Source organism: Streptomyces sp. NTD107, assembly GCF_059510435.1.
Map to the genome: position 1 here is coordinate 115344 of NZ_JCAJZV010000007.1, position 115343 is coordinate 230686.

The window sequence follows — 115343 nt, forward strand, 5'->3', positions numbered from 1 at the left end:
CCGATGCCCTCGCCCAGTCCGTGAACACCTACTTCGCCGACCTGGAGCGCCGGATCGGGGTGTGCGAGACCGTCACCATGGCCGGGAAGATGGGCGTCATGGGCGGCAACGACCAGCCGCTGCCCGCCAGCCCGTCCGCCACGCTGGGCGGTCTGGAGACGACCCCGCTGATGATGGCCAACGCGTACGCGACGTTCGCCAACCGTGGCACCTACTGCGAGCCGGTGGCCATCCTGGAGGTGACCGACAGCAACGGCAACGCGCTGGACGTCCCGGACGGCAACTGCACCCAGGTGATGTCGGAGCACACCGCCGACACGGTCAACATGATGCTGCGCGGCGTGGTCGAGGACGGCACCGGCCGCACCGCCGGCCTGACCGACCGGGAGAACGCCGGCAAGACCGGTACCTCGGACAACCGCAAGAACGTGTGGTTCGTCGGCTACACCCCGGAGATCGCCACGGCGGTACGGGTCGGCGGCGACGCGGAGCTGATCCCCATGGAGCGCATCACCATCGCCGGCACCTTCTGGGAGAAGGCGGGCGGCGGCAGCGTGGCCGGCCCGATCTGGCGGCAGGCGATGACCGGGGCGCTGGCGGACGTACCGGCCTCGCAGTTCAACGAGGTGGACGTGCCGCGCGCGCAGGACCAGCGGAACAACAACGACAACGATCGCGACAACGACCGCAACCGGGACCGCGACCGCGACCGGGACCGCGACCGGGACAACGGAAACAACGGTGGCGGCAACGGCAGCGGCAACGGGAACGGCAACGGCAACGGCGGGATCGACCTGGGCGACTGGGGCGACTTCGACTGGGGCGGCGGCTGGGGCCGCTGACCGCTGAGCGGGTCACGGCGAACGGCGGGGCGGTGGTCGACGTACGACCACCGCCCCGCCGCCGTCAGGTCAGCCCGCGGTCAGCGCCTGCTTCACCAGGGCGGCCACCCGGCCGCCCTCCGCCCGGCCTGCCACCTTCGGCGACACGATCTTCATCACGGCCCCCATCGCCCGCGGCCCCTCGGCGCCGCCCGCCTTCGCCTGCGCGACCGCGTCCGTCACGATCGCCGTCAGCTCCGCGTCGCTCAGCTGCTGCGGCAGATACTCCGCGAGCACCTCGCCCTCGGCCCGCTCCTTCGCCGCCGACTCGGCCCGGCCGCCCTTCTCGAACGCCTCGGCCGCCTCGCGCCGCTTCTTCGCCTCCCGCGTGATCACCTTCTGCACCTCGTCGTCGGACAGCTCACGGGCCGTCTTGCCCGCGACCTCCTCGGTGGTGATCGCGGCCAGCGTCATCCGCAGCGTGCCGGAGCGCAGCTCGTCGCGCGCCTTGATCGCCGTGGTCAGGTCGTCGTGGAGCCGGGACTTCAACGTGGTCATGCCGTTATTGTGTCAGGCGGTACGGAGCCCCACCCCGGGCTGCCTACGATGGGACGCATGCGCGCCCGCTACGCCGCCCCGCTCGGCATCGCCGCCCTGGGGGCCGCCACCCTCGCCTACGCCGCCGGCTACGAGGTGCGGTCCTTCCGACTGCGCCGGGTCACCGTGCCGGTCCTCCCGCCGGGCATGCGCCCGCTGCGGATCCTCCAGGTCTCCGACATCCACATGGTCGGCGGCCAGCGCAAGAAGCAGCGCTGGCTCCAGTCCCTGGCCGCTCTCCGCCCCGACCTGGTGATCAACACCGGCGACAACCTCTCCGACCCGGAGGGCGTCCCGGAGACCCTCGACGCGCTCGGCCCGCTCATGGAGTACCCGGGCGCGTACGTCTTCGGCTCCAACGACTACTACGCGCCCAAGCTGCGCAACCCGGGCCGCTACCTGGTGGAGCGGGTCCAGGGCCGGCACGGCCTCAACGGCAACGCGCCGGCCGTGGGCGTACCGCGCAACCCGTGGTGGGAGCTGCGCGACGCGTTCGACGAGGCGGGCTGGGTGAACCTCACCAACACCCGCGGCCGGGTCAAGACGGCGGGCGCCGAGATCGCGCTGACCGGCCTGGACGATCCGCACATCAAGCGGGACCGGTACGGCGAGGTGGCGGGCGGCCCGGAGCCCGGCGCCGACCTGTCGCTGGCGGTGGTGCACGCCCCGTACCTGCGGGTCCTGGACGCCTTCACCGCCGACCGCTACCCCCTCATCCTGGCCGGCCACACCCACGGCGGGCAGCTGTGCGTCCCCTTCTACGGGGCGCTGGTGACCAACTGCGACATCGACCCGGGCCGGGTGAAGGGGCTGTCCACCCACGAGTCGGCGGGCGAACGCTCCTACCTCCACGTCTCGGCGGGCTGCGGCACCAACCGCTACACCCCGGTCCGCTTCGCCTGCCCCCCGGAGGCCAGCCTCCTCACCCTGACCCCGCGCGACAGCTGAGCCCCCGCCGAAACCGGATTTCGCGTAAGCCCCCCGGCCGGGTAGAGTAAGCCTCGCTGCACCGGGGTGTGGCGCAGCTTGGCAGCGCGCTTCGTTCGGGACGAAGAGGCCGTGGGTTCAAATCCCGCCACCCCGACAGACCAGGGGCCCGATCCAGATCATGGATCGGGCCCCTGAGCTTTGCCCGGCCGTCGGCTGCCGGCCGCTGAGCCGGGCGACACCTCGGCCGCGTCCCTCCCGCCGGCGCTGTCCGAACTGGCCGGACCCGGCGAGCTTCCGGCCGGCTCCCCGGTGCTGTTCCTCGCCTGCGACGGGGGATGTCCTGGGCCGGACGGGTCGTGCCAGGCGTGATAATCGGCTCGTGTCATCGATCTTTGAGTTTGCGACCTGGGAACCGCTGCTGCGGCTCATGCGCGACAACAACGCGCAGCGCCTTGCCGCCCCCGGCGGTTGGGTGACCGGGTGGATCAGCCCGGCCGCGTGGAGCCTGCCGCTGCGGCGCCCCGCGCCCCGGCCGGGGCGGGCCGCCCAGGTCGAGGACGTCCAGGCCGAGTTCGACGCGGTGCAGCGGATGCGGGACGTCCTGAAGGAGTCCGGGGTCGACAGCGTCTCCTTCGTGGCGGAGATCTCCCCGGCCGGCCGGGCCACGCTCCGGCTGATCGACGGCCCGGACCCGGGCTCGCTGTTGCTGGTGGAGGGGGCGGTTCCCGCGCCCTGGCGCCGGCTTCCCGAACCGGCGGCGGCGGGGGCGCGGCCGGCCCCGTCCGCCGATGCGGTGGCACTGGAGCGGACGCTGCGCGAGCGGCTGCCCGACGCCATGGGCGCCACCGAGGCGGAGATCGCCGCCACCGAGGCCCGGCTGGGCGTCCCCCTGCCCGAAGAACTCAAGGCGCTCTACCGGGTGACCCGTTACGTGACAGGGGAACGCGTCTGCTCGGCGGTCGGCTGCGAACTCCTCCCGCTGGAGGAGCTGTACGTCGCCGACGCCGCGTCCCGGCCCTGCCCGTGGCGGTTCGGCGCGCTGGAGGCGGTCGACACCCCGCCCGGTGCCGCCGTACAGGGGCTGGCCGGCTCGCCCGGCTGGATCGTGTTCGGCGACAACGGCGGCGGCGACCGGCTCGCCGTCGATCTGACCCCGGGGCCGGGCGGGCACCTGGGGCAGATCATCATGATCGGCCACGAGGACAACGTCGGCGCCGAGTTGATCGCCGACTCCCTCACCGACCTGGTGCTGGACCGGCGCCGCGACGAGCAGCCGGCCGGCGCCGGCGCCGAGGACCGGCCGCCGCCGGTCGCCTGGGTCAACCACGCCTCGCTGCACAGCGTCGAGGCCGCCGCGCACCCCGGTCTTGAGGTGCTGAGCCTCGGCGTGTGGGAGGGCGAGCCGTTCAGCCTGGCGGCCGTTACGGGGCTGCCCCGGCTGCGTACCCTCAGCGCCTACCCCGGCACGCTCGCGGACCCGCTGGAGATCACCGGGCTGACCGGTCTTGAGTTCCTGGAACTCGCCCCGCCGGAATGGCGGTTGCTGCTGGACGCCGGAGCCGTCCCACCCACTCTGTCGGCCGCGGCCATCATCACCCACGGCGATCAGCACCCGCTGCCGGTGGTGGCCCTCGCCAACGAACTCCTCACCCTGTGGGAGCGCCCGCTGATCGGAGTGAGCCTCATCGAGGGCCATCTCGCCGCCACGCCCTGACCGTTCGGGTGAGTCCGCAGCGCGGCGCCGGACCGTGCGGCGGGGGAGGCGGTACGACGGTCGGGTTCCGTTGACCGCGCAGAGGAGACCACCGGTGCCCGTACCCACCACGATCGATCACGACGCCCACGCGTACAGCCTGCCGCTCGCCTACGGGCTGGCCCGGGCCGCCGAGTTGGCGTACAAGGACCAGCCCACCATCGGCGAACAGGCCCAGGGCTGGGGGTTCGACCGGCTGCGGCACCACGAGACCCGGTTCACGCCACCGTTCCCCCTCCAGGACACCCAGGCGTACACCATGGGCAGCGACAAGATGATCATCACGGCGTTCCGGGGTACGGAGCCGGCCCAGATCAAGGACTGGCTGACCGACGCCACCACCCCGCCGTGGCCGGGGCCCGGTGGCACCGGCTATGTGCACTACGGATTCGCGCAGGCGCTGGATTCCGTCTTTCCCGAGGTGCGGGACACTCTCGGGGAGTTCCGGGACAACGGGCAGACCGTGTGGTTCACCGGGCACAGCCTCGGCGGCGCGCTCGCCATGCTGGCGGGGGCCCGGCTGCGGCTGGAGGAACCGCGGCTGCTGGCCGACGGCGTCTACACGTACGGCCAGCCCCGTACCTGCGACCGGTTGCTGGCGGCGGCCTGCGATCAGGACTTCGGGCAGCGGATGTTCCGCTTCGTCAACAACAACGACGTGGTGCCGCAACTGCCGCCGGAGCCGGCGTACACGCACGCGGAGACCCTGCGGTACATCGACTCCGCCGGCCGGGTGCGGGAGAACATGTCGCTGCTCGGTGGACTCGGCGACCGGGCCAAGGGCCTGACGGCCGACGCGCTGGCCCCGGCGAGCGACGCCCTGCGGGACCACCCGGTGCGGCGCTACATCGAGGCGCTGGAGAAGAACCTCGACTGAAGGCCCGCCGGACCGGCCGGCTCAGCCGATCCGGGCCGGAGCACCCAGCGCCACCTGTCATCCAGGCCATCAGTGCCGCCAGCACCCCGGCCGCCGCGAGCGCCGTGCCGTAGGTTGTACGGTCACGTGGCAGATCACCACGATCACCAGCCCGGCGATGATCAGCAGGGCCGCCGGGTGCGCCACGCCGTAACGCCCGGGTTTCCCACCCGAAAGGGAACACCACCGATGGCGGCCGGTGCGCAGGGTCAGCCGCGGAATGGCCCGGGTCAACGACTGCTCGATCCGTACTTCTCGCGGCATGTCCACGGAAGTTCAGCCTGCGCACCCGGTCCCGGACCCGTCAGGGTGGGTGCGCGGACCGCTCGGGTGCCAGGTTGTTCAGGTCAGCCGTGAACGGTGCTTCACCGTCGCCTTCTGCGTCTTGCCGTGGGTTTTCGCCGCCACCGCGCGGGCCTGGTGTTCGGCCTCCCTGACCCGTTCCCGGGTGAGCGGATGCTTTCCGTGACCGAGTGCTTCCCGTTCGTGCTGCGCCCGGTGCTTCGACATGGCCACCGTCTCCTCGTTCGTGTCCCCTTTGTCCATCCTCTCTCCATCGGGCCCGGATAGCATCCCCGCATGGGAAACGGCCAGTGGTTCCCCGCCGAGTGGGCCGGGCGGGTACGGGAGTTCGTCCGTGGCGGGATCACGCCCGCCGTGCCCAGGCGGGCCGCCACCGTGCTGCTGACGCGCGAAGGGCCCGGCGGACCGCAGGTCTTCATGCTGCGCCGCCGGCAGTCGATGGGCTTCGCGGCCGGGGTGTACGCCTACCCCGGCGGCGGTGTCGATCCGCGCGACGGCGCCGCCGACGCGGTGGCCTGGGCCGGGCCAGGGCGCGAGGAGTGGGCCGCGCGGCTCGGGGTGGATCCGGACGGCGCGCAGGCCATCGTGTGCGCCGCCGTCCGTGAGACCTTCGAGGAGTCCGGCGTCCTGCTCGCCGGCCCCGACGGCGACCCCGGCACCGTGGTCAGCGACACCACAGGGCCCACCTGGGAGGCCGACCGCGCCGCCCTCGCCGCCCGCGAGCTGTCCCTCGCCGGCCTCCTCGCCCGCCACTCCCTCGCGCTGCGCAGCGACCTGCTGACCGCCCGCGCCCGCTGGATCACCCCCGAGTTCGAGCCGCGCCGCTACGACACCTGGTTCTTCAGCGCCGCGCTGCCGCCCGGCCAGCGCACCCGCAACGCCTCCACCGAGGCGGACCGCACCGTCTGGCTGACCCCCGCCGACGCCCTCGCCGGCTACGCGCGCGGCGAGCTGATCATGATGCCGCCGACCGTCGCCACCCTCCGGCAACTGGCCGACGGCGCCGCACCGCCGCCCGCCGTCGACCCCGTACTCGTACAGGTGCGGACCGAAGGCGAACATCTCGTCCTCAGCTGGCCGGGACACGACGAATTCGAGAAGCGGGTGGAGAGATGAGCGACGCGTCCGCGCTGCCCGGCGCGCCCCGGATCGGCTCACCGGCGGGACCGGCCACCGAGCGCGCCACCTGCGTGCTCGCGCCCAACCCCTCCGTGATGACGCTGGACGGCACCAACACCTGGATCCTCGCCGAACCCGGCTCCGACCAGGCCATCGTCCTCGATCCCGGCCCCGACGACGAGACCCATCTGCGCGCGGTCGCCGACGCCGTCGAGCAGGCCGGCCGCCGGGTCGCGTACACCCTGCTCAGCCACGGCCACCTGGACCACTGCGGCGGCGCCGCCCGGTTCGCCGAGCTGACCGGCGGCGCCCCGGTCCGCGCCCTCGACCCCCGGCTGCGGCTCGGCGACGAGGGGCTCACGGCCGGCGACGTCCTCACCGCAGGCGGCCTGGAACTGCGAGTGATCGGCACCCCAGGCCACACCGCCGACTCGCTGTCCTTCCTGCTGCCCGCCGACGACGCGCTGCTCACCGGCGACACCGTGCTCGGGCGCGGCACCACGATCATCGCCCACCCGGACGGCCGGCTCGGCGACTACCTCGACTCGCTGCGCGCGCTGCGCCGGCTCACCGAGGAGGAGGCGGTCCGTACGGTGCTGCCCGGCCACGGCCCGGTGCTGCGCGACGCGCGGGGCGTCATCGACTACTACCTGGTGCACCGCGCCAAGCGGCTCGCCGAGGTCGAGAGCGCCGTCGAGGACGGCTACCGCACCGCCCCCGAGATCGTGGCGCACGTCTACGCGGACGTGGACCGCGCGGTGTGGCCGGCCGCCGAACTGTCGGTCCTCGCCCAGCTCGACTATCTCCGCGAGCACGGACTCATTCCGGACTCGGAAGGCCAGGGCCTGTCTGATCGATAGCGCGTACGGTGCCGGCGATCCGGCCGCCTCCTCCCGGCGGCGGGCACCAAGAAGCACACCGGCCGCCCCGGGAGGGCGTGCCGATGTGCTTGTACGGCTTTCAGCGTGAGCGGCGGGCCAGCCGCTCGATGTCCAGCAGGATCACCGCACGGGCCTCAAGGCGCAGCCAGCCGCGGGCCGCGAAGTCGGCCAGCGCCTTGTTGACGGTCTCCCGGGAGGCGCCCACCAACTGGGCCAGCTCCTCCTGGGTGAGGTCGTGCACCACGTGGATGCCCTCGTCCGACTGCACGCCGAAGCGCCGCGACAGATCGAGCAGCGCCTTGGCGACCCGGCCGGGGACGTCCGAGAAGACGAGGTCGGACATGTTGTCGTTGGTACGGCGCAGCCGGCGGGCCACCGCGCGCAGCAGCGCCGCCGCGACCTCGGGCCGGACGTTCAGCCAGGGCTGGAGATCGCCGTGGCCCAGGCCCAGCAGCCGTACCTCGGTCAGCGCGGTGGCGGTGGCGGTGCGCGGGCCCGGGTCGAACAGGGACAGCTCGCCGATCAGCTCACCGGCGCCCAGCACGGCCAGCATGTTCTCCCGGCCGTCGGGCGAGGTGCGGTGCAGCTTGACCTTGCCCTCGGTGACGACATACAGGCGGTCGCCCGGGTCGCCCTCATGGAAGAGGGTCTCACCCCGGGCCAGGGTGATCTCGGTCATGGAGCCGCGCAGCTCAGCGGCCTGCTCGTCATCGAGCGCCGCGAAGAGCGGGGCGCGCCGCAGAACGTCGTCCACGAGTTCTCTCTCCTTGTCGGCCAGGCCGTGACGGGTCATGCACCCCTCATCATGCCGGACACCACAGCAGTGCTATCAGTCACAAGTTTGACTTACCGGGAAAGCCCGGACAGCGCCAGGGGCTGATTCGGGTGACGTATGAGGCGAGCGCCCCACGATTGTCGGCGCCGCCGTTTACGCTGGCCGGGTGGCCAACGGCCCTGTGAACGTACGGGGCTGGGCCACCCGGAGAGACCAGGAAGAGAGGCCGGGAGGGTGAACGCGACCGGGAATTCCGCTGATGGCGAACGCGGTGCGGCCGGGCCGGCGAAACCGGCACGAAAGCCCGCACGCGGTGGCCGGACGGGCGGCGGGGCGGCGGCCAAGCCGGAGAGCCGTACGGCGATGGTGCGCCGGGCTCGCAAGATCAACCGGGAGCTGGCCGAGGTCTACTACTACGCCCACCCCGAGCTGGACTTCGAGAACCCCTATCAGCTGCTGGTGGCCACGGTGCTGTCCGCACAGACCACCGACCTGCGGGTGAACCAGACCACCCCCCGGCTGTTCGCCGCCTACCCCACCCCGGCCGCGATGGCGGACGCCGATCCGGCCGCAGTGGAGGAGCTGATCCGCCCCACCGGCTTCTTCCGCAACAAGACCAAGTCGCTCATAGGGCTGTCGACGGCGCTCCGCGACCGCTTCGACGGCGAGGTGCCGGGCCGGCTGGAGGACCTGGTCTCGCTGCCCGGGGTCGGCCGCAAGACCGCCCATGTGGTGCTCGGCAATGCCTTCGGCCGGCCGGGGATAACGGTGGACACCCACTTCCAGCGGCTGGTGCGGCGCTGGAAGTGGACCGAGCAGACCGACCCCGACAAGATCGAGGCCGAGGTCGGGGCGATCTTCCCCAAGAAGGAGTGGACGATGCTCTCGCACCGCGTCATCTTCCACGGCCGCCGGATCTGCCACAGCCGCAAGCCGGCCTGCGGCGCTTGCCCCATCGCCCACCTGTGTCCCTCCTACGGGGAGGGCGAGACCGACCCCGAGAAGGCGAGGAAGCTGCTGAAGTACGAGATGGGCGGCTACCCCGGCCAGCGGCTCAACCCCCCGCCCGACTACCCGGGCAAACCCGCCCCGGCCACCGGCACCCCACCCGGCTGACGCCGGCCGGGCCGGGGCCGGGCACGGTACGGCGGGCACCGCCGGGCATCCCTCCCGGCCGGCACCGGTCCGGGCGAGGGCGCCACGCCGGCACCACCGGGTATCCCTCCTGGCTGACGCCGGGCACGGTACAGCCGGCACTGCCGGGCACCTCGCCCGGTTGACGCCGGTCCGGCCCGGTGCGGTCCGGTCACCGCGCCGGCGGCGGGCACCGTACTGTCGGCACCACCGAGTACCGCACTATCGCCCCGGCACCACACCACCGGTGCTCAGCACCCGGGCCGCGTCCGCCGGGCGGCACCCGCCCTGCCCCGCACCGCGCCCCCCGTATCGCCGTTGCCACCCAGCGAAAGGGAACACCGTATGACCCCCCGTGACGCCCGCCGCGCCGAGTCGTCGACGGTGCGGGTGAGCGCCGAGGGGCTGCCCTCCTGGCTGGAGCCACTGGCCGACGCCGCCACGACCGTACGGGCCGGGCAGCTCAGCCGCTGGCTGCCGCCCCCGCACGGCGGCCGGCCCTCCGCCGTCCTGGTGCTGTTCGGGGCCGGCCCGCAGGGCCCGGAACTGCTCCTGCTGGAGCGGGCCAGCTCCTTGCGCGCGCACGCCGGCCAGCCGTCCTTCCCGGGTGGCGCGCTCGATCCGCAGGACGGCGACCCGGCGGGGGACGGCCCGCTGCGCGCAGCGCTGCGCGAGGCCGAGGAGGAGACCGGCCTCGACCCCGCCGGGGTACGGATCTTCGCCGTGCTGCCCCGGCTGTACATCCCGGTCTCCGACTTCACCGTCACCCCCGTCCTGGGCTGGTGGCACCGGCCCACCCCGGTGACGCCGATGGACCCGGGCGAGACCGCCCGGGTGTTCACGGTGCCCGTCGCCGAGCTGGCCGACCCCGCCCGGCGTGGCAGCGCGATTCACCCCAGCGGCTACCGGGGCCCCTGCTTCCAGGTCGGCGAGACCCTGGTGTGGGGGTTCACCGCCGGGGTGATCGACAGGATCCTGCACTTCGCGGGCTGGGAGCGCCCGTGGGACGCCGATCGGGAGATACCTCTCGCACCCGGGGCATGAACTCCCCATACATGAGAGCGTGTCGGGCATGAATATGCTCGACGTGCTGCTGCTGTTGGCCGCCGTGTGGTTCGCGGTCGTGGGCTACCGGCAGGGTTTCGTCGTGGGGATGCTCTCCGTCGCAGGCTTCCTCGGCGGCGGGCTCATCGCCCTCTACACCCTCCCCGTGGTCTGGAACCGGCTCAGCGACGGCGCCGAACCCGGGCCGGTGGGTGTCATCGTGGCGGTCGTCATCGTCATCGTGTGCGCCTGCTCGGGGCAGGCCCTCACCACCCACCTGGGCAACCGGCTGCGCGGGCACATCACTTGGTCCCCGGCCCGGGCGCTGGACGCCACCGGCGGCGCGCTGATCAACGTCATGGCCATGCTGCTGGTCGCCTGGCTGATCGGCACCGCGCTGGCCACCACCACCCTGCCCACGGTGGGACACGAGGTGCGCAGTTCCCGGGTGCTGCGCGGTGTCACGCAGGTGATGCCGATCGACGCCCGCAGCTGGATGAATGACTTTTCGGCCATTCTCGCCCAGCACGGTCTTCCGCAGGTCTTCGACCCCTTCACCAAGGAGCCGATGACCCGGGTCGCGCCGCCCGATCCGGCGCTGGCCGGCAGCCCGGTGATCGAGCGGGCGGCCGGCTCCATCGTGCGGGTCTCGGGCACCGCGTCCGGTTGCGGCAAGGTGCTGGAGGGCAGCGGCTTCGTCTTTGCCGAGGACAAGGTGATGACCAACGCGCATGTGGTGGGCGGGGTCACCGAGCCCACCGTGCAGATCAGGGGCGAGGGCAGGCTGTACGACGGCCGGGTCGTGCTCTACGACTGGGAGTCCGACATCGCGGTCCTGGATGTGCCAGGACTGGACGCGCCGCCGCTGGAGTTCAGCGAACGGTCCGCGCTGACCGGCGACGACGCCATCGTGGCCGGCTTCCCGGAGAGCGGTCCGTTCGACGTCCGCCCGGCCCGGGTGCGTGAGCGCTTCACCGCCAACGGCCCCGACATCTACCGCCGGGGCACGGTCAACCGCGATGTCTACTCGCTGTACTCGATGGTCAGGCAGGGCAACTCGGGCGGTCCGCTGCTCACCCCGGAGGGGGAGGTGTACGGGGTGGTGTTCGCCAAGTCCCTGGACGATCCCAGCACCGGGTACGCGCTCACCCTGGACGAGATCCAGGACACCATCGAGCGCGGCGCCACCGCCACGGCTCCCGTGGACAGCCAGAACTGCGCGATGTGAGTGCGGGGGGTGCGCGGGGGAGGGGTCAGCCGCGTGGATGGCGCAGACGCGCGCCGACCCAGCGGGCACGGCGGCGCAGGATATGCGGGAAGCCGATGTGCGGATCCGGGTAGCCACCGCCTCCCGGGTACCGCCGCACGGCGCTCACCGGCGCCTGGGCGGCGGCTCCCTTGCCGCTGCGATCACGTGCCACGTCACGGTAGTCGTGCGTTTCGTGCGTCCAGCCCATACTGACCTCCCTGCCCGGGCCCCAAGGTCAGTAACCTCCCGGCGGGCGGCGAATTGGACTATGCGCCGGGCATAACTGACAGGGCCCGGTCAGCGGCCCGGTCAGCGGCGATCGGGCTCGGGGTCCTTGAGCCAGTCGATGAGTTCGGTGCTGAACGCCACCGGATCCTCCTCGTGCGGGAAATGCCCGAGCCCGTCGAAGAGCCGCCAGCGGTACGGGGCCTCCACGTACTCCCCGGACCCCGCCGAACTGCGGGTGCGCAGCACCGGATCGAGCGAGCCGTGCAGATGGAGCGTGGGCACCTGCACCGGCCGCTTCATCCGCCGGTTGAACTGGATGCCGTCCGGGCGGGCGATGGACCGCACCATCCAGCGGTAGGGCTCTATGGCGCAGTGCGCCGTGGACGGGATGGTCATCGCCCGGCGGTACACCTCGACCGTCTCCGGCTCGGGGCGGCGCGGCCCCGACCACTCGTTGAGCATCCGGCCGACCGCCGCCGCGTCGTCCGCGACCAGCTGCCGCTCCGGCATCCAGGGCCGCTGGAAGCTCCACACCGAGCCGCTGGCCAGGGTCTGCTTCGGGTCGCGCAGCAGCGCCGAGCGCCAGTTGCGCGGATGCGGCATGGAGGCGACGGCGAGCCGCCGTACCAGCTTGGGCCGCATCACGGCCGCCGTCCACGCCAGATAGCCGCCCAGGTCGTGGCCGACCAGCGCGGCGTCCGGCTCCCCGAGGGAGCGGATCACGCCGGTGACATCGAGGGCGAGATTCGCCGGGTCGTAGCCGCGCGGGGTGCGGTCGGAGCCGCCGACGCCGCGCAGATCCATCGCGACCGCCCGGTAGCCGGCGTCGGCCAGCGCGGTGAGCTGATGCCGCCACGTCCACCAGAACTGCGGAAAGCCGTGCAGCAGCAGCACCAGCGGCCCGTCGCCCTGCTCGGCGATGTGGAACCGGGCGCCGTTGGCCGCCACATGACGGTGTGTCCACGGCCCGTCCCGCAGGACGACGGCCGAGCGGGCCTCGGAGTGTCCCACGGAACTCATACGGGCGTGCCGGCCTTGCCGTTGGCGGCGGCGCGCGGGTGCGGCCGTACCCCGGAGAGCACGGACGCCGACTCCTTCGCGGAGCGGATGGAACGCTCGGGCGGGCTGATCCGCTTGAACTTGACGACCGCCACCAGGCCGAAGATCCCGGCGATCACCAGGAAGAAGCCCGCCGTGATCAGGAACGCGATGGCGGAGGGCAGATCCCACCAGGCGCGCAGCCAGAACGCCAGCGCGATGGCGAGCAGCGGCAGCGCCAGCACGGCCAGTACGGCGGCGACCGCGCCCACCATGCCGCCCAGTTTGGCGCGCTGGATGTCCTGCCGGACCTCGGCCTTGGCCAGCGCGATCTCGTCGTGCACCAGTTCGTGCAGATCGGCGGCGGCCGAGGCGACCAGCTCTCCCAGACTGCGGCCCTCGTCGGCGGCGTCGCTCATCGCGTTCCCTCTTCCCTCTCCAGGAGGCTGTTGCCGTTGCTGCGTGTGACAGTAGTGGGCGCGGTGGCCGGGCGCCGCCCGAGCCGCCGTTTGACGCCCCGCCATAGCCCTGGGGAGTGATCGCGACCGCTCGTGCCCCACTCGTTCGGCCCCCTGCATGGTATGCGGGACGGGCCGTCACACACGCGCGAGGGCGCCCGGCGGGTCGCCGGACGCCCTCGACGGAGGTGCGGGGGGTGGCTACTCCTCGCGGGCCGCGCCGGGGAGCTTGGCCTGGATCAGATCCATCACGGTGGAGTCGGTCAGCGTGGTCATGTCGCCCAGCTCGCGGTTCTCGGCGACATCGCGCAGCAGCCGGCGCATGATCTTCCCGGACCTGGTCTTGGGCAGCTCGTCCACCGGCAGGATGCGCTGCGGCTTGGCGATCGGCCCCAGCTCCTTGGCGACGTGCTTGCGCAGCTCCTCCACCAGCGCGCCGTCCTCGTCCGCGGCGGCCGGCCCGCCGCGCAGGATGACGAACGCGCAGATCGCCTGCGTGGTGGTCGGGTCGGTGGCACCCACCACGGCCGCCTCCGCGATCCGGGGGTGGGAGACCAGCGCGGACTCGACCTCGGTGGTGGAGATGTTGTGGCCGGACACCAGCATCACGTCATCGACCCGGCCCAGCAGCCAGATGTCGCCGTCGTCGTCCTTCTTGGCGCCGTCCCCGGCGAAGTAGCGGCCCGGGAACCGCGACCAGTAGGTGTCCAGATAGCGCTGGTCGTCGCCCCAGATCGTGCGCAGCATCGACGGCCACGGCTCGGTGAGCGCCAGATAGCCGCCGGAACCGTTGGGCACCTCGTGGCCCTCGTCGTCCAGCACGGTGGCCTTGATACCGGGCAGCGGCACCTGCGCGGAGCCCGGCTTGGCGACGGTCACCCCGGGCAGCGGGCTGATCATGATGCCGCCGGTCTCGGTCTGCCACCAGGTGTCCACCACGGGGGTACGGTCGCCGCCGATGTGCTTGCGGTACCAGATCCACGCCTCGGGGTTGATCGGCTCACCGACCGAGCCCAGGATCCGCAGGCTGCTCAGATCGAACTGGGCGGGGATGTCGTCGCCCCACTTCATGCAGGTGCGGATGGCGGTGGGCGCCGTGTAGAGGAGGGTGACGCCGTACTTCTGCACGATCTCCCACCACCGGCCGTTGTGCGGGGTGTTGGGGGTGCCCTCGTACAACACCTCGGTGGCGCCGTTGGCCAGCGGCCCGTACACGATGTACGAGTGCCCGGTGACCCAGCCGACGTCGGCGGTGCACCAGTAGACGTCGGTCTCCGGCTTGAGGTCGAAGACCGCGTGGTGGGTGTAGGCGACCTGGGTGAGATAGCCGCCGGTGGTGTGCAGGATGCCCTTGGGCTTCCCGGTGGTGCCGGAGGTGTAGAGGATGAACAGCGGGTGCTCGGCGTCGAACGCCTGCGGGGTGTGCTCGGTGGGCTGACGGCCGGTCACCTCGTGCCACCACAGGTCGCGGCCCTCGTGCCAGGGGATGTCCTGCCCGGTGCGCCGCACCACCAGGACGTTACGCACCCGGTCGGCGACGCCGGGGCGGGTCAGGGCCTCGTCCACGGCGGGCTTGAGCGCGGAGGGCGCGCCGCGCCGGTAGCCGCCGTCGGAGGTGATGACGACCTTGGCGTCGGCGTCCTCGATGCGGGTGGCCAGCGCGTCGGCGGAGAACGCCCCGAACACCACCGAGTGCGGGGCGCCGATCCGGGCGCAGGCCAGCATGGCGACGACGGTCTCGGGGATCATTGGCATGTAGATGGCGACCCGGTCGCCCGCCTCGACGCCCAGCTCGGTGAGCGCGTGGGCCGCCTGGGAGACCTCGCGCAGCAGGTCGGCGTAGGTGAGGGACCGTGAGTCGCCGGGCTCGCCCTCGAAGTGGATGGCGACGCGGTCGCCGTTGCCTGCCTCGACATGCCGGTCCACGCAGTTGTACGCGACATTGAGCCTGCCGTCCGCGAACCACTTGGCGAACGGCGGATTGGACCAGTCGAGCACCTCGGTGGGCTCGGTCTCCCAGCTCAGCCGCCGGGCCTGCGCGGCCCAGAATCCCAGCCGGTCCTCGGTGGCGGCTGCGTACGCGTCGGCGGTGACATTGGCGTCGGCGGCCACCTCGGCGGGGGGAGCGAACCTCCGCTCCTCCGTCATGAGATTGGCCAGGCTCTCGTTACCCACAGTCCAGCTCCCTTGCGGCGTGGTCCCACTGCTGTGTCCCAGGGCACACCCCATCAGCACCGCGTCCCTTTGACAAGGGAATGCCCCCCGAGTGCGGCGAACGGTCCCTTCCGAACGCCCAACGGTCCCCACCCACCCCCATCCCCAGGCCCAACGCCCGCCCGGCGCCGGTCGGCACCGGGGCGGACCCGCCGTCCGGCCCTTGGCCGGTGACACCGTGCGGCCCGCCTGCCCGCCTGCCCGCCTGCCCGCCTGCCCGCCTGCCCGCCTGCCCGCACGGCGGGCGGCGGGCGCCGCCGTCGGCCGGGCGGCTGAGTGGTGCTCCCGCCCGGCCGACGGGACGTCGGGCCGTCAGGCCGTCAGGACGTCGGGCCGTACCGGGGTGAAGGTCGCCGGGCCGCCCTCCCATCCGCCGCCTTCGTGCTCCAGCACATACGCCTGGGCCTCCCCGACATGGAAGTACATGCCGCGCAACGCCAGTGAGCCCTCGGCCAGCCGCTGTGCCACGCACTCATGGCGGGCCAGATGCTCCAACTGCTGCACCACATTGGCCAGGCACAGCGTCTCCAGCTCGTCGGCCGCCGGCCGCCCCGCCAGCATCGGGCGGGCGCCGTCCGGCGCGGTGAGCCGTGCCACGCTCGGCCGGCCGTGCCGCAGCCATCTGCTGAGCGAGTGGGCCCCGGGCACCGGGTGCCCGCCGTCCACCGTGGCCTGCAACGCCTGCATGGCCCCGCAGCCCGAGTGCCCGCACACGGTGATGGTCGGCACCCGCAGCACCGTCACCGCGTACTCGATGGCCGCCGCCACCGAGTCGTCCGAACCCGCCGCTCCCTCCGCCCCCGGTAGTGGCACCAGATTGCCCACATTGCGGACCGTGAACAGATCCCCGGGGCCGCTGGAGGTGATCATCGAGGTGACCAGCCGTGAGTCGGCGCAGGTGACGAACAGTTGTCCCGGCTGCTGCCCCTCGGCGGCGAGCCTGGCCAGCTCCTGGCGCACCAGCGGCGCCGTGTGCCGCTGGAAGTTGCGCACCCCGCCCAGCAGCCGGTCGTCATCGCGCCGCCCGCCCGGCTCCCCGCCCTCCAGGGCCGGGGTGGCCGTGCACTGATGGTTGCGCCACGGCGTCCAGGGCCGGCAGCGGTGCGCGGACACCGGCTCGGCCACCACCTGCCCGGAGCGGCCGGTGATCTCCACCCACGCCCCGTGTGCGATGTGCGCGGTGCGCCAGTCGTGCAGCGTCTCGTAGGCGGCGTGGTCCATGAAGGAGCCGTCCAGCTCCACCGCCGCCGGGGCGTTCTCGGGGATCTGGGCCAGCGCCCGGCTCAGCCGGGGCACCGCCAGGAACGTCAACTGCCCGCGCACCCGTACCAGGTGACTGCCGTCGGGCCGCCGCTCGTGGCTGATCCGGGTCTGGGTGAGCCGGTGCAGCGCGATCGCCACCGCCATCGCGATCCCGATCGCCACCCCTTCCAGCACCCCGAACGCCGCCACTCCGAGGGCGGTGCCCGCGTAGACGACCACCTCCCGGTGCCGGGTGACGGTGCGGATGTGGGTGATGCTCACCATCTGGATGCCGACCACCATCACCAGCGCGGCGAGCGTGGCCAGCGGAATCCGCTCCAGGAGCGCGACCAGCAGCCCGGCGGACAGCAGTACCCAGCAGCCGTGCAGTATCGAGGACCAGCGGGTGACCGCCCCGGCCGCCACATTGGCGGCGCTGCGCACCGCTACCCCGGTGACCGGAAGCCCGCCCAGCGCTCCGGAGAGCAGATTGGCCGCGCCCTGTCCGCGCAGCTCCCGGTCCAGGTCGGCCTTGGGCACCCGGGGCCCGCCCCGCCGGTGCCGTGCGGCGGCCAGTTTGTCCACGGCGACGGCCGACAGCAGGGACTCCACGCTGGCCACCAGCGTGACGGTGAGCACCGCGGCGATCAGCCCCAGCACCGGCCCCTCGGGCAGCTGCGGCAGCGCGTGGCTGCTCCAGGACGGCAGATCGACCATGGGCACCTCGGCGGCGGTGGCCCAGGTCAGCAGGGTGGCCAGGGTGACGGCGGCCAGCGCGCCCGGCAGTGCCTTGCGCACCCGGCCGCCGGCCCGCCCCGGCAGCCGTGGCCACAGCAGCAGGACGGCCACGGTGAGCGCGCCGATCAGCAGTGACGTGGTGTGCGGCTGCGCCAACTGGCCGGGGAGCTGGGCGAGGTTGGCCATCGCCTGGCTCTCCGGGCTGCCGCCCAGGACGATGTGGAGCTGGGCGAGCGCGATGGTGATGCCGATGCCGGCGAGCATGCCGTGCACGATGGCGGGGCTGACCACCAGCGCGGCTCTGGCCACGCGCAGTGCGGACAGGGCGAGTTGGGCGAGCCCGGCCAGTGCGGTGATGGCGCAGGTGACGCGCCAGCCGTACTGGATGATCAGCTCGGCGGTGATGACGGTGAGGCCGGCCGCGGGCCCGGTCACCTGGAGCGGGGCGCCGCCGAGCCAGCCGGCGACGATGCCGCCGATGGCCGCCGCCACCAGGCCCGCCTGGAGCGGGGCACCGGTGGCGAGCGCGATGCCCAGGGAGAGTGGCAGGGCGATCAGGAAGACCGAGATCGAGGCCGGCAGATCGGCGCGGAGCACGGGGCGGCGCTGTCCGCCGGGCGGGATGGCCGCGGGGGAAGAGGAATCGGGGGATGAGGTGGGTGGAGTGGGTGGGGTGGGCGCGGGGGCGCAGGCGGACATTTCCGTCTCCGTCCAGGTCCAGGATCAGATCCGAGAGCGGTGCTACCGCCAGTGACGGTATGGCTACTCTCAAGCATTGGTAAATGGAGAGTAATGCCGCGTAAAGCCGGTTTCTAGAGGAGATCCCTGATCGGCGGACAACTTCCGCCTATCGAGTGAAGTAATAATAAAAGCCGCTTGTCGTACAAACATCTCAGCGGATTTACAGAGATGTTGGGCCCAGGTCGGTCGGACCACCCCGGCCACCAGGCACCCAGTACGGCGGGAGGACCGATGGCGGTCACACGCGGCACACCCACACGACGCGGACGGAAGAGGTCCCGACTGGCGACGGGCACCGCGGTGCTCACCGCCCTCGCGCTGGGCCTCACCGGCTGCGGAAGCAGCGACGGCGGCCCGGCCGGCGGAGCGGGCGAACGCAAGGGCGAGGAAGAAGGGGCCGCCGCCCGCGACGCCCCCGCCAAGATCGCCCCGCAGCTGCTCGGCGACGGCTCCACCGCGTACACCGGACAGCAGCCCCACCAGCCCGAGGCCACCCGGCTCGCCCCCGGCGAGACGCCCCCGCAGTTCGTCGTCTTCTCCTGGGACGGCGCGGGCGAGGACAGCAACAAGCTCTTCTCCCGGTTCCGCGAGATCGGCCGCGAGTACGACGCGCAGATGACGTACTTCCTCTCCGGCGTCTACCTGCTGCCCGAAGCCGAACGCATGGCGTACCAGCCCCCCGGCCACGCCACCGGCGCCTCCGACATCGGCTACCTCAAGGACGAGAACATCGCCGCCACCCTCGAACAGGTACGCGGCGCCTGGCTGGACGGCAGCGAGATCGGTACCCACTTCAACGGCCACTTCTGCGGCCCCTCCGGCGTCGACAGCTGGTCCGCGCAGGACTGGGTGAGTGAGACCGAGCAGGCCAAATGGATGGTGCAGAACTGGAAGACCACCACCGGCTGGACCGATCTCGAACCCCTCCCCTTCGACTACGACAAGGAACTCATCGGCGGACGCACCCCCTGCCTGGAGGGCCGCGACGCCTTCCTCCAGGCGGCCGGCGAACTCGGCTTCCGCTACGACTCCAGCGGCAACGGCAAGCAGGTGTGGCCCGAGCAGCCCGGCGGCATCTGGGACGTCCCCCTCCAGGCCGTCCCCATGCCGGGCCGCGCCTTCGAAACCCTGTCCATGGACTACAACTTCATGGTCAACCAGTCGGGGCCGACCAGCGGTGACCCGGCCATGCACACCGCCTGGGGCCACCAGATGCGGGACGGGCTGCTCGCCGCCTTCGACCGCGCCTACGACGGCAACCGCGCCCCGCTGATCATCGGCAACCACTTCAACAGCTGGAACGGCGGCGTCTACATGGACGCCGTCGAGGAGGTGATCAAGGACGTGTGTCCGAGGGAGGACGTCCGCTGCGTCTCCTTCCGGCAGCTCGTCGACTGGCTGGACGCCCAGGACCCGGCCGTCCTGGACAAGCTGCGCACCCTGGACGTGGGTGAGCGGCCGGCCGAGGGCTGGCAGACCTTCCTGACCGGCCCCGCCGCGCCGGCCGCCCGACCCGCCGACTGACGCCTGAGCCCGAGCCGGGGCCCGAATCCGGGCCCGAGCCCGACGCCTATACGGCAGCCGGCTCGATCAACTCCTCCCGCAGCACGAAACCGGGGTCGACCTGCGCCGCCAGGTCGGCCCCGGTGCGCTCATTGCCCCAGCTCGCCGCGTTCTTCAGATGGAAGTGCACCATCTGCTGCGTGTACCGCTCCCAGTCGCGCCGCCCGTACGCCGCGTCCGCCTCCCGGTGCAGCACCGAAAGCGCCGCCCGATTGCCGTCCTCCAGCTCCCCGAACGGCCGCCGCACGCCGCGCTCCAGGGCCCGTACCCAGTCGGACTGCCCCAGCGTCACCAGCAGATCGTCCCCGACCTGCTCGCGCAGGAACTCCTCGTCGTCCGGGCCGAGCACCTTGTTGCCGATGACCCGCAGCGCCACCCCGAAGTCCCGCGCGTACTCCCGGTACTGGCGGTACACCGACACCCCTTTGCGGGTCGGCTCCACCACCAGGAACGTCAGGTCGAAGCGGGTGAACATCCCCGAGGCGAACGAGTCGCTGCCGGCCGTCATGTCGACCACGACGTAGGCGTCACGCCCGTCCACCAGATGGTTCAGGCACAGCTCCACCGCGCCGGTCTTGGAGTGGTAGCAGGCCACCCCGAGGTCGTCCTCGGTGAAGGGCCCGGTCACCAGCAGCCGGGCCGCCCGGCCGTCGCCGAGGTCGACCGTACGGGCGCAGGCGGCGAACACCGGATTGTCCTCGTCCAGCCGCAGCAGCCGCGAACCGGTGCCCGGCGGCGTGGTCTTGATCATTGTGTCGGCCGACGGAATCCGGGGGTTGTCGCCGCGCAGGTACTCCTTGATCAGCGGCAGCCGCCCGCCCAGCGGCGGCACCGCCGCCGCCTCCTCGTCCGCCAGGCCGAGCGCCGTGCCCAGATGCTGATTGATGTCGGCGTCCACCGCCGTCACCGGCACCCCCGCGTGCGCCAGCTGCCGGATGAACAGCGAGGACAGCGTGGTCTTGCCGCTGCCGCCCTTGCCTACGAAAGCGATCTTCATGTTCATTAGCGTAGTGGCCCGGCGGGCCTTCCCGCGCCAGGCCCTAGGCTCGGGAAGCATGCGCGCCAATACCCCCGCCGACCCGCTCACCCCACTGGCCGAACTGCCCGGCGTCGCCGACACGGTGGCCTCCGTACGCACCGCCGTCGACCGGCTGTACGGCCACCGGGTGATGCGCCGCCGCGCCACCGAGGTGGCCTCCGAGGCCGCGTTGCGCGGCGCCCGCGGCTCGGCCGCGCTGTCCGGCGCCGACTGGCCGCTGGAAGAGGTGCGCCGGCGCACCGACTTCGGCGGCGGCGACGGGGACGGTGACCAGGGCCAGACCCGTACGGTCGGCGCCGCGCTGCGGATCACCGCCGAGGCGGGCGACTGGCTGGACGTGTGGCGCGGCACCCCGCTGCGGGTCCTGGCCCGGCTGCATCTGCTCGCGGCGGGCGGCCCCGAGCCGGCCGCCCGGGACGCGGTCGGCCGCCCCCGGTTGGCCGGCGAGCCGGTCACCGAACCCGCCCTGACGGACGATCAGGTGCCGCTGCCCGGTGCCGACGCCCTGGCGGCGCGGCTGGAGGCCCTCAACCAGCTGCTGGTACGCGGCTCCGGAGCGCCGGCCCTGGTGACGGCCGCCGTCGTCCACGGCGAACTCCTCACCCTGCGCCCCTTCACCTCCCACAACGGCCTGGTCGCGCGCGCCGCGCAACGCATCGTGCTGCTCGGCTCCGGCCTTGACCCCAAGGGCGTCGCCCCGGCCGAGGCCGGGCACGCGGAGCTGGGCGCGCCGCAGTACGCGCGGGCGCTGGCCGGCTACGCCTCGGGTACGGCGCAGGGCATGGCGCAGTGGATCGCGCACTGCGGGCGCGCGGTGGAGCTGGGGGTACGGGAGTCGGTCGCGGTGTGCGAGGCGCTGCAACGCGGGGCCGCCTGAACGGGCCGCCCCACGGCCCGGACATGAGGCGGCGGCGCCGCTGTGACGCCGCGCCGCCGACTGACAGGGAACTCCGGGTGATCAGTGCGTGCGCGACATAGAGCCGATCAGGTGCGGGGCGCGCCCCGTTACCTGTGCGGCTGGCCCGGTTGGCGGGTCGGCTACGCGTGGGTGCCCGGTGTTCTCATGTCCGCGGTCCGTGGGCCGTGTGATCCGGGATCCTCTCGGATGCCGCTGGTTCACGGGCCGTCAATTCCTTTGTACTCCGTTCGGGGGCGAAGGGAAACCCGAATCGTGGCTGATCAGCCAATTTTTACTTTTTGTGCGGACCGGCGGCGCCCCACGTACCAGACCAGCCCGGCCGCCGTCACCGCGGCGACCACCGCCGCACCGGCCGCCAGCGCCGGGCGGGTGGGCATCGTCAGCGACGGCAGCCGCTGGCGCAGCGGCACCGGCCGCTCGAAGGCCAGCACCGGCCACTGCCGGGCCACCGCCTCCTTGCGCAGCGCCCGGTCCGGGTTCACGGCGTGCGGATGGCCGACCGACTCCAGCATGGGCACATCCGTGATGGAGTCGCTGTACGCGTAACAGCGCTCCAGGTCGTACCCCTCCGAGGCGGCCAGCTCCCGGATCGCCTCCGCCTTCGTCGGGCCGTAGGCGTAGTAGCCGACCTCGCCGGTGTAGCGGCCGTCCTCGATGACCATCCGGGTGGCGACCACCCGGTCGGCGCCCAGCAGCCGGCCGATGGGCTCGACGAGTTCGGAGCCCGAGGTGCTCACGATCACCACGTCCCGGCCTGCGGCGTGATGCCGCTCGATGAGGGAGGCCGCCTCGTCGTAGATGATCGGGTCGATCACCTGGTGCAGGGTCTCGGCGACGATCTCCTTCACCTGGGCCACGTTCCAGCCGCGGCACAATGTGGAGAGGTATTCGCGCATCCGCTCGGTCTGCTCGTGGTCCGCGCCGCCCAGCAGATAGAGGAACTGGGCGTAGGCGGTGCGCAGCACCGCCCGGCGGTTGATGAGCCCGCCCTGGTAGAAGGACCGGCTGAAGGTGACCGTGCTCGACTTCGCGATGACCGTCTTGTCCAGGTCGAAGAAGGCGGCCGTGCGCGGCGGGGACAGGTTTTCCACCTGCCCGAGCATAAAGGGCCGCCATTCGGCGTACGCTGGGGCGCGTGGGTTTGCCTGAGAAGGCTCTCGGGTACACCATGGAAGTCACGGATCGTTCGCGACCGTGCTAACCCGGTCCGGCTCCTCCCCCCCGAGTCTGACCGCGGAAGACGACCCCCGCTCTCCCCCCCGGCGGGGGTCGTCGCATGTCCGGGCCCGGTTTCGGGGCCCGTTGAGCCCGGTCGGGCGCAGGTCGCATGAGCCATTTCGACACCCCCTTAACCGTAGGTAATCGTCGTGCTGCGGTAAGCCTTTGGCGCGAGGTTCACCGAAAGGGGTGACGAAGTTATCCACAGGGCCGGAGTTATCCACAGAATCTGAGCGAGATCCCCGTAATCCCGTGAGATCGGTCACCGTGATTCCCGTCGCTGTTGGATAGCCGAAGGGGACGGGACACACACATGACCGGCTCGATTCTGATCGTCACCGAGGACGAGGACACGCTGGACGATCTGCTGCGCCTGTGCGCGGCGGCCGGGACCCGGGCCGAGGTGGCCCATGGGGTGCCCACGGCCGAACAGTGGGCGGGCGCACCGCTGATCCTGGTCGGCGACGACCGGGCGCCGGCCCATCGGGACACCCGGCACGAGGGGCGCCGGCCCGACCGACGGCCGGGGGTGCTGCTGATCGCCCGCGACCTGGACGACCACACCGTGTGGGCGCGCGGCGTCGCCCTGGGCGCCGAGGACGTCGTCCATCTCCCGGACGCCGAACCGTGGCTCGCCGACCGGATCGCCGACGCCGTCGAAGCCGCGGGCCGCCCCGCGCTGACCATCGGGGTGCTCGGCGGACGCGGCGGCGTCGGAGCCTCCGCCCTGGCCGGCGCGCTGGCCGTCACCGCCGCCCGGCAGGGCCATCGCACGGTCCTGGTGGACGGCGATCCACTGGGCGGCGGCCTGGATGTGCTGCTGGGCGGGGAACGGGCGGTGGGTTCGCGCTGGCCGGCGTTCGTCACCGCACAGGGGCGGCTGTCCGGGGCCGCGCTGGAGGAATCCCTGCCCCGGGTGCACGGGGTGCGCCTGCTCAGCTGGGACCGGGGCGCGGTCCTGCGGCTGACCGGGCAGGCCATGCGCTCGGTGCTGACCGCCGCGCAGCGCGGCGGCGGCCTGGTCGTCCTCGACCTGCCGCGCACCGTGGACGAGGCGGGAGCCGAGGCGCTTGCCCAGCTGGACCTGGGGCTGCTGGTGGTCCCCGGCGAACTGCGCGCGGTGGCCGCCGCCCGCCGGGTGGCCGGCACGGCCGGGGCGCTGGTACGGGACCTGCGGGTGGTCGCGCGCGGGCCCCGGCCGCCGGGCGGGCTGGCCGGCACGGACCTCGGGCAGGTACTCGGACTGCCGCTCGCCGGCGAACTCCCCGAGGAGCCCGGGCTGTCCAAAACGATCGAGGAGGGCCGCCCACCGGGCGACAATCCCTCGGGGCCGCTCGCCCACTTCTGCGCCGAACTCCTCGACCGTGCCCTGCCGACCTCGCCGACCCTGCGAGCCGCGGCATGAACGCGGTGGCCCAACTGCTGGAGACCGTCCGGCTGCGCCTCGCCGAGACCGGCGCGGAACCCACCCCGGGGAACGTCACCGCCGCCCTCGGCGACCGGGGCCGGCTGCTGGGCGACACGACGGTGCGCGAGCTGGTCCGCGGTCTGCGCTGCGAACTGGACGGCGCGGGCCCCCTGCAACCCCTGCTCAACGAGGCGGCGGTGACCGATGTCCTCGTCAACGCCCCCGACGAGGTGTGGATCGACCGGGGCGGCGGACTGGAACGGGCCCCGGTGACCTTCCCCGACGCGGCGGCGGTGCGCCGGCTCGCCCAGCGCCTCGCGGCCACCGCCGGCCGCCGCCTCGACGACGCCAGCCCCTGGACCGACGCCCGGCTGCCGGACGGCACCCGGATGCACGCCGTCCTGCCACCGGTCGCGGCCGGCGGCAGCACCGTACTGTCGCTGCGGGTCATCCGGCCCCGCGCCTTCGAACTGGCCGACCTCGTCACCGCAGGCACGGTGCCACCCGGCGGTGACCGGCTGCTGCGGGCGGTGCTGGCCGCCCGGCTGTCCTTCCTGGTCACCGGTGGCACCGGCTCCGGCAAGAGCACCCTGCTGGCCACCCTGCTCGGCCTCGCCGACCCGGCCGAACGCATCGTCCTGGTCGAGGACTCGGCCGAGCTGCGCCCGCACCACCCCCACGTGGTCCGGCTGGAAGCCCGCCCCGCCAACCAGGAGGGCGCGGGCCGGGTCACCCTGCGCGACCTGGTGCCACAGGCGCTGCGGATGCGACCCGACAGACTGGTCGTCGGCGAGGTACGCGGGCCCGAGGTCCTGGAGTTGCTGAACGCCCTGAACACGGGCCACGAAGGCGGCTGCGGGACCCTCCACGCGAACCGGGCGGCCGACGTCCCGGCCCGGCTGGAAGCCCTGGCCGGCGCCGCCGGCCTGACCCGCCCCGCCCTCCACAGCCAGCTCGCCGCCGCGCTCCGCCTGATCCTGCACGTGGTACGCGACCGTGACACCGGCCGCCGCCGCATCGAAGAAATCCACACCCTGACCCCCGATCCCGGGACGGGCCTGGTCACCACCACCCCCGCGGCCCGCTGGACCCCGAAGGGCTTCGCCCCCGGTCCCGGCCACCCCACCCTGCGAGCCCTCTGCGCGAACGGCGGTGCGACGTGCTGAGCGTGGCCACACGAACGGTGGTGTTCGGCGGCCGGGCCGGCGGACGGCGGGCGAGGGCGGTGCCGGGAGAGCGGGCGGAGATGCGCGGGTGTGGACATGGGTGAGGTGATGACGCAGCCGGCGCCGTTCGTGGTGGCGCTGTGTGCGGGTGCCGTGGCATGGCTGCTGATCACGGCGGGGCCCGCGCGGCGGCGCCGGATCCGGGTGGTGCTGGGGGACGGCCGCGCCGAAGCGGCCGAGCGGCATCGCCGGTGGCGGGCGCGCTGGCGGGCGCGGTGGTGGCCACCGGCGGAGGGAACACCGCGTGTGGTGCTGTGGTGCCTGACGGCCGGCGGGTTGCTGTCCCTGTGGGGGCGTTCCGTTCTGCCGCTCGTCGTGGCGGGGCTCGCCACGCCCGTGGTGTTGCGTTGGTGGCGCCGCCGCCTGGAGCGGCGGGAGGCCGACCGGCGCCGGGAGACCGTGATCGACCTCTGCCGGTCGGTGGCCGCTGAGGTACGCGCGGGTCGGCAGCCGTGGCAGGCGCTCGCGGCCACCGGGGTGTCCGGACTCGGCGCCTCGGGCGCGGCGGTCCTGGCCGCCGCCCGCTACGGCGGCGACGTACCCCGGGCGCTGAGCGCCGCCGCCGGCCGCCCCGGTGCGGAAGGGCTGCACGGTGTGGCCGCCTGCTGGCGGGTGTCGGTGGACAGCGGCGCGTCGCTCGCGTCCGGCCTGGAGAAGGTGGCGGCGGCACTGCGCGCCGAACACGACCAGCGGGAGGAACTGCACGCCCAACTCGCCGGCCCGCGTGCCACGGCCGTGCTGCTGGCCGCCCTGCCCCTGTTCGGGCTGCTGCTCGGTGCGGTGATGGGCGTGGAGCCGTTGCGAGTGCTGCTGCACTCCACGGCCGGACTCGGCTGTCTGTTGGCCGGTGTGCTGCTGGAACTCGCGGGTCTGGCCTGGGTCGCGGCCATCACGCGCTCGGCGGAGCGGGCGGCGACGTGATGACGGGAACCCTGCGTGTCCTGTTGCCGGTGGTGGCGGCCGTGCTGGGCCCGCTGATGCTGCTGCGCTGGCTGACCGGACGCCGCACGGCCGCCGTCCGGCTGGCCGCCGTATCCCTCGGGCTCGGTGGCAGGGGACCGGGACCGCCGTCCCGGGCGGGCCACGATCCGGTGGAACCCCCCTGGCATCGGGTACGGCCCCCCGGCACCCGGCCGTCCCGGGCGGCCGGAGAGGAGGGCCGACGGCCGTGGGCCCGGCCGGGGAGGGGACCGGCTGAGGACACGCCCCGGTGGGACGGGGCGCGGCCGGTACTGCGGCTCATCGATGGCGGCCGGAGCGGGGGCGCGGGGCGGACGCCGGTGCCGCAGTGGTTCCCGGCCGACGTGGCACGGCCGGGCGAGAGAGCCGGGGCGCTTCCCCCGGCCCGGCACCGGCCAGAGCCCATGGAAGCCGCTGGGCCCTCAGCCACACGGCCGGGGGCAGGGCTCCCCGCGCCCGGTCCCACCGGGCCCCGGCCACGACCGGGCCTCACCGACACCGTGGCGGGTCCGGCCGGGAGTTCTTCGGCGGATGCCGAACCGCCCGGTCTCCTCTCCGGTTCCGGTCGACGGGATCGCCGGCGGCCGTGGGGCGGACGGGCTGGGGCTGACTCCTCGGGGCCCGGACCACGGACGGGTGGCGGCGTGCCCGGCACCGGAGGACGTTCGGACAGACGTCCCTCGGTGGGCGCCGCGTTGCCGGGACGCCCCGGTGCTCCGTCACCGTTGCGGCCCGACCCGGGAGTCATGGGCGTCTCAGGGGCCGGTGCCGCGGAGGGCGCGCGTGGCGCCCCGGGCCGCCGGACGCCACGTCCGGCGTTCGCTTCGGGCCGGGGTACCCACGGCCGCTCGGGGTGCGGGCCGCGGGCGGGTGCGGCCGGCCGGGTGCGTCGCTGGGCCCGGCGCTCCTCCGTGGCCGGCGGGTCGCCCGGGTCGCTCTTCGACCCGGGCCGGTCCGGGGCGCGGGACGGCCGGCGGGGTGGCGAGGATCCGCGGTTGCCGTTGGTGGCCGAGTTGTTGGCCGCCTGTCTGGCGGCCGGGGCCGCGCCCGGTGCGGCGGCCGGGGCGGTGGGTGGTTCGTTGCGCGGGCCGCTCGCGGACGGGCTGCGGCGGGCGGCCACCGAGCTGCGGCTCGGCGGGGAACCGGCCGCCGTATGGAAAAGATTCGGCCAGCTGCCCGGGGCCGCCGGGCTGGCCAGGCGGCTGGAACTGGCCGGCGTCAGCGGCGCACCCGCCGTGGCGATGGTGGCGGCGGAGGCCGCCGAGTGCCGGGGACGGCGCCGCAGAGCCGCCCAGACGGCCGCCCGGCGGGCGGCGGTTCTGGTGACGGGGCCCTTGGGCCTGTGTTTTCTGCCCGCGTTCTTGTTGATCGGGGTCGCCCCCGTGGTGATCGGACTGGCGAAGGAGCTGATGTGAGATGACCGGGTGGACCGAGCTGGGTGAGGTGCGACGCCGCTGTGCGCGCCGCGATGCGGGGATGAGCACGGCCGAGTACGCGGTGGGCACCATCGCGGCGGCGGCACTGGCCGCCGTGCTGTATCAGGTACTCACCTCCGACACTGTCGTCGGGCTGCTGCGCGGCACGATCGAGCAGGCGTTCAGTGGGCCGCTGTGAGCGCCGCCGACGACGCGACCGCGACCGGGGCTACGTCACCGCCGAGGCGGCGATCGCCGTACCCGCGCTGGTGGCCCTGCTGGCCATGCTGCTGTGGGCCCTGGTCGCCGTGGCGACCCAGCTGCGGTGTGGCGAGGCCGCGCGGGCCGGTGCCCGCGCGGCGGCCCGGGGCGAGCCGGCCGCCGTGGTCCTGGCGGTGGTCCGGGGCGTGGCGCCGGCTGGGGCGGAGGTCCGGGTCCGGGAGGATGCCGCACTGCACCACGTCGAGGTGGTGGCCCGTACGCCCGGGCCCGCCGGACTGGGCCTCGACGTCTCCGCCACCGCCGCCGCCCACCGCGAATCCCGGGAGACCCGGTGACCGCCCCGGGGGGCGCGTGGGACCGCGAAGGGCCTCCGGCCCCTGCCGGCCCGTACGGCAGCGGCGGCGCACGGCGCCGTGGGAGAAGGCCGGCCCGGCGGGTGCCGAGGTCGTCGTGGTGCCGGCCGGGGTCCGGGTCGGCCCGGCCGGTGCCGTCTTCGGTGCCGTGGCCTACGGGGGAGGGCCCGGGACCGGCGGTTGGCCGTCGAGGCTGCGGCTGGAGCCGGGCGCGGCGGGTGGCGGTGCCCCGCTCCGGCCGCCGAGGTCGCCTCGCCACCGCATTCCGTGGCCGGGGCGGCCGGGGTTCCCCTCGGTCCGGCGGGTGCTGACGCCGTCTCCGCTGGTGCGGCGGAGGCGGGGTGGCCTGCGGTCGGTCATCGGTCGTCGCAGCCCGGCCGTGTTCCGGTTCGGCCGGCGACGTGGCAGCGGTGGTCCCGGCTCGGGCCGGGGCCCTGGGTGGCCCGGCTTCTCGCGGTGCGGTGGCCGTACCGGACCGGCCTGCGGCAGGTGGGGTGGCTCAGTGGTGGTTGCCCGCCCCGGTTTCCCGCGGGGCCCCGGTGCCGTGTTCCGTGGCCGGACCGCTGTCGCGGCCGTCGCGGGGGCTCGGGCCCGCTCGGTGGGTGTGGTTCGCCGTGATGGCCTGCGTCCGGGTCTTCGTGGAGGTGGCGGAGGCGGGGTGGCTTGGCGCGATCGGGGGGTGGTTTCCGTTTGGGGCGCGGGGATGGGGGTGTTGTTGTGTGTCGGGTTCGGGGTCGTGCTGGGTCTTGGGCAGGTGATCGAGGTGCGGCAGCGGGTGGCCGCCGGGGCTGATCTGGCGGCGCTGGCCGCCGCCGATCACGCGCTTGCCGGTCGGCAGGTGGCCTGTGCGGCGGCCGGCCGGGTGGCCGCCGCGCATCGGGTGCGGCTCGCCCGGTGCGACATGGCCGGGGAGATCTCCGACCTCTCCGTCGAGGGCCGCGTGGGCCCGTACGCCGTTACGGCGCGTGCTCGGGCGGGGCCTGGTGACGCAGCAGTTCCGTGAGCAGCCGGATGGCGCCGCGCTTGTGCAGGGGCTCGTTGCCGTTGCCGCACTTGGGGGACTGGACGCAGGACGGGCAGCCGGCCTCGCAGCCGCAGGCGGCGATCGCGTCGCGGGTGGCGGTCAGCCAGGCGCGGGCCACGTGGAAGCCGCGTTCGGCGAAGCCGGCCCCGCCCGGGTGGCCGTCGTGGACGAAGACCGTGGGAAGGAGCGTGTCGGGGTGCAGCGCGGTGGAGACACCGCCGATGTCCCAGCGGTCGCAGGTGGCGAACAGCGGCAGCATGCCGATGGAGGCGTGTTCGGCGGCGTGCAGCGCGCCCGGCAGGATCTCCGGGGTGATCCGGGCGGCGTCCAGCTGGTCCTCGGTGACCGTCCACCACACCGCCCGGGTGCGCAGCGAGCGCGGCGGCAGGTCCAGGTTCGTCTCGCCCAGGATCTCGCCGGTCAGCAGTTTGCGGCGCAGGTAGGAGACGACCTGGTTGGTCACCTCCACCGAGCCGAAGCACAGCTTCGCCGGGCCCCAGGGGATTTCGGTCTCGGTCTCCAGGATCGAGATGTCGGTGACATCGCGCGCCGAGGTGGACCAGGGCGGGGCGGCCTGCTCGACCAGGGCCACCGCGTCCGTCAGGTCCAGCTTCCGGACGACGTAGGTGCGGCCCTGGTGGAGGTGGACGGCGCCCTCGTGGACGGTGGTGTGGGCGGCGGAGGCGTCCACCGTGCCCAGCAGCCGGCCGGTGGACTCCTCGACCACCTGCACCGGGGGGCCGCCCTGTCCCCGGATGTCCACCAGGTCGGCGGGCCGCTCGCGGCGCGTCCAGTACCAGGAGTCGCCGCGCCGGCGCAGCAGGCCGCGGTCGGCGAGCTTGGGCAGCAGCGCGGCGCCCGCCGCGCCGAACAGGCCCGGGTCGCCGTCCGCCTCGGTCAGCGGGAGTTCGGCCGCCGCCGCGCACAGGTGGGGGGCGAGGACGTACGGGTTGGCGGGGTCGAGCACCGTCGATTCGACCGGTTGTTCGAACAGCGCTTCGGGGTGGTGGACCAGGTACGTGTCCAGCGGGTCGTCGCGGGCCACCAGCACGGCCAGCGCGCCCTGCCGCCGCCGCCCGGCGCGCCCGGCCTGCTGCCACAGCGAGGCCCGGGTGCCCGGGTAGCCGGTCAGCACGACGGCGTCCAGGCCGGCGATGTCCACGCCCAGCTCCAGGGCGTTGGTGGCGGCCAGCCCGAGGAGTTCGCCGCTGTGCAGGGCACGCTCCAGGGCGCGGCGTTCCTCCGGGAGATAGCCGCCCCGGTACGCGGCGACCCGGCCGGCCAGCGAGCGGTCCACCTCGGCGAGGCGTTCCTGGGCGATCAGCGAGATCAGCTCGGCGCCGCGCCGGGAGCGTACGAAGGCGACGGTGCGGGCGCCGGCGACGGTGAGGTCGGTGAGCAGGTCGGCGCTCTCGGCGGTGGCGGTGCGGCGCAGCGGGGCGCCGCGTTCGCCACGGGACTCGGTGAGGGGCGGCTCCCACAGGGCGAAGACGACCTCGCCGCGCGGCGAGGCGTCGTCCGTCACCTCGGCGACGGGCAGCCCGGTGAGCCGGGTGGCCGTGGTGCCCGGTTCCGCGGTGGTGGCGGAGGCGAGGATGAACACGGGTTCGGCGCCGTAGTGGGCGGCGACCCGGCGCAGCCGGCGCAGCACCTGCGCGACGTGGGAGCCGAAGACGCCCCGGTAGACGTGGCACTCGTCGATGACGACGTAGCGCAGCCGGCGCAGGAAGGGGGACCAGCGGCGGTGCCCCGGCAGCAGGGAGCGGTGCAGCATGTCGGGGTTGGTGAGCAGCGCGTTGGCGTGCTCGCGGGCCCAGGCGCGTTCCTCGGGTGGGGTGTCGCCGTCGTACACGGCGGGCCGCACCGCCGTGCCCAGCGGGGCGGCCAGGGACCGCAGGGCGCGGCGCTGGTCGGCGGCCAGCGCCTTGGTCGGGGCGAGGTAGAGCGCGGTGCCGCCGGCCAGCAGCCCGGCCAGCAGCGGCACCTGGTAGGCGAGGGACTTGCCGGAGGCGGTGCCGGTGGACAGCACGACGGATTCGCCGCGCAGCGCGAGCTCGGCGGTGCGCGCCTGATGGGCCCAGGGGAGGTCGATGCCGGTGGCCCGCACCGCGTCGGTGATCTCGGTGGGTATCCCCGGTGGCCAGGGGGCATGGCGGCCGGTTCTGGCGGGCAGGTGCTCCGTATGGGTGATCCGCTCGGAGCGGTCACCCGGCCTGCCCAGGCGCGCCAGCACCTCCCCCGGGGAGGGCCGGCGGGCGGCGGGGACGCCTGCGGTCGGCGGTGGCTGGTCGTGGGACATCAGCACCGAGTCTGTCACTGGTTGGACGGACAATGGCTGTAAGACGTCGTCGTGGGCAGGCGGTAGGTGATTGAATGCCATGGCGGCTGCCGATCCATGGGGGGCGACCGCTCGTTAGCAAGGTGCTGGAGGAGTCCGTGGACCTGTCCCTTTCGACCAGGACCGTTGGTGACCGTACGGTCGTCGAGGTCGGTGGCGAGATTGACGTATACACCGCGCCCAAGCTGCGCGAACAGCTGGTAGAGCTGGTGAATGAGGGCAATCACCACCTGGTGGTCGACATGGAGCGCGTTGACTTCCTGGACTCCACCGGCCTCGGCGTGCTGGTCGGTGGCCTGAAGCGGGTGCGGGCCCAGGAGGGTTCGCTGCGGCTGGTGTGCAACCAGGAGCGGATTCTGAAGATCTTCCGGATCACCGGTCTGACGAAGGTGTTCCCGATCCACGAGTCCGTCGAAGAGGCCATCGCGGCCACCGACTGACCACGGGACACACCTGTACGAGAGCCACGCGGTGAGCCGCCCCGGACCGGTCCCGGTCCCCGGGGCGGTGTCCGTGTACGACCGAGGGGGATGGCATGGCCACCGTCGAACTTCGTTTCAGCGCGTCGCCCGAGCATGTGCGCACCGCCCGGCTGGTGGCCGCCGCGGTGGCGCGGCGGGCCGGTGTCGATGAGTCGGTGCTCGACGAGCTGCGGCTCGCGGTGGGTGAGGCGTGCAGCCGCGCCGTGGGTCTGCACGCCGCCCATGGACTGACGTCCCCGGTGCGGGTGACGCTCACCGAGGCGGAGAAGGCGTTCACCATCGAGGTGGGCGACGACGCGCCGAGTGTGGTGGCGGTGCCGCACGGGAAGCCGGCGGCGGAGGCCGCCGAGGAGACCGATGAGCTGGGGCTCGCGGTGATCAGCGGCCTGGTGGACGATGTCGAGGTCGTCGCCGACGATCACGGCGGGGTCATCCGGATGAGCTGGCCCACGCTCGACGCCGCCCTTTCTTGATCCTTCCCAACCTTTCTTGATCCTTGCTTTCTGATCTTCCGGGCTTCCCCCCTTTTTCTCTTCTCCTTTCTTGATCAGTTTTCTTTGATCATGCGTTTTCCTTTCGCATCCCCTTTTTGGATCGCGCAGTTCTCCCTACACTCCGGCCCGTCCGTTTCGGATCAACGCCTGAGCGTCAAGGAGGACGAATGGCGGGAATTCCGTACAACCAGGCCGCCGAGCTGACCGGTGGTGATCGTGGGCTGGTGGTGATCATCGCGCTGGTGGCCGCCGCCGCGCTGGGGCTGGCCGTCGTGCTGGGGCGGCAGGTGCTCGCCGCCGGCGAGGGCACCGCCGGTATGAAGAAGATCGCCGCCGCCGTGCAGGAGGGCGCGAACGCCTATCTCGCCCGCCAGCTGCGTACCGTCTCGGTCTTCGCCGTCATCGTGTTCTTTCTGCTGTTTCTGCTGCCGGCCGACGACTGGAATCAGCGGATCGGCCGCTCGCTCTTCTTTCTGATCGGCGCGCTTTTCTCCGCCGCCACCGGCTACATCGGAATGTGGCTGGCGGTGCGCAGCAATGTACGAGTGGCCGCGGCGGCGCGTGCGGCGGACGAGCGGGACGCGGTGCCCGCGCGCCATCAGGCGATGCGGCTGGCGTTCCGTACCGGTGGCGTCGTCGGCATGTGCACGGTCGGGCTCGGGCTGCTCGGCGCCGCCTGTGTGGTGCTGGTGTACGCCGCCGACGCGCCCAAGGTGCTGGAGGGCTTCGGTCTCGGCGCCGCGCTGATCGCGATGTTCATGCGAGTGGGCGGCGGGATCTTCACCAAGGCCGCCGATGTCGGCGCCGACCTCGTCGGCAAGGTCGAGCAGGGCATCCCCGAGGACGACCCGCGCAACGCCGCCACCATCGCCGACAACGTGGGTGACAACGTCGGGGACTGCGCCGGCATGGCCGCCGACCTCTTCGAGTCGTACGCGGTGACGCTGGTCGCCGCGCTGATCCTCGGCACCGTCGCCTTCGGCGACGCCGGGCTCGCCTTCCCGCTGCTGGTCCCGGCGATCGGCGTGCTCACCGCCATGGCCGGGATCTACGTCGTCGCGCCCCGGCGCGGCGACCGCAGCAGCATGACCGCCATCAACCGGGGCTTCTTCATCTCGGCCGGCATCTCCCTGGTGCTGGTGGCGATCGCCGCCTTCGTCTATCTGCCCGGCTCCTTCGCCGAACTGGACGGCATCGCCGACCCGGCGATCGCCGGGCACGACGCCGATCCGCGGCTGTTCGCGCTCGCCGCCGTCGCCATCGGCATCGTGCTGGCCGCCGTCATCCAGCAGCTCACCGGCTACTTCACCGAGCCGCGCCGGCGCCCCGTACGGGACATCGGCAAGACCTCGCGCACCGGCCCCGCCACCGTGGTGCTGGCCGGGTTCTCGCTCGGCCTGGAGTCGGCCGTCTATACGGCGCTGCTGGTCGCGCTCAGCGTGTACGCCGCGTTCCTGCTGGCCGGCTCGTCGATCATGCTGGCGCTGTTCGCGGTGGCGCTGGCCGGCACCGGTCTGCTGACCACGGTCGGGGTCATCGTCGCCATGGACACCTTCGGGCCGGTCGCCGACAACGCGCAGGGCATCGCCGAGATGTCCGGCGATGTGGAGGGCGCGGGCGCCCGGGTGCTGACCGATCTGGACGCGGTCGGCAACACCACCAAGGCCGTCACCAAGGGCATCGCCATCGCGACGGCGGTGCTGGCGGCGGCGGCGCTGTTCGGCTCGTACCGGGACGCCATCGCCACCGCCGTCGGGGAGGTCGGGGTCGACAGGATCACCGATCTCACGCTGCTGTCCCTCGACATATCGCAGCCCAACAACCTCGTCGGTCTGATCATCGGGGCGGCGGTGGTGTTCCTGTTCTCCGGGCTCGCCGTCAACGCCGTCTCCCGGTCGGCCGGCTCCGTGGTGTACGAGGTGCGCCGGCAGTTCCGCGAACGCCCCGGGATCATGGACCACACCGAACAGCCCGAGTACGGCAAGGTCGTGGACATCTGCACCCGCGACTCGCTGCGCGAGCTGGCCACCCCCGGGCTGCTCGCGGTCCTGGCGCCGATCGCGGTCGGCTTCAGCCTCGGGGTCGGGGCGCTCGGCTCCTACCTCGCCGGCTCGATCGCGGCCGGCATCCTGATGGCGGTGTTCCTGGCGAACTCGGGCGGCGCCTGGGACAACGCCAAGAAGCTGGTCGAGGACGGCCACCACGGCGGCAAGGGCAGCGAGGCACACGCCGCCACCGTCATCGGGGACACCATCGGCGACCCGTTCAAGGACACGGCCGGCCCGGCGATCAACCCGCTGCTGAAGGTCATGAACCTGGTGGCGTTGCTGATCGCCCCCGCCGTCGTCACGCTCAGTTACGGCGATGACGCGAGCACGCCGCTGCGCGCGCTGATCACGGTCATCGCCCTGGTCATCATCGTCGGCGCCGTGTACGCGTCCAAGCGGCGCGGCATCGCGGTCGGGGACGACGAGGCGGCGGACGACGAGCGGCGGGAGGCGGCCGTGGACTGAGCCGCCGGGGTGGGTGCGGGGGGCTACCGGGTCCGGCCGGCGGCCCGCCGCACCTACCCGGCCTCGCCCGCGAGCACCACGCCCTCCCGCTCCAGCAGTTGCCGCTTGCGCTCCAGGCCGCCCGCGTAGCCGGTCAGCGAGCCGTCCGCGCCGATCACCCGGTGGCAGGGGCGCACCACCGTCAGCGGGTTCTTCCCGATCGCCCCGCCCACGGCACGTACCGCCGCCCGCGACGCGCCGATCGAGGCGGCGATCGCCCCGTACGTCGTCGTCGCGCCGTACGGGATGTCCTCCAGCGCCGCCCACACCCGGCGCTGGAACTCCGAACCACTGGGCAGATACGTCAGCTCGAAGCGGGTACGGCGCCCCGCGAAGTACTCCGTCAGCTGCCCGATCGCCGCCGTGAACGCCGCGTCGTCGCGCTCCCAGCCGTCCTGGACCGTGAAGCCCTTCGGCGACGCCGGGATCCCGATGGCCGACAGCGCACCGGTCCGGTCACCCACCAGCACCAGCTCGCCCACCGGGCTGTCCACCCGCGTCCATACTGTTGTCGTCCCCATCGGAAATCTCTCCCTTTCGCTCCTCACCAGCCAGCATGCTCCGGCCCCGGTCGGATGACCGGCGGATTTCGGACATGACATTGGCCGCACACCCGCACACCCCCTTCGACCGCTGGGTGCCGGCCACCCCGGCCGAGGCCGGCACCCTGTTCGGCCAGGCCCGGGTGTTCCGGTGGGTGGCCGGCGGATACGCCATCGAGCCGGCCATCGGCCGGAAGCCGCGGGCGCGCGCGGACGTCGATGTCCTGCTGCCGCGCCGGGACCAGCTCGCCGTACAGCGTGCCCTCCCCGGCCGGCGCTGGTGGGCCGCCGACCCGCCGGGGCGGCGACTGCGCCCCTGGCTGCCGGACGAGATGAGCCCTGGCGACTCCAGATCATGCTCGATGAGGCCGATGGTGACGAGTGGGTCTCGCGCCGCGACCCGCGGGTACGGCGGTCGATCCGGGAGTTGGGTGCCGTCAGCGGGGAAGGCGTGCCCTATCTGGTGCCGGAGGTGCAGCTCTTCCCCAAGGGCCGCGCCCCCGGGAGAAGGACGAGATCGACTTCGCGGCTGCCGCGCCGCTGCTCGGGCCCGGGCAGCGAGGCCGGCTGCGGGAGGCGATCTCGCTGGTGTACGGGTCCCATCCCTGGGCCGACTTGCTGAGGTGACGAACGTGCTGGGTGCGGTGCTGTGCGACATCGACGGGGTGCTGCGGCTGTGGGACGGCGGCGGGGCGGAGCGGGAGCGGCTGCGCCCCGTGTACGAGCTGGCCTTCCGCCCGGAGCTGCTGCGGGCCGCCGTCACCGGGGCGATCACGGACGAACAGTGGCGGGCCACCGTACGGGAAGAACTGCCGGCCGGTCAGCGGGCGCTGGCCGACGAGTGGTCGGCGTCGGCCGGGCGGCTGGACCCGGAGGTGGTACGGCTGTTGCGGGAGGTGCGCCGCAAGGTGCCGGTGGTCCTGGTGTCCAACGGCACCACCCGGCTGGAGGCGGACCTCGCCCGGCTGGGCGCCGCCGAGCTGGCCGATCATGTCGTCAACTCGGCGCGGATCGGGATCGCCAAGCCGCTGCCCGGGATCTACGAGGTCGCCGCCCGGCGGGCGGGGGTGGTGGCGGGCCGGTGTCTGTTCGTGGACGACGCCCTGGAGAATGTGCAGGCGGCCCGGCGGGCCGGAATGACCGGGGTGCATTATCAAGGCGCCGGTGCGTTGCGGGAGATGCTGGTGCCGCTGATGCAAATGGCTGCAATCAGGGGGGACCGCTCCGCCCGTCACTCGGAAGAGGGATCGGCGGCGTAGTAGGTTCCCGCCCAGCGGCTCGAAGGGATGAGGGAACGGTGTACTACGGACGCGCGGTCACATGGTCCAGTGGCGCGGTGCTCGCGCTCACACTCACGCTGACGGGGTGTGGCAGCGACAACAGCGGCAAAACGGATGAGTGGGCCAAGTCCGTCTGCGACAAGATGAAGCCCGAGGTGGAGAAGATCCGCTCCGCCAGCGCGGCCATCACGTCGGCCAGCGAGGGCGGCAAGCCGGCCTCCGAGGTGCAGCAGGCCGACTCGGCGGCGTTCGAGGAGATCTCGGCCGCCTATGCCTCCCTCGCCACGATCGTCAACGACGCCGGGGATCCGCCGGTCGACAACGGTGCGCAGCTGCGGCAGGACGCGGTCGGGGAGCTGAACAGCATCTCCGATTCGTACGCCGGGCTGAAGACCTCGGTGGACGAGCTGAACCCGGACGATGTGTCCGCGTTCTCGGACGGCCTCAAGGACATCGCCGGGCGGCTCAGCACGCTGGGGCAGAGCGGTGACGAGGCGCTGAGCGAGTTGCAGTCGGGGGACCTGGGCAAGGCGATGGCCAAGCAGGAGGGCTGCCAGAGCTCGCCGGCTCCGGCGCCGTCCGGTTCCGGGAGCGAGAGCACGGACGACGCGGACGCCGATGCCGATGCCGATGCCGATGCCGACGCGGACACGGATGCCGGGGACGGCGACGCCGACTCCGAGGACGCCTGACCCCCGCCCCACAATGGCAGGGTGAGCACTGCTGATCTCCCCCTCCCCACCGCCGCCGGTACCGCCCGCCTCCGGGCGGCGCTGGCGGCGTCCGCCTTCACCGCCGATGGCCTGCTGGAGCTGCTGGGCGCCCCCGCGTACGCCGCACTCGCCCGGGGCGAGACCGTCCCGGCGGCCCGCGCGACGCACGGTGACGACGGCGCTCCGGCGGTCCTCGTAGGGCTGTTCCTGCTCCAGCGGCCGGTGCCGTACGAGCTGGCCCGTACCGTTCTGCCCGCCGATGAACTCCTCGGCGACGGCTGGCTGCGGCGCGACGGCGCGACGGCTGTCCGGGCCACCGTGGACGTACGCCCGTACCCCGGCCCCGAGGGCCAGGACTGGTGGGTGGTCTCCGACCCGGGGCTCGGGGTCGGCGGCGCGGGCGGCGCCGGCGGCAAGGACCGCGATGTGGTGCTGGGGGTCGGCGGGGCCTCCATGACGCTGGCTCAGCTCACCGTCCGGCAGCCGGTGGGCCGGGCGCTGGACCTGGGCACCGGCTCCGGCATCCAGGCGCTGCACGCCGCGCAGCACGCGGAGCACGTGGTGGCCACCGATGTGAACCCGCGCGCGCTGCGGATGGCGGCGCTGACCCTGGCGCTCTCCGGGGCGGCGGAGCCCGAGCTGCGGCAGGGCTCGCTGTTCGAGCCGGTGGCGGCCGGGCCCGGTTTCGATCTGATCGTGGCCAATCCGCCGTTCGTCATCTCCCCGACGCGCGCGGACGGCGACGCGCTCACCTACCGGGACGGCGGGATGGGCGGCGACGACCTGTGCCGCACCCTGGTGGAGCAGTCCGCCGAACGGCTGAACGACGGCGGCTGGTGCCAGCTGCTCGCCAACTGGCAGCACGTCGACGGCGAGGACTGGCGCGAGCGGCTCGCCTCCTGGGTGCCGGCCGGCTGTGACGCGTGGATCGTGCAGCGGGAGCGGCAGGACATCACGGAGTACAGCGAACTGTGGTTGCGCGACGCGGGGGCGCACCGGGGCGATCCGGGGGCGTACGAGCGGCGGTACGCGCAGTGGCTGGCCGAGTTCGAGCGCCGGCGCACCCGTGGGGTGGGCTTCGGCTGGATCACGCTGCGCAAGAGCGGCACGGACCGGCCGGCCATCACGGTGGAGGAGTGGCCGCACGCGGTCGAGCAGCCGCTGGGGGAGACGGTACGCCGGCACTTCGCGCTCGCTGACTTCCTGCGGGAGCACGACGATCAGGCGCTGCTGGCGGCGCGCTACGAGCTGGCCGATGGGGTGGTGCAGGAGCAGGTGGGCGCGCCGGGGGCGGAGGATCCGGAGCATGTGGTGTTGCGGCAGCGGCACGGGATGATGCGGGCGCACGCCGTGGACACGGTGGGCGCGGCGCTGGCGGGCAGCTGCGACGGGACGCTGCCGGCCGGGGTGATCGTGGACGCCATCGCGCAGTTGCTGGAGGCGGATCCGGTACGGGTGCGGGCCGGCGCGCCGGCGGTGCTGCGGACGCTGGTGGGGGACGGGTTCCTGCTGCCCGTCGGATGAGTGTGGTGGTTGAGCGGCAAAAGGGCCGACCCCGGGACATCCCGGGCCGGCCCTCCACCTGGTGCCGTCGCGTTACTTCTTCAGGACCAGGCCGTCGGAGTCGGTGCGGTCGTCCTTGATCAGGAAGAGGATGCCGTCGATCAGGGCCCAGACGCCCAGGCCACCGCAGGTGAGCAGCTGGGCGACGGCCATGCCGTAGTGGCCGGTGTACCAGCGGCCGGCGCCGACACCGCCGAGCAGGATCTGGAGGACGCCGGCGACGACCTTGGACTTGGGGGACTCGGGGGCTCCGGCGGGGGAACCGGGAGCGGGGGCCGGGGGGTAGGTCATGAGCGGTATTCCGTTCCGATGGATGCGATCAACTCACAAGCTGATTGGCTTGTTGGTGCTCAGACATCCCGGGACCCCTTGTGGTTGCATCCGATCTTCCACCGATATGGAAGTGAGATCCGTTACCCCGTGATGTTCCGGAAAACGACCCATGCCACGGCGATCCCCAGGATCGTGAACATCCCCGCCCGGCCGCCGAGCCGCGGGCGGTAGCGCCGGCCGCGCAGCCCCTCGTACAGCCAGCGGCCCCCCACCCATGCCGCCAGCGGGACGCCGAGAAGCAGCAGCACCGCGTTGTCGCGCAGTGCCCCGGCCACGTCGCCGTGCAGCAGGTCGTATGCCATCCGGGTGCCGCCGCAGGCCGGGCACAGCAGGCCGGTGGCCCAGTTGAACGGGCAGCGGGGCAGCAGGCCGCCGCCCTCGTGGGGGTCGGTGCCCCACAGATAGACCGATCCGGCCAGGCCGGCGGCGAGTGTGGCCAGCGGCGGCACGGCGGGGTGGAGCCGGTGCAGCCGCCGTTCTCCCCGCGTGATGATGCTCACCTCTGTCGCCGCCGGCTCTGCGTCAGCTCTTGAGGACGCGGCCGTCGGAGTCGGTGCGGTCGTCCTTCACCAGGAAGAGGATGCCGTCGATCAGTGACCATATGCCCATGCCGCCGCAGGTGAGGAGCTGGGCGACCGCGAGGCCGTAGTGGCCGGTGTACCAGCGGCCCGCGCCGACGCCGCCGATGACCAGCTGGAGGATGCCCGCCACGATCTTCGACTTGGAGGAGTACGGGCGGCCGTACTGGTCGTAGCCGAAGGGCGCGTTGGGGTCGACCGCGTAGGCGGCGCCCTGCTGGGGATAGCCGGGCGGCGGGTACTGACCGTAACCGCCACCGCCCGGCATCGGGCCGGTCGGCTGCTGCGGGTAGCCGTACCCGGGCTGGCCCGGCTGGCCGCCGGGCGGGGGCGTCCCCGGCTGGCCGGGCTGCTGCGCGTACGGGTTCTGGTTCGGGTCCGGCGGCGGCTGCTGGTACGGGTTCTGGTCGGTCATGAGTCCCCCTTGCGGATGGATGAGCGGATGTGCGGCCGGTCAGGGACAGACCGGATCCACGGCCGACATCCTGCCAGGGGTAGGGGGCGGCGGGAACGCGGGCTGTCGGGTTACGGTTCGAGTGGCGTCGCGGGGTATTCCCGTTTGACACGGAGCCGGGAGGTAGCGTCACACTCCGCACGGGGCGCGGCGAGCCCGTACCCACCCCGTACGTATCGCACGCACCGCGTACACCACGCCGAGAGCTACCGGAGAAACCGGAGAGAAGAGAGCGAGAAGTTGTCCCCGACCAGCGAGACCACGAACGGCGGACGCCGGCTTGTCATTGTCGAGTCGCCCGCCAAGGCCAAGACGATCAAGGGCTACCTCGGCCCGGGCTATGTGGTCGAGGCGAGCGTCGGACACATCCGCGATCTGCCCAACGGCGCCGCCGAGGTGCCCGCCAAGTACAAGGGAGAGCCCTGGGCCCGGCTCGGCGTGAACGTCGACGCCAACTTCCAGCCGCTGTACGTGGTCAACAGCGACAAGAAGGACCAGGTCAGAAAGCTGAAGGAGCTGCTGGCCGAATCGGACGAGCTCTATCTCGCCACCGATGAGGACCGCGAGGGCGAGGCGATCGCCTGGCATCTGCGCGAGGTCCTCAAGCCCAAGGTGCCGGTGCGCCGGATGGTCTTCCACGAGATCACCCGGGACGCCATCCGGGCGGCCGTGAACAACCCGCGCGAGCTGAACCAGCTGCTGGTCGACGCCCAGGAGACCCGGCGCATCCTCGACCGGCTGTACGGGTACGAGGTCTCGCCGGTGCTGTGGAAGAAGGTCATGCCGCGGCTGTCGGCGGGCCGGGTGCAGTCGGTGGCCACCCGGCTGGTCGTGGAGCGGGAGCGGGAGCGGATCGCGTTCCACCCGGCCGCGTACTGGGATCTGGTGGGGACGTTCGGTTCGGGCGCGGGCTCCGAGGGCGAGCCGGACACCTTCGGCGCCCGGCTGGTGTCGGTGGACGGGCGGCGGATCGCGCAGGGCCGGGACTTCGGTTCCGACGGGCGGCTGAAGAGCCCCGGGCAGGTGCGGCAGCTGGACGAGCCGGCGGCGCGGGCGCTGGCGGCCGGGCTGGCGGGGGCGGCGTTCACCGTACGGTCGGTGGAGTCCAAGCCGTACCGGCGCTCCCCGTACGCGCCCTTCCGTACCACCACCCTCCAGCAGGAGGCGTCGCGCAAGCTGGGGATGGGCGCGAAGGCCACCATGCAGGTGGCGCAGCGGCTGTACGAGAACGGCTTCATCACCTATATGCGCACCGACTCCACCACGCTGTCGGAGACGGCGGTGGCGGCGGCCCGGGCGCAGGTCACGCAGCTGTACGGGCGGGACTATCTGCCGGAGAAGCCGCGTACGTACGCCAGCAAGGTGAAGAACGCGCAGGAGGCGCACGAGGCGATCCGGCCCTCGGGGGACCGGTTCCGGACGCCGGCCGAGACCGGGCTGACCGGGGAGCAGTTCCGGCTGTACGAGCTGATCTGGAAGCGGACCGTCGCCTCGCAGATGAAGGACGCGGTCGGGCAGTCGGTGGCGGTGCGGGTCGCCGGGACGAGCGCGGACGGGCAGGACTGCGAGTTCGGCGCCACCGGCAAGATCATCACGTTCCACGGCTTCATGAAGGCGTATGTGGAGGGGGCGGACGACCCCAACGCCGAGCTGGACGACCGCGAGCGGCGGCTGCCGCAGGTCGCCGAGGGCGATCCGCTGGCGGCGCGTGAGCTGGCGGCGGACGGGCACTCCACCAAGCCGCCCGCCCGGTACACCGAGGCGTCGCTGGTCAAGGAGCTGGAGGAGCGCGAGATCGGGCGGCCGTCCACGTACGCCTCGATCATCGGCACCATCCTCGACCGGCGCTATGTCTTCAAGAAGGGGACGGCGCTGGTGCCGTCCTTCCTCTCCTTCGCCGTGGTCAATCTGCTGGAGCAGCACTTCGGGCGGCTGGTGGACTACGACTTCACCGCCAAGATGGAGGACGACCTCGACCGGATCGCCACCGGCGACGCGGAGGCGGTGCCGTGGCTGCGGCGCTTCTACTTCGGTGAGGGCGAGGGGATCGGCGGCGCTGCGGAGGCCGGCAACGGTGACGGTGATCATCTGGGCGGGCTGAAGGAACTGGTCACCGACCTGGGCGCGATCGACGCCCGGGAGATCTCGTCGTTCCCGGTGGGCGAGGGCATCGTGCTGCGGGTGGGCCGGTACGGGCCGTACGTGGAGGCGCCGCCGGAGGAGGGCGCGGCGGAGGGCGAGCCGGGCAAGCGGGCGGATGTCCCCGACGAACTGCCGCCGGACGAACTCACGGTGGAACTGGCGAAGGAGCTGCTGGCCAAGCCGAGCGGTGACTTCGAGCTGGGCACCGATCCGGTGACGGGGCGGCCGATCGTGGGGCGGGACGGGCGGTACGGCCCGTACGTCACCGAGGTGCTGCCGGAGGACACCCCGAAGACCGGGAAGAACGCGGTGAAGCCGCGTACCGCCTCGCTGTTCAAGACGATGAGCCTGGACGCGATCACGCTGGAGGACGCGCTCCGGCTGCTGTCGCTGCCGCGGGTGGTGGGTGCCGACCCGGAGTCCGGGGACGACATCACCGCGCAGAACGGCCGGTACGGGCCGTATCTGAAGAAGGGGACGGACTCGCGCTCGCTGGAGAGCGAGGAGCAGCTGTTCACGATCACGCTGGAGCAGGCGCTGGCGATCTACGCCCAGCCGAAGAAGCGGGGGCGGGCCGCGGCCAAGCCGCCGCTGAAGGAGCTGGGGCCCGATCCGGTGACGCAGGCGCCGGTGGTGGTGAAGGACGGGCGGTTCGGTCCGTACGTCACGGACGGCGAGACGAACGCGACGCTGCGGCGGGACGACGATCCCGAAACCATCACCCCTGAACGTGGGTTCGAGCTGCTGGCGGAGAAGCGGGCGAAGGGGCCGGCGAAGAAGACCGCGAAGAAGGCGCCCGCGAAGAAGGCCGCGGCGAAGAAGACGACGGCGAAGAAAGCCGCAGCCAAGAAGACGACTACGAAGACGACCACGAAGACGACCACGAAGAAGGCCGCGGCGAAGAAGACGACCGCCGCGAAGAAGACCACCGCCAAGAAAACCTCCGCGGCGAAAAAGGCCACGTCAAAGGCCGAAAACGGCCCCTCGGCGGAATCGGGCGCGGACGGCGCGGCATAACGCGGGCCGCCCGGCCGGTGTGTGCGGAGGGAAAGCCGCACGGCCGGGCGCCCTCATCGGAACGCTGCCGCGCTCGTTACCCGGGCAAATGTTCGGGTAGCTGACGCTTGTGTCGGTGACGGCGGTTACGCTGGCCGAATGACGCGAGCAGAGCAACACCCGGTTGTTGACCCCACCTGCGGCGCCACCGATGAGGCACTCGCCGCGGACTCCCGGGAGCGCGCCCGGCGGGCGTTGCTGCGGGTGCCCGAGCTGCGGCGGCTGTGGGAGGCGCAGTTCACCGGCGGCATCGGCGATGTCCTCGCCGTGCTGGTGATCACCCTGCTGTCCGTGCAGGCGGCCTTCCACGTCACCGCCGGCGGCGAGATGCTGTTCGGCGGCGGCTACCGGGGCGTGGCGCTCGCCGTCACCCTCGCACTGACCGTACGGCTGGCCGCCGCGCTGCTCGGCGGCGTGCTGCTCCAGGGGCCCATCGCCACACTGCTCGCGCCGGCCGGCAAGCTGGACCGCCGCTGGACCATGATCGGGGCGGACGGGCTGCGCGCCGCGCTGCTGATCGTCGCCCCGCTGTGGATCCTGTGGGTGCCGGACAGCGCGTACATCTATCTGCTGGTGACCCTGGGTCTCACCGGGCTCGCCGAACGGGTGTGGACCGTCGCCAAGGACGGGGTGGCGCCCGCGCTGCTGCCGCCCCCGCCCCCCGAGGGCGCCGCCGTCCGGCCGCTGCCCGACCACGGGGAGGCGCTGCGCCGGCTGTGGCTGCGCACCGCGTTCCTGTCGGTGCCGGCCGCGGCGGCGGTGCTGGTGGCCGTCACCCTGGTGAGCAATCTGCTGGCCACCGGGATCGACTGGTTCGGCGCCCACCAGGCAGCGCTGTCCTCCTATGTGGCGGCCGGGTTCTTCGCCGCCTCGATCTCGGTGCTGTACTTCCTGAAGCTGCCGGCCGGTGACGGGCGGCGCCCGGTGTCCCCGCTGGAGGGGCTGCGCCGGCCGGCCGCCGGCACCACCCCGGACCGGGGGCGTACCGGCGCGATCGCCGTGCTGGTGCTGGGGTGCGCCGCGCTGGCGGCGGCGGTCACGGCGGCGGTCGCGCTGGGGGTGCTGCGGGTCCTGGAGTCCGGCGGCGGCCCGGTGTCGTACGGGCTGCTCCTGCTCGGGCTGACCGGCGGGGTGGCGGCCGGGGTGCGCTGGGCGGCGGCGGTGCTGCCGGGTCTTTCCCGGCGGCGGGTGTTCGCGCTGGCGCTGGCGGTCACCGGGCTCGGGCTGTTCGGGGTCGGGATGATCGCCGACCCGGCGACGATGCTGTTCACGGCGGCGGCCACCGGCGTGGCGGCCGGCATCGCGGCGGCCACCGGGCACGTACTGCTGGACCAGGAGACCGAGGAGTTCCGGCGGCCGAGGCTGACCCAGCACCTGCACGCGGTGGTCCGGGTCTCGGTGGCGCTGGGCGTGGTGCTCGCCCCGCTGGGCGCTGCCCTGATCGGGCCGCACCGCGTGGAGCGCGGCGACTTCGTGATCGACCACGGGGGCGCGGCGTACACCCTGATGATCATCGGTGCGCTGCTGCTGCCGGTGGCGGCGCTGGTGCTGGGCCGCACCGACGACCGGCGCGGGGTGCCGCTGCGGCGCGACCTGGTGGCGGCGGTGCGCGGCGGGGGCGTGGAGCCGGCCCAGGCCACGGCGGACAGCGGGTTCTTCATCGTGGTCGAGGGCGGTGACGGGGCCGGCAAGTCCACGCAGGTGGCGAAGCTGGCCGAGTGGATCCGCGGCAAGGGCCACGAGGTGGTGGTGACCCGGGAGCCGGGCGCCACCCCGGTGGGGCAGCGGCTGCGCACCATCCTGCTGGACGTGTCGACCGGCGGGCTCTCGCACCGGGCCGAGGCGCTGCTGTACGCGGCGGACAAGGCCGAGCACGTGGAGACGCTGGTGCGGCCCGCGCTGGAGCGGGGCGCGGTGGTGATCTCCGACCGGTACATCGACTCGGCGGTGGCGTACCAGGGCGCCGGGCGGGATCTGTCGGCCATCGAGGTGGCGCGGATCTCGCGGTGGGCGACGGACGGGCTGCTGCCGCATCTGACGGTGCTGCTGGATGTGTCGCCGGAGACGGCGCGGGAGCGGTTCACGGAGGCGCCGGACCGGCTTGAGTCGGAGCCGAACGAGTTCCATCAGCGGGTGCGGTCCGGGTTCCTGGCGCTGGCCGCCGCCGATCCGGCGCGCTATCTGGTGGTGGACGCCGGGCAGGACCCGGAGTCGGTCACCACGGCGGCGCGGCACCGGCTGGACCAGATGCTGCCGCTGAGCGAGCAGGAGCTGCGCGAGCAGGAGGAGGCCCGGCGCAAGGCCGAGGAGGAGGCGCGGCGGCGCGCGGAGGAGGAGCGGCTGCGCAAGGAGGAGGAAGAGCGCCGCGAGCGGGAGCGCCAGGAGGAGCTGGCGCGGCTGCGGGCGGAGGAAGAGGAGCGCAAGGCCCGGGAGGCCGAGGAGGCGCGGCTCGCCGAGGAGCGGCGCAAGGCCGAGGAGGCCCGGCGGGTCGCCGAGGAGGCGCGCCGGCTGGCCGAGGAGGAGCGCCGGCGGCGCGAGGCGGAGGAGCGGCTGCGGCGGGCCGAGGAGGAGCGGCGGCGCCGGGAGGCCGAGGAGGAGGCGCGGCTGCGGGCGCAGGCCGAGGAGCGGCGCCGGGAGGTGCAGCGCAAGGCCGAGGAGGCGCTGCTGGCGGCGGAGCGGGCCCGGCTCGCGAAGGCGGACAGCAGTGAGACGGTGCAGATTCCGCAGGTCGGGGGCGACGCGGACGACTCCGGCAACAGCGAGACGATGCAGATCCCGAACTCGTACCCGGGCGCGGCGAACGACGAGACGCGGGCGCTGCCGAAGCCGGAGCCGAGGCCGGGGGACATGAGCGAGACCCGCCAGCTCCCGCAGGTGGACGGGGAGGACGGGCCGCCGAAGCCGGAACAGCGGTCGCGTCCGGCGTGGGCGGAGGAGACTCCGCTGGACGATCTGCCGTCGCTGGCGGACGAGCTGCTGGGCCGGCGCCGGGACGAGGACGAGGACGAGGACCGGAAGGACCGCTGAGGCTGAGGTCGGGCCGGTGAAACGGCGTCCCGGGGAGAGTCCCGGGACGCCGTTTCGGTGTGTGTGGGGGGGATCAGGCGGGGGCCGGCAAGGTGCCGGTCTGGGCGGGGAAGAGCGGGAAGGGCTCGTGGATGGTCACCTCGGCGCCCGGGGCGATCCGGTACGGGCCGTCGCAGACCTCGTCGGGGGCGGGCATGCCGTACGCGGCGGGGGTCCGGGTGACGCAGGCGTAGTACGTACGGTCCTCGGGGACGAACGACACCCCGCAGCGTCCGCTCGCGTCGGTGACGCAGGAGTCGACGAGGGTGCCGCGCTCGTCGACGACGTCGAAGACCACGTCCTTGACGCCGTGCCCGTCTCCGGCGTCCTCGGCGACGGAGATGAGGACACCTTCCCGCACCGTCACCTCTTCTTCCTCCGCTTCTTCCGCTTCTTCCGCTTCATCGGCCGGAAGGAGGGAGGGACAGGTGACGGACCCGATGACGACGTCCCCGTCGGGGAGGGCGAGATGCAGGGCGTTGACGGTGAGTGAGCCGTCCGGGCCGGTGAGCTGTTCGTTCAGCACCACGTGTCCGAGGCCGTTGGGCAGGTGGACGGTGGTGTTGGGCTGCGGGTTGGCGGCGAAGCCGATCCGGGCGGTGCGTTCGATGGTGAGGGCGGCGTCGTTGACGCGGACCCGGGCGGTGGGGGCGGCGTCCGGAGCGGTGGTGCAGCGGGCGCTGACCGCGCCGGTGCTGAGGGCGGCGACGGTGAGGTCGAGTTCGGTACGGCCCACCCCGGCCTCGGCGGCGGCCCCGCCGGTGCGGCGTTCGCCGGCGACGGCGTAGATGCCGGAGACGGTGCCGAGCGAGCCGAAGCGGGCGGCGGACACTTCGGCGCGTACCGGACCGCTGGGGTAGGCGGCGCGGGCCTCGGTGATGTCGATGGTGCCGCCGAGGGTGGCGGTGAGCCCGGTGGCGGCGTAGCCGGTGGTGGCCTGGGTGCTGGTGGCGGCGGGGGCGGCCTGGGCGGCGGGGGAGGTGAGGGCGGTGCTGAGGGCGGTGGCCAGCGCGAGGGCGGGGAGGACTCTCCTGCGGGGCATGGGCGGGTGACTCCAATCATCGTGACGCGATGACCACATAGTGTGATGATCTGTATCAAAAGGTCCACCTGCCCCACCCGTTGTCCCCCGATCGGCGCAGAGCCCCGCCCGGCACCGACTGTCAGTGGAAGGCGGCAGAATGAGGACGGCTAACGAGCCTGGGAAGCGGGTGGCGGAATGACGGTCTGGGACGAGCTGGTGGGCCAGGACCGGGTGGCGGCGCAGCTGACGGCGGCGGCCCGGGACGCCGACGCGTACGTCACGGCGATCGACGCCGGAGCGGAGCCGCGGCTGGCGGGCTCCTCGATGACGCACGCCTGGCTCTTCACCGGCCCCCCCGGCTCCGGGCGGGCCACGGCGGCCCGGGCGTTCGCGGCGGCGCTGCAATGCCTGAGCCCGGACCGCGCGCTGGGCGGAGCACCCGGCTGCGGCTTCTGCGACGGCTGCCACACCTCCCTCGTCGGCACGCACGCGGACGTCGAGGTGGTCCGTACCGATCTGCTCACGATCGGCGTCAAGGAGACCAGGGAGCTGGTCCGCCGTGCGCAGCTGTCGCCGGCCGGGGGCCGCTGGCAGGTGATCGTGCTGGAGGACGCCGACCGGCTGACCGAGGGCGCGGGCAACGTGCTGCTGAAGGCGGTGGAGGAGCCGGCGCCCCGTACCGTATGGCTGCTGTGCGCGCCGTCCACCGAGGACGTGCTGCCCACCATCCGCTCGCGCTGCCGCACGCTCTCGCTGCGCACGCCGCCGGTGGCGGCCGTCGCCGAGGTGCTCATGCGGCGCGACGGCATCGAGCCCGAGGCGGCGCACGCCGCGGCGCGGGCCACCCAGGGGCACATCGACCGGGCGCGGCGGCTGGCCACCGACGAACGGGCCCGCGCGCGGCGGGCGGCGGTGCTGCGGATCCCGGAGCGGGTGACCGACATCGGGGGCGCGCTGCGGGCCGCGCAGGAGCTGGTGGACGCCGCCGCCGAGGACGCCAAGCAGCTCGCGGAGGAGCGGGACGAGAAGGAGACCGAGGAGTTGCGGGCGGCGCTGGGCGCGGCGGAGGGCAAGCGGCTGCCGCGCGGCACGGCGGGTGTGATGAAGGACCTGGAGGACCGCCAGAAACGCCGGGCCACCCGTACCCAGCGCGATGCCCTGGACCTGGCGCTCACCGAGCTGACCGGCTTCTACCGCGATGTGCTGGCCCGGCAGCTGGGCTCCGGCGTCGCGCTGGCGGGCGGGGAGAGCGCGGCGGCGGTGGACCGGGTGGCGGCGGCGAGCGGCCCGGACCGTACGCTGCGCCGGATGGAGGCGATCCTGGAGTGCCGTACGGCGCTGGACCGCAATGTTTCTCCGCTGCTGGCGGTGGAGGCGATGGCGGTGGCCCTGCGATGAGCGGTTACGCTCCAGGGATCACGCGATCAAGGTCACGCCACGGGGGCCCGAAATGACTCGACTCACCCGATATCTTCCAATGCTGACCGTCGGCGCTCTGCTGCTGACGTCGGCCTGCACGACGGAGGGCCGCACGCAGGAGCGCCCGAGTAGCCCCGCTCCGTCGCCGGGTGAGGAGTCGGGCGGCGGCCCCGAGGGCACGGAGGGCGGCGCGGCGATCGACGCCCCGGCGCTCGAACCGCTGCCGCAGGAGATCGGGGCCGACCTCCAGCCGTACTACGAGCAGGAGCTGACCTGGCGCGGCTGCACGGGTGTGCCCGGCTTCCAGTGCGCGGTGCTGACCGTCCCGCTGGACTACAACAGCATCGATCCGGCCGACGACATCCAGCTGACGGTGACCCGCGCGCGGGCGGGCGGCGCCGACCGCATCGGTGCCCTGCTGATGAACCCGGGCGGGCCGGGAGCCTCGGCGGTGGAGTTCGCGCAGGACGCGGCGGCCTACATCTTCCCGGCCGAGGTGCGCGAGCGGTACGACATGGTGGGCCTGGACGCGCGGGGCACGGGCGGCAGCGAGCCGATCGAGTGCCTGACCGGGCCCGAGATGGACGCCTCCACGCTGGTGGACCGCACCCCGGACGACGAGGCGGAGGAGCAGGCGCTGCTGACCGCGCACGAGGAGTTCGCGGCCGGCTGCCAGGCCAACTCCGGGCGCCTGCTGGAACACATCTCCACCATCGAGTCGGCCCGCGACATGGACGTGCTGCGGTCGGTGCTGGGGGACGAGCGGCTGCACTATGTGGGCTTCTCGTACGGCACCAAGCTGGGCGCGGTGTACGCGGGCCTGTTCCCGCAGCGGGTGGGCCACCTGGTGCTGGACGCGGCGGTGGACCCGCGGCTGTCCACCCTGGACCTGGACCGCGAACAGGCGGGCGGCTTCGAGACGGCGTTCCGGTCGTTCGCGGACGACTGCGCCACACGGCGCGGCTGCCCGCTGGGCACGGAAGGCGGCGACGAAGCCTCCGCCGCGCTGCTCGCCTTCTTCGCGGAACTGGACGCGACCCCACTGGACACCGGCCAGGACCGCCCCCTGACCGAATCCCTGGCCACCACCGGTGTGGCGGCGGCGCTGTACGCCGACTTCCTGTGGCCCGACCTGCGGCAGGCCCTGACGGCGGCGATGCGGGACGGCGACGGCTCCGGGCTGCTGGAGCTGGCCGACTCCTACAACGAGCGCGAGCCGGACGGCTCGTACGGCACCACGATGTTCGCCTTCCCGGCGATCAGCTGCCTGGACAGCCCGGCGGCCACCACGACCCCGGAGGAGGTCCGGGCGGTGCTGCCCTCGTACGAGGAGGCGTCCCCGACCTTCGGCCGTGACTTCGCGTGGGCCACGCTGCTGTGCGGCGTGTGGCCGGTGCAGCCCAGCGGCTCCCCGGTCTCGATCGCGGCGGCCGGCGCCGACCCCATCCTGGTGATCGGCACCACCCGCGACCCGGCCACCCCGTACGCCTGGGCCGAGGGCCTGGCCGACCAGCTGGAGTCCGGCATCCTGCTGACCAACGACGGCGACGGCCACGGCGCGTACGGCAGCGGCAACAACTGCGTCGACTCGATCGTCAACACCTATCTGCTGGACAATGAGAGCCCTGAGGAAGGCGCTTCATGCTCATAGCCTGCGCGGGCTTCCGCCCCGCGATCTCGGCCCGCACGGAGGGCGAACCCCTCCCCGCGGGCATCACGGAAGCCCAACTGGACACCCACTTAGGGCAGTGCCCCGACTGCCACCGCTGGGCCAAACGCCTCCGCGCCCTCCGCGCGGCCACCGACGACCTCCTCCACCGCCGCCGCGGTGTGACCCCACCCCCCACACCCATGTAAACTCAACACGCACCACCCGCCGCCTTAGCTCAGTCGGCCAGAGCGACGCACTCGTAATGCGTAGGTCAAGGGTTCGATTCCCTTAGGCGGCTCAGCCGGAAGCCCAGGTCACATGCACTGTGACCTGGGCTTTTCCATGTTCGGACTCCAGATCCCTGTCATCGGCAGGCCACTGAAGCCGCTCGGAGAGCCTGTTCTGGGTCCGTCCTGGGGACGAGAGACTGGGAAAGACCCATGAAGACCTGGGCGTTTCTCGCAAGGCTGTCCCCAGAGTCCGCAGCGACGGGCGGCGGGTTGGACGCACAGGCACGACGGCTGTACGGCGCTGGGCCCGGTTGAAGTGCGTGCGACGCTGGGGGCGCAGTGCTCTCCTTGCACTTGCGAAGGAGACTGACCGTAGCCGTAGGCCGAAGCACATCGCCGGGTGCTCCTCCCATTGTGTGTACAGCGTCGATGAACTGGAGAAGCTGGCCTGTTGAGCGAGATAATGACAGAGGCTGGCTAACTTCACCTGATCACAAAGGAGTTGGGTTGTGAGTCGGATTGGCACGACAGCGGAAGGTGTTGCTGACCTGCTTGAAGCAGGGCTGCGATGTGGTGATATTGCGGAACTGCGATTCGAAGGCGGTGAGAGTGCAGCTCTCGTGATTCCGTCTGAGGGTGGGCAGTCGCGTCGAGTGCTCGTAAGCGAGGACGTGCTGGAGGCGGTGAATCGCGCGCAGTCTCGGTGGGGTGGCGAGCGGGATTCTGTTCTCGGTGAGGGTGCGTTTCGCATGCCGCGGGTATTGCCTGGTACTGACCAGGTGTGGAGTCATTACAAGGTGACGCCGCATAGGTTTGAGTGGGAATGACGCAGGGCCCCGGTCGTGTCCGGGGCCCTGTTCCGTGTTACAGCGGGATGTTGGCTACTCGTTGAGGGTGTCGAGGGCGTCCAGGCGTACGGCCGCGGGCGGCGCGGCGCGCAGGAAGGGGCCTTCGCCGGGTTCGATGGTCCAGCCGGCGGTGGCGAGAGCGGTTGCGCAGCCGTCCCGTAGCTGTCGGGCTTGCTGGCGGTGGTGGTCCCATGCCCGCTTGCGGGCATCAGGGTCGGTCTGGGCGCTGTCGGGTTCGGGAATCGGGAAGGTGATGATGATCTTCGGGTCAGGGTTCCACTCGGTGATCTCCGGGAGGAGCCCCATATCGAAGCCGGTGTTCTTGATGCGGCGTTGCTGGTCGTACTGGGCGGGCGAGTGTCCGTCGGTGACGAGGACCAAGGCCGCCTCCTGGTTGAGCGCGCGATTGAAGGCGTAGGGGTCGCTGACCGTAGTGGCGCCGTCGAAGTTGTGTCCGTCAGTTCGGTTCTTTTTGGTCTTCTTCTTGTCCTTCTTTCCGCCCTTGGCTGGCCCGGAGTGGGGGCGCTGGCGGGGTACGGCGCCGAGGGTGTCTGCGGCGGCTTTCCGGGAGACGGAGGGGAGGACACCGGTGTAGATGTCGGAGGTGATGGAGAGAGTCGCGTGGCCGAGGCGCCGTTGGATGACGACGGGGGCTACGCCGGCGCGCAGGGAGAGGGTGGCTGAGGTGTGGCGGGTGTCGTGGAGACGGATGGGCGGCAGGCCGGCCCGCTTGTAGAGGGTCTCGAAGCGGTCGCTGAAGTAGTTGGGGTTGTAGGTCGTGCCGTCTTCCAGGGTGAACACCCGGCCGGTCAGCACCGTCTCGCCGGTGCTCTGTGCCCAGGTGCGGAGTTCGGCTTCCTGCTCCAGCTTGCGCAGGCGTAGGAGTTCGAGGGTGACAGGGTCCAGGGTGATGGTCCGGATGCGGTCGGACTTGGGGGTGTCCTCGCGGGGCTCGTAGGCGAATGTGACGATCTCTTCGGTGATGTGGATGACGCCTTCGTCGAAGTCGACTTCCGACCAGGACAGCGCACACGCTTCACCGCGGCGTACGCCGTGGATGAGGAGCAGGTGCCACAGGGCGTAGAGGCGGTCGTCCACGACGGAGTCGAGGAATCGTCCGGCCTGCTTCGGTGTCCAGACCATGACCGGACCTGGTTTCTTCCCGGTCGCGTGCCACAACTCGACGCGGGGCTTGGTCCAGACGAGCGGCTTCGGCTTTTTGACCTTGGGAGTGAGGACGAACGCGGCCCAGTTTTCGGTGATGAGGCGTTGGCGGTGGGCGGTGTTCAGGGCTGAGGACAGGGTGATCTTGATGCGTTTCTGTGTGGCGGCGCCGGTGATGCGGCGGGGTCGTGCCAGGGCCTCTTTGAGTTCGGCTTTCGCGGCGTGCCAGTCTGCGCGAAGCCGGGGGTCACGGGGTTTGAGGGCTTCCCGCCACGCCGTGCGAGCAGCCACTTCAGCTTCTCTGGCCTGCTTGGCGAGCGTCTGGTTATGTTCCTTCGCGTCGTTGGCCAGCGCGATCTGGGTGAACATCTCCTGGATGTGTAGCGGTCTGAGCTGGCGGAGCCTCAGGTGACCGAGGTGCGGCGTGAAATACAACCTCACGTAATCCTTGTAGCTCCCGCGTGTGGTGAACTTGACGTCGACGGTGTCGGCCCAGCGCTCCAGGTATTCGGTTACGGTTTCATCGGATGAGAAGTCCATGCCGGCTTCCGCCGCCTGGTAAGCATCCTTCGCCGCCTTGGCAGCCCGCTTTTGGGTGCGGAACCCTCCCTGACGCAACCGCTGGCGTCCTGCGGGACCAGGCGGGCCTTCCAACGCGTAGTACCAGGATCCGTGTGTGCTTTTCTTCAGCTGGGGGCACTTCCTGTCCAGGTAACCGATCTTCTGATTGCCGGCCTGGTCGAGCCTGGCCCGGCCCCGGGCATCGGTGAGGGCACCCTTGCATGCACAGCGTTTGTAGGTCTTGTCCTCGAACACGTCTCGCTCTCCGTCACATGTGGCGGCAGCCCAGCGTCACCGGCCGAGTGCGGTAGCCCTGCGTGCCAGGTGCCGTGCTGCCAGTGGTCTGGCTGCTTGGCCGCGCGTGCTTCTTCCCTGAGTCGGGGTTGCGCGATGTTGATCAGCCTGTGTCGGTGTGTTGGACAGGTGTCGTACGCTCTGGGGAAGTTGGCGTGGGGGAGAACGGCGACAACTTGCATGAATGCGATGACTGTTGACGAGCTGCGTGCGCTCCCGACCACGGTGAACGTGACGACGGCCGCGAAGGCCCTGGGCATATCGGCGAACAAGGCGTATTCCCTGCTCAGGGAGGGTGAGTTCCCTGTGGCGACCGTTCCTGTGGGAGAGACCGTCCGCGTGGCGACGCTCGACCTGTGGAGGGTTCTGGGGGTGCCCGACGCCAGGTCCTGACCGTCGCTAAGGGGTGCGTGATCGTTGTTGTTGATCCCCGGTCCTCGCAGATGGACCGGGGATCGCTATAAAGATGTGACCTATCTTGGCTACACTCGGTCGGGACAAACGGGGTCGGTGCTCGACGCAAGGAGACGAATGCCGCGGCTGTACGGGTTCAGCGGACACGGGCAGCCCCGTGAGTCGGAGGTCCGCGTGATCGTGGAGATGACCAACCGCTGCGAGCTGGGACAGGGCGACACCGAGCTGAGCCGGTGGCTGAACGATTCCGGTTACACCACTTCGGTCGGCGGACCGTGGAGTCCGCACCGTGTCGGGGCGGTTCTGGAGAACCCGGCCATCGGGGGCCTGGTGCGGGCCGAAGACGGAACGCTGATGCCCAGCGGCGGCGCTGCGGCGATCCCGGCTGGACGCTTTGTCCACTTGCAAGAGATCCGCCGGCAACGGGCCGAAGCCCGCGGAACCCGACGCGAGGCAGCTGACTATCTCTTCGGCGGTGCGATCCTGCACTGCGGCCTGTGCACGAAGCCGATGGGATCCTCACCATCGAACTCCGGCGCCCGCGGATACCGGTGTCAGCCGTCCACCGAGCAGCACCCTGGGGGCTGCGGCAAAGTCCGCATCAACGCCGATGGGCTGGAACAGTTCGTGGGGGAGCATGTCCTCGCCGAGCTGGCCAAGCCCCAGGTAGCCGTACTCATTGCGCATGCTCGGGAGAGATTGCTCGTCCAAGCCACGGGCCTGCGTGAGTCGATCGAAGCTCTCAAGGTGACGCAGGAGGAGCTGGGCGCCGAGTACGCGGACTCGAAAGTCTCGCGACGTGCCTTCCATGCCGCCGACCAAGCTCTGACCCGGAAGATCAAAGAAACGGCCCATGAGGCGCGCATGCTGGAGCAAGTACGGCACGTGCCCGTGGGAGAGGTCCCGGACCTCGTCCGGTGGTGGCAGCACGCACCGTTGGCGGCCCGCCGCGGTCTGTGCACGCTCATGCTGGAACGCATCGACGTCTACAAGGCCAAGGCCCGCGGCTCTCGTACGGTGGACAGCGAACGTGTCGCCTTGCGCTGGCGTCAACTGGGCGCTGTAAGCACGGAATGAACTGACGACGCGGCCAGAAGCCTCGCGAACGCGATTTCCATGGGTGTGCACTATGCAGCGCCGGCAGCTATTCCCCCCTCTCCTGCCGCAAATGGATCTGGCGCGGCCTGTTGAACTGGCTGCCTCTTACGCAGGGGCCGCGTCTTACAGCGGGCAGGGTGGGGGGCTAGGCGCCGCAATGATGTGACGGCGCCGTTGCGCCCTTTCGACGTTGCCACACGACACCTTGCGAAATAGGTAATGCCATGGAAATATTTAATGGAATTAATTTGTGTCAACTATTGCCATGGTTGGTTTTTTATTAAAGGATGATTGAAGAAGCAAAGCCTCCACCCTGAAAGGGAGAACGATGAACGAGTACCTGGACGTCACCAAGTTCACGGCAAATGACCCCGGACTTATTGATGCTCACGAAAAGGTACGGGCAGCCCGCTACTACCTTCTGGCCCGGGTGGCCACGACCATCGGCAGTGTAGTTCGGGGCCAGTTCTCGCAGGCCACTCACATTCACATTGAAATGTTGGACCGCAGGGAATTTGTAGCCACAATTCTTTTCAACGGAACTGAGTCCCTGACTGTTGAAGAGAACGAAAAGGTTGATCAGGTCAGCGACCAGATAAATAACATTCTCTCCGACGCTCTCATGTTCGGCTTTGATCCCGCTGCAATGATCGACATGGGCTGGACGCCTGTTGATCACTCCCCGGTTCCGGCCTTCGAACTTTCGATTGGCTACGGCACTGATTAACTGAACTACCCCCTGTCGGGAAGGAGAACCCGTTCCGACAGGGGGAGTTCGGGCCACAGATACGGGACCCCGGTAGGGTGGCGCAACAGCCTGCCTGGGCGGGGCAGCACATCACTGGGGGCGATCGGGCAATTCCACGGGATTGCCGAGTGCGGCGAGGGCGATGGCGATGTCGTAGGCGCCGGTCGGGCTGGCGCCCAGGAGCGAGCGGCCGAGGAGTTCCTCGGCGCGGCGCAGGCGGCGCCGCACCGTCTGCGGGTGGAGGCCGAGGTGCTGGGCGGTGCGGTCGATGCTCGCGTCGTGCGAGAGCCAGGCGGCGAGTAGGTGCAGCAGGTGTGCGAGGGCAGGCTCGTTGATGACGGGCGCCAGGAATGCGCGCGCCCAGGATCGCAGAGGGCTGTGGGTCAGCAGTTCCGTGAGACGGACGCTTCCGTCCTGTCGCGCCAGGAGTGCCGGCTGGCGACCGTGGATCTGCAGGGCCAGCTCCAGCACGGCTCTTCCCCGCAGGCATTGCGATCGGAGGCCAAGGAGTTGGTTAATCCGGTTTCGGCGGGCCGTGACGGTGTTGCGGTGAAGCCCCAGCATGGCGGCTACCTGCACAGATGGGAATCTAAGGGTGAGCCACACCGTGCGGAGCAGCGGTTCGCGCAGGGCGGGTTCCAGGTCGAGGACCGGACGGAGATAGTGGGCTGCCCACAGGGCGGCACGGTCGCCCAGGACAGCGCCGGCGGACGTGTCGCGGTCGAAGCGCCAGGTGCGCTGGGGGAGATGGCGGGCAACGCCGAGTCCTTGGTGCGCCTCCCGATAGGCGTCGGCCGCTCCGTCGATCCGATGGGGGCAGCTGACGCTCAGGTGCCGCCGGGGGTCGGCGTCGGTGAACCGGTGTAAGACAGCGTCAATCTCGTCGTGCTGCGGGGAACTGGCGGGAACGAGGACCAGCGCATGCCCGGGATGCGCAGGGCATGGGCCGGCGAAGCTGTGCGTTTCTTCCAGCGCAGTGGTGAGGTCGGGCAGGTCCTGTTCACCTTCGCCCCCGGAACTCACCAGGTATACCCGAACGGTGTCGGCCAGGCTGCGGGCCGATGCGGGGCTGATCGGGGTGATGCACCGGCGGGCCAGCTCGGGCTGGCCGGCCAGCAGCAGCTGCAGCGCGGCTCGTCGTATCTCCTCGTCGGCCCGCCGCTGACGGGACTGCCGGTCAGCGACTTCGGCGACGTCATGCACCAAGGCCACAACGTCGGATACCCGGTTCACGAGATCTGTCTCGGCCGGGCTGAAAGTGCCTGGTTTGGAGGCCGCCAGGATCTGATGGGGGGCCTTGACTCCGACCGCGACGAGAGCGAGTGTCCGGGAGGGCAGGGCGAGGACGCCAGCTCTCCGGTTCCCCGAGATCAGCGACTTGACCAAGTGATCACCCGCCGGCACCCAGGGAGCCATGCTCGGCGCGACCAGGCTGGGCTTGCCGAACTGGTCGAGCAGTGCGACCTGGCCGCTGAGACGGGACGCGAGCCACTTCAGCACGCTGTACGTGTTCGGCGCCGCTGCCTGCCCGTGTATCAGGTCCAGCAGACCGTCCCGGAACCGTGTGCGCTGGGAGGCAATCGGCACCCAGCATCCACCCCCCTTATCCACATTCCGAACGGGGCGAGCATGCGTAGCCAGCCTGTGGCGGCCTCAGCGCCGCCCGCCCTCCTCCCCAAAGTCACCCGGCATGTTCTTGCCACGTTTGGGTAACCGCTTCCATCTCATAACGAGCCGTGTATCTATGTCAACGCTCTGGAGTGATGATCTTGACTGCGGTGGCCGTGGTCACCGCCTGGCACGCGCGAAGGCATAGCCGCAGGGGGGAGGCTCGTCCCGGTGTTCTTCATGCGGACGCCCTCGCTGAGCAGGCTGCCGAGTTCGGCCGGGGTGCTCTGCCTTACGCCTTAGAGCTGGGGCATATGCCGGGGAAGGGCCGCCCTCGCTGTGCATACATGACAACCCGTCGGCTCAGATCGTGCATGACCGCGCTTTCATTCGGTCACCCTGTGTCGATAGCGTCACAAGCGTCACAAGGGCTACATGCCCCGCAGGAACTCAGGAGAGCTGGGTGACCTGGGGAGCTGCGACGGCCGTGCCTGTCGCCTCCTCCATCTCATCGCCCGGCCGTCAGCGGGGACGGGCCCTGCCGGATCGGCGGGAGGATATGCGTGGCGAACGTACGGGCTGGACGCATAGCGGAGTTGGCGGCGCAGTCGCCCCGGGTGCTGGGGGGCCAGCAGGGGAGTACCGATGACGACGTGCCCGAATCCGTTGTGCGCCAGCTCGCCTTCCTTCCGCCCGAGCCCGACGACCGGAGCAGGACTGATGGGGCATCAGACTCCTCTAAGCGCAGCGCAAGATAGGTGACATCTTTACAAGGGTGCGCTACATTCATGAAGTCACAGCTGCGAGTGCGGCGATCCGCAGCTGATGGCACCGCGTGTACCCCACCGCATCTCCCTCCGGGCGGCCGACCCCCCGCGCCCCTCCCGGAGGAGAGCCGGCCGTCCCCATGGGCGGCCCCGCAGTGGTGTAGCCCCTCGCGCGGCATAAGGCCCCGCGTGCCAGTCGGCACGCGGGGCCTTTTCTTCTCGGAAATTCCGGACCGGATTAATTTGATTATTTCTGCGTGTGCTCATTTCTAACTTGCTTTTAGGTGTATTGAATATAAGATATAAGTACCCCAAAAAGGGGCAACACACTGAAATGGAGAAAGTAAATGTCGGACGCCAAGAGCCAGACGCCCGAAGTCCAGGAGGACGAGACCTCCGTAGAATTCCCCATCCAGGACATTGCCATTTCCCTGATCGACCGCAATGTCGACCAGCCCCGCCGCTGGTTCGACCCGGCCGCGCTGGAGGAGCTGACCGCCTCCATCAAGGCGAACGGCCTCCTCCAGCCCATCACGGTCCGGCCGGCGGACGATGACCACGACGGCGACGGCAAGTACATCATCGTCCTGGGCGAGCGGCGCTGGCGCGCCTGCACGGCGGCTGGCCTCAAGACCATCCCGGCCATCGTGCGCGACGACCTTGACTCGATGGAAGCGTTCATCCTGGCTATCTCCGAGAACATCAACCGCCAGGACATGACCATCCTGGAGGAGGCCGGCGCCTTCGCCGACCTGCGGTCGGCTGGGTGGGAGGACAAGGAGATCGCCAAGCGCTTCGGTAAGACCGAGACGCACGTGAGCTGGCGGCTGGGGCTTCTGACCCTGTGCGAGGAGGTAGGCAAGCTGGTCAACGAGGGCAAGGTTAAGCCCAACCTCGCCTGGCATATCGCCCAGCTCGGCCAGAACAATCAGCTGATCGTCGCCCACCGCTACGTGCGTGGCGACTTCGCCACCGAGCAGGATGCCACCCACTTCGCCCAGGGCCTGCGCATGCGCGAGTCCCAGCTCTCGATGATCTCGGAGAAGGCACCCGAAAGCGAGGAAAAGAAGGCGGCGAAGCAGAAGGAGGCCGAGGCGCGCCAGAAGGAGGCAGGCGACAAGCTCTCTGCCCTCGACGTGCACGTTACGCCGCTGCTGGAAGAACTTCTTGGCCAGAAGATTGAGGACCTGGCCGTGATCCTGGGTCCCCAGGCCGAGCGGTACGCCATGGCCATGGAGCGTCTGTACCGCCAGGTGCAGGCGGCCCGTCTCCACATGAGCAAGGTGAAGGGTCTCGCCCAGGCCCACGCCGCCGTCGGTGCGTCGGCCGGCGCCGGCAAGGCCAAGGGGGGCACGCAGCCCGCCAAGGCTGTGCCCGCGAAGCAGGCGGCGGCCAAGCCGGCCGCCCCCGCCAAGAAGGCCACCGGCACGGCGGCGAAGAAGCCGGCCGCAACTGTGCCCGCCCAGAGCCAGGCGAAGGCGGCGGCCAAGCCCACTCAGGCCAAGCCGGCCGCCAGCGCCAAGCAGTAGGACGTACGTCCGGGTGCGGTCGACGTTCACCGCACCCACCGCGTACCACCAGGCCCCTTTGACAGGGTGCCGTTGCCCCGGGCCTCCCGGGGCAACCGGCATGTGGTGCCCCTTCCAGTGCCCCGAGCCCGCTTGGCGCACCTCAGAGAACGGAGAGCAGACGTGATCAGCCTATTCACCGGCCGCTATCAGGATTTCCAGCCGAACCTGGGCGTGCCTGTGCGGATCACCCGCGGAAACCCGCGTTTCAAACTCGGCTACCCACTCACACACCAGGTACCGGTGCTGGCTCCTCGCAGTGAGTATTTCCGCGAGTCGCAGGCCCGCTTTATTGAGGCGTACCGGCAGGACCTCGCGAGCGTCGGGCACGGCAGAATTGCCGACATCCTGAACGGTATCGCTGCCACGGAGCGGAACCACCGACTCGTGCTCCTGTGCTTCGAAGACCTCTCTCAGCCAGGTGAGTGGTGCCACCGGCGGATCTTCGCGACGTGGTGGAAGGAGGTCACCGGCGATGACGTCCGGGAGATCGGCCCCGTGGCTGATCAGTGGATGCAGGGAGAGCTGATATGAAACATCGCCCCAACTGGCTGGAGATGGAACCGGAAGACTTCGCCAAGGCCAGTGGCGAAGGGCCCGAACAACTGGCCCTGCCCGGGGCGCCCCCCGGGCGCGTCCCGCGTCCCCAGCCGGATCCCTACGGCACACAACCACTGCCAGAGATAGGTGACATCTCTGGCGCGTAACATCGTCTATGCGCGAGACATGGTGCGCCTGTCCCGACCGCCGCCAGCGGCCCGGGGCAGGCGCACTGCTGTACCTGGCCCCCGAAGAAAGAGGCAGTGCAGGCATGTTCCAAGGCACCATCCCTCAACCCATGCGATCCATCGTCAAGGAGACCGCCGGCACCTGGCCCAAAGGCCCCCTTTACGTGCCCTGTTGCGGCAACTTCACCATCGAGCGGTCAGCGGAGGGGATGGGCTTCGACCTCCACTCCTCGGACGTCTCCATCTACACATCGGCCATCGGCCGCTGGCTCACCGGCCAGCCCACGGGCATACGGCTGCGGGAAGACAGCACGGACGAACTCGGCTGGCTCGCCGACTCCCTGGACGACGGCCCCGGAACAGTCGCCACCTTGATGCTCGGCACACACTTCCTGGCCTCCGTACGGAAGGAGGGCCTGTGGCACCGCCGCGTCGTCGCCTCCTACCGCACCCAGTGGGAAGCCCTGCACCAACAGACCGTCGACCGCCTCGGCGCAACCGAACTACGACTGGCCTCATACACCGCCGAGGACGTCCGGACCTGGCTGCGCACCGTCCCCGACGACGCCCCGGTGTGCTCCTTTCCCCCCTTCTACGGCGGCGGCTACGAGAAGATGTGGGAGCCCCTGGAGGAACACTTCACCTGGGACGCCCCCACCTACGAGCCGCTGAGCGACGCCGACGTCGTTGACGTCCTCGCCTCCATCACCAACCGGCCCTACTGGCTCACCGCCTCCAACCACGACGTGCCGGAACTACGCCCACACCTGCGGGGCGTCATCAAAGCCACCCCCCGGGCCGCGCCCTTCTACGTGTACGCCTCGGACGCGCGCACACGCATCGTGGCGCCGCGCCAGAACATCCAGCCGGTGACCGCGCCCCGCCTCGCCCAGGGGCACGAGATCAGCGGCCCCTTGACCCTCGCGCCGCTCACCGTAGGCCAGTTCAACGCCCTGAGATCCCGCTACCTGTCACCGCGGATAGCTCCGGGCGCCGCGGCTGTGGCGGTCGCGGTGAAGGCCGGCGGCAAGGTCATCGGTGTCTTCGCCATGTCGCCGAGCAGCTACACGCCGGACGAGGCGTACATGCTCTCCGACTTCGCGGTGGCGCCCACGGACTACCCGCGCCTGTCGAAGCTGATCGTTCTGGCGGCCACGAGCAGCGAAGCCCAACTGCTGTGCCAGCGGGCGTTCTCCCGCCGAGTCCGGGCGGTGTCCACCACGGCGTTCACCGACCGGCCGGTGTCCATGAAGTACCGGGGGCTGCTGCGGCTGACCAAGAGGTCCCCGGCCACGGACGGGAACTGGCGCTACCAGCTGCAGTACCAGGGGCTGATGGGTGGCCACGACCTTGCCGCCGCGCTGGAGACCTGGACCCAGCGGTGGGGCCGCCGCCGCGACAACGCTCACACGGAAAGGTGACATCGATGGACGACGCAACTCCCCTCACCCCTCCCGTTTACAGGGAAGGTGATCCGCGTGACCTGACGCTGCTCGACCTGAACGCCAGGTTCTTGCCGCACGAGCAGTTTCAGCAGCTGGTGGAGAACATCCGGCGTGACGGCTGCCTGACGTCCACGCCTCTGGTGTGGCACGACGAACCCAACCACCGTCGTGTCGTACTCTCCGGCAACCACCGGGTGCTCGCCTCCATCGAGGCCGGGCTGGGCCAGGTTGGCTGGCTGGAGATCACCGACCCTCTTCCCCGTCAGCGGCAGATCGCGTTGCAGCTGTCCCACAACGCGATAGCCGGCCAGGATGACCCGGCGATCCTCAAGGAACTCTATGAGGAGCTGGAGTCGGTCGAGTGGCGCCAGTACAGCGGCCTTGATGACCGTGCTCTGGACCTGATGACGAAGGTTGACGTGTCCAGCCTCGGCGAGGCCAGCTTGGACTTTGCCTCCGTCCAGATCGTGTTCTTGCCCGATGAGCTGGCCCGGGCGGAGGCGGCTCTCGACGCGGCGCGTCAGGTGACCCCTGCGGACCAGAGGTGGATGGCGGCGTTCGAGCAGTACGAGCCGGTACTGGATGCGCTGGAGAGTGCCCGTGGGGCCTACAACGTCGGCAACACGGCAACGGCGCTCGGGGTGGTCCTCGACGTCTTCGAGCAGAACCTGGGGAGTCTGTCGGCCGGGTGGTACGACGCCGAGCCGAGGACAGCTTCCCGTAAGGGGACGGCCCCGGTGGAGACCGTGTTCGGCACGCGGACGCTGCCGGTTGAGACGGCCGCCGCGGTGCGGGCTGCCATTGACCGGCTGGTCGCGGACGGCGTGGTGAAGGAGAACGAGCCGTGGGCGGCGCTGGAGGTCATGGCCGAGGCCGTCTCCAGCGACCGGTAGTGGTGGCCGCCCGTGTCCGATCCGTGGGAGAAGCAGGGCGATGAGTCCGCTCCCGCGTTCGCCGCGTTCGCTGTGTACCGCGATCTGGGGCCGGGCCGGAGTATCACGAAGGTGGTACAGCAGGTGCATAAGTCGAGGGCGCTGCTGGGACGCTGGTCGAGGGCCCACGGGTGGGTGATGCGGGCGGCGGCGTTCGACCGGGAGCAGGACCGGCAGTTCCAGGTCGAGGTCCAGCAGGCGCGGCGCGATGTGGCCCGTCGGCATGCGCGGGTGGCCCAGGCGGTGATGGGCAAGGCCGTCGCTCGGTTGCAGGGCCTGGACGTGCGGGAACTGTCGCCTGGTGACCTGCTGCGCTACCTCCAGGTTGCCGCCGACATCGAACGCCGGGCCCTGGAGTCGGCGCCGGTCGTGGATGCCGGCGGAGACCCGGAGGGAACGGCCGGTGCTGTGGTTCTCACCGATGAGGAACGCCGCACGCGGATGGATCACCTGCGACGTGAACTCCAGCGGCGCCTCGGCTCACCGGAGGAGGAGCGGTGAGCGGGCCGCGCGGATGGGCCAAGCGCATCGCCGCCGAGGGGCTGCCTGCCCCGGAGTCGATGAGCGAAGAACAACTGCTGCGCGAGGTGCAGGAACTGCTGCGGGCGGATGAGGTCTCCGCCCGCCGGTGGGCGTGCGACCTGCCTGGGTGCGGCGGGCTGCCGCACCGGGGCTGGCTCCACCACCACGCGCGGGCTGCGCAACGACCGCCGGCGTGGCTGTGGACGGTGTGGATGCTGTGCACCGGACGCGGCTGGGGCAAGAGCCGTACCGCTGCTGAGATGCTGCGGACCTGGGCCGCGACGCCGGGCCAGCAGCTCGCCGTGGTCGCGAAGAACGCCACGCTGGTGCGGGACATCTGCTTCGAGTCGCCGAAGTCGGGGCTGCTGTCGGTGATCGAGCCGGATCAGGTCCTGCGCTACAACTCGTCGTTGGGCGAGACAGCGTTGCGGCTTCGGAACGGCACCGTCATCCGGGGCTTCGGCGCGGAGACGCCGGACAACCTGCGTGGGTGGGCCTTCGATAAGGCCTGGTTGGACGAGTACGCGGCGTGGAACCGGCTGACCGCGCAAGAGGTCTACGACATGCTGTGGTTCTGCCTGCGGGAGGCGTCGACTCCGCAGGTGGTGATCTCCACGACGCCGAAGCCTTTGCCGCACGTCAAGAAGCTGGTAGAGCGCGGCCGTCAGCAGGCAGCCCGGGGCCCGGGGCCGCGGGTTGTCGTGGTGCGCGGCCACATGAGCGACAACGACGCGAACCTGTCGGCCGCCGCGCGTGAGGAACTGGAGACAGAGTACGCCGGCACGCGCCTGGGGCGGCAGGAGCTGGCCGGTGAGCTGCTGGAAGACGTGCCCGGTGCGCTGTGGCAGGGCTGGATGCTGGAGGTTGAAGGCTTCCGAGTGTCGCGGGCGGCCGTCCCGGAGTTGAACAGGGTGGTGGTGTCGGTGGACCCGGCCACCAAGTCACACGAGAACGCCGACCGTACGGCGTTCACCGTCGCCGGGCGCGGTCTGCCCCCGGCCTCCCTCTACGGCGACGCCCGTCCCCGCGGGTGGGTACTCCACACCGAGCAGGACCGGTACACCCCGACCCAGGCCATGAAGCGGGCCGCGGCCCTCTACCACGAGCACCAGGCCGACTGCGTGGTGATCGAGGCGAACAACGGCGGCGACTACCTGCCCGCACTGCTGCAGCAGGTTGACCCCACGGTGGCATGGCGCATCGTTCACGCGACGCGCGGCAAGCGGGCAAGGGCTGCGCCCGTCGCCCAGTTGTACGAGCAGGCCCGGATTTCCCACGCGGGGCCGCCCCGCCTGTTCGCTGAGTTGGAGCAACAGATGACGACGTTCGTCGGCCAGGGCGACCCGGAGGACTCGCCGGACCTGCTGGACTCGATGGTGTGGGCCATGTGGGATCTTCTCCTTGATCCCGCCCATCCGGTGTCCAGGGTGCCTTCCGATGAACGGCTGCTGGGCAGGCGGTAGCGCTGGAGCTTTGGCCGTGCTCCAGACGTGGGGATGGCCCGCACCGACCAAGCCACGGTGCGGTGCGGTTCAGCCGGGCGGGATGACGGTGACGGTGGTGTAGATGACGGGGGTGATGCCGTCCTCCCTCCGGGTGTAGTCGGTGAGCACTGACTGCACCACCACCTCGTGACCGTGGACGGAGACCACCTCGTCGACCGCCGGTACGGGCATGGATCCAGCCCCGGAGATCTGCATGAGGTGAACCGACTCGGGTGCGGGCGTCTCGAACGCGATCATGTGCTCAGCCTGGGGTGTGTGGTCGATGGGCATGAACCGCATGCTGACCTCGGAGTCGGTTTCCCGCTCGATGATCGCGTCGCACACCTTAGTGCCGGTTGGGCTGGTGGGGGTGGTGTCGTACTGCCCCAGGCCCAGGGTGGCCTGGCGCAGTACCAACAGCTGGGTGCTGAGCTCCATCATTGCCAGGCTCGTGGCGTCCCGCTGCTGCTCCCAGGCGGCGTCTGAGTCGGCCGGGGTGTCCGTCAGGTGGGGGCGCTCGGTCTTCATCCTGTCCAGGACCCACCGCATCAGCTCCACGGCGTGCCACAGCTGGTCGGTGACGCCGCCGATCTCTTCGTTGGTCGAATACCGGGCGTTGCGCAGCAGCCGCAGGGCAGCGCACACGGCTTCGGCCTGGACCGGCGGTGGATCCGTGTAGTGGTCGGTCATCGGATGTTCTCCTGGGTGGTGGTGGCTGGGTCAGCTGGGAGTGGCCGGTGCCGGGCGGGCGGGGAGCCCTCGGGGCATCCGAACTCAACTTAATCTGCACCGGGGATCAGCTCGTCCTTCGACCGTGATCCGACTTTCACCCCAGGGGCGTCACGGCAAGCGGCGAAGGGGCCGACTTCATGATCGGATGGCATGCCGATGGTCCAGCCAGCAGCTGGCAGAGAGGTCTGGTTCCCGGTCTGCCGGCCGGAATGGACCGGGGTCGGCAGACCGGGGTGTTCGCCGCTTGGGCGAAGTGGCCCCGCGTGTGCGGGGAGCGCCACCATATGTGTGGTGAGCAGTGCCTGGTTAGGGCGACCCCCGCGTGTGCGGGGAGCAGGTCTGCGGGTGTCCACAGCCTGTAGTGCGGGGGCGGCGACTGGTGTGGGTGCCATTCCCACGTAGGGGCTCGGTATTCGCCGGCCCGGGATGTTTTGGGCGTTTCCCGTACCAGCCGCCGCCCCTGCTGGTTTCCCGCCCTTGGCCGGGGGCGGGAGAAGAAGGGCCGGGTGTCCGGTACTTCGTCACCCGCCCCCGGGTGTTTGGGCGGTGGTTCGTGGTGCTGCGGGTGGGCCCCGGTTGTCGGGGAAAGCTATCGGTTCGCTGTAGGGCGTGCCGGTGGCGAGGCAGTGGTGGAGGGCGCGGGTGAGGCGGGCTGCCAGGGTGCGCAGGGCGCCGTTGTGGCCGGCGCCCTTGGCCCGGTGGGCGCGGTAGTACTGGGCGGCGCCGGGTGAGCGGGTCAGCGAGCAGAACGCGGCCTGGTGCAAAGTGTCGCGCAGATGGTGGTTGGCGAACTTGCGGTAGGTGACGCGGTGGCTGGTGCCGCTGGCCCAGGTGACCGGCACGACGCCGGCGTAGGCGCACAGGGCGCGCCCGGTGGCGAACCGTGCGGGGTCATCGCCGATCTCGGCGAGGATGCGCCCGCCCAGGACGGCTCCCACGCCGGGGAAGGAGGTGATGATCGGGGCGTGGGGGTGGGTGGTGAAGGTGGCGGCGAGGTTGTCGGCGAGGTGGTCGGCCTGGGAGCAGGCGTGGTTGAGGTCGGCGAGGACGGCGAGCATGGCGGTGTGGTGGGCGGCCTCGGCCACGGGGCTGGTGCTCAGTGCGGGGCGGCGGAAGTGCAGTTGCAGGCGCTCGGCCTCATCGTCGACGGTGCGCCAGCGTCCTCCTTCGCGCAGGGCATGGGCGTACTGGGCGCGGGTGAGGGTGGCGGCGGCGGTGGGGGTGGGTGCGGCGGCCAGGACGGCGCGGGCTTGGGGGTGGCGCAGTCCCAGGCGGGGCCAGGCGGTTACTGCGGCGGGGTAGTACGCGGTGAGGGCGGCGCGCAGTTGGTGGAGGGCGCGGGCGCGGGAGGTGACGGCGCGGCTTTGGGCGCGGGCGAGGACGGTGATGGCGCGGGCGTGGGGGGAGTCGTGCGGGGCGGGCCGGCTGCCGATTTTGTGGCGGAGCATGTCGGCCAGCAGGTAGGCGTCGGCGCGGTCGTCTTTGGTGTGCCCTTGGGTGGTGGCGGCGCGGTGCCGTGCGGCGATCATGGGGTCGATACCGATGACGCGCAGGCCGGCGGCGGTGAGGGCCTGGGCGAGGAGGCTGGTGGGGTCTTCGGTTCCGATGGGGATGGTGCGCCAGCGGGTCCGGTTGGCCTGGCGCAGGAAGTCGGTGATGGCGGCGACGGGGTCGGGGGTGGTGGCGTAGGTGATGCGGGTGTGCCCCAGCCGGGTGCCGTCGCGGTGCAGGAGTGCGCAGTCCACCCACCGGTCCGCCCAGTCCAGGCCGCAGGTCATCGTCGTCATGCGCTGTTTCTCCCGTACGGGATAGTTGGGCTGGGTTCTTCCGGGGATGGTTTTCTCTCCGCAGTCCCGGGGGTGCCGGTATTCCTGCCGCTGCCGCTGCCGCCGGTGCTCGTCCCCGGGGAGGCAGGCTTTGCCATGGGGTGCCGGCCGGATGGCGGGAAGGCGGCTTCTTCGCGGTAGGGCTGGCCGGTGGTCAGGCAGTAGTGCAGAGCGCTCAGAAGACGCCCGTACAGGTTGCGCAGTGCGGCGGCGTGGCGGTCGCCGGCGTCTTTGCGGCGGTCGTAGTGGTGTCGGCAGCCCGGTGAGCTGGTCAGTGTGGCGAACGCCCACTGGTGCCCGGTCACTTTGAGGATGCGGTTGGCGGTCTTGCGGTGGGTGACGGCGCGGGTGCTGCCGCTGGCCCAGGTCAGCGGTGCGGCCCCGGCATAGGCCCGCAGCCCGCGGGCGGTGGCGAACCGCGTGGGGTCGTCTCCGATCTCGCCCAGGAGCCTGGCGCCGAGCAAAGCTCCCACGCCGGGGAACGAGCGGTAGAGCGGCGCGTGCGGGTGAGCGGAGAACGCTTCGGTGAGCTTTACGGTGAGGGTGTCGACGGTCCGGCATGCCTGGTCGAGTTGGCCGAGGGTGGCGAGCATGCGTTCACCGTGCGCGTCCTCGACGGCGGGGGGTTGCCGCAGCCGCTGCTCGGGGTCACGGTAGTGGCGGCGCAGAAGGACGGCGTGGTCGTGGATGAGGCGGGTGCGGCCCGCGCTCTCCAGGAGGCCGGCCAGGGTCGGGATGTCGAGGTCGGCGGCGCGGGCCGGGGTGGGGCCTGCGTGCAGGATGGCGCGGGCTTCGGGGCGCAGCATGCCGCCGGGCCGGTCCGCCCATGCGTCCAGGGCGGACGGGAAGAACTCCCGCAGGATGGAGCGCAGCCGCAGAAGATACTGCTGGCGCCTCTGCGTTGCCTGGATCTGGGCGTGGGAGAGAATCCGCAGGGCGGTCGCCTGTTCGGAGTTGTGGTGCATCGGCCGGTGGAGATGGCCGTCCACCCGCACCGCGTTGGCCAGCATGACGGCATCACCCGGATCGGATTTTTTCTTCCCCGGCCCCGTGCGGCCCCGGTAGTGGGTGACGACGGACGGGTTGATCGGGATGATCTCCTGCCCTTCTCGCCGCAGGGCGTGCACCAGCAGTCCATGATCGGTCTCGATCGCGATCGGTACCTGCTGCCGGCTCCACCGCCGGCTTCGGCTCAGCCCCGACAGCATGGACAGCAGCTCGGTGACGCCCTCGGGCGTGGCCGGTATCCGGGCCCGGGCCACCACGGAGCCGGCTTCGTCAACAACCGCGACGTCGTTGCGGGTCTCCGACCAGTCAATACCGCACCACCAGCGCGCCACACCCTCACCCCCTTCCCCTTCTCTACTGGGCGGGTGGCGGACCGGCGCCATCCTCCGCTGAGGGCTCAGGGCCCGTGATTGGAACAGGCATGATCCGGTCCGCCAAGGGCAGCTCCGCAACCACCCAGAGATAACCATATACGGATAGGCCAGAGGAGCTGGCGAACTGGTTCCTCATTCCCAGTTGAGGACTCCAGGCCCGGGGTCACAAGAGAGGTGACCAGCCGCCAGCCGTGAGGAGTGACCCCCGTTCACTCCTTCGAGTTAACCGTATACGGTAATCATGGGCCCGCCGCACCCGGCGGGGGTCCGGCGCGCGATGATGAGAGGAGCAGCCAGTGGACCATCAGACATGGGAGGAAACGGACATGCGCGCCGAAGACCTCCCCGCCAGCTACATCGTCACCGGGGAATTCCCCCGCGCCGTCCTGGCCGAGAACGCCCCTGTGGCTGCGCACTACGCCCAGGAAATCGCGCTGCGCATCGCCGAGGCCATGGAACTGCGCGGCCTGGTCCAGACCGCACTCGCGGAGCGGTCCGGCGTCGGCCAGAACACGATCTCGCGCATCCTGCGCGGCCTGGTCTACTGCGACGTCGCCACGCTCGCCAAGCTGGAGGCGGCGCTGCGCGCCGACATCTACCCGACCGGCCTGTACCGCCGGCACATCCGCTGAACCCAGGCCACCAGGGGCACGTCCCGGCTGGCCGCCCCGGTTCTGCGCGGTCGGCACACCCATGCCGGAATCCGGCGCCGACACGAAATGAGGAGATCGAAATGTCCGACAGACCGCATGTTTACAACCACATCGACGAGGGTGCCACCGTCACCGGCACGGTCATCCAGTCGGGCGGCATGGTGGTGATCGGCCCCGGCCGCATCTCAGCGTCAGGCACGGCAAAGCCTGCCGCCACCGCCACCGAACCGGCCAGCGAGAACCCGGACGCCGTCCTCGAAGAGGTGCTGGACGCCCCGGGGCCACGACTTCCCCTGCTCACCCAGGGAGAAGCCGTCGCGGTCGCGCGGCTGCTGGATATCGCTGCCGGCGCGTTGCCGTCCCGGCTCGGCCCGCAGGCCCAGGAGCTGGCCGATCGCCTCTACGCCCGCCTCGGGGACTGACCCCACCGGCCACCGCCCCCAGCGAATACAGCGACCCGGCCGGCAGACTGGTCTCCTCTTGGATGCTGAGATCGCCCTGGGCGGCTTGCGGACGGTCCTGGTCGCCGGCGGCACCGGTGACGTCGACGACTGAGCCTGCCCGAGGACCAAGATCCTGCACCCGTAGTCACCCAACGCTACTGGCAGCACGCGCAGCTGTGCGATCGCTGAACACACTGCGGGGGAAGGACGTTGAGAGGAAACCTCTCGCGGCCACCCCCATGCCGGGCGTTGCCCATTGAGTGATCCATGGAGACCACGGGCCTCTTTGTTCTGCGCACAGGAAGGCTAGAGTTCCGGTCATGATTGCGCATCCGCTGGCTGACGAGGCTGCCGCTCTGCGTGCCAGGTTGCTGGATTTCCTCCGCGGGTCATCTGGCCGGAGCTGGTGGGCGTTCACTCTCGAAGAGGGGCATAACTACACGATGCCCGCGAAATGGGGTGGCTTTTCACGCGATCGGCAGGTCGATCTGCTGCTGCGGGCCGAGGACCGGCGCGTGAGTGACGGAACCACCTATGCCTTGGACACGCCGCTGGCCGAGGCGGTGAAGGCGATCGCCCATGACACCTCGATGCCGCTCCCGTTCACCCGCGATGTACTTCCCGCACCGTCAGGGATGCTGGTTAGCTCCGCACCCCTGTGCGATCTGGCAGACGGCGGTCTGATGGCCGTGACCTGGGGGCCTCCGCTGGACGGCTTCGGGCCGGGCGTGCATCTGACGTGGTGGGCCGGAGGCGGCCCAGAGCTTGAACGGATCGGGCCGCAGGTGCCGCTGATCCCGGACTTCGACCTGCACCTGCCGTACGAACCACTGGTGGACTCCCGGCTGCTGCCGGCCCAGGTGCCCTCCGGGCTGATGTACTCCCAGACACCGCTGCGGGCGGTCGTGGCCGCCTGGTACGCACTGACATGCGACAGTGTGGAGGTGTCCGAACGCCGGCCCGAAGCATCAACCGGCCGGCGTCTCGCCGCCCAGAAGGCCAAACGTCGTGGTGTCCAGGTCGCCACCGCCGCCTCCTCCGAAAGCGCGCACCGCGACGTCACCGAACGTGCCGCTGCTCATACCGCCGAGCTTCCGGGCATCGACATGGGCGGGATCGGTGAGGCCACCCCCACACCCCGGGCCGCGTCCCACGGAGTCTTCCCGGCCGAGTTCGACCACCAGCTCGGCTCCGACAGCCGACCGCTGGCGCGCCTGTACCGCGACGCGGCCGAGCACTGGCACCGGCTGGAGCTGGACGCTCTCCAGTCGTATCCCGGTGTCTTCTCCCACTTGGAGGAGTTGCGGGTGCGTGAACACGGCGCCTGGCCTTCGTGGTGCTGGATGCCGAGCATCAAGGTGTCGGCGTGGCTCGTGAACATGCACGGCGTGTCCTTGGAACGCGCGGCGTGGGACGGCCCGCGCATCGCGGCCCTGGGTGCGTGGCGCAGCGGCGGTCGGCACGCTGTGTTCGCTGCCCGTCTCCAGCCGCAGCATGCCGGGGATCCGCCCCCCGTTGGGCTGACCCAGCGGATGCCGGTGCCCGGACTCGGGCTCATCCACAGCGACGGGGACGATTCCTTTCTGCTCGCCTGCCTGGATTCCCGTGATGACGAGGAAGGCACCGAGCTGGTTCTTCTGTCGGACCATGGTGAACACACACGCGGCTTGGGGGAGCTGACGAAGTACACGGTGTTCCTGACCGGGGAAAGTCTCACCGAGGCGGTAAAGGTGACCCAGCATTACTACGACCTGGCGGATGTCGCCAACGGGAATTCCCCTCAGCCCACCGACGACGCCATGTGTGCTGAACACGCCGAGTGGCTTGGCCGCTTCACCGGCCCGCTGGCGGCGGCATGCGCGCCCGACGCTGTGCTGATCGAGATGGGCGAGGTGACCGGCCGCAAGCCGCAGCTGTCCTGGCCGCCGGAACCGGTGCTCCTCCCAGAACTGCAGCTGTGGATCCCCACCGGCACACCGACGTGAGCCCTGCGGTGGAGGCCGGCGGGAAAGTCTCTGCGCGTGTTCGGCCGAGGCGCGGATCCTGACCCGTCCTGCGGTTGGCACGCCGCCCGGCAGCTGCCGGCCCCGCAGTACGGTGAAGGTGCAGGGCGAGCATTGCCCCTGACGGTGGGGCTGCGCTGTCCGGTCCGCGAGCGTCTGGCGGCAGCCGCTGGTCAGTACGAGGGGCGGCTACCGGCTACCGGCGGTGGGAAATCCGGTACCTGGTGGAGGCGGTGGCTCATGCGGTGCTGTCGCAGCAGCTCGTCGCGGGTAATGCAATCGTTGGCGGAGTCGTCCGCGGGCAGGGCCAGGAGATCCGCGCAGTCCGGGCAGTCCGGATCGGCCTCGGGTACCGGCAGGCCGGGATGCTCGGTGAGCAGGTGCAGGCCGAACAGCATCTCCGCGCCCTTCGTGGCGCCGGTGGCATGGTCACCGACGGTTCGAACCCGCCGTGCCAGATGCCGACATGTCTCGCACGGCGCAAAGTTCCCGCTCATGAACCCTCCTGCTCCGGCCTGCCGATGCCCATGATGCCCTACGGTTCCCGACCGCGAGGCGGTAAAGGGTGTGGGCGGTGGTGTGGTGCCGGGGCCGAGGAAGTGCCGCTACGAGCTACCACGCGCCGGCCCCGCCGTACTTCTTGGGGACAGCGGCTCCACCTGATACACACCCCGGCCCGGCCACCGGTGCTCTTCACGCTGGCCCGAGCGAAAACGGATGAGCACGAGCCACTGCCCGACCCGCGCCTGACCTCACCCCGGCACCCCCGACACCGTCGTCCCGAGCAGAACACGGTGAACATCGCGGTGATCAGGGAGACCGGGCCCATCCCGGCGGCGGCCCTCACAGCCGAGCGGGAAGTCCCGGCCACCGGCCCGCCGGCAGGGACGAGCGGCGCGGACCTCCGACCACGGCTGATCCGGAACATCTACCGACCGGGATCATCCCCCCACAGCAGGACGTGCATGCGGAGCGACAGACCGTACCCCCGCCGCATGGCCGCGTCGGCCGCCTCCCGCGCAATGACGAGGTTCTTTGCGCCGTCCGATCCCTCGGGCATCACCATCACCCTCGACGGAGGAACCGCTACCTCCTCGACAACCCGGTCAACCTCCTCCAGGTCCTTCTCCCAGTCCGCCGTGACGACGAACTTGAACCAGGCCCTTTCCGTATCCCGCAGGGCCGCCAGCACCTCCGGCTTGAACCGCCTGGACAGCAGGTTCCGGCTGTTCCCCAGCTTCGGCGACACCGTGTACCGGGCGATGTGTGAGTCGACGGCGGCAACGGGTGCGATCGTGCCGGCGGTCTCGACGTGGATCTCGGTGCCCCAGGTGGTCAGCTGCTCCAGCAGGGGGACCAGCTCCCTCTGCTGCATCATCGGCTCCCCGCCCGACACCACCACGATCGTCGGCCGCCGCTGCACATCCCACAACGCCATTAGCCGGTCCAGGACATCGTCCGTCGACATCAGCTTCTCGCCGAGAGCCGGGTCATCATGGGCGTAGCGGTGCCCGCTGCGGGTCCTGGCGGCCTTCTCATCGGTAACCGCCCAGGTGTATGCCGTATCGCACCACCAGCACGCCAGATTGCACCCGAACAACCGCACGAAAAGGCAGTGCCGTCCGGCTGCACTTCCTTCACCCTGAATCGCCGGACCGAAAACCTGACTAACTTTCAGCGTCATCCCTCACCATCCATCGGAGCCCTCATGAAGCCGTTCACGTTCCAGCAGGGCAAAGACCGCTGGAGGGCGGAGAGCGCGCCGTCCCTCCTGCACGCGTACGTCGCCGTTGATCTCGAACGCCAGCCGCAGCTCTCCGAACTCATCCGGGGCGTCCGTGAGGCAACCAAGGACGACCCGCTCACCCACGTAGGCGACGACTGGCTTCACATCACCCTCTACCAGCTGAGCGCCAAGGCCGCCGCCGAGGTCTCCGCAGGAGAACGGCAGGCCCTGGCCGCCGAGCTGACTCGGCAGATGAAGTCCATCGCCCCCTTCACCATCACCGTCGGCAGTCCGCTCGCCTACGGCACCGGGATCGTTTTTGATCTCGGGCCCGATGAGCCGCTCAACGAGCTGCGGACCGCAGCCACAATGGCCTTTGAGACCGTGCTCGGCCCTGCGGCCACCACGTACGAGACCGGTGTTCTGCACCTGACGGAGTCGTACGCCACCGCCGCAGTCGAGCCGGATCACTACCACGAGATCCACCGCCGCCTACGCCGAGTACGCCCCAGCCACGCGCCGCTGCACATCGACGCAGTCGCGCTGGTCAACGCAGTCGCCAACCATGTCGAGAAGACCATCACCTGGGACACCTGGGAGACGATCCCGTTGGGTGGCGCTACGGCATAAGGACAGCGATCGCGCGATGGAACGCCCGGCCGGCCGAACGAGACTGCGCGGCAACATGCAGGACGTCACCACGGAGCGGGACACTCCGATCGCGAACCGATCACCGGGGCAGATCCACATCCACCATCACGGGCAGGTGGTCGGAGGCCCGCAGCGCCTCCGGGGTGCGCCACACCCGGTAGGCGCGCAGTGCGGGCAGCAGATCGGGGGTGACGCGGATGTGGTCGATGCGGCGCGGTCCCCACGGATCGGCGGTGCCCCCGTCCTCCCCCGTCCAGTGCCCGGTCGTGGCCTCCCACGGCGCCGCCAGGGCGGGCGCCACATCGAGCAGCCTTCCCCGGCGCATCACCTCGGCCGCGCGCCGGTCGACCACCGGCGGCGCGTCCGGGTCCTCGTCCCATACAACCTGATAGACGAGGTCCTCGGTGTTGGTGGCGCGGGTGCAGTAGTCCGGGTCGTAGAACTCGCCATCCTCCGCCCGGCGGTCGGAGGACGCCGTGTTGGCGTCCATCCCGATGATCCCGGGAATACTGCGGTCACGCACTGCGGAGACCACCCTGCGGGCCTCGTTGTAGCGGTGATCCGGCCGGAACGGATCACCCTGAAAACTCCCGCACTTAATCTTCGTTCCACCGGCATCCAGAACGAGGGTCGCCATGGAATGCCAGAAATCTCGGCCGTCGCTGTAGGGCCGCCACCCTCCGGAGACGGGCTGGATTCCGGGGCGCCACATCAGCCCGGTGTGGTACCGGCGCGGGTTGGTGTCCCGCTCGTCGTACGGTTCATGACTCACTGCCGACGCCAGGGCGGGCCACGCCATCTCGTCGTACACAGGGTGTCGGATCGTGTTGCAGCTCAGCCCGGTGTCGGCGGCCAGCTGCAGCAGGCTGCCCCCCGCGAGATACGGGGCCGATCCCAGGATCTCCTGGACCGCGATCACGTCGGGATCCATATCCGCGATCACCTGCACGATCCGCTCGTACCGGTCGCCGTGCGTCGCGTCGAGGTCCATCAGATTGTATGTAACAAATCGCATGAATTCTCCCGGTGTTGGTCGGCTATGCGTTCAAGTCCAGCGGGGGAAGCGGCGGAAACTCGCGTTGCAGGGCCTCGGCCATTTTCCGCCGCGCCAGCACCACCTCGACTCCGTGGTGGTCGCTCACTCCAGCGGTGTCGATCACGTTGACCGCGAGAACGGCCTGGACGAGCCAGGGGTCGAGATAGATCCGGTCGATGCGCCGGCCGCCACCCTGCCCGGTGGCGGCGTGGCCAGCGGTCGCATCCAGCGCGCCGGCCTGGCCGAGGGTGTGGGCGGCGTAGCGGGCGGGGTCGTGCAGTCCGCAGCGCAACAGCGTCTGATCCACGTACGTGCAGCTGACCAAGGCTCCGTCCGGGCCGCGGTTGGTGCGATGAACGACGTGGGCCCGGTCGGTGATGGCGGGGTCCGCCCAGTCGATCGGCGGAACCGTCTCCGGCATCCCAGGAACGGTGGCGGGGTATTCGTTGCAGTCACCGCCGCCGATGAAAGCCTTGCCCTGTTTCATTTTGTCGGCGAGCGCGGCCAGTTCCTCGGCCTCCATTCGCCGGGTGGTGGGGCTGTTGAAGGCGCAGTGCCAGCTGGCCATCACGATGTCGCGTGGGCATCCGGCCAGGCGGCCGACGATGTTGGTGAGCGGGGTTCGCCAGGTGTGGAGGTGTTCGTGCTGCTCGCGGACCTCGAAGGCGGGGCCGACGAACAGCGCGGTGGGGTTCCGGCCGCCGCGCGTAGGGCTGAGGAAACCCCGCATCCCTAAGGCCCGCTCGGCGGCATGCAGGCGCCTGCGACCATTGAAGTGACTGAACGTCGCCTCCTGGCGAAACAACAGGTCAGGCCGGCGCGGGGCGATGATGTCCTCGTGGGCGGCGCGCCACCGCTCGGGCGGGAGGCCGCCCTCGTCGGCGCCGCCGTCGACCTCCAGGTTGAAGGTCATGATCGTGATCACGGGTTCAGCCATCGTTGTTCTGTCCTTCCCGGGCGTGGTTCAGGTAGGTGCGGAGGTCGCTCTCCGGGATGCGGATGGAGCGCTTCCCGATGCGGAGCGCGGGCAGCAGGTTGCTGTCGATGAGGCGGTAGACGGTCATCGTGGAGACGTGGAGGATTGTGGCGCTCTCCTTGACGGTGAGCAGCTTGCCGCCGGGGGTGATGTCGGTGATGACGGGCTCCGTTCCGGGTGATGGTTGTGGTGTGAGGTGTCACGGGAGGGTGCACACGGTGTTGCCGGGGGCGCGGTACCACAGGGTCTGCTGCCCGGGTGTGATGTCGAGGCCGAAGTCGGCCCGGTGGATGTGGTGTTCACCGGAGAGCAGGGTGTGAAGGTGCTCGATCGTGGTCCACGGTCGTTGGGGGCCGCGTTGGTGGAGCGTGCCGTTGGGGTGGGCGATGGCGGTGGAGCCGTCGGGGGTGGTGATCCGGATGCTGTTCGCCGGGCCGTTTGGGCCGGGGACGGTGCGCCACTGGAGGCCGGGAAGAGCGATGCTCAACGGGAACTCCAGGTGGGGGTGGAGGTCCTGGTCGTCGGTGAGAACGTCGTTCGGGCGCAGGATGGTGGTGGAGGAGCGGGGGCTGTCGGTCCCGGCGTGCGGTGCGGTCGGCTGCCGCAGGGGAATGAAGTAGACGGGGTTGTCGAGGAAGCGGCCGGTCGCGGTGCCGGGGCCGGTCACGGTGAGGCGGGCGATGCCGGATCCGATGGGTGCGACGATGACGGACCCGGGGCTCGTGAGATCGGTGAGCCAGTGGTCGGGGATGCGGGTGAGGGCGCAGGAGACGATGATCCGGTCGTAGCGGGTGCCGTCGCGGTGGGTGGTGGCGTCACCGGTTACCAGGCGCGGCCGGTAGCCGGCGGTGGCCAGCCGCTGAGCGGCGTGGTCCATGAGGTCCAGGTCGATGCTGGTGACGGCCCCGTCGCCGAACCGCTCGCACAAGAGGGCGGTTTGGTAGCCGGTGCCGGTGCCGACGTCGAGGATCTGCTGGTCGACGTCGGCGTCCAGGGCATCCAGCATGGCGACCATCAAGCTGGGCTGGGTGCTCGATGACAGCGGAACCGCCACGGGGTGGCCCTGTCGTGGCGGGGCAAGCCGGGTGACCAGCGGCTGGTCGGAGTAGGCCAGGGGCAGGTAGCGGGGGTCGGTGGGTGTGATCAGCTGCAGTCCGCTGGGCGTGCGCAGGTAGTAGGCGGGGAGGAAGTGGTGCCTGGGTACCTGGGCGAACATCTCCCGCCAGGGCGAGGGGCGGCCGGGTGGGCAGATTTCGTCGGCGAGGCCCTGACGGGCCCGCTCTTCGGCGCTGCGGCTGTCCGGCTCCGTCCACAGGTTGTTGCTGGCGGTGTGGCGGCAGCGCTCGCCCTTGCGGAGGGTGTGCAGGGTGGGGGCGCGCACCGCATCGCAGACGGTGCAGCGCACGCGCCAGGGGTCGCCGGTCAGACCGGGGTAGGGTTCCAGCGGCTCGTACCCGGCTGCCCGCGCGGCGGCCTCCGCGTCGCCGGGGGTGATACGGCGGCCGGCGGCGACCGGGGCCGGCGGGGTGTGGGGGCAGACGAAACCGCCGGTCAGGATGTCACGCACCGCTATCCGCCGGGGGATGCCGCAGTCCGTGCAGACCAGGTGCCAGCGGCGCCTCACAGGCCCGGGGTAGGGCTCCATGGAGGCCAGGCCCGCCGCGCGGATGATCGCCTCGGCGTCGCCCGGGGCGAGGGTGTGCATCTGGTGGCGGCATGTCCATCCCGCGCGGATCTGGGTGAGCGTGGGACGGCGGGGCTGCCGGCATGTGACGCAGATGGCGGGCCAGGGCGTGCCGGCGGTGCCGGGGTAGGGGACCTGCGGCTCCAGCCCGGCGTCGGCGAGTTCGAGGGCCCACGGCTGCCGCTCGGGCCGGGCCGGAGCGGGGGACGGCGCGGCGAGGCCGGGGTGGGGGCTGCCGTGGTCGGGTTCAGGCATCGCTGGTGTTCCTCCGTGAGCGGCGGGCCGCGCGCCGCCGCGCAGCGCCTGCGGCCGACCTGGTATCGCCAACGCGGCGGTGGAGCCGCACCCCGGCGCCGGTGAGAATCTGGTGGATGGTGGTGCAGCCGCGCCCGGTCTCCTCGGCGTCGCGTATGGAGTAGCCGTCGTCCTCGTAGCGGCTGACGGGGTGTGCGACGAGTCGTTGCTGGGTGGCGTCGTCGTCCGGTTTGGCGTGGGGCCGGCGGAATGGGCCGGCGGGCTGTTTCATCAGGGCGTCGTGTCTTTCGCGGGGAGAATGTCGCTGGGGCTGGCCGCCGTGGTGATACCGGCGGTGGTGAAGTGTTCGCCGGCGGCGTCGTGCTCACCGAGCCGCTGGGTGTTGAGGCCGCGCCACTCTGCGGTGCGGGCCTGCCAGGGGGCGGATTCCACACGTGCGAACTCCTGACCTGCCAGCTTCAGGAACTGGTCGGCGTCCTCACCGCGGCCGGCGCGGCCGTAGGCCCACCCGAGCACCGTCAGGGCCAGGGCGGCGGCCCCGCTGTCGCGATGCGCGAGCAGGTCCCTTCTGGCGCGCTCCAGGTGACCGATCGCGATCTGGTGGTCGCCGCGCAGGCTGGTGATGTCACCCAGCAGGATCCGGGTGCGGGCGGCGCCGTGCCCGTCGGCGAGGGCCGTCCGCAGGCTCAGGGCCTCACTGGCTGCGGCGGCGGCCGGCTCGAACTCCCGCATGTCGCAGTGCAGACCGGCGATCTCATGGAGGGCATCAGCCTGCTCACCATGCCGCTCGTGCTCTCGGGCACCGGCTGCAGCCTCCCCCAGCACAGCCAGCGCCTCCTCCACGTCCCCGGCCGCGTGCAGGGCGGCGGCGAGGTTGACCAGCATCCGGTGGAGGACCGCCGGGTCCCGGCACACCCGGGCCGCCGGCACACCGTGCTCGCGATACAGCCCGATGGCGGTGTCGCGCTGCTCACCTCCTATCAGCAGCGGCCACATCGCATCCACCAGCTGCCAGCACACCTGCGGCCACTCCCGGTCGGCCGCCACCGTCACGGCGGCGATCAGATCTCTCCGGTAGGCGTACAGCCAGGACCGGGCCTCGCTCTGACCGGACAGGCTGGAGGGGCGCACCCGCTGATACGTGCGTGGCAGGGGGCGGTGCTCGGGGGTCAGGATCGCACCGGCCCGGGTGGCGTGCACCAGGAGCCAGTCGGTCCAGCAGCGCAGCACATCGGAGCGGTCCGGCCGGATCAGGCCGCGGCACATCTCCCGAGCCGTGGTAGTGAGGACAAACCGCCCTTCACCGGGCGGGGTGCGCTCCTCCAGGCGCCCGGAGAACACCAAACTGGCGACCAGGGCCCCGGCTTCGTCGAGCGGGCACCCGCACACCGCCGCCGCCAGACCCACACTGAGTGTGCTCCCGGCGGGCAGCACGCTCAGCTTCCGCAGCGCCTCGGCGGCGGTGAGGCCGAGTTGGAGTCGGCGGGTACTCATCGGTCCTCCTGGTGGAGCAGGCGGGCCAGATCGGCGCGGCCGTACCGGCCCGGGTGATCCAGCGGGCGGCCCAGCGCGGACAGCGCGGCGGCATAACGGACACCGGTCGGGTCGGGTTCGGGCATCTCGGGTTCGGGCATCGATCTCTTTCTGGTTCTCGGGGAGGTAGGTCAGATCAGCTCGTCGCGTACAACGCGGGCGACGAGAGCGGTGCGGTGCGGCAGCGCAGCAGGTCCATCAGTCGGGTCACATCCGCGCTGACGGTGTGTTCGGTCACCTGGAGCCGCTGCGCGATGACGTAGGTGCTGGCGCCCTCGGCGAGCAGCCGCAGGATCTGCCGGTGCCGGTCGGTCAGTACGGTCCCGGGTTTCGCGGTGAGATGGGTGAGCAGAACATCGAGGGCGCGGTCACCGAGGTAGGCGTCACCCGCGGCCACGGCGGTGATCATGGTGGCGAGCCGGTCGGGGGTGACTGCGGTGCGCGGGAGGATCCCGCGTGCTCCGGCGGACACCGCGCGGGCCAGGCCGTCCCCGGTCAGTTCGGACGGCACGACCACCAGGGGTGTCCGGGTCGCGGCCCGTGCTCGCTGGAGCGTTGCGGCGGCGTCGCGGTCAATGGTCTCGACCACGAACACCAGCACTTCGGCGTCACCTGCACCGGGCTCGGTGAGTTTTATGCCGTGGTGGCCGGCCAGGAGCGTGGTCAGGCCGATCCGGGCCAGGGGGTCGGGGGCCTGGATTGCAGCACGAACAGCCGTGCGAGGGCTTGTGGTTGCGGTCATCGGCGGCGGGGCCCGGCATGAGCGGCCAGGTGTTCGTTGACCGTTCCCGGGTCGAGGTCGAGGTCCTGAGCGATCAGGTGGTCGGGCCGTCCGGCGTCGCGCAGTCGCAGGATCTCCCTCACGATGCGGCTCAAAGTGCGGGATCCGCGTAGCTCGGCACCGACCCTGCCCAGCGGCAGCTCCAGTTCACGGGCGATACGGCCCGTGGACTGCCCGGCCGTCAACCGGTACTGGATCCGCCGGCTGAGGGCGATGCTCCCGTCCACCGTGGCGTCGGCCGCCACGTCGGCGGACGCGGCCGGCTTGTGGACGCGGATCGCCTCGCCCCCGGCAGGAGTGGCAGTTTCCTGGACCCGGACCGGCTGGCTCCGGGCCGGTGCTACGGGACCCGGCAGGCGGACGGGCGTCACCTGGACGGGATCGGCGGGCTGCTCAACACGACCCGGCTTGTTCCGCGCAGGTGCGGCCGGTCCCCGCTCCAGCACTGGCTTCTCCTGGCCGGGAACGGCAGCGGGCGGCGCTTCCTCACCTGGTGCGCTGTCCGGGCCCACGACGATGCCCGCCTCGGCAAGGAGTTCTACGACCCGCGCTTCGGAGATGTGGAATTTCCACGCGAGGTCCGTCACGGAGTACTCGTAGGTCTGGTGACAGAACAGAGAGGCCAGCCGGGCGGCCTTCGGTTCTTTCATCACGATGAGCACGGGGGCAGGTGTCCTTTGGTGGCTGGGGTGGTGGTCAGATCAGGCCGCGGCGGGTGACGAACGCGGCTGCTTCCGCACGGGAGTTGAGGCCGTGCCGGACGCACACCCCGTGGACGATGTTCTTGATCGTGCGCTCGGAGTAGGCGAGTTGACGGGCGATCTCGGCGCCGGTGCGGCCGGCGGCCACCAGCCGCAGGACATCAAGGTCTCGGTCCGAGAACCCGCCGGTCGCCAGCGGTACTCCGCGCAGCAGAGCCGGCACGAGATCGGGCGGGGCGTAGCCGTGACCGCGGGCCACCGCCGTGATCACCTCGGCAAGCAGACCCGGAGTGACATCCGATTTGCGGACGACGCCAAGGACGCTGGTGTCGGCCACCTGCGCGATGCTGGACTCGTACAGCTCGGTGACCATGACCGCGACGGGCGCCTCCGACGTGCTGCAGAGCTGGCGCAGCCGGCGGATGTGGGAGGGCTGCTCCAGGGTGTCCAGCGCCAACAGCCGCACATCCGGCCCGCCACCGTCCGATTCGACCCACAGGCGTACGCCCGGCTGGGCGCGCACCATCCCGTGCAGGCCGGCCTCGGTCACGGCATCCTCCGCGTGCACCGCGGTCAGGACCGGCGCGCCGGCTGGCCCGTGCACGGTTCGCCTCCACTGCCGATCGGGCCGCCCGGATCACCGGCCGTACGTGGTGTCAGTTCGCCCGTCAGCGTCTGGTGATTCATATGCTTGTCGTCCTGATTTCAGCGAGTGGTGTACAGCAAGGTGACGGCATCAGTCGCGGCGACGGGGTCGGCGCGACCGGCGGCCTTGACCAGATCCCGGTGCGCCGCAGCGGGGGCGTGGCAGTAGGGGCTGCCGGTGGCTTCGGCATGGCTGGCGATGACGGAGGCAATGTGGGTGAACAGGGCGTTCCCGCTGCTGCGTGCCAGCGCGAGGTGAAAGCGCCTGTCCTCCCATGCCATGAGGGTGGGCAGGCCGTCGCGGTCGGCCTCGATCATGGCGGCGGCGTGGCCGCGCAGGTCCACAGCGGCGTGTTCGGTGATCCGGCCGGCTGCGGCGGTGTCGATCGCCGCAGCGAGAGCGGCGAGTTCGTGTTCCTGGTGGACGCGGTCGGGGCCTTCGTGCCGCCAGCCGATGACGGCCGGGTGCAGCAGGGACCAGTCCGCACGCGGGTTGACGACGGCACCGACCTGCCGCCGCAGGCTGATCATCCCCACGGTCTCCAGAGCGCGCGCTGCCTCGCGGGCTGTGGTGCTGCTGACGCCGTAGTCCGCCCGCAGCTGCTTGATCGACATCACGGTCCCCGGCCGCGAGATCGCGGCGAACTGACCGAGACGGTTGAGGGTGGCTTCGAACTGGCTCACCGGCACATCGCTCATGCCCGGCCCCCGAGGTGAACGTGAACGGCTCGGTGGCCATTGGAGATGAACGACGGCAACGGCTCCAGCAACTCGTCATCGGCAAGGCGCAGGTCCGGGAAACGAGCGAACAACGAAGCCAGCGCGATGTCGGCCTCCAGACGTGCGAGGGGGGCGCCGAGGCAGTAGTGCGTGCCGTGGCCGAACGCGAGGTGCCCGGGCCCGGCGCGGGTGATGTCGAAGGTGTCCGGCTTCTGGTGGACGGCAGGGGAGCGGTTGGCGGCGGCATAGCCGATGACGATGGCGGACCCGGCGTTGAAGAGGAGCCCGGTCTCGGCGTCGTGCACGTCCCGTACGGCAGCCCTCATGATCAAGGTCGCCACCGGGGCCTGATAGCGCAGCGATTCCTCCACGGCATCCAGCCACGTCGCGGATCCCCGCTGGATGAGGGCCAGCTGGTCAGGGTGGCTCAGCAGGCTGACGACGGCATGGGTGATCAGGTTGACGGTGGTCTCGTGGCCCGCACCCACCACCAAAAGCAACGTGTCGATCAGTTCTTGCTCGCTCAACCTGTCGCCGGTGTCGCGGACCGTAATGAGATCGCTGGTGAGGTCATCACCCGGCTCGGCGCGTTTGAGGGCGATGAGGCGTTCGAGGATCCCGTACAGCTGGGCCGTGTTGGCGCTGGCCTGCTCGGGGGTGAGGTCGGTCCGGAACAACCGTTCAACGGTTCTGCGCATGCCATCGCGCATATCGGGCCCGCCGGCCTCCCTGTGGCCGGGGATACCGAGCAGGTGGCATATGACCTCCAGCGGCAGCTGGTAGGCGAAACCCGCCCGCAGATCCACCGGCCGGTGGCCTCCGCTGTTCTCACCCCCGTACGACGCGGCGCCCAGCTCGTCCAGGAGCCTGCCGGTGATCGCGGTGACAACCGGAGCCAGCGCCATGACGCGTCGTTTCGTGAACGCTCCGGCGACCAGGCGCCGCAGCCTGCTGTGTTCCGGACCGGAAGCGGTGAGCATGTTGGTCACATCCGTCCAGGTGCGCAGTGGCCAGTCCGCAGGCAGATCCTGATAGCCGGCCCAGTGGGACCGGACATCCTTGGAAATGTCGCGGTGGACGAGCAGACGGCGGATCAGGCCGTCGTCGGTGACCAGTTGGGCAGTGATGCCGCCGGGGAGTTCAACCTCCGTGGCCGGGCCCAGGGCGCGCAGGACGGCCCCCTCGGCCTGGATGTCGGCGCCGGTGGGGTCGAGGCGGTAGGGGCGGTAGGGGCAGCGCGGGCTGTCGGGCTGGTCGGTGATCTGAGCCATGCGCTGTTTCCGGTAGGGGTCGATCATGCGGTGCCTCCGGTAGGGGTGGTGGGGGGAAAGTCGACGGGGAGGGTGGCCCAGCCGGCGGTGAAGGTCCCCGGCCGGCGGCGGCGCGGGCCGCTGATGGCGATGCCGGGGAGCCGGTCCAGCAGCCGCTCGATCGCGGTCTCGGCCAGCACCCGCGCCAGCCCCGGCACCGGACAGGCGTGCACCCCGGCGGAGAATGCGAGGTGCGCGCGGTTCCCGGTCAGCTGGGCGGCGGTATTCGCGGTGGCCAGCTCGGCGTTGGCAGCGGCGAAACTCACCAAGACCGGGACACCAGGCCGCAGAGCAATACCCTCGTAGACCATGGGGTTCCTGGCATACAGCGGGCTGTAGTTGGCCACCGGCGGGTCCTCCCACAGCACGTGGTCCAGGACATCCGCGATGGCCACGGCTCCGTCTTCCACCGTGCCAGCGAACGCGTCTTCGCTGATCAACAACGCGAGGGCGTTGCCGATGAGGCAGGTGGCCGGTGTGGTGCCGGCGCCGATCAGCAGCAGGATCGTCTGCACCATCTCCTCATCCGTCAGCCGCGACGGATGCGCCAGAAGGTGCGAGGTGACGTCGACACCGGGCCGCTGCCGCCGCAAGTGCACGAGCCGCAGGCACGCCGCCTCCAACTGCCGGTTCGCGGCGGCGGCATCCTCGGCCGAATCAAAAAGCCGGGCCAGGCAGTGGGCGATTTCCTGGCCCAGGTCCTGCGGGGCGCCGGCCATCCAGGCGAGTGCGAATACCGGGAGTGGGCCGGCGAAGTCGGCGATCAGATCGGCCCCGCCGCTCGCGCAGTATCGGTCGATCAGCTGGTCGGCGATCTGCCGGGTGGCGTCCTGGAGGTGGTGGGAGTTCACCCTGCCCAGGCTGTCGGTGATCGCACCGCGCAGCCGGATGTGCGGGGGCCCGTCCATCCACAGGGCGTTGTCGCGCGGGCGCATCATCGCCAGCGCCGGGCTGTCCGGGGCGATCCGCCCCTGCTCCCACGCCGCCCACTGGCCCCTCGGGTCCTTCGCGAAGAGGTTGGGGGTGTTGCGCAGCAGGTGCAGGGCGGCCTGGTAGGTGGTGGTGACCATGCCCTCCACGCCGGGGGCGACCTCCACCGCGGCGATCGGCCCCATCTCCCGCAGCCGCCGGTAGGTTTCCCTCGGATCGGCGCTGAACGCCGGACCGTGCAGGGGCACCAGCCCGCCCTTCGGCGGAATCGGACTGTCTCCTGCCGCTGCCGGCGCGGACGGAGTGCCGGCGCCGCCGAACGGGCAGCTCCCGGTGCCTGATGTGGTGTTCACCGCGCCACCTCCGCATTCCGGCTGCGGGTCAGGACGTACTCCACGAGCGTGACCAGCGCGTTGCGGGTGGAGTCGCGTTCGCGGGCGTCGCACCGCACCAGGGGCGTTTCGTCCGCGAGGTCGAGGGCGGTGCGCAGCTGGGCGGTGCCGTAGGGGTGGGTGTCGGGGAACTCGTTGACCGCGACCGCGTACGGCAGGCCCATCTCCTCGATGCGCTCCATCACCGGCCACGCGGCGTCCAGGCGACGGGTGTCGGCCAGTACCAAGGCACCCAGCGCGCCAGTGGACAGATCGGTCAGCACGGGCAAGAACCGTTCCTGGCCCGGGGCGCCGAACAGGTAGAGGACGATGCGGCCCGGTACGAGGGTGAGGCGGCCGAAGTCCATCGCCACCGTGGTCTCGGTCTTGGACTCGATGCCCGCGAGGTCGTCGGTGCCGACGCTCGCCTGGGTCAGGGTTTCCTCGGTGCTCAGCGGCCGGATTTCCGAAAGCGAGCCGATGAACGTCGTTTTCCCCACGCCGAAAGCGCCGGCGATCAAGATCTTGACGGCTCTCTCGGTACCGGTCAGGTAGGCGGTGTCAGAGCGCGCGGAGTCCATCCAGCACCTCCTGCAATATGGCGGCATCGGGCAGTTCGGCTACGGGGATCGGGGCCCGGGTGGTGACGTGGCCGGCGTCCATGAGGTCCGCGAGGATCACCCGCAACACCGGCAGCGCCAGGTCCAGGTGAGCCGCGATCTCCGCCACGCTCAGCGCGCCCGGGCCGCACAGCCGCACCACCGCCCGGCCCTCCGGGACCATCCCGCCCTGGTCCTGCGCGGCGGGCCTGCCACCGGCAACGACGGCCGGGGGCAGCATCACGAGAGTGGCGACGTCAATTACATTGCGACTGGGCACGGCCCGTCCGCCGGTCACCACATAGGAGCGCACCAGCGCCGGCCTTCGGCGGCCCTGGCCGCTCACGCCGCACCGTCCGGTGTCCTGGCATCCACGCCCATCACGTGACCCAGGCGCCCAATCGCCTTGGCGGCGGCCTCACTGACGGCCTCCACATTCGCCTTCGCGGTCACCGACACCGCCAGATACGAACCTTCGCCGGCCGCCATGACCATCACCGAGCCGCCGGCGAACTGGAGAAACGTCTGCTCCCACGCGGCCCCGTCGCCGTGGGCGCCGGCGAACTCCGCCGCCTCCCGCGACAGCGCCTGCACCCCGGCCACCGCCGCCGCCATCCGCTCCGCCAGCGCCCGCCCGGTGTCCTTCGACACCGCGGTCACCAGGCCGTCCCCGGACAGCAGCAACGCGTGCACCGTCTCCGGCTGCCGCATGATCTCCTCGTCCAGCACCCAGCCCACGTCGTTCATCACTGTGGCTCCTCCGTCCCGTCGTTGTTGGTCATCGAATCCGTGTCCGTCTCACTGCCGTGGCCGCGTCTGGCGCCGCGCACGAACGCCCCCAGCACTGCCGCGCTCTTGCGGTCGGCCACGCTCTTGCGGTCGGCTCCCGGCGCCCGGAGGGGCCCGGGCGAACTTCTGCGCCGGCGCGGCAGACCGACGCCCAGTTCCGTACCGGAACGGCTTGCGGGAGGCGCCGACGGCACCACCACCGGCCGCACCTGCGGTTCCTCCACCGCCACCAGCCGCGCCTGCGGGATGTGCACCACCGCCCGCACACCCCCGTACGGGGACGGCTGCCCCACGCTCACCGCGAACCCGTACCGCGCGGCGAGCACCCCCACCGCCGCCCAGCCCAATCTCGGCGGATTCCGCAACTCGGTCAGCCGCACCCGGCCAATGTCACCTCCCGGAGCGAGGAGACGGTCCGCGATCTCCTGGTCCTCCGTCCGCAGACCCACCCCCGCGTCATCCACCCGCACCGCGATACCGGTCTGCGTCGCCTGGATCGACACCTCCACTGGTGCCGACGGCTCGGAGTGCCTGGCCGCGTTGTCCATCAACTCCGCCAGGGCCAGCGCCAGGGGCTCCACCGCCCGCGCCTCCACCCCGACCTGTGGGTCCTCACCCCCCACCACCCGCACCCGCTGGTAATCCCGGATCCGGCCGGCCCCACCGCGCACCACATCCAGCAGCGAGGCCGACTCCCGCTGCACCCCCGGCCACGCCCCCGCCAGCACCCCCAACACCTGTGCCCTCCGCCCCAGCTGCGCTGCCCCGTGATCCAGAGCCATCGCATCGGCGACCACCGCCGGATCCTCATGCCGCGCCTGCATCTGCGCTGCCGCCCCCTGCTGCTCACCGACCAGCGCGGTCATCGACCGGGCCAGCACAGCCACCGCACCCCGGGCCGCATCCTCCGCCCGCGCCTCCCCTTCCTCCCTCAGCCCGCTGATGTGCTCTTCGACCGCAGCCACCACAGCGTCCACCGGGCCCGGACCGTACTCGTCGACGTCGATACACAGCCGCTCCGCGAGGTCACCGAGAGCGCTCTCCCACTCCTCCACGTCCGAGCGGAGAGCGCGTATCCGGCGGCAGCCCCACCACCAGGTGAGCATCCACCCGACCAGCAACAGCACAACAAATGGAACAAACACTAACGAATCCTCAGATAGACGAAACGGCATCGGAACAGTCGCAACATTCGGCGGCAACCCGCCCTGGCGGTCTCACGCCCGCACCGCGATGCGCCCGGAATCCACACAGACACCCGGACCGAACACCGACGACGGCGGTGAATCCGGCGCCGGGACCTCCCAGGCCCCCGGTGCCCAGCCCCGCGGCGCCAGCTCCCCCACGCCGCCCCGGCTCGCCCCCACCGCTGGCCCCACCAATGCCAGAGCCACCAGCAGACCGGCCGTGCCTGCCCCAGCTGTGACAGGCCGATGCCAACGCCGACCAGCCAGGCGACTCGCTAAACGATCTGAAAACATCACAAACCCCAAAAAATGTCAGCGTTCATCTACGAGCCGCACCACCAACAGGGAGACCGCCCCCATTGCTGGAGAAGATCGATGACTGGGCGGGCATCACGTGGCAGAGACGCCGGCCCAGACCCCGTGCACGGGCCACTGACCGGGGTGGTCGTGCACGGGGCACGCCGCCGACCCGGGTCACCTGATACAGGGGAAGATCAGGCACTCACCATCCGGTACGACGGCAGTCCAACTGTGGCCGCGCGTATTGCCGCGAGGGATTCAGCTCGCTTCCATCGTCCCGAAGCGGTTCCACAGAGAACCGAGAGCGGTACCGCCAAGGGGTTCCAACGGGTTAAGCCAAGCGCAGGAGTTCATACGGGCGCCATAGCGCGCTTGTAGTCTCGATGTAGTCTTCCGGCGCCGATCGCGTCAGGAGCTGATCCTGGAGACGTAGGTTCCCCCCATCAGGGGAAGGACGAAGACGTGCCATCTGCTCAGGGCCAGGAGACGTACACACATCCACTCGCGTACGTGCGCCATCTGCAAGGGTGGTCGCAGCAGGATGTCGCGAAAATCGTTGCCCGCCGGATCGGAGGGTCGGAAGATCGAGGAAAGGTCTGGCGGTGGGAGAACAAGGGAGTTCGGCCGGACAAGCCCAGTGAGCGGGCGCTGGCCACAGAACTGAAGGTCTCGCATCAGCTGCTGTTGGAAGAGCCGTGGCCGCGCTGGCTCCCCACTGGCGACCCCATCCGAACAGACTTTGGATGGACACAGGCGGGCAGTGTCGCTGCCCTGGAGAACGCACTGGAGTACGGCATGCGCGACCGCCGGGGATTCATGAAGCTAACAGGAACTGCCATGGTGGGCATCGCTACCGAGTGGCTTGCCATAGAACCAGCTACGCTTGCCGCCGCCATCAACGGTGCCCGGATCGACGCTGCCTTCATCGGTCGTTTCGAAGACGGCCTGCCGCGGCTGCGCTTCTTGGAGGCGGAGCATGGAGGGGCGCGTGCTCGTCAACTCATCGACGCTGAACTCGGTCTCGTCTCCGAAGTTATCGAGAAATCCTCTTACACGACCGAGAACGGGTACAAACTTCACGCCTTGGCCGCCGAGCTGGGTCGGATGGCAGGCTGGGCATCATTTGACGCCGGCCTCCACTCGGCAGCCCAGCGGTACTGGACGGCTGCTCTCCACTCCGCCCATACAGCCAATGACCGAATTCTGGGCTCCAATATCGTCAAATCTATGTCGCTTCAGTGCTATGACTTCGCTCAGCCGGCACAAGCACTGGCTTTGGCACGCAGTGCTTATGAGGGCGCAGGGGGCGCGACCCCGCGGACGCTGGCGATGTTCGCCCTGCGCGAGGCCCGAGCCCACGCAGCACTAGGAGATCACGCTGCTTGCGAACGGCTTCTCAGCGAAGCCGAGAGCGCTGTCCAACGGGCAGAGAGCACCGATGAAAACCCGACCTGGATCGGCTATTTCGACGATGGCGAGTTCTATGCCCAGGTGGGAACGTGTTACCTGGACCTCGGCGCAATGGGCCAGAATTCTAGCCACCATGAAAAAGCGGACCACTACTTGGACAGGACGTTGAGAATGCTGCCCGGGTCCAAGATCCGAGACCGTGGTACATATGTGACCCGTCGTGCAGCGGCGCAGAGTCGGCTTGGCAACCACGACTTCGCGAGCCAGCTCATGAGCGATGCAATCCCCCTCCTCCAGCGAGCGCCCTCCGAGCGGAATCTCCAGCGCCTGCGAAACGCCCGTGCCAGACTTCCTTTCGGCAAGAAGGACCCCCGAGTGACCGACTTGGACGAGCAGCTTTCGGCCCTGACCAGGGCATCATGAACGTCACTCGTGTGGCACTGGTGACCGGTGCGAACCGCGGTATCGGGCTGGCGATCGCGCGAGGTTTGGCCAGCCGGGGCCTCCACGTGGTGCTTGGATCGCGGGACGAGAGGGCGGGTGTGCACGCGGCAGATGAACTGGTTGCCGAGGGATGGACAGCCACGGCCCACCAACTCGACGTCACTGACCCCGCCAGCGTGTGTAGAGCCGTCGCCGACATCAGCAACCAGCTCGGACGCCTCGATGTCGTTGTGAACAATGCCGCAGTCGCTATCGACCGTGGACAACGCGCAGCGGCCCCAGACTTCGAGCGAATCAACGCCACGCTCAACACCAACCTGCTCGGCGCATGGCGTGTCTCGGCGGCAGCCATTCCCGAAATGCAGAAGAATAACTACGGGCGCATCGTCAATATGAGTAGTCACCTCGGATCCATCGCCAACATGAATGAGCCCGGGAACGTTTCCTACCGGATCTCCAAGGCCGGGCTGAACGCTCTGACTCGCATACTGGCGTCGGAGATGATTGCTGAGGGAAGTAACATTCTTGTCAATGCTGTTTCTCCTGGGAGAACCAAAACTCGCATTGCCTACCGAGAATCAGGCCGGACCACTGCACACGCGGCGGAGGCGCCCATACGGCTAGCTACTCTTCCTGATGATGGCCCCAGTGGGCAGCTGTTCTTTGACGGAAACCATCTTCCGTGGTAGGTGGCGCGCAAAATCGCGCCGATCATTATAGTCCCCGCAGCAGTAGGCGCGTGTACCACACGGTCAAAACCAGATACATGGGTCGTACGGAGTATCGCCCGGCAATCGGATCTACGAAGGCGGCCCAGTACCGGACGTCATGTGAGGGGAAAAGACGGACGTTCGTCATGCTCCTCACCTCACAAGCGGGCCTGCGGTCTGTGCTTCGCGTGAAGAACAGACCCCCGGGGACCTCGCACTATCAGCGCACTACTTCAAGGAGAGACGTATGACCGATCAACTGACGCACTCGGTCACCGCCGGGCAGCCGACCACCGAAGACAGTAACGCCTGCGGCTGAAACGGCCCTTCAGTGCAGCACCGGTGACACCTGCGGCAGTTCCTGCCCGAGCGCCTGCGTCACCTCGTAGGCCAAGTCGGCTCAGCGGGCGGTGCGGGCCGGACGGGTCTACCTGTCCGGCCCGCACCCCTCTACCAAGAACGGAGTGGTGATGACACGGGCACGACGCAGCCTGTACCAGGGCGCTGGGCGCGGGATGTTGCGTGCGGCGGCGCAGCCCCCCGCCCCGTCGCTTGCCAACCGTGGCGCGACATCTGGCCTATCAACAGTGAAGAGGTAATCGAGAACAGCACCCTCTGAAAGAGTATCCGATTGAACACCCCCCGACACCACCATGTCACTGCAGCGAAGCTCTGCGATGGCCTGGCACCACAGCGGAAGGCTCGGTTATGACCGTTGACACAGCCCAGCAGGCGTCGTCCGATGAGTTCGTTGAGCGGCTCATTGAAGAACTTCGCCCGGAGGGGCTGACGAAGGAGATCGAGGGGGCGTTCCGCGAGGTGCCGAGGCATCGGTTCGCGCCGGGCGTGGCGTTGGAGGATGCCTACGCGAACGACGCCGTGATCACGAAGCGGAACGAGGCTGGCTACCCGATCAGCTCCGTGTCTGCACCGTGGGTTCAGGCGAGGATGCTGAAGCTGTCCGGTCTGCGGCGTGGCATGCGGGTGCTGGAGATCGGGTCCGGGGGCTACAACGCCGCGCTGATGGCATCCATTGTGGGCGAGCAGGGGCAGGTTCTCAGCATCGACATCGACCCGGAGGTGACCAAGCGGGCGGAACGGCTGCTGTCTGAGACCGGCTACTCGGATCGGGTGAGCGTGCTGTGCGCGGACGGCACTTACGGTGCCCCCAAGGAACTTGTTCCGGAGGGCGGCTGGGACGTCATCATGGTGACGGTCCAGGCCCCGGACCTGCCGCAGTCGTGGTCCGATCAGCTTGCCGAGGACGGTCGGCTGGTCGTGCCGTTGAGCGTGCGTGGGACCCGTCAGGTGATCGCGTTCGAGCGCGACGGTGATCACCTTCGGAGCCTAGGCCGCACAGTCTGCGGTTTCGTGGGCATGCAGGGCGACAACCGGCACGGCGGGCGGACCATCAACCTGGATGGCCATGGGCTCCTCCTTATGATGGGGGATGACCAGCAAGCTGACGAGCAGGCGCTGACGGCCGCCGTCGCTGCCGGGCAGTCGCACACGGTGTGGACCGGCGCGGTACTCGGCCCTGGCGAAGGCGTTCTGCCGTCGCTGGATCTGTGGCTGATCAGCACCCTGCCGCTCGCGCGGATCCGCGCGAGCGCTGAGGCGGTGGAAGCCGGCCTGAGCGGCTGGACGCTGGAGACCGCCGCGACCTGGCGAGGCGACACCCTCGCGTACCTGACTATCCGCGCTGCCGAGAACGGCTTCGAACTGGGCGCCCGCGCCTACGGGCCGGACGGGGAAGCCCTCGCCGAAGTGCTGGCCGCCCAGGTCCGGGAATGGAACGGCAGCAGCCGGCGCGGCACCTTCGAGCCCGTCTTCCGCGCCTACCGCGTCGAGTACCCGTTGGAGCGCCTGCCCCAGGGACAGGTCATCGCCAACCCGTACTCGCGCTTGGTGGTCTCGCCCTGAGCACCACCCCTTTGAGACCCCCGGCCGACCGGCCGGGTCAACCACTGGATCTCCCTATCAAGGAGCACAGACATGGCGACTGTGTTAGCGGACGCTTTCAACCTCGACGTAACGACCAGCGATCTCACGGAGATCAGCCGGGCAATGGCTGACTCCGAGCCGTGCACCGGCGACGGCTGCGGGGCCTCCCCGACCACCGGTGCGACCACCGGTTGCGCCGTTCCCGATGGGCCGCCCGTGTTCGGTAACTGCGCCCTGGTGTAACCCCGACTGGTCAGCGTCCGGGCACGGCCGATCGGCCGTGCCCGGACTGGTATGGGAGGCATGAATGCCCCGCGACGTGTTCGTTCATCAGCCCACAGCTCTCGTTCGTATCCCGCTGAGGCCCGCCGACCCTCCACAGCAGGAGCACGATGACGGTCTCCTCGCAGAGGGGGTGTTCCTAGCATCCCGCGCCGCTGCCCGCGCCACTAACTCGGATCTCGCCCGTGACGCGCGGCTTGCCGCCACATGGCGGGCCTACGACATCCGTTCCCGGCACCGCACCACCCCGCACGGCGTATTCGCCGGAGCAGCCACTGCCCGCTTCAGCAGCGACGGCACCGTGCTTGGCCTGAGCCGCGGCCACCGGGCCGTGACGACCCCCAGCCCGGTGTGGCTGTCCGCCCTCGCCGACCTGTTACTCGATGACCCGCAGTTGCTGCCCCGGCTCCATCTCACCACCAACAACCTGGTGATGCGCCGGGGAGACCGGTGGGAAGCCGAACACCCCGCACCGGACCGGAGTGTCGCCCAGCGCAGCAGCGCGCGCGCCACCGCCGTCTCGAACTGGCTGCTGGAAAGCTGCCGCCGCCCCCGGCCGGCCCAGGACGTCCTGGACGGGTTGGCCGCCCGGTACCCGTCCGCCGCGCAGGACATGCTGCTCGGCGCCGTTCGGCAGTTGGTTCGTGGGGGCCTGCTCCTCACCGACTTTCTCCCCTCGCAGCTGCGGGAGGACCCACTGAGCCATCTGCTCAACCGCGTGCCGCCCACAGCCGCCGTGTGGCCGGACCTGGAACACCTCCAGGTCCTGCTGGCACGAGCGGACGAACTGCCACCCGGCGACTGCGAGCGCCTGGTGCTGCTGCGCGCCGCGCGGGCGGTGATGGACGAGATAGCCGCCGTCGAGCGGCCCTTGGCGGTGGACACCCTGGCCGACGCGGCGCTGTCCCTGCCCACCTCCATCGGGATCCAGGCAGCCCAGGCCGCGAGCCTGCTGTGGCGTATCGGTCACCTCGCCGAACCCTTGACGGACTACCACGACCGGTTCGTCCGCACGTTCGGCCGCCAGCGGATGATTCCGCTGCTTGAGGCGATCGACCCAGTCACCGGGATCGGCCCGCCGACGGAGACCGATGACCTCGGGGCCCGCAACGACCTCGACCCGCAACGAGGAGAGGTCCTGACCCGGCTGCTCACCGAAGCAATAGCTGCGGGCCAGATGGAGGTGACGGTCCACGACGGGCTCGCCGACCGGCTGTCCCACCCTGCCCGCAGCGCTCCCCCGCGCAGCGCGGAAATTCACGTACGGCTCATGCGGCACGACCACGGCGCTTTGGGCATCGCAGTGTGTGGCCTGGGTTCGCAGGACGCGGGGGCCGCTTCGGGCCGCTTCGCCCCATGGCTTCGACAGCTCGCCCCCGCGCGCTCAGCTCCCGGCGAAGCGCTGGTCGCTGAGATCGTGTGCCGCCCCCAGGTCGGGGCACCCGCAGCGCTGACCCCCGAAACCGGCTTCGCCACTCACCGCATCCCCATCGGAGTCCCTGAACGTGAAGGCGACCTGACCCCCGACGACCTGGTGATCACCACGAGCGGCCACCACCTGATGGTGTGGTCTCTACGCCACCAGCGGCCCGTCATACCCGTGCTGTTCAGCCGCCTCGCCCCCGGCCTTCTTCCCCCGGCGGCCAACCTCCTGCGCCTGGCCGGTCACGCCGGGACCCGCCCATGGCACCCGTGGTCCTGGGGGCACGCCACCAATGCGCCCTTCACCCCGCGGGTCCGCTATCGGGACGTGCTGCTGGCTCCCGCTCGATGGAAGCTCCCCCAGAGTGTGGTGGCAGCTGTCTCCCACCGTTCCTCCTGGGACGAAGCGCTGGACGCCTGGAGAAGGCGGGTCTCCCCGCAACTGCCCGAGGTGACCGTCGTCGAGGAAGCCGATCGGCACATCCCCCTGGACCTGCGCCGTGACACTGACTGTGAACTCCTGCGCCGCAGTGTGGCGCGCGGAGCACGGACCCTCGCCGAGCCACTCGGCAGCCCGCACGCCGCTGGTGCAGTGGTCGAAGGGCCGGACGGCCGGCACCTGGCCGAGCTGGTGGTCAACCTCTCCCGGCGCGACCACCCTCCCGCCCGCCGCCCCGACGCCCGCTCCGCGCCCCGCCGACGTAGCGCGTTGCACCTCCCTGGCGGGCACTGGCTCTCGGCGGCTCTACCCGTACCCGCCGCCCATCAGGACGCGGTGCTCCGTCAGCTCCCCAAGTTGTTCGCTCCGGTCGTTGAACATCTCAGCGGCTGGTTCTGGCTGCGCTATCGCACCCCCGCGCTCGGCGATCACCTGCGCATCCGAGCCAACGGAGAGCCCGAGCACCTGAACGCCCACGTCCTGCCCCTGCTCACCACCTGGTGCGCCGACCTCGCCGAACAACAGCTCGCAGGCCCCTTCCAACTCGAACCGTACGAGCCCGAAACCGAACGCTACGGCGGACCCGACGCCATCAGCGCCGTCGAAGACGTATTCGCCGCCGACAGCATCCTCACCAGCCGGCTCCTCAACCTCGCCCCGTCCCCCGATGACCGGCTACTTCTCGCCACCCTGTGCTCAGCGGACATCGCCCGCGCGCTCACCCACGAACAGACCCGGGCCCTTCAGCACCCAGCCCTCCCGGCAGCCGATAGGCGCACTCGCGACCATGTCCGGGCCCGGCTACGTGCTGAGCACGCGTCCTTGATCCCGGAGGCGCTCAACGACGACTGGAAAGCGCGGCAAGCAGCTCTGACCACCTACCGGGCCACGATCAACGACCCGCAAACGGCCACGGCGTGCGCTTCAGACATCGTCCACATGCACTGCAACCGGCTCCTGGGCACACAACCCGGGCCCGAACGCATCGCCCGCTCGCTGGCCACCGACCTCCTTCACTTCCAGGCCCATGAGACACAGCACTGACCACGCCGCCGAACTCGCCCTCAGCACGGCCCGCACACTCCTGGACCACGAACGCGTCCTCGCCGCTCTCACCCCCCAAGCAGCCACCACGCTCAGCGACGGACTCGCCGGCACCGCGCTGCTCCACGCCTGCTTGTCCCACCTCTCATCAGAGTTCGCCAGCGCAGCCGACCGTCATTGGGAAGAAGCTGCCCGCTTGCTCGGAAGGGCTTCACCCAACGGGATCTACACCGGGCCCGGTGCCCTGGCCGCATCGTTGATCATCGGATCGGGCTATCTCGCAGACCCCAGCCGCCACCAAGCAGCAATCAGCAAAGGCGCCACCTGGCTGTCCGCCCGCGCCCAGGGACTCGTCCGCCACCAAGCGGATCGCGCTCAACAAGGCCGTCCCGGTGCTCCGTGGGCCGTGTACGACGTCATCCGAGGACTTTCCGGCATCGGGCGTGTCCTGATGGCCGCCCATGCTGCTGGCTATCGGGACGAAGCTGACCCGGGCCTGGCCGCAACGCTCACGACCCTGACCACGCTGATACTTACCAAGTACGGCTCGCGCCCCGGATGGTGGCTACCAGCCAAGGACCATCCTCGAACCGTGATCGTTCACTCCTCAGGAGCCGCGACCACCGGACTAGCGCACGGCATCGCCGGCCCCCTTGCTCTGCTGTCCATCAGCCAAGCTGCAGGCCATACCGTCCCTGGGCAAAAGGATGCAATACGTGCTGCGGCGAGCTGGCTACTCGAATGGCGAGAGGTGGCGGGGACGTGGTCGCCGTTCATCACGGGCGTTCACCTCGATACCAAGGCTCTCCGTCAACTGGACGGCAGACGTCACGCATGGTGCTTCGGTGCCCCCGGTGTCGGCAGTGCACTCACTCTCGCGGGAGAGACCCTGCATGATCCGGTTCTTGCCCAAGTCGGCAGTGAGGCAACGAGCGTGGTGGCCACTACCCATCCAGATAAGTGGGACACGGAAGGCCCGGGGATATGCCATGGGTCCGCCGGAATTCTCCAAGCTGCCGCGAGGGCCAGTCAAACCGCTGAAAATGCTGCCCGACATGTTATGCACCATTTTGACGTGCGACGGCCATTTCGCTTCCCGCAAGCCGAGGCAGGCGTCGTGAGGGATAATCCCGGGTTTCTTTCCGGTGCTGCTGGGATCGTTCTAACTCTCGCTGAATATGCAGGTCTACTTGAGGCTCAGGTTCCCACTTCCTGGGACGCTCTCCTGCTCCTCTCCTGAGCACCTGCCACAGACATGCTGAATTGCGTGGTTTAGGCGTTCAGCAGTTTCGACGCCCGCGACCAGCTGACCACTGCTGACCCGCGCTTCGTCATCGACAAGACGTACAGCCGCCTTGTCGTCGACTGGCCACGCAAGGGCTGAACCGGTGATCCCCGCGATAGCCAGCCGCATGCCGCTGGTCCGCCGCCACAAAGCCCCGACACTCCCGCTGGACGAGCGCATCACCCACCTCACCGGGCTGACCGTCGCGCCCGCAGGTGCGGGCCACCACGATCTGGTGGCCCGCACCTGCGGAATCCTCAACTACGCCGCGCTGATCGCCTCCGACCTGTGCTGGAGACAGCACCACGTCTTCGCTAACGCCGGAAAGCTCACCGGTGACATCGCCGTCATGTCGCTGATGCCCCTGGTGATTTTCTCCCGGCTGCTCACCCGAGCCGGCAACGGCGAGGCCGCCTACGAATGGCGCGGCACGCTGGACACCTTGCTAGCGGTCGGTTGCGACACCGCGCGAATTCGACTGTGTGAGCGCTGGCGCCCGCGCCTTTCCCCATTGGGTTTAGGGGTGCGGGTTCCGTGAATTCACGGTTCAAGAGTATGCGGAATTCTGGGCAAATATTGGCAATATTCTCGAATGTTCACTAGGATGATCTTGTTGCCATTATCGGCAATAAAGAAAATGGCGGCCAGGGAGTGATATTCCCTGACCGCCGAGTTCCCTAACCCACTGTCCAGGCTGTGAACAGAAGAGAGGGGTCTTCAGTATGCCCCATGCATCACCGGTCACCCAACCGGTGGCCGAGGTTCGGCCCTCTTTGGCCGGAAACAAACCTCACGTTGAGATCGTGATCGTGCTGCCCAGCTCGGTGGCAGCCGCCCTGGCCGCGCTCGCCGCAACGGATAGCCGTGCGCCGCGTGCTGCCATCGCCGCGATCAGGAGGGTGCCGAACCCGAGTCTGTGGGGTCGGCCGACCCGGCGGTCCGGCGTCACTTTGACCGACCCGGCCGACCAGCTGCCCTGGTTCACGGAAACGCTGAACGGCTGCGTTTGGCAGTTGGAAGGAGCCCCGTACACCGGGCTGTCCCACTCGCTCGTGCTGGCCGATGTGCAAGCAGCGGCCAAGGCCGCGACCGCCGCGCAGCTCTGGTTGTCGGCGTGATGAGCGTATGCAACGGCGCCGGCTGCGATGAGCGCCCAGACGGGGTCGTGGATCACAGCGCGGATTGCACAGCGGGCTTCATAGACAAGCTCGAACGCGTCCATCCGGAAGAAGTGGACACCGTGATAGACGACCACCTCGACGCCCGCAAGCGTAATCGCTCCTAGTGGCAGGCCCGGCCCAGAAATGGGCCGGGCCCAGATTCCTCTCATTACTCCAATGAGACTGGGCTCCTGCTGATCGACGCCATGTACTTTCTGGTTTATCACGTCGCCCAGCCGACTCACCCTCTCCATCCCGGATTGGCGTTCTGGGGAAAAATTCTCACTTGCCCCAGAGGAACCTGGGGGCCGTATATGCCCTCCCGGCAGAGCGGGGTGAAAAATTAGTTGAGGGTGAACGAATTCAGGTCAAATCTTCCTGAACTGTGATCGCTGAGGGGTGATATCCCTCGGTCTTCACTCAATCTGACCACTGTCCAGGCTGAGGAACAGAAGCGAGATCATGCGAAAGAGAAGACAAATCATCGCCGACGCTGCGGATGAAGTATTCCGCCTGTGCGACCGGATCACCTACGGGGCCGAGCGCGTCGTACTTCGGAACCTCGGTGGAGCGTCACAGCTGAGTCCCGATCCGAACTTGCCCGGGATATTCCTCGGTGCCGACAGTGACACGTGCGCGGTGCTCCTGGAGCGGATTGCGAAGGCTGCGCACCGGTACGCGGAAGCGCAGTACGGGGCCAGGTCGACGTGGCCCTCCGTTGTCTCCATCCACCGGCCGATGAAGGACTTGGTGTGGGTACCCGTTCACTGCCCCTGTCTGGCCGGCTACTTCCGTCCCTGCGAGAGCCCCGGTGGCAAGACCTGGGTGTGCGGGTGCGGGGAGGAAGTCCGGCTGGTCGACCTCGTGGACGGTACGGGAGACCGGATCGCGACCCACAGTGGTCTGCTGCAACGGGGGATCCCCGAAGACGCACAGTTCACTTACAAGTGGAAGGCGTTCCGCGTCGGGGATTTCATCCGGTATCTGCGGGAGGTGGAGCGCTGGTCGGAGTGGTCGACGCACTACGCCGTCCTGAGCGCTGCCCGGCACGGAGTGCATGAGCGCGGCAGTGTCTCCGGTATCACCACGGTGATTCGCCGGAAGGTTTGAGGGCGGCTTTATGCCCATACACCTTGAGGCGTCTCAACCGAAGCCCGGCGCCCCGGACGGAAGAGGTGGAACCGGCTGTCGCTCGCGGCGCACTTTGGTTCCCCCTTGGCTCAGTGCGCGCTCCGGCTCACTTCCTGGGCGAGCCTGCTCGAAAGCATGGACACGCCTAGGGCTCGCTGGGGCCCGTCCCGTTCGAAGCATGATTCGTGAACTAGCAGAGGGAGTACAATAAATGTCAAGCGAATCCGCAATTCCGCCCTTCGGAATGTGCAACTCACCGAACCAGGAGGCTGTGTACCGGGCACTTCCCGGAGGCTTTGAGGAGTGGGATCCCGCGCGTGAAGGGATCGTTGTCATCGTTGCTGATCTCAATGAGAAGCGCGGTCGGGTCCTCATCGTGATCGTCACTGTTGAGGCGGACACATCGCTCGTCGGCCGCAGCCGTCACCTCACCTCAGAGGGCCGAGCCAAATGGGACGCCAGCCGAGACGAGATCGCTGCCGCTCTGGTCCGCGCGGGCTTCCACTCACTCAAGTACACCATCCAGGGCATTGAGGCCACCCTCCCCGCCCCGGCGACGCCCCCCGCCGACGAGGCTGTTGAGCGGATATTCGAGGAGGTTGACCGCCTGTACTACGGGGCGACGAGGCTGACCCTCTACAGTCAGCGGGGGGCTCCGGGTACCTGGGGCCGCATCGACAGCAACGGCCGACCGTTCCAGTTTTCGGGTAAGGATGGCTGGCAGATGCTCACGACGAGCGTCGTTGTCAAAGCGCATGCATACGCCGAGTCCGTCTATGGGGACCGGGGTAACTGGCCTCCCTCCGTTGTGATCGACCGGCCGGAGCGTAGCCTGATCTGGCTGCCGGTTCCCTGCCGGTGCGCGCGAAGCTACCCGCGCAGCGAGATGCATCTGGGTCAACTGACGTGGTCTTGCAGCGTCTGTGGCTGGAAGGAGATCCACATCCGGCTCCATGACCAGAGCGGCGATCTGCTGGAGGACCACGATGGAGTCCTCCACCGCGGGATACCCGAGAAGGCGCCGTTCGTTCGTATCGCGGGGTGTGACGCGGCGACTCTCAGTTTCGGAGACCTCCGGGAAGAGCTGACGCAAGGGCCCTGGGCGGCAAAGGATGTGGATGATGCGCTGGCCCGCACTGCTCGGCTCGGCAAGTCCTGGCTGCACACTGACAGCCGTGAGAGCCAGGTTGTCATCATGCGTCCGAAACTGCTGTGGTGACGTTCGCCGGAATATCTTTGGGTTGATTGCGTAGCGGGGCCGGCAGTACGTCCGGTGTCCCCGCTCGCCGACCATGGATGGCCGTGAAGGACTTGTCAGTGGAGGGCTCGCGTTCCGGCGCGGGCCCTCCACGAGTTTGTGGCGACCTGCGCACGGAAGCGAAGAGGATACGGTGGTCCCGGCGTGGGGACGTGGAGGAGTTTGGTGAGCCTTCGTGAACTCGTGCTGGATGCCTGGTCATGGTTGGGCTACAAGTCGGTCATGCGTGACCCTCGCCGGTCGCTGCCGGAGCTGCGCGCAACCTGGGTTCCCGATGACAGCGTCAGGCGTCTCGCCGCCTACAAGATCATGGCCGCGTACGACAACAACGCCGCCGGCCAGTTCGCCGCAGCGCGCGGAGATGACCACGGTCTTGAACGGCGGGAGCTGGGGGACCCGGCGGCGCTGATCGACACCGCTGTCAGCCATCTCCTGGGCTCCGGGCAGACGATTGTTGTGCCGGGAGCGGATCAGCACGACGGAGAACCGTCGACGGGTGCCGCTGCGGTGCAGGAGGGCCTGCGGGAGTGGGCGGAGGCCGAACTCGTGCCGCTGAAGCTCCAGCAACTGGAACGCACAACCGTGCGGCTGGGTGATGGGGTGGTGCTCCTGGCCTGGGACCCGCTGCGCGGCCGTCCCCGCATGCGGGTGTACGACCCCGGCTTCTATTTCCCCGAGTTCGACGACAACAGCTACGAGGAGTTCTCCTCCCGTATTCACCTCGCCTGGGAACTTCCAGCCCAGCCCGACAAGGGGATCAAAGCAAGGCTGAGGCGCATCACCTACGAACTGGGTCCCACACCGGACGGCCCCCGCCGCTACCCGTGGTCGCCGACCACGCCTTCCGGGACGACGTGCTACTTGACCGACGCGGAATGGCTGCTGGAGGACATCCGTCATGGGCAGACCGTGGAGAACCTACCCATCGACCGCGCCCGCATCCGAACCGCCGCTGACGGTCGCCCCCTCGTCCGACGCGATCTGATGATCGACTTCCTGCCCGTCATCCACTTCACCAACACGATCCCGGACGCCGGTGAAACGTGGGGGCAGCCTCTCCTCGCGAAGATCCTTCAAGGTCTGGATGAACTCGCCGCCACCGACTCCGACGCCTCGGCCGCGTCCGCAACCACGGGCAGCCCTATCATCGGGCTCGCCGGGGCCCGACTCCCGGTCAGCCCGCGCACCGGAGAGCCCCAGCAGCTTCGCATCCAAGCCGGCACGGTATGGCAGCTGGGGGAGTCCGGCAGCATGGATGTCCTGGATACCTCGCCGCAACTCGCTGAACTCCGGGCGAGGGCGTCCCACCTGCAAGACCGCATCGCTTCGAATTCCCGGCTCACCACCGCCGGATTGGGCATCCTGGACCCATCGGAGGTGCCATCCGGGTATGCCCTGTCGTTGTCGCTCGCACCGCTAGAGTCCCTGATCGGTCAGATGCGGCTTGCCCGCGAGTACAAGTACCAGCTCGTGCTCCGCATGGTTCAGCGCCTCTACCAGGCAGGACAGGCCGAGGAGTGGCCCGAAGGTCGCAGCCATGTTGTCAAGTTGGCGTTCGGCTCACACACGCTGGCCGACCGCTCATCCGTACTCACCGATGTCACCCGCGCCTGGGACGCCGGGCTCATCTCCCTGGAGACCGGACTGCGCATGCTCATCGAGGCCGGCTTCCCGATCACCTCCGTCTCCGACGAGACCGCACTCATCAGGCGGGGCCGCCACGCTTCGGAATCTTGACCCTGTGCGTAAACTGTGCCCCGGCGCGGGGGCGCAGTGAACCGTAGAGGTGACCATTGATGGTCCGCCGCAACACCCCCGTGGGATACCGCCGTGACGGCCGCCCGATCTGGCCCATCCGCGGCGGCTCGCAGGACACCCCGCCCGAGGCCGAGGTGCTCACCATCTCCCAGGACGAACTGGGCAGGAAGCTGACACGGGAGAAGGCCCAAGGACGTCGTGCGGGCATAAGGGAATTCGTGGAAGGGCTCGGCTTCGACAGCGCCGAGGCCCTGACCGGATTCGTCACCAGCAGCCGGCAGGCCGAGACCGATAACCGGGCCCGGCTCGCCGACTTGGAGCAGCGCGAGGCGAGCGTCGCCCGCAGAGAGAGCGTTGCCGAGCGGCAGAAGGCTCTGCTGGACCTCGGAGTCTCCTCCCAGGACGCGGCCGACGCGCTGACACTCCTCAACGACGCGGTCGGCGAGAGCGCCACGCCCGAGGAAGTGAAGGAGACGGCGAAGAAGATCGCCGAGCGGCGGCCCAACTGGTTCAGGAGCGACAGCGTCAAGCCGGCTCCGGCCGGCGGCCCCGTGGGCGGCCCTCCGCCGCGTACCAGTAGTCCGGCTTCCCCTGGGGACGCCGGACGAGACATGGCGCGTCGGCGCGGCTTTCTGAAGACATGACCGGTCAGCCGCAGATCGCCTCATCGAGGCCCTTCCGGTAACGCCACCGCATTTCTGGACCGCGCCATCTACGCGGACGGCTGCATCACCTGACAGCCGCCACAGTTGGAGATCGGTATGGACCTGCACCTGATACGCACAGACGAAAGCGTCACCGCCGACCGCAGATGGCTGGCCGCGCGGCACGGCCTGGACGCCCCGCTCAGCATCACGCTCGACCTCACCCTGTTCACCAGCGTCGACTACCGGCGCGCCGGCAGCCTGCGGTCCTTCCTGCTGTCCGGAATTCCGCTGGGCCAAGTCACCGAGACCTCGCTGTTCGGCCCCTGGGACCCAGAGGCTGAAGACGGCCGCAGCCGCTTCACCGGGATGCTGCTCGCCGAAGTGGCGTTCGCCCCCGACTCCGCCAGGGCGGGGGCCGCCCTCCTGTGGCACGGCGTCGTCGCTACCGCTCACGTGCCCGGCGGGCTCGACCCTTCCGCCATCACCGACTCCAGTGCACACATCACGTTCATCTGAAAGGACACGACCATGACGTTGGACGTACTGCTGCGTGATACCCGCGCCGAGGACATCCACGCGTTCGTCCGGGCGATACCCAGCCCCGAGGACTACGAACTCACCGCGGCCGTCGTGCCGGAGCGGACGCTGCACTCGGTGAAGTTCCGCATCCGCGACAGCCGGCGCCGGGTGAACGCGGCCAAGTTCCGGGCCTACGACGCACAGACCTCGATCGCCACCCGGCAGGCACAGCGCATCATCACCGAAGGCATGCTGCCCCCGCTGGGTCAGCGGCTGATGGTCGGCGAGCTTGAGCAGATCCTCCACGACACATCCCGGGGAGCTGACGACTCGGCGTTCATCGAGCTGCTGTACGACGACATCGAGCGCCATGTGGAGTCCGTCCGCAGCCGGATGGAACTCGCAGCGGGCGACCTTCTGGTGGACGGGAAGTTCACGCTGCGGGGCGAGAACGACCTCCATCTCGAAGCCGACTTCGGAGTCCCCTCCGCCAACATGCCCGTGGCACCGGTGCCGTGGTCGGACCCCGCCAGCGACCCGATCGCCGACGAACTGAGGTGGATCGAGTACCTGCGGTCCATCGGCGCGCCCATGCCGGCACGCGTCATCACCTCCTACAAGGCCCGCGCGACCCTCGCCGCGAACAACGCCTACCGAGCCGCGTACTACGGCAGCGTCAACGGGTCGACTACGCCCACGGCTGTTCTCGCCCCGAACGAGGTCGATGTCGTGCGCAGCCGCTACAACCTGCCGCCGATCACCGTCTATGACGTGCAGATATCGGTCGACGACAGTCACCAGCGGGTGCTCCCGGAGAACCGGTGGCTGATGCTCCCGCCCAACCCCCGCTCATGGGCCGAGACACAGTACGGCGTGACCGCCGAGGCACTGCTGCTGTCCAGCGGCACCAACCCGGCGATCCTGCGGGAGGACGCCCCCGGCATCGTGGTGACCCACGGCTACCAGGACGACCCCGTGCAGGTGTGGACCAAGGTCAGCGCGGTGGCCATGCCCGTGCTGTATGTGCCGGACATCCACATCTCGGCGACGGTGCTGTGATGCCCCGTACCGCTCGGCGCCTCGCACGCGCTGTCCACACGGTCGACCCCGACAGCCACGAGACGCTCGTGCTGCTTCCGGGATCCACCCCGCCGTCCCACGTCGCCGCCCGAATCACCCACCCCGGAGCCTGGGAAGAGGCCCCGATCGGCGGCGAAGCGGAGCCAGAGCCGACCGAGCCCGCCGTACGGGGGCGCCGCCGCACACGGAACCCGGGTAACGACTGATGACGCCGGTGGAGCGGTCCTGGCTCCTGGCCCAGCTTGGATCCGGGACCGACGTGGCGGACCTCGAAGTGAGGTATCAACGCCTTGGGTCGGCCAGGGCCGTTGCTCTTGAGGTCCTGGCCGAGCGCCGGGCCGCCCTTCTCGCCGACCCGCTGCGGATCACGGTGGACGGTGTCGTCACGACCGACCACAGCGAGAACCTGCGAGGCATCGAGCGAGTCATTTCCCACATTGCCCAGGGAACAGCACCCGGAGAGGACGAGGAAGCGCCATGCGACGAACAGACGCTGAGGACGACGCGGCTGCGCCCATCGCGACGCTTCCGGTGACCATCCGTGTCAGCGACGACTGCGCCAGCGTCATCATCGACGGGCAGGAGGTGGGACAGCGGCTTGCCGGGTTCAGCATCGAACACGCAGGCGATGTTCCTCTGGTCACGATCGTGCCGGGAAGCCCGGACATCCACTTCGAGGGCCTGGCCGAAGTCGTCGTGGGCCGCCCGCCGGACCCGGGTGAGGCCGCCGCCGAGTTCCTTGACGCCATCGATCCCGGAGAACTGGAGCGCGCTGGCCTGGCACGTATGGATCTGGACGGCCGCCCCTACGGGATGACCAGCGCGCTCCTGCGGCAACTGGGGGAGTGGGCGCGTGGCGATTAACCTCAGCGGTGCCCGCAGGGTCATCGAGAACATGCTCGATGACCTGGTCGAGGCTCGCCGCCCAAGCGGTGAGGAGCTTGACGAGAGCACCGGTGCCCTCGTCCCCGCACCTGGGAGGCTCGTGTGGGAGGGAGCGGCGGCAGTTCTCCCTTCCGGGCGCCCAGCGCTGACACCGCCGGTGAACGGAGCCGTGGCCACCGTTCCGGCGGGCACGATGTTCGTCGGGCTGCTGCCCCTGGACGCGCCGCAGATGGACCGCGACACCGTCATCACGGTCACCGGATCTTCCCGCGAGGAGGGCCCGCGTGACCCGCAGATCGTGGGTTGCCGGTTCCGTGTCGGCGACGCCACCTTGAGTACCTTCGCCGTGGTCCGCGTGGTGCGGCTGGAGAGGATCGATGGACGTTCCCCGCACCTTCCGTGACCCCATCGCCCTGTCCGCCGAGCTGGCCCGCATGGGACCCGCCGTGCGGGCCCGGACCGGAGCTATCACCCGCCACCACGCGATGCTGCTGCGCGTACGGATCCAGGCCAACGCCTCGGGACGCCCAGGGCCACGGGTGATCACCGGCACCTACCGGGCTTCTTGGCGGGTGGCCGTAGAACAAGCCGCCGGTTCCGTGACGGCCGTCGTCACGACCGATGCCCCTCAGTGGCGGCGCCTGGAGTACGGGTTCTTCGGCACCGACCGGATCGGCCGCCACTACCGGCAGCCCCCGTACCCGCACATCGAGCCAGCGTTCCAGCGCACCCAGCCGGCGTACCTGGAGGCCCTGCGCGCAGGGCTGCTGCGATGACTCCGCCCCGACTCCCTCTCACCCGGGCCTTGATCGACCTGTTCGAGGAGAGAACCGGCCGCCTCTGCGGCTGGTCAGCCCTCCCAGCGAACGAACATGGCGCCCCGGCCGCTCCTCCGTACACCGTTCTCGACAGTCTGCCCGCAGCGGCGTTCACCGGGCCTGGCTTCGCCGACTGGCACGCCGATGTGCTGTGGACGTACCAGGTGACCAGCGTCGGAGACCGCGCGGACCAGGTGGAGTGGCTCGCCGACCGCATCCGCGAAGTCGTTGTCGGGCGATCTGGCGCCGGATGGGCTGTCCCGTTGATCGTGCCGGGGCAGCGGGTCATCGACCGGGAGTTGACCGTCGACGGTGCCGGGGAACCAGTCGAGGGATCGCAGAGGAGTATCGTTACGTACGTACAGCGGTTCACCCTGTGTGCGACCGCTGACTGACTTCTCTCACCGCGGAGCCACGCGGACGCCCCGCTACGCCGGGCGTGCACCCCTTAGGAGTGCCCGTGGCTCAGAAGCGCTTCATGCGGCGCGGCGTCACGCGAATCTACTGGCTCACCTCCGTCGCTTCTCCGGAGCTGGCTCCCACCCGACCGGAACTGACCGAACCGAACGCGGTCGACATCACGGATGCGGTCTCCGATGTCGAGGGCTGGTCGCTGACGAACGAGGCGATCGAGACGCCGGACATGGCCTCGACGTTCGCTTCCTCGATCCCCGGGGGTGACTCTGCGGAGAACAGCTCCATCTCCTTCTACGAGGACGAGGAGTCCGAGGAAATCGAGACGCTGCTGCCCAAGGGCGCGCGCGGCTTCGTCGTCTTCCTCCGCAAGGGCGACAAGCCCGGCTCACAGTCGATGGACTGCTTCTCCGCCCAGGTCGCCTCTCGCTCCGCCCAGTACAGCACCGGCAACGAACCGGCGAAGTTCCAGGTGATGTTCACCATCACCTCACCGCCCGGTCTGGACCGGACTGTCCCTCCTGCTGCCGGCGGGGGCGGAGACGGCGGTGGTGGTGGGGGTGGAGGTGGTGACGACGGCGGCGGCCAGGACGGCGGCGTCGAGGACGGTGGCGAACTGTGACCGGAACCCGAACCACGAAGACTGCTGAGGCGGGCGGCTGGGCGAAGACGGTCAGCCGCCTACGCAAGCGGACACTCGCCGAGGCACGCCTGCACCTGTGGGACGACACCTCGGCACATGAGACCGTCGAAGCCGCCCGCCGGACTCACGCCCGGGCGCGGATCCTCGCAGAGGCATCCCCGGCGGACGACACCATCGCCGCCGCTCTGCGCAAGGCCGAAGAGCGCCTGGACGCCGCCCAGGCAGAAGCCGCCAGAGCATACGTCGAGCTGACCTTCCGTGCTCTGCCCCGGCCGCAGATGGAGGAGCTGGTCGCCGAACACCCCCCGAACGAAAAGCAGGCCCAGGACGGCGCGGTGTTCAACTCCGATACCTTCCCCGCCGCGCTCATATCCGCCTCCTCCGTCGACGGGATGACCGTCGAGGAAGCCACGGAGTTCCTGGCTGCATGGTCCTCGGCCGACGCGAATGCCCTGTGGGAAACGGCCTGGCAGGTCCAGCAGGAGACGAGGGCATACAAGGCTGACCTGGGAAAAGGCTGAGGTCCGACCCCCAGCTGCGCGCCGAACTGGAGCTGTGTCACCGGTTCGGGATCCCCCACAGCCAGTTCCTGGGGAGCACCAGACCATGGACGCCGTTGGACCGGGCCAAGGCCCTGGCCTGGCTGGAGTGGACGCAGTCGACCTGCGGTGAGTGCGGAACCCGTCAGCACGAGTGGCAACCCGACCTCGGCGGCGAGCGGGACGCCTACATCGCCGACACGATCCGCTGCCCGGGCTGCGAGCGCATCGCCCAGGAACGCGACACGGTTCCTGAAGGCCGCCCCGGCTACGGCGTGAAGATCGCGCTGCGGCCCCGCCAGGTGTACGCCGCACTGCACAGCGAGAGCGAGTAGCCGAGGTGCAACTCAGTCTCGTCGTGCAGATGCAGGCCCGGCACGCTGACCTTGTCCGCGGCTTCCGCGCCGCGTCGAAGGAAGCACGCGCTCTCGGGCTCCATACCCGCAGCACAGCCGGCGGCTTCAACCGGCTGACTTCGGACGCTGATCAGACGTTCCGGCTGCTGGGCCGTCTGGACGTCCGCGCTTCACAAACCGGCCGGGGCATGCGGAACGCCGCCCGGGAGGGCGCCAAGGAGTACGGCGCGCTGCGCCGCTCGGTCCAGGGGCTGACGGGCGACCTGGGCGGACTGCACCGCCTCGCCGCAGTCGGCGGCACGTTCATGCTCGGCCGTGAGATGTTCGCGGAAGGCAACCGCTTCCAGAACGGCCTCAACGCCTTCCAAGCCGTCACCACGGCGACCGCTGACCAGATGCAGCGGGCCAGCTGGGTGGCCACCCAGCTGGGCAACGACCTGAAGCTGCCGCAGGCCACCGCAGCTGACGCGGCCGAGGCCATGGTGGAACTGGCCAAGGCGGGGCTCCGCACGGATCAGGCGATCGACGCGTCGCGTGCGTCCCTCGCCCTCGCCTCCGCCGGCCACCTCAGCGCCGCTGACTCCGCCCGCTACCTGGGCGACATCATGGACCAGTTCACCCTCGGCGCCGACCAAGCCGGCCGGGCGGCCGATGTCCTGGCCGCCACTGCCACGAGCGCCAGCGGCGAGATCATCGACATCTACTACGCGATGAAGTACGTCGGGCCTGTCGCCGCCGGCCTGAAGGTCCCCATCGAGGATGTGGCCGCAGCAGTCGGAATGCTCCACCGCTCGGGCATCGTGGGCGAGACCGCAGGAACATCACTGCGGCGCGTGTTCACCAACTTGGCGACGCCCACCCCGAGGATGGTGGAGGGCCTGAAGCAGCTGGGCATCGAAGCGTGGGACGCCGAGGGCAAGTTCCTCGGCATGCGCGTGGTCATCGAGGGCCTGCAGCACGCCATGCACGACCTGAGCGAGCAGGAATTCCTGGCCGCCAGCACGATGGCCTTCGGCAACTACGCGCTGGCCAGCGTCAACGCCCTGGCCCATCAGGGCGTAGACAGCTTCGATGACCTCTCGCTGGCATTGCACCGTCAGGGGACCGCAGCGGACATCACCGCGGCGCGCGGGCAGGGACTCGTCGGTGCCCTCGCGCAGATCCGCACCCAGGCACGCCAGACCGGACTCGCGGTGTACGACGCGTTGGCGCCGGGCCTGGAACGCGTCGTCAGACTGCTTACCGGGGGCCTCGCATCAGGTACCCCCCGCATCACCGCCGCCATCGAGTACGGCCGGGACCTGGCGACCATCTTCGGCCCAGCACTTCGGGAACGAGCCGCGGCCGGTCTGGGCGGGCTCCGGAACGAGCTGAAGCGGCTTCTCGGGCCGCTGATGGCACTGGGCGAACACACGCTCGCGTCAGGGCTCGGTCTGCTGCTGACCGTTGGCGAAGCGGGCATCACGGTGCTGGCCAATCTGGCAGACGGCATGGAGCCGGTGGTCGCCGCGGTCGGCGACCTCGCCGCGGAATCCGGTGCACTGTCGTTGGCGATCGGCATCACGACCACCCTCTTGGGCACGGCGACCTCAGTAGTGGCTGGGCTGTCCACCGTCCTCGTCCCCGCCGGTGCAGCGCTCGGGGCTATCGTCGGCGGCTTCGGCGCTCTGCCGGGCCCCGTACAGATCGCCATCGCGGCCATGCTGCTGTCGCGGCGCGTACTGCCGGTCCTCTCCGGTCTCGCGTCCACTGTCTCGGGGCCCCTCGTCTCTGCCTGGCGCGGATACGCCGACCACATGCGTGTGCAGCAACAGCTCGCCCGCCAGTCCGAACACGCGATCGGCACCATGGGCGCCGCGTGGGCCACCCTCCAGACCCGCGTGCCGGTGCTGGGGCAGATGACGGCAGCATTCCGCTCCGGACAGTCCAGCGCCGACGGCTTCGCGGGCTCGGTTCGAGGAGCAGCCAGCGCGGTCGGGGTCGGCCTCCAGGGAGCGGCGCGGGGTCTGGTCGCAGCGATGGGCGGACCCTGGGGGATGGCCCTGGCGGGCGCCGCCGTGGGCCTGGGGCTGCTCGCCGCGCAGCAGCAGCAAGCCGCCCGGGCCGCCGCTGAACACCGTGATCGCATCGCTTCGCTGACCAGCGCGCTCCAGGACTCCGGTGGCGCGATCGACGGGAGTGTGCGGTCCCTCGCCGCGCGAACGATCCAGGAGCAGAAGCTCGGCGACAGCGGACTGGCCCTGATGGACATCATGTCCGAGGTCGGATACACCCTCCGGGACGTCACCGACGCCTACCTCGGCCAGGGCGACAGCGTCGAGGCCCTGGCCGACAGGATGCGCGAGCTGGACAACTCCCACTCCGACGTCCCCTACCTAGCTGACTCCCACGGACGCATCATCGTCTACCACCAGGCCGCGGATGCCCTGGAAGCCATGGCCGGTGAGTTCGACGCCGCCCGCCAGGCGGTCCTCGACCTCGACTCCGCCACGAGCCGCGCGGGCGGCACGAGCGCCTACAGCCGGCTGACCGCCGCGGTCGGAGAACTCGCCGACACGACCAGCGACGCGGACCGGCGCACCCGGGCCCTCCGCGACGCCCTGGACCTGCTCTCCGGTGGAACCCTGTCCTACCAGGCAGCCCAGGCGAGAGTGAACGCCGCGGTGCTGTCCCTCAACGAGGCCCACGAGCGAGGCATCGATGAGGCGGCCGGCTTCGGCCAGGAACTGCTCAACAACGTCGGCGCGCTCAGCACCGTGACCCGCAACGGCCAACAGCTGTATGACCAGCTCACCTCCCTGTCCGATGCCGCGGCTGACGCGAGCATGGCCGCCTACGGGCTGGCGCAGCAGAACGGAGATCCGCTGCGCGAAGCCTTGGAGGCAGCCCGCAACGAGATGGAAGGCGCCCGGGGCGCGGCGGTGGACGCCGCCATGGCCTACGGCCTCACCCGCGAACAGGCCGAAGGCGTCGCGGACAGCCTGGGACTCCTCCCGCAGGCCGTGTCGATCCTTCTGCAGACCGAGGGCCTTGACGTGGCCCTTGCCGGACTGCTGGCAGTCCAGGCCGAGTTCAGCCGTCTGCCCGGGGAGACTTCCATCCGCGTGGACTCGCTGACCGAGGAGGCACAGGTCGACCTGGAGGAGCTGGGCTTCACGGTAGAGACCATCCCCGGCACCCGGGAGATCAGCATCTCCGCGCCCACCGAGGCCGCTCTCCTCGAACTTGGCCTCCTTGTGGACGCGCTGGTTGCGATGCCGCAGGACCACCACGTGTCGCTGACCGCCCCCGAATACGCGGCCATCGCCTCGTTGCAGCTGCTTCAGGCCGAGCTGCAGGCGACTCCGGATGCGAAGACCGTGGTGATGCAGGCGCCGACCGCCCAGGCCCGTGAGGAGCTGCAGCGGCTGGGCTTCTCCATCCGTGACATCGATGACCGTACGGTCGAGATCACCGTCCCCACGACAGGAGCGACCACCGCCGTCAGCACGATCCAACAGGCGATCAACAGGGTCACCGGCAAAACGGTCACGGTCACGGTCAACGAGACGATCGTGCGGAACTCTGCCGGTCGCCCCACGTACATCGACGGCTACCAGTACACCCGGGCACAAGGCGGCATCGATCTCTACCGCCGCGCGGACCTGCGGCGCTACGCCGCCGGCGGCATCGAGAACCACGTGGCGCAGATCGCCCGCCCGGGAGCCTGGCGGGTGTGGGCGGAACCGGAGACCGGGGGAGAGGCATACATCCCGCTGGCGTACTCCAAGCGGCCCCGTTCACGGGCCATCGCAGCGGAGACCGTGCGACGGCTCGGCGGGAACGTCGAATGGTACGCCGACGGGGGCCTGACGAACTGGCGTTACCAGCCGCCGCAGCTCGCGAACACGGTGTCCGTCGCCGCCAACTCCCGGAACAAGAACGGCGACTTCTCTCTGAGTCTGTTCACCAAGAACCTGACCTCGTCCATCAAGACCGCGCAGCAGTGGCGGAAAGACCTGGAGACCATTGCCCAGAAGGCCGGCCAGGGAGTCGCGGACGCGCTCGAAGCGATGGGCGAGGACGGGGTGGCCCTGGCCCGCAAGATGGCGTCCGGGTCCGCGTCTTACCTGAACAAGATGGCCAAAGACCTGGAGAAGCTGGCCTCCACCGCCCGCGCGTCGCTCAGCGAGTTCACGCGGCAGCTCCAGGGCGCGGTCAAGGATCAGAAGGCGTTCGAGTCGAACCTGGCGAAGCTTGCGTCGCTCGGCTACACCGATCTTGCCGCGATGCTCGCCGAACAGGGCGACACCGATGCCGAAGACCTCGCAGCCCAGGCCGTCAAGGACAACGCCAAGGCCAAGCAAGCCAATGCCGCCGCCCGATCCGCTGCGCAGACCCTGTCCACCGGCGTGCTGACCGACCTTGTCGCCGTCATCGGCGCCATCACCGGCAAGACGGTGGGGATCCACGCGGTCGCCGACGCCACCGGGCTGGGCGAGGACCGCATCATCGAGGTCGCCAACGCAGCGGGTATCCGGCTCTCCAGCACCCTGGGCGCCCGCGCCGAACGCTTCCTCGCTGACCTGGCCAAGGCGAACAAGGGGCTCGCCTACGCCCAAGGCGGCATCTGGGAGCCGGGAATCTACCGCGGCACACGCATCAAGTTCGCCGAGCCCGAGACCGGGGGAGAGGCGTACATCCCCCTGGGGACGTCGAAGAGACCTGCGGCCACCGCAGTGCTGGGCCATGTCGCCGGTCGGTTCGGTCTGACTCTCGGCCCGGCCCCGGCCCCCACCACGGTGACGCAGGTGGTGGATGCGAGACCTGCGGCCCCGGTCGTTGTGGTGCGCGAGCGGCAGCCGCTGGTGGGCGCCGTGAACATCACGGTCAGCGGAAGCAGTGCCACGCCCGAGCAGATCGGCACCGAGGTGATCCGCCGGCTGCGTACGGCACAGCGGGGCGGGAGGCTGTCGTGATCCCGTGGCAGATCGAGATCGCGGGCGTCATGCTCGGCCTGGGAACGGATATCCCGGTGGGAGACGTCGACGGGGTGGGGTCCGCGCCGGTTCGCTCTCAGGACGTGGACATCCCCCATGACGATGGGGCGTTCGCCGGATCGGACCTGTACGAGGCGCGTCCCATCACCATCGAAGCCGGCATCCGGACTCCCGGCTCACCCCAGGCAGCCCTGGACCTCCTGGCACGGCTTCAGTCTGCTGCTGACGACCCCGGCGTCCGGACCGTTCCCGGCGCCCACTCCGTGCTGCGCATCGCGCTGCCCGGGCGCCCCGCCAAACGGCTCCACGGGCGGCTCCGCGAAGTGAAGCCCGCAAGCCTCAAGGACCTGGTCCACGGGTGGATACCCATCAGCATCACCTTCACCGCCCACGACCCCCGCTTCCATGCGGACACGGAGAACAGCCTGCACTTGCCCCTGTCGGCCGCGGGACTGGGGGGTCTGCGTGCTCCCATCGTTGCCCCGGTCACCACAGGCGTGGCCATCCCCGACGAACGCCGTGGCTGGGTCCACAACGACGGTAACCGCCCCGCGTGGCCGTCCCTGCGGATCACCGGCCCCTGCAGCAACCCGCGGATCCGGCACGTCGAAACCGGCAAGCCGATCGAGCTGGCCGCCACTATCGGCCGGGGCGAGTACGTCGATATCGAAACGCGGCCCGGTACCCGATGGGTGCTGCTCAACGGCACGGGCAGTCTCGCAACCGCTCTCTCCCCGGCTTCCCGCCTCGATGACTTCATCCTCCCTGCCGGAACCAGCGAGGTGTGGTGGACGGCTCGCGACCACACGGCGGACACCAGGCTCTCGATCACCTGGCGGTCCGCGTACTCAGCTCTGTAGACAACCGCACCCCCGGAGAACGGAGACCCGCGTCATGGCGCTCACTCAACCGCCGCTGCTGACCCACGGAGGCACCCACTCAGCCCGCGCGTTCCGCATGATGATCCGCAACCTCGCGGCGGGAGCAGCAGGCATCAACGAGGGAACCGACCTCAAGGCCACCCCCCTGCCGACGCCCGGAGCCGGAATACAGATCGGGGACGGCTCCGCCATCATCCGAGGGGCCGCGTGGGGGCAGGGCTCGTACACCCAGCACAACGTCGGCCCGGCCGAGGTACCTATCGCCCCCACCGGCGGCAGTGAACGCTCAGATCTGGTGTGCCTGCGCGTGGAGGACCCGGAGTACGAGGGCACACGAGACCCGGAGACCGATGACATCGGCTACTTCCACGTCGTGTCCAACGTGTCACCCACCGCCACCCAGCCCCCGGCCGGCATGACGGCTGTGCCGCTGGCC

General features: G+C 70.4%; 105 protein-coding genes and 2 tRNA genes (2 of these 107 cut by a window edge). 67 read left to right on the top strand and 40 right to left on the bottom strand.

Features of this window, described 5'->3' with window-relative positions; genetic code table 11:
- Positions 1-842: the 3' portion of a transglycosylase domain-containing protein gene (locus AC5WRL_RS16230; RefSeq protein ID WP_496089241.1), read on the top strand. It extends 1444 nt beyond the left edge of the window; only the last 842 of its 2286 coding nucleotides appear in the window; its start codon lies off the left edge, out of view; the stop codon is at positions 840-842.
- A gap of 69 nt (positions 843-911) precedes the next feature.
- On the opposite strand, the gene AC5WRL_RS16235 is transcribed toward AC5WRL_RS16230, so the two are convergent.
- Entirely contained in the window at positions 912-1379 is a 468-nt protein-coding gene (locus AC5WRL_RS16235; RefSeq protein ID WP_496089242.1) for a GatB/YqeY domain-containing protein, read from the bottom strand.
- A gap of 57 nt (positions 1380-1436) precedes the next feature.
- Between AC5WRL_RS16235 and AC5WRL_RS16240 the strand changes: the two genes are divergently transcribed.
- From AC5WRL_RS16240 to AC5WRL_RS16255, 4 genes are all read left to right on the top strand, one after another.
- Entirely contained in the window at positions 1437-2366 is a 930-nt protein-coding gene (locus tag AC5WRL_RS16240; RefSeq protein ID WP_496089243.1) for a metallophosphoesterase, read from the top strand.
- A gap of 62 nt (positions 2367-2428) precedes the next feature.
- Positions 2429-2502 (top strand) — tRNA-Pro (locus AC5WRL_RS16245).
- Between the two features lie 225 nt (positions 2503-2727).
- The gene (locus tag AC5WRL_RS16250) at positions 2728-4062 is read left to right on the top strand and encodes an SMI1/KNR4 family protein (protein ID WP_496089244.1); all 1335 of its coding nucleotides are present in this window, start codon (positions 2728-2730) and stop codon (positions 4060-4062) included.
- 94 nt (positions 4063-4156) lie between these two features.
- A complete protein-coding gene (locus AC5WRL_RS16255) occupies positions 4157-4978 on the top strand; it encodes a lipase family protein (protein WP_496089245.1) in 822 nt (273 codons plus the stop codon).
- Positions 4979-5359: 381 nt separating this feature from the next.
- Here the strand turns inward: AC5WRL_RS16255 and AC5WRL_RS16260 are convergent, their stop codons facing one another.
- Positions 5360-5563 carry a hypothetical protein gene (locus AC5WRL_RS16260; RefSeq protein WP_496089246.1) on the bottom strand — a complete coding sequence of 68 codons (204 nt, stop codon included), beginning with the start codon at positions 5561-5563 and terminating at the stop codon, positions 5360-5362.
- A 33-nt stretch (positions 5564-5596) separates the two neighbouring features.
- On the opposite strand from AC5WRL_RS16260, the gene AC5WRL_RS16265 reads away from it, so the two are divergent.
- Positions 5597-6436: an NUDIX hydrolase gene (locus tag AC5WRL_RS16265; RefSeq protein WP_496089247.1), complete on the top strand. Its 840-nt coding sequence runs from the start codon at positions 5597-5599 to the stop codon at positions 6434-6436.
- Complete coding sequence (locus AC5WRL_RS16270) at positions 6433-7299, top strand: MBL fold metallo-hydrolase (protein ID WP_496089248.1); 867 nt, start codon at positions 6433-6435, stop codon at positions 7297-7299. Before AC5WRL_RS16265 ends, AC5WRL_RS16270 begins: the two co-directional genes overlap by 4 nt.
- A gap of 100 nt (positions 7300-7399) precedes the next feature.
- Here AC5WRL_RS16270 and AC5WRL_RS16275 read toward each other — a convergent pair whose 3' ends face one another.
- Positions 7400-8074: a Crp/Fnr family transcriptional regulator gene (locus tag AC5WRL_RS16275; protein WP_030735429.1), complete on the bottom strand. Its 675-nt coding sequence runs from the start codon at positions 8072-8074 to the stop codon at positions 7400-7402.
- Between the two features lie 255 nt (positions 8075-8329).
- Here AC5WRL_RS16275 and nth point away from each other — a divergent pair, with 255 nt between their 5' ends.
- From nth to AC5WRL_RS16290, 3 genes are all read left to right on the top strand, one after another.
- On the top strand, positions 8330-9211 hold the full coding sequence (gene nth, locus AC5WRL_RS16280) for an endonuclease III (protein WP_496089249.1): 882 nt from the start codon (positions 8330-8332) through the stop codon (positions 9209-9211).
- A gap of 363 nt (positions 9212-9574) precedes the next feature.
- A complete protein-coding gene (locus AC5WRL_RS16285; protein ID WP_496089250.1) occupies positions 9575-10273 on the top strand; it encodes an NUDIX hydrolase in 699 nt (232 codons plus the stop codon).
- Positions 10274-10301: 28 nt separating this feature from the next.
- A complete protein-coding gene (locus AC5WRL_RS16290; RefSeq protein ID WP_496089251.1) occupies positions 10302-11501 on the top strand; it encodes a MarP family serine protease in 1200 nt (399 codons plus the stop codon).
- Between the two features lie 25 nt (positions 11502-11526).
- Here the strand turns inward: AC5WRL_RS16290 and AC5WRL_RS16295 are convergent, their stop codons facing one another.
- From AC5WRL_RS16295 to AC5WRL_RS16315, 5 genes are all read right to left on the bottom strand, one after another.
- Positions 11527-11730, bottom strand: coding sequence for a hypothetical protein (locus AC5WRL_RS16295; RefSeq protein WP_496089252.1), 204 nt, complete (start codon positions 11728-11730; stop codon positions 11527-11529).
- A gap of 101 nt (positions 11731-11831) precedes the next feature.
- A complete protein-coding gene (locus tag AC5WRL_RS16300; protein WP_496089253.1) occupies positions 11832-12770 on the bottom strand; it encodes an alpha/beta fold hydrolase in 939 nt (312 codons plus the stop codon).
- Complete coding sequence (locus AC5WRL_RS16305; RefSeq protein WP_496089254.1) at positions 12767-13207, bottom strand: phage holin family protein; 441 nt, start codon at positions 13205-13207, stop codon at positions 12767-12769. Before AC5WRL_RS16305 ends, AC5WRL_RS16300 begins: the two co-directional genes overlap by 4 nt.
- A 240-nt stretch (positions 13208-13447) precedes the next feature.
- Complete coding sequence (gene acs, locus AC5WRL_RS16310; RefSeq protein ID WP_496089255.1) at positions 13448-15421, bottom strand: acetate--CoA ligase; 1974 nt, start codon at positions 15419-15421, stop codon at positions 13448-13450.
- A gap of 351 nt (positions 15422-15772) precedes the next feature.
- Positions 15773-18139, bottom strand: coding sequence for a SulP family inorganic anion transporter (locus AC5WRL_RS16315; protein ID WP_496089256.1), 2367 nt, complete (start codon positions 18137-18139; stop codon positions 15773-15775).
- Between the two features lie 273 nt (positions 18140-18412).
- Between AC5WRL_RS16315 and AC5WRL_RS16320 the strand changes: the two genes are divergently transcribed.
- A complete protein-coding gene (locus AC5WRL_RS16320; RefSeq protein ID WP_496089257.1) occupies positions 18413-19705 on the top strand; it encodes a polysaccharide deacetylase family protein in 1293 nt (430 codons plus the stop codon).
- A 46-nt stretch (positions 19706-19751) separates the two neighbouring features.
- On the opposite strand, the gene AC5WRL_RS16325 is transcribed toward AC5WRL_RS16320, so the two are convergent.
- Positions 19752-20741, bottom strand: coding sequence for an ATP-binding protein (locus tag AC5WRL_RS16325; protein ID WP_496089258.1), 990 nt, complete (start codon positions 20739-20741; stop codon positions 19752-19754).
- Positions 20742-20799: 58 nt separating this feature from the next.
- Here AC5WRL_RS16325 and AC5WRL_RS16330 point away from each other — a divergent pair, with 58 nt between their 5' ends.
- Positions 20800-21660, top strand: coding sequence for a Fic family protein (locus AC5WRL_RS16330; RefSeq protein ID WP_496089259.1), 861 nt, complete (start codon positions 20800-20802; stop codon positions 21658-21660).
- A 302-nt stretch (positions 21661-21962) separates the two neighbouring features.
- Here AC5WRL_RS16330 and AC5WRL_RS16335 read toward each other — a convergent pair whose 3' ends face one another.
- Entirely contained in the window at positions 21963-22805 is an 843-nt protein-coding gene (locus AC5WRL_RS16335) for an HAD family hydrolase (RefSeq protein WP_496089260.1), read from the bottom strand.
- 428 nt (positions 22806-23233) lie between these two features.
- On the opposite strand from AC5WRL_RS16335, the gene ssd reads away from it, so the two are divergent.
- The 7 genes from ssd to AC5WRL_RS16370 all read left to right on the top strand — a co-directional run bounded on the left by ssd (position 23234) and on the right by AC5WRL_RS16370 (position 29507).
- The gene (gene ssd, locus AC5WRL_RS16340) at positions 23234-24325 is read left to right on the top strand and encodes a septum site-determining protein Ssd (RefSeq protein ID WP_496089261.1); all 1092 of its coding nucleotides are present in this window, start codon (positions 23234-23236) and stop codon (positions 24323-24325) included.
- Entirely contained in the window at positions 24322-25494 is a 1173-nt protein-coding gene (locus AC5WRL_RS16345; RefSeq protein ID WP_496089262.1) for a TadA family conjugal transfer-associated ATPase, read from the top strand. The genes ssd and AC5WRL_RS16345 overlap by 4 nt, the downstream gene beginning before the upstream one ends.
- Positions 25495-25590: 96 nt before the next feature.
- Positions 25591-26475: a type II secretion system F family protein gene (locus AC5WRL_RS16350; RefSeq protein WP_496089263.1), complete on the top strand. Its 885-nt coding sequence runs from the start codon at positions 25591-25593 to the stop codon at positions 26473-26475.
- A 1043-nt stretch (positions 26476-27518) separates the two neighbouring features.
- Positions 27519-27929, top strand: a complete 411-nt coding sequence (locus tag AC5WRL_RS16355) for a type II secretion system F family protein (protein WP_496089493.1) — start codon at positions 27519-27521, stop codon at positions 27927-27929.
- 1 nt (position 27930) lies between these two features.
- Positions 27931-28128, top strand: coding sequence for a DUF4244 domain-containing protein (locus AC5WRL_RS16360; RefSeq protein WP_496089264.1), 198 nt, complete (start codon positions 27931-27933; stop codon positions 28126-28128).
- Positions 28115-28486, top strand: coding sequence for a TadE family type IV pilus minor pilin (locus tag AC5WRL_RS16365; RefSeq protein ID WP_496089265.1), 372 nt, complete (start codon positions 28115-28117; stop codon positions 28484-28486). Before AC5WRL_RS16360 ends, AC5WRL_RS16365 begins: the two co-directional genes overlap by 14 nt.
- A 697-nt stretch (positions 28487-29183) precedes the next feature.
- Positions 29184-29507 (top strand): Rv3654c family TadE-like protein, encoded by a 324-nt coding sequence (locus AC5WRL_RS16370; protein ID WP_496089266.1) that lies wholly within the window; start codon positions 29184-29186, stop codon positions 29505-29507.
- On the opposite strand, the gene AC5WRL_RS16375 is transcribed toward AC5WRL_RS16370, so the two are convergent.
- Complete coding sequence (locus tag AC5WRL_RS16375) at positions 29461-31908, bottom strand: DEAD/DEAH box helicase (protein ID WP_496089267.1); 2448 nt, start codon at positions 31906-31908, stop codon at positions 29461-29463. The genes AC5WRL_RS16370 and AC5WRL_RS16375 overlap by 47 nt on opposite strands.
- A 56-nt stretch (positions 31909-31964) precedes the next feature.
- Between AC5WRL_RS16375 and AC5WRL_RS16380 the strand changes: the two genes are divergently transcribed.
- From AC5WRL_RS16380 to AC5WRL_RS16390, 3 genes are all read left to right on the top strand, one after another.
- Positions 31965-32306: an STAS domain-containing protein gene (locus tag AC5WRL_RS16380; RefSeq protein ID WP_026047464.1), complete on the top strand. Its 342-nt coding sequence runs from the start codon at positions 31965-31967 to the stop codon at positions 32304-32306.
- Between the two features lie 95 nt (positions 32307-32401).
- Positions 32402-32821: an ATP-binding protein gene (locus AC5WRL_RS16385; protein WP_496089268.1), complete on the top strand. Its 420-nt coding sequence runs from the start codon at positions 32402-32404 to the stop codon at positions 32819-32821.
- Positions 32822-33009: 188 nt separating this feature from the next.
- Positions 33010-35355 carry a sodium-translocating pyrophosphatase gene (locus tag AC5WRL_RS16390; RefSeq protein WP_496089269.1) on the top strand — a complete coding sequence of 782 codons (2346 nt, stop codon included), beginning with the start codon at positions 33010-33012 and terminating at the stop codon, positions 35353-35355.
- A gap of 53 nt (positions 35356-35408) precedes the next feature.
- On the opposite strand, the gene AC5WRL_RS16395 is transcribed toward AC5WRL_RS16390, so the two are convergent.
- Positions 35409-35915 (bottom strand): methylated-DNA--[protein]-cysteine S-methyltransferase, encoded by a 507-nt coding sequence (locus tag AC5WRL_RS16395; protein ID WP_496089270.1) that lies wholly within the window; start codon positions 35913-35915, stop codon positions 35409-35411.
- A 644-nt stretch (positions 35916-36559) separates the two neighbouring features.
- On the opposite strand from AC5WRL_RS16395, the gene AC5WRL_RS16400 reads away from it, so the two are divergent.
- The 3 genes from AC5WRL_RS16400 (at position 36560) to AC5WRL_RS16410 (ending at position 39453) form a co-directional block, all read left to right on the top strand.
- A complete protein-coding gene (locus tag AC5WRL_RS16400; protein ID WP_496089271.1) occupies positions 36560-37195 on the top strand; it encodes an HAD family hydrolase in 636 nt (211 codons plus the stop codon).
- A gap of 77 nt (positions 37196-37272) precedes the next feature.
- A complete protein-coding gene (locus tag AC5WRL_RS16405) occupies positions 37273-37908 on the top strand; it encodes a small secreted protein (protein WP_496089272.1) in 636 nt (211 codons plus the stop codon).
- Positions 37909-37929: 21 nt separating this feature from the next.
- On the top strand, positions 37930-39453 hold the full coding sequence (locus AC5WRL_RS16410; RefSeq protein ID WP_496089273.1) for a DUF7059 domain-containing protein: 1524 nt from the start codon (positions 37930-37932) through the stop codon (positions 39451-39453).
- Positions 39454-39525: 72 nt separating this feature from the next.
- Here AC5WRL_RS16410 and AC5WRL_RS16415 read toward each other — a convergent pair whose 3' ends face one another.
- The 3 genes from AC5WRL_RS16415 to AC5WRL_RS16425 form a co-directional block, all read right to left on the bottom strand.
- A complete protein-coding gene (locus tag AC5WRL_RS16415) occupies positions 39526-39783 on the bottom strand; it encodes a TM2 domain-containing protein (RefSeq protein ID WP_496089274.1) in 258 nt (85 codons plus the stop codon).
- A gap of 122 nt (positions 39784-39905) precedes the next feature.
- On the bottom strand, positions 39906-40325 hold the full coding sequence (locus AC5WRL_RS16420; protein WP_496089275.1) for a DUF2752 domain-containing protein: 420 nt from the start codon (positions 40323-40325) through the stop codon (positions 39906-39908).
- A 22-nt stretch (positions 40326-40347) separates the two neighbouring features.
- Positions 40348-40818 (bottom strand): TM2 domain-containing protein, encoded by a 471-nt coding sequence (locus AC5WRL_RS16425; protein WP_496089276.1) that lies wholly within the window; start codon positions 40816-40818, stop codon positions 40348-40350.
- 279 nt (positions 40819-41097) lie between these two features.
- On the opposite strand from AC5WRL_RS16425, the gene topA reads away from it, so the two are divergent.
- On the top strand, positions 41098-44016 hold the full coding sequence (topA, locus tag AC5WRL_RS16430) for a type I DNA topoisomerase (protein WP_496089277.1): 2919 nt from the start codon (positions 41098-41100) through the stop codon (positions 44014-44016).
- Between the two features lie 138 nt (positions 44017-44154).
- On the top strand, positions 44155-47082 hold the full coding sequence (gene tmk, locus AC5WRL_RS16435) for a dTMP kinase (RefSeq protein ID WP_496089278.1): 2928 nt from the start codon (positions 44155-44157) through the stop codon (positions 47080-47082).
- Between the two features lie 73 nt (positions 47083-47155).
- Here the strand turns inward: tmk and AC5WRL_RS16440 are convergent, their stop codons facing one another.
- Positions 47156-48163 (bottom strand): hypothetical protein, encoded by a 1008-nt coding sequence (locus AC5WRL_RS16440; protein WP_496089279.1) that lies wholly within the window; start codon positions 48161-48163, stop codon positions 47156-47158.
- Between the two features lie 177 nt (positions 48164-48340).
- Between AC5WRL_RS16440 and AC5WRL_RS16445 the strand changes: the two genes are divergently transcribed.
- From AC5WRL_RS16445 to AC5WRL_RS16455, 3 genes are all read left to right on the top strand, one after another.
- Positions 48341-49543, top strand: a complete 1203-nt coding sequence (locus AC5WRL_RS16445) for a DNA polymerase III subunit delta' (protein ID WP_496089280.1) — start codon at positions 48341-48343, stop codon at positions 49541-49543.
- Positions 49544-49622: 79 nt separating this feature from the next.
- Complete coding sequence (locus tag AC5WRL_RS16450; RefSeq protein ID WP_496089281.1) at positions 49623-51215, top strand: alpha/beta hydrolase; 1593 nt, start codon at positions 49623-49625, stop codon at positions 51213-51215.
- 224 nt (positions 51216-51439) lie between these two features.
- Positions 51440-51513, top strand: a tRNA-Thr gene (locus AC5WRL_RS16455).
- An 813-nt stretch (positions 51514-52326) separates the two neighbouring features.
- Here AC5WRL_RS16455 and AC5WRL_RS16460 read toward each other — a convergent pair.
- Complete coding sequence (locus tag AC5WRL_RS16460) at positions 52327-54273, bottom strand: tyrosine-type recombinase/integrase (RefSeq protein ID WP_496089282.1); 1947 nt, start codon at positions 54271-54273, stop codon at positions 52327-52329.
- Between the two features lie 228 nt (positions 54274-54501).
- Between AC5WRL_RS16460 and AC5WRL_RS16465 the strand changes: the two genes are divergently transcribed.
- The 3 genes from AC5WRL_RS16465 to AC5WRL_RS16475 all read left to right on the top strand — a co-directional run bounded on the left by AC5WRL_RS16465 (position 54502) and on the right by AC5WRL_RS16475 (position 56551).
- Entirely contained in the window at positions 54502-54705 is a 204-nt protein-coding gene (locus tag AC5WRL_RS16465; protein ID WP_496089283.1) for a DNA-binding protein, read from the top strand.
- A gap of 195 nt (positions 54706-54900) precedes the next feature.
- Positions 54901-55803 carry a recombinase zinc beta ribbon domain-containing protein gene (locus AC5WRL_RS16470; protein ID WP_496089284.1) on the top strand — a complete coding sequence of 301 codons (903 nt, stop codon included), beginning with the start codon at positions 54901-54903 and terminating at the stop codon, positions 55801-55803.
- A gap of 349 nt (positions 55804-56152) precedes the next feature.
- Complete coding sequence (locus AC5WRL_RS16475) at positions 56153-56551, top strand: hypothetical protein (protein WP_496089285.1); 399 nt, start codon at positions 56153-56155, stop codon at positions 56549-56551.
- Between the two features lie 111 nt (positions 56552-56662).
- On the opposite strand, the gene AC5WRL_RS16480 is transcribed toward AC5WRL_RS16475, so the two are convergent.
- The gene (locus tag AC5WRL_RS16480) at positions 56663-58159 is read right to left on the bottom strand and encodes a helix-turn-helix domain-containing protein (protein ID WP_496089286.1); all 1497 of its coding nucleotides are present in this window, start codon (positions 58157-58159) and stop codon (positions 56663-56665) included.
- Between the two features lie 1135 nt (positions 58160-59294).
- On the opposite strand from AC5WRL_RS16480, the gene AC5WRL_RS16485 reads away from it, so the two are divergent.
- The 6 genes from AC5WRL_RS16485 to AC5WRL_RS16510 all read left to right on the top strand — a co-directional run bounded on the left by AC5WRL_RS16485 (position 59295) and on the right by AC5WRL_RS16510 (position 65605).
- Complete coding sequence (locus tag AC5WRL_RS16485; RefSeq protein WP_496089287.1) at positions 59295-60476, top strand: ParB/RepB/Spo0J family partition protein; 1182 nt, start codon at positions 59295-59297, stop codon at positions 60474-60476.
- 162 nt (positions 60477-60638) lie between these two features.
- Positions 60639-61049 (top strand): hypothetical protein, encoded by a 411-nt coding sequence (locus tag AC5WRL_RS16490; RefSeq protein WP_496089288.1) that lies wholly within the window; start codon positions 60639-60641, stop codon positions 61047-61049.
- Between the two features lie 277 nt (positions 61050-61326).
- A complete protein-coding gene (locus AC5WRL_RS16495; RefSeq protein ID WP_496089289.1) occupies positions 61327-62664 on the top strand; it encodes a putative antirestriction adenine methyltransferase in 1338 nt (445 codons plus the stop codon).
- 5 nt (positions 62665-62669) lie between these two features.
- The gene (locus tag AC5WRL_RS16500; protein ID WP_496089290.1) at positions 62670-63581 is read left to right on the top strand and encodes a ParB/Srx family N-terminal domain-containing protein; all 912 of its coding nucleotides are present in this window, start codon (positions 62670-62672) and stop codon (positions 63579-63581) included.
- Between the two features lie 12 nt (positions 63582-63593).
- Positions 63594-64121: a hypothetical protein gene (locus tag AC5WRL_RS16505; protein WP_496089291.1), complete on the top strand. Its 528-nt coding sequence runs from the start codon at positions 63594-63596 to the stop codon at positions 64119-64121.
- Positions 64118-65605 carry a phage terminase large subunit family protein gene (locus tag AC5WRL_RS16510; protein ID WP_496089292.1) on the top strand — a complete coding sequence of 496 codons (1488 nt, stop codon included), beginning with the start codon at positions 64118-64120 and terminating at the stop codon, positions 65603-65605. The genes AC5WRL_RS16505 and AC5WRL_RS16510 overlap by 4 nt, the downstream gene beginning before the upstream one ends.
- 69 nt (positions 65606-65674) lie before the next feature.
- Here the strand turns inward: AC5WRL_RS16510 and AC5WRL_RS16515 are convergent, their stop codons facing one another.
- From AC5WRL_RS16515 to AC5WRL_RS16525, 3 genes are all read right to left on the bottom strand, one after another.
- A complete protein-coding gene (locus AC5WRL_RS16515; RefSeq protein WP_496089293.1) occupies positions 65675-66316 on the bottom strand; it encodes a hypothetical protein in 642 nt (213 codons plus the stop codon).
- Between the two features lie 563 nt (positions 66317-66879).
- Positions 66880-68145, bottom strand: coding sequence for an IS110 family RNA-guided transposase (locus tag AC5WRL_RS16520; RefSeq protein WP_496089294.1), 1266 nt, complete (start codon positions 68143-68145; stop codon positions 66880-66882).
- Positions 68142-69524, bottom strand: coding sequence for an IS110 family RNA-guided transposase (locus tag AC5WRL_RS16525; protein ID WP_496089295.1), 1383 nt, complete (start codon positions 69522-69524; stop codon positions 68142-68144). The genes AC5WRL_RS16520 and AC5WRL_RS16525 overlap by 4 nt, the downstream gene beginning before the upstream one ends.
- Positions 69525-69862: 338 nt before the next feature.
- Here AC5WRL_RS16525 and AC5WRL_RS16530 point away from each other — a divergent pair, with 338 nt between their 5' ends.
- The 3 genes from AC5WRL_RS16530 to AC5WRL_RS16540 all read left to right on the top strand — a co-directional run bounded on the left by AC5WRL_RS16530 (position 69863) and on the right by AC5WRL_RS16540 (position 72647).
- A complete protein-coding gene (locus AC5WRL_RS16530) occupies positions 69863-70198 on the top strand; it encodes a helix-turn-helix domain-containing protein (protein ID WP_496089296.1) in 336 nt (111 codons plus the stop codon).
- A gap of 101 nt (positions 70199-70299) precedes the next feature.
- Positions 70300-70641 carry a hypothetical protein gene (locus AC5WRL_RS16535; protein WP_496089297.1) on the top strand — a complete coding sequence of 114 codons (342 nt, stop codon included), beginning with the start codon at positions 70300-70302 and terminating at the stop codon, positions 70639-70641.
- A gap of 341 nt (positions 70642-70982) precedes the next feature.
- On the top strand, positions 70983-72647 hold the full coding sequence (locus AC5WRL_RS16540) for a hypothetical protein (RefSeq protein WP_496089298.1): 1665 nt from the start codon (positions 70983-70985) through the stop codon (positions 72645-72647).
- Between the two features lie 191 nt (positions 72648-72838).
- Here the strand turns inward: AC5WRL_RS16540 and AC5WRL_RS16545 are convergent, their stop codons facing one another.
- A complete protein-coding gene (locus AC5WRL_RS16545) occupies positions 72839-73162 on the bottom strand; it encodes a hypothetical protein (RefSeq protein ID WP_496089299.1) in 324 nt (107 codons plus the stop codon).
- 431 nt (positions 73163-73593) lie between these two features.
- Positions 73594-74349 carry a 7-carboxy-7-deazaguanine synthase QueE gene (locus AC5WRL_RS16550; RefSeq protein WP_496089300.1) on the bottom strand — a complete coding sequence of 252 codons (756 nt, stop codon included), beginning with the start codon at positions 74347-74349 and terminating at the stop codon, positions 73594-73596.
- Positions 74350-74373: 24 nt separating this feature from the next.
- Between AC5WRL_RS16550 and AC5WRL_RS16555 the strand changes: the two genes are divergently transcribed.
- A complete protein-coding gene (locus tag AC5WRL_RS16555) occupies positions 74374-75021 on the top strand; it encodes a 2'-5' RNA ligase family protein (RefSeq protein WP_496089301.1) in 648 nt (215 codons plus the stop codon).
- A 100-nt stretch (positions 75022-75121) separates the two neighbouring features.
- Here AC5WRL_RS16555 and AC5WRL_RS16560 read toward each other — a convergent pair whose 3' ends face one another.
- The 17 genes from AC5WRL_RS16560 to AC5WRL_RS16640 form a co-directional block, all read right to left on the bottom strand.
- The gene (locus tag AC5WRL_RS16560) at positions 75122-76033 is read right to left on the bottom strand and encodes an endonuclease/exonuclease/phosphatase family protein (RefSeq protein ID WP_496089302.1); all 912 of its coding nucleotides are present in this window, start codon (positions 76031-76033) and stop codon (positions 75122-75124) included.
- Between the two features lie 46 nt (positions 76034-76079).
- Positions 76080-77015 (bottom strand): endonuclease/exonuclease/phosphatase family protein, encoded by a 936-nt coding sequence (locus tag AC5WRL_RS16565; protein WP_496089303.1) that lies wholly within the window; start codon positions 77013-77015, stop codon positions 76080-76082.
- The gene (locus AC5WRL_RS16570; protein ID WP_496089494.1) at positions 77008-77214 is read right to left on the bottom strand and encodes a helix-turn-helix domain-containing protein; all 207 of its coding nucleotides are present in this window, start codon (positions 77212-77214) and stop codon (positions 77008-77010) included. Before AC5WRL_RS16570 ends, AC5WRL_RS16565 begins: the two co-directional genes overlap by 8 nt.
- Positions 77215-77253: 39 nt before the next feature.
- Positions 77254-78993 carry a methyltransferase domain-containing protein gene (locus tag AC5WRL_RS16575; protein WP_496089304.1) on the bottom strand — a complete coding sequence of 580 codons (1740 nt, stop codon included), beginning with the start codon at positions 78991-78993 and terminating at the stop codon, positions 77254-77256.
- Positions 78986-79264: a helix-turn-helix domain-containing protein gene (locus AC5WRL_RS16580; RefSeq protein ID WP_496089305.1), complete on the bottom strand. Its 279-nt coding sequence runs from the start codon at positions 79262-79264 to the stop codon at positions 78986-78988. Before AC5WRL_RS16580 ends, AC5WRL_RS16575 begins: the two co-directional genes overlap by 8 nt.
- Positions 79264-80487 carry a hypothetical protein gene (locus AC5WRL_RS16585; protein WP_496089306.1) on the bottom strand — a complete coding sequence of 408 codons (1224 nt, stop codon included), beginning with the start codon at positions 80485-80487 and terminating at the stop codon, positions 79264-79266. Before AC5WRL_RS16585 ends, AC5WRL_RS16580 begins: the two co-directional genes overlap by 1 nt.
- Entirely contained in the window at positions 80484-80627 is a 144-nt protein-coding gene (locus AC5WRL_RS16590) for a hypothetical protein (protein WP_496089307.1), read from the bottom strand. Before AC5WRL_RS16590 ends, AC5WRL_RS16585 begins: the two co-directional genes overlap by 4 nt.
- 35 nt (positions 80628-80662) lie before the next feature.
- Positions 80663-81268 (bottom strand): response regulator transcription factor, encoded by a 606-nt coding sequence (locus tag AC5WRL_RS16595; RefSeq protein WP_496089308.1) that lies wholly within the window; start codon positions 81266-81268, stop codon positions 80663-80665.
- A complete protein-coding gene (locus AC5WRL_RS16600) occupies positions 81265-81969 on the bottom strand; it encodes a hypothetical protein (protein WP_496089309.1) in 705 nt (234 codons plus the stop codon). Before AC5WRL_RS16600 ends, AC5WRL_RS16595 begins: the two co-directional genes overlap by 4 nt.
- A gap of 34 nt (positions 81970-82003) precedes the next feature.
- Positions 82004-82612: a helix-turn-helix transcriptional regulator gene (locus AC5WRL_RS16605; RefSeq protein WP_496089310.1), complete on the bottom strand. Its 609-nt coding sequence runs from the start codon at positions 82610-82612 to the stop codon at positions 82004-82006.
- 101 nt (positions 82613-82713) lie between these two features.
- Entirely contained in the window at positions 82714-83352 is a 639-nt protein-coding gene (locus tag AC5WRL_RS16610; protein ID WP_496089311.1) for a FadR/GntR family transcriptional regulator, read from the bottom strand.
- A complete protein-coding gene (locus AC5WRL_RS16615) occupies positions 83349-84644 on the bottom strand; it encodes a cytochrome P450 family protein (protein ID WP_496089312.1) in 1296 nt (431 codons plus the stop codon). Before AC5WRL_RS16615 ends, AC5WRL_RS16610 begins: the two co-directional genes overlap by 4 nt.
- 23 nt (positions 84645-84667) lie before the next feature.
- A complete protein-coding gene (locus AC5WRL_RS16620) occupies positions 84668-85966 on the bottom strand; it encodes a cytochrome P450 (protein WP_496089313.1) in 1299 nt (432 codons plus the stop codon).
- Positions 85963-86565: a GTP-binding protein gene (locus AC5WRL_RS16625; protein WP_496089314.1), complete on the bottom strand. Its 603-nt coding sequence runs from the start codon at positions 86563-86565 to the stop codon at positions 85963-85965. Before AC5WRL_RS16625 ends, AC5WRL_RS16620 begins: the two co-directional genes overlap by 4 nt.
- Positions 86546-86929 (bottom strand): DUF742 domain-containing protein, encoded by a 384-nt coding sequence (locus AC5WRL_RS16630; RefSeq protein WP_496089315.1) that lies wholly within the window; start codon positions 86927-86929, stop codon positions 86546-86548. Before AC5WRL_RS16630 ends, AC5WRL_RS16625 begins: the two co-directional genes overlap by 20 nt.
- The gene (locus tag AC5WRL_RS16635; protein ID WP_496089316.1) at positions 86926-87330 is read right to left on the bottom strand and encodes a roadblock/LC7 domain-containing protein; all 405 of its coding nucleotides are present in this window, start codon (positions 87328-87330) and stop codon (positions 86926-86928) included. The genes AC5WRL_RS16630 and AC5WRL_RS16635 overlap by 4 nt, the downstream gene beginning before the upstream one ends.
- On the bottom strand, positions 87330-88517 hold the full coding sequence (locus AC5WRL_RS16640) for an ATP-binding protein (protein ID WP_496089317.1): 1188 nt from the start codon (positions 88515-88517) through the stop codon (positions 87330-87332). The genes AC5WRL_RS16635 and AC5WRL_RS16640 overlap by 1 nt, the downstream gene beginning before the upstream one ends.
- An 804-nt stretch (positions 88518-89321) precedes the next feature.
- Here AC5WRL_RS16640 and AC5WRL_RS16645 point away from each other — a divergent pair.
- The 24 genes from AC5WRL_RS16645 to AC5WRL_RS16760 all read left to right on the top strand — a co-directional run.
- Complete coding sequence (locus tag AC5WRL_RS16645) at positions 89322-90692, top strand: NsdA family TPR-like regulatory protein (protein WP_496089318.1); 1371 nt, start codon at positions 89322-89324, stop codon at positions 90690-90692.
- Positions 90693-90703: 11 nt separating this feature from the next.
- Positions 90704-91402, top strand: a complete 699-nt coding sequence (locus AC5WRL_RS16650) for an SDR family NAD(P)-dependent oxidoreductase (RefSeq protein ID WP_496089319.1) — start codon at positions 90704-90706, stop codon at positions 91400-91402.
- Positions 91403-92131: 729 nt separating this feature from the next.
- Complete coding sequence (gene fxlM, locus AC5WRL_RS16655; protein WP_496089320.1) at positions 92132-93346, top strand: methyltransferase, FxLD system; 1215 nt, start codon at positions 92132-92134, stop codon at positions 93344-93346.
- Positions 93347-93674: 328 nt separating this feature from the next.
- Positions 93675-96554: a lantibiotic dehydratase gene (locus AC5WRL_RS16660; protein WP_496089321.1), complete on the top strand. Its 2880-nt coding sequence runs from the start codon at positions 93675-93677 to the stop codon at positions 96552-96554.
- Positions 96538-97794, top strand: coding sequence for a lanthionine synthetase C family protein (locus AC5WRL_RS16665; protein ID WP_496089322.1), 1257 nt, complete (start codon positions 96538-96540; stop codon positions 97792-97794). Before AC5WRL_RS16660 ends, AC5WRL_RS16665 begins: the two co-directional genes overlap by 17 nt.
- A gap of 148 nt (positions 97795-97942) precedes the next feature.
- Positions 97943-98377: a hypothetical protein gene (locus AC5WRL_RS16670; RefSeq protein WP_496089323.1), complete on the top strand. Its 435-nt coding sequence runs from the start codon at positions 97943-97945 to the stop codon at positions 98375-98377.
- A 265-nt stretch (positions 98378-98642) separates the two neighbouring features.
- Positions 98643-98957: a hypothetical protein gene (locus AC5WRL_RS16675; protein ID WP_496089324.1), complete on the top strand. Its 315-nt coding sequence runs from the start codon at positions 98643-98645 to the stop codon at positions 98955-98957.
- A 504-nt stretch (positions 98958-99461) separates the two neighbouring features.
- Positions 99462-100109: a hypothetical protein gene (locus AC5WRL_RS16680; protein ID WP_496089325.1), complete on the top strand. Its 648-nt coding sequence runs from the start codon at positions 99462-99464 to the stop codon at positions 100107-100109.
- Positions 100110-100341: 232 nt separating this feature from the next.
- Positions 100342-101349 (top strand): hypothetical protein, encoded by a 1008-nt coding sequence (locus AC5WRL_RS16685; RefSeq protein WP_496089326.1) that lies wholly within the window; start codon positions 100342-100344, stop codon positions 101347-101349.
- 204 nt (positions 101350-101553) lie between these two features.
- Complete coding sequence (locus AC5WRL_RS16690; protein WP_496089327.1) at positions 101554-103125, top strand: hypothetical protein; 1572 nt, start codon at positions 101554-101556, stop codon at positions 103123-103125.
- A 59-nt stretch (positions 103126-103184) separates the two neighbouring features.
- A complete protein-coding gene (locus AC5WRL_RS16695) occupies positions 103185-103790 on the top strand; it encodes a hypothetical protein (protein ID WP_496089328.1) in 606 nt (201 codons plus the stop codon).
- Between the two features lie 117 nt (positions 103791-103907).
- Positions 103908-104309: a head decoration protein gene (locus AC5WRL_RS16700; RefSeq protein ID WP_496089329.1), complete on the top strand. Its 402-nt coding sequence runs from the start codon at positions 103908-103910 to the stop codon at positions 104307-104309.
- A gap of 12 nt (positions 104310-104321) precedes the next feature.
- A complete protein-coding gene (locus tag AC5WRL_RS16705) occupies positions 104322-105371 on the top strand; it encodes a major capsid protein (protein WP_496089330.1) in 1050 nt (349 codons plus the stop codon).
- A 226-nt stretch (positions 105372-105597) separates the two neighbouring features.
- Complete coding sequence (locus AC5WRL_RS16710; protein ID WP_496089331.1) at positions 105598-105927, top strand: hypothetical protein; 330 nt, start codon at positions 105598-105600, stop codon at positions 105925-105927.
- A complete protein-coding gene (locus AC5WRL_RS16715; protein WP_496089332.1) occupies positions 105870-106256 on the top strand; it encodes a hypothetical protein in 387 nt (128 codons plus the stop codon). The genes AC5WRL_RS16710 and AC5WRL_RS16715 overlap by 58 nt, the downstream gene beginning before the upstream one ends.
- Positions 106246-106680 (top strand): DUF6093 family protein, encoded by a 435-nt coding sequence (locus AC5WRL_RS16720; RefSeq protein WP_496089333.1) that lies wholly within the window; start codon positions 106246-106248, stop codon positions 106678-106680. Before AC5WRL_RS16715 ends, AC5WRL_RS16720 begins: the two co-directional genes overlap by 11 nt.
- Positions 106655-107053 carry an HK97 gp10 family phage protein gene (locus AC5WRL_RS16725; protein WP_496089334.1) on the top strand — a complete coding sequence of 133 codons (399 nt, stop codon included), beginning with the start codon at positions 106655-106657 and terminating at the stop codon, positions 107051-107053. The genes AC5WRL_RS16720 and AC5WRL_RS16725 overlap by 26 nt, the downstream gene beginning before the upstream one ends.
- Before the next feature lie 29 nt (positions 107054-107082).
- Positions 107083-107490 (top strand): hypothetical protein, encoded by a 408-nt coding sequence (locus tag AC5WRL_RS16730; RefSeq protein ID WP_496089335.1) that lies wholly within the window; start codon positions 107083-107085, stop codon positions 107488-107490.
- Positions 107491-107555: 65 nt separating this feature from the next.
- Positions 107556-108131 carry a phage tail tube protein gene (locus tag AC5WRL_RS16735; RefSeq protein ID WP_496089336.1) on the top strand — a complete coding sequence of 192 codons (576 nt, stop codon included), beginning with the start codon at positions 107556-107558 and terminating at the stop codon, positions 108129-108131.
- Complete coding sequence (locus AC5WRL_RS16740) at positions 108128-108673, top strand: hypothetical protein (RefSeq protein ID WP_496089337.1); 546 nt, start codon at positions 108128-108130, stop codon at positions 108671-108673. The genes AC5WRL_RS16735 and AC5WRL_RS16740 overlap by 4 nt, the downstream gene beginning before the upstream one ends.
- Positions 108674-108768: 95 nt before the next feature.
- Positions 108769-109026 (top strand): hypothetical protein, encoded by a 258-nt coding sequence (locus tag AC5WRL_RS16745; RefSeq protein WP_496089338.1) that lies wholly within the window; start codon positions 108769-108771, stop codon positions 109024-109026.
- A 5-nt stretch (positions 109027-109031) separates the two neighbouring features.
- The gene (locus AC5WRL_RS16750; protein ID WP_496089339.1) at positions 109032-114005 is read left to right on the top strand and encodes a phage tail tape measure protein; all 4974 of its coding nucleotides are present in this window, start codon (positions 109032-109034) and stop codon (positions 114003-114005) included.
- Entirely contained in the window at positions 114002-114886 is an 885-nt protein-coding gene (locus tag AC5WRL_RS16755; protein ID WP_496089340.1) for a phage distal tail protein, read from the top strand. Before AC5WRL_RS16750 ends, AC5WRL_RS16755 begins: the two co-directional genes overlap by 4 nt.
- A gap of 34 nt (positions 114887-114920) precedes the next feature.
- Positions 114921-115343 carry the beginning of a hypothetical protein gene (locus AC5WRL_RS16760; RefSeq protein WP_496089341.1) on the top strand. 510 nt of this gene lie beyond the right edge of the window, so only the first 423 of its 933 coding nucleotides appear in the window; the start codon lies at positions 114921-114923; its stop codon lies off the right edge, out of view.

Coding starts and splice junctions, on each gene's coding strand:
- AC5WRL_RS16595 (WP_496089308.1), bottom strand. CDS start 81,268: ATGACCGCAACCACAAGCCCTCGCACGGCTGTTCGTGCTGCAATCCAG.
- AC5WRL_RS16545 (WP_496089299.1), bottom strand. CDS start 73,162: ATGAGCGGGAACTTTGCGCCGTGCGAGACATGTCGGCATCTGGCACGG.
- AC5WRL_RS16315 (WP_496089256.1), bottom strand. CDS start 18,139: ATGTCCGCCTGCGCCCCCGCGCCCACCCCACCCACTCCACCCACCTCA.
- AC5WRL_RS16550 (WP_496089300.1), bottom strand. CDS start 74,349: ATGACGCTGAAAGTTAGTCAGGTTTTCGGTCCGGCGATTCAGGGTGAA.
- AC5WRL_RS16285 (WP_496089250.1), top strand. CDS start 9,575: ATGACCCCCCGTGACGCCCGCCGCGCCGAGTCGTCGACGGTGCGGGTG.
- fxlM (WP_496089320.1), top strand. CDS start 92,132: ATGACCGTTGACACAGCCCAGCAGGCGTCGTCCGATGAGTTCGTTGAG.
- AC5WRL_RS16485 (WP_496089287.1), top strand. CDS start 59,295: ATGTCGGACGCCAAGAGCCAGACGCCCGAAGTCCAGGAGGACGAGACC.
- AC5WRL_RS16555 (WP_496089301.1), top strand. CDS start 74,374: ATGAAGCCGTTCACGTTCCAGCAGGGCAAAGACCGCTGGAGGGCGGAG.
- AC5WRL_RS16475 (WP_496089285.1), top strand. CDS start 56,153: ATGAACGAGTACCTGGACGTCACCAAGTTCACGGCAAATGACCCCGGA.
- AC5WRL_RS16335 (WP_496089260.1), bottom strand. CDS start 22,805: ATGCTCGGGCAGGTGGAAAACCTGTCCCCGCCGCGCACGGCCGCCTTC.
- tmk (WP_496089278.1), top strand. CDS start 44,155: ATGACGCGAGCAGAGCAACACCCGGTTGTTGACCCCACCTGCGGCGCC.
- AC5WRL_RS16695 (WP_496089328.1), top strand. CDS start 103,185: ATGGTCCGCCGCAACACCCCCGTGGGATACCGCCGTGACGGCCGCCCG.
- AC5WRL_RS16325 (WP_496089258.1), bottom strand. CDS start 20,741: ATGAAGATCGCTTTCGTAGGCAAGGGCGGCAGCGGCAAGACCACGCTG.
- AC5WRL_RS16535 (WP_496089297.1), top strand. CDS start 70,300: ATGTCCGACAGACCGCATGTTTACAACCACATCGACGAGGGTGCCACC.
- AC5WRL_RS16565 (WP_496089303.1), bottom strand. CDS start 77,015: ATGGCTGAACCCGTGATCACGATCATGACCTTCAACCTGGAGGTCGAC.
- AC5WRL_RS16715 (WP_496089332.1), top strand. CDS start 105,870: ATGCGACGAACAGACGCTGAGGACGACGCGGCTGCGCCCATCGCGACG.
- AC5WRL_RS16330 (WP_496089259.1), top strand. CDS start 20,800: ATGCGCGCCAATACCCCCGCCGACCCGCTCACCCCACTGGCCGAACTG.
- AC5WRL_RS16680 (WP_496089325.1), top strand. CDS start 99,462: ATGCGAAAGAGAAGACAAATCATCGCCGACGCTGCGGATGAAGTATTC.
- AC5WRL_RS16390 (WP_496089269.1), top strand. CDS start 33,010: ATGGCGGGAATTCCGTACAACCAGGCCGCCGAGCTGACCGGTGGTGAT.
- AC5WRL_RS16395 (WP_496089270.1), bottom strand. CDS start 35,915: ATGGGGACGACAACAGTATGGACGCGGGTGGACAGCCCGGTGGGCGAG.
- AC5WRL_RS16385 (WP_496089268.1), top strand. CDS start 32,402: ATGGCCACCGTCGAACTTCGTTTCAGCGCGTCGCCCGAGCATGTGCGC.
- AC5WRL_RS16360 (WP_496089264.1), top strand. CDS start 27,931: ATGACCGGGTGGACCGAGCTGGGTGAGGTGCGACGCCGCTGTGCGCGC.
- AC5WRL_RS16440 (WP_496089279.1), bottom strand. CDS start 48,163: ATGCCCCGCAGGAGAGTCCTCCCCGCCCTCGCGCTGGCCACCGCCCTC.
- AC5WRL_RS16425 (WP_496089276.1), bottom strand. CDS start 40,818: ATGACCGACCAGAACCCGTACCAGCAGCCGCCGCCGGACCCGAACCAG.
- AC5WRL_RS16350 (WP_496089263.1), top strand. CDS start 25,591: ATGGGTGAGGTGATGACGCAGCCGGCGCCGTTCGTGGTGGCGCTGTGT.
- AC5WRL_RS16610 (WP_496089311.1), bottom strand. CDS start 83,352: ATGAGCGATGTGCCGGTGAGCCAGTTCGAAGCCACCCTCAACCGTCTC.
- AC5WRL_RS16450 (WP_496089281.1), top strand. CDS start 49,623: ATGCTGACCGTCGGCGCTCTGCTGCTGACGTCGGCCTGCACGACGGAG.
- AC5WRL_RS16345 (WP_496089262.1), top strand. CDS start 24,322: ATGAACGCGGTGGCCCAACTGCTGGAGACCGTCCGGCTGCGCCTCGCC.
- AC5WRL_RS16580 (WP_496089305.1), bottom strand. CDS start 79,264: ATGAAACAGCCCGCCGGCCCATTCCGCCGGCCCCACGCCAAACCGGAC.
- AC5WRL_RS16685 (WP_496089326.1), top strand. CDS start 100,342: ATGTCAAGCGAATCCGCAATTCCGCCCTTCGGAATGTGCAACTCACCG.
- AC5WRL_RS16500 (WP_496089290.1), top strand. CDS start 62,670: ATGGACGACGCAACTCCCCTCACCCCTCCCGTTTACAGGGAAGGTGAT.
- AC5WRL_RS16660 (WP_496089321.1), top strand. CDS start 93,675: ATGCCCCGCGACGTGTTCGTTCATCAGCCCACAGCTCTCGTTCGTATC.
- ssd (WP_496089261.1), top strand. CDS start 23,234: ATGACCGGCTCGATTCTGATCGTCACCGAGGACGAGGACACGCTGGAC.
- AC5WRL_RS16665 (WP_496089322.1), top strand. CDS start 96,538: ATGAGACACAGCACTGACCACGCCGCCGAACTCGCCCTCAGCACGGCC.
- AC5WRL_RS16290 (WP_496089251.1), top strand. CDS start 10,302: ATGAATATGCTCGACGTGCTGCTGCTGTTGGCCGCCGTGTGGTTCGCG.
- AC5WRL_RS16540 (WP_496089298.1), top strand. CDS start 70,983: ATGATTGCGCATCCGCTGGCTGACGAGGCTGCCGCTCTGCGTGCCAGG.
- AC5WRL_RS16240 (WP_496089243.1), top strand. CDS start 1,437: ATGCGCGCCCGCTACGCCGCCCCGCTCGGCATCGCCGCCCTGGGGGCC.
- AC5WRL_RS16615 (WP_496089312.1), bottom strand. CDS start 84,644: ATGGCTCAGATCACCGACCAGCCCGACAGCCCGCGCTGCCCCTACCGC.
- AC5WRL_RS16415 (WP_496089274.1), bottom strand. CDS start 39,783: ATGACCTACCCCCCGGCCCCCGCTCCCGGTTCCCCCGCCGGAGCCCCC.
- AC5WRL_RS16260 (WP_496089246.1), bottom strand. CDS start 5,563: ATGGACAAAGGGGACACGAACGAGGAGACGGTGGCCATGTCGAAGCAC.
- AC5WRL_RS16625 (WP_496089314.1), bottom strand. CDS start 86,565: ATGGACTCCGCGCGCTCTGACACCGCCTACCTGACCGGTACCGAGAGA.
- AC5WRL_RS16725 (WP_496089334.1), top strand. CDS start 106,655: ATGGACGTTCCCCGCACCTTCCGTGACCCCATCGCCCTGTCCGCCGAG.
- AC5WRL_RS16705 (WP_496089330.1), top strand. CDS start 104,322: ATGACGTTGGACGTACTGCTGCGTGATACCCGCGCCGAGGACATCCAC.
- AC5WRL_RS16515 (WP_496089293.1), bottom strand. CDS start 66,316: ATGACCGACCACTACACGGATCCACCGCCGGTCCAGGCCGAAGCCGTG.
- AC5WRL_RS16235 (WP_496089242.1), bottom strand. CDS start 1,379: ATGACCACGTTGAAGTCCCGGCTCCACGACGACCTGACCACGGCGATC.
- AC5WRL_RS16590 (WP_496089307.1), bottom strand. CDS start 80,627: ATGCCCGAACCCGAGATGCCCGAACCCGACCCGACCGGTGTCCGTTAT.
- AC5WRL_RS16575 (WP_496089304.1), bottom strand. CDS start 78,993: ATGCCTGAACCCGACCACGGCAGCCCCCACCCCGGCCTCGCCGCGCCG.
- AC5WRL_RS16445 (WP_496089280.1), top strand. CDS start 48,341: ATGACGGTCTGGGACGAGCTGGTGGGCCAGGACCGGGTGGCGGCGCAG.
- AC5WRL_RS16270 (WP_496089248.1), top strand. CDS start 6,433: ATGAGCGACGCGTCCGCGCTGCCCGGCGCGCCCCGGATCGGCTCACCG.
- AC5WRL_RS16375 (WP_496089267.1), bottom strand. CDS start 31,908: ATGGCATTCAATCACCTACCGCCTGCCCACGACGACGTCTTACAGCCA.
- AC5WRL_RS16585 (WP_496089306.1), bottom strand. CDS start 80,487: ATGAGTACCCGCCGACTCCAACTCGGCCTCACCGCCGCCGAGGCGCTG.
- AC5WRL_RS16635 (WP_496089316.1), bottom strand. CDS start 87,330: ATGAACGACGTGGGCTGGGTGCTGGACGAGGAGATCATGCGGCAGCCG.
- AC5WRL_RS16710 (WP_496089331.1), top strand. CDS start 105,598: ATGACGCCGGTGGAGCGGTCCTGGCTCCTGGCCCAGCTTGGATCCGGG.
- AC5WRL_RS16300 (WP_496089253.1), bottom strand. CDS start 12,770: ATGAGTTCCGTGGGACACTCCGAGGCCCGCTCGGCCGTCGTCCTGCGG.
- AC5WRL_RS16305 (WP_496089254.1), bottom strand. CDS start 13,207: ATGAGCGACGCCGCCGACGAGGGCCGCAGTCTGGGAGAGCTGGTCGCC.
- AC5WRL_RS16520 (WP_496089294.1), bottom strand. CDS start 68,145: ATGACGACGATGACCTGCGGCCTGGACTGGGCGGACCGGTGGGTGGAC.
- AC5WRL_RS16560 (WP_496089302.1), bottom strand. CDS start 76,033: ATGGACCTCGACGCGACGCACGGCGACCGGTACGAGCGGATCGTGCAG.
- AC5WRL_RS16465 (WP_496089283.1), top strand. CDS start 54,502: ATGACTGTTGACGAGCTGCGTGCGCTCCCGACCACGGTGAACGTGACG.
- AC5WRL_RS16295 (WP_496089252.1), bottom strand. CDS start 11,730: ATGGGCTGGACGCACGAAACGCACGACTACCGTGACGTGGCACGTGAT.
- AC5WRL_RS16265 (WP_496089247.1), top strand. CDS start 5,597: ATGGGAAACGGCCAGTGGTTCCCCGCCGAGTGGGCCGGGCGGGTACGG.
- AC5WRL_RS16495 (WP_496089289.1), top strand. CDS start 61,327: ATGTTCCAAGGCACCATCCCTCAACCCATGCGATCCATCGTCAAGGAG.
- AC5WRL_RS16700 (WP_496089329.1), top strand. CDS start 103,908: ATGGACCTGCACCTGATACGCACAGACGAAAGCGTCACCGCCGACCGC.
- AC5WRL_RS16320 (WP_496089257.1), top strand. CDS start 18,413: ATGGCGGTCACACGCGGCACACCCACACGACGCGGACGGAAGAGGTCC.